Genomic DNA, 95,070 nt, shown 5'->3' with positions numbered 1-95,070 from the left:
TCACTGGATTCCCATAGAAAACTGTGATGAGATGAGATGAGATTTTTGATTTTGAAGTACTTCAAAATCTTAGCTAGGTGGCTATGTATCGGTACCCCACAATAAAAAGAGGCTGTCTCATAAGTCTCTTTCGAAGTAAGATCACATGAAATTGAAAAGGCAGAAACGTTATAAAATCAGCGTTTCTGCCTTTCGCTTTTTATTAGATTTTGGCTAAAAAGCACCTTTTGGGACAGACTCTTTGATTTTAGAGACATGTTTCCTAACAGTTGATTTTGTTAACGAAAGTCGACTTCAAATCCATATTTTGTGTGAAATAAAAGCATATAATAAAAGTATGAGGTGATGGTGTGAAGGAGATAAACATTCATAAAATAATTGCGGATAAGAGAAAAGAAAAGGGAATTACACAGGAAGAGTTAGCGGCGTATATCGGTATTACGAAGGCATCTGTTTCCAAATGGGAGACAGGGCAGAGTTATCCGGATATTACATTTTTACCACTGTTAGCATCGTACTTTAATATAAGTATAGATGAACTAATCTGTTATACACCGCAAATGGAACCAGAAGATATTAGGGATTTATATCATAGACTAGCGGAAGCTTTTAGTGAAAAACCGTTTGATGAAGTAATGGTGGAGTGCAGAGAAATAATTAAAAAATATTATTCTTGTTTTCCGTTATTACTTCAAATGGGACTACTTTTTATTAATCACCATATGTTAACAGAGGATACGGATAAAAGAATTGAAATGTTAGAAGAAGCAATGAATCTCTTTAGCAGGGTTCAGGAAGAAAGTGATGATGTTTCTCTTGTGAAAGAGGCGGTATCGTTTCAAGCAACTTGCTATCTTATACTCAATAAACCGAATGAAGTATTGCAATTACTTGGCGGAACGATACGTCCTAACGTTCCAGAGGAAGATCTAATCGCACAAGCGTATCAAATGCTTGGAAATGCTGAAAAGGCAAATGAAATAATGCAAATTAGTATGTACCAACATTTAATACAACTCGTTGCGACAATACCAAATTACGTAGTAGTAAATGCCTCAAACGTTGAAAAAGTAGAGGTGATTTTAAATAGAGCTTTTATGTTAATAGATATATATGAAATAGAAACATTGCATCCCAATATGACTTTAAAAGTATACTATGCTGCTGCACAAGTATATTGTATGCAAGGGAATTTTGAAAAGGCATTAGAAATGTTACGTAAATATGTAGCAGTTTGTGCGGCAAGCTTCACAGTAAATAGTCTACATTTACATGGAGATTCTTATTTTGATGCGATTGATGGATGGTTTGCAGAATTTCCACTCGGCGCTAAAACAGTTAGAAATGAAGAGATTATAAAGCGAAGCATGTTACAAAGTATTGCAGAGAATCCAGTTTTCACTCCGATGAAAGATGAAAGAGAGTTCAAAAATATAATAACGAGTTTGAAATTCAAATTAGATATAACTGAATAGAAGGAGGACTAATATAATGACCTTCGATGAATATGAAGTAGCGATAAATAGTGAATTTACGTTGCAAGGTACACTCACTAAACCGAAAGCTGGCGGGAAGTATGCGGCGGTTATCATTATTGCTGGATCTGGAGAAATTGATCGTGATGGAACGATATTACCGCTAAAGCTTGAGTCGAACATATATAAAGATTTAGCACATGTAATGGCGAAGCTTGGAGTAGTGACGCTTCGTTTTGATAAGCGCGGAGTAGGAAAGAGTGACGGAGAATTTCTAAAGACTGGAATGTGGGATTTAGTTAATGATATAGAGGCTACGATTACGTATTTAAAAGAACAACCATTTGTTGATCCAGAAAATATCATTTTAGCTGGTCATAGTGAAGGGTGTATGTTGGCAACTGTAGTAAACGCAAGAACACTAGTAAATGGACTCATACTTCTTACAGGAGCTGCGGAATCGTTAGAAGAAGCTACGAAAAGACAAAGAGAGATTGCTTATAAAGAATTAAAAGAACAAAAAGGAATAAAGGGAAAACTAATGCGCCTTCTCGATGTGGAGAAACGTGGAGAGAAGCAGATGGAAAAAATAAAAGAGAAAATGATGAACACAGAAAAAGATACGATTAAAGTGGGTTTTAAACCGATGAACGCAAAATGGTTTAGAGAGCATTTTCAGCATGACATTTATAAAGACTTACAACAAGTAACATGTCCAGTACTAGCAATTGCTGGTGATAAAGACTTTCAGGCGAATCCTGAAAAAGCGAAGAGAATCGGTGATTATGTGCAAGGGGATTCTGAAGTACATGTAATAAAAAATATGGATCATAGTTTGAAAAGTTTTGAGGGGGATTTCAAGGTTTTAGAGTTTAAAAAGAATTATGAAGAAGGGGCGGGAAAGCCACTTCATCCGATGCTGGAAGAAATAATTATGAATTGGATAAGTACGAATTTTATCTTGCATAAGATCCCTGTATCAACATTAAGTGAATATGAGGGAGATGGAAAGGAGAGTAACTGCCTGTAAAAGACGGATTGTTGTCGGTTAATAATAGGTATGGAAATTAACATCAATGAGACATTATGTTAACTTATTACGAATAACATATACAACCGAAAGTACACAACATATCACTTCTTCTTAATGGTATAATAAGGAAAAAGGGGTCTGAATAATGTTTTTAGGAACCAGTATTTATTACGCTATTACTGCATTGATTATCGGTGTATTGTTGGGTGGAATTATACGTATAATTTTGCATACTAGTAATCGCAAAAAGCAAAATCCAGTTGAGCAAAAGTTAGATAGGATTATTCAATTGTTAGAAAAACAAAATAAGGATTGACTCTCTCCAAACGGGAGGAATTTGCTGTTTTATCGGCAGAGGGGTGAAGTATAGGATACTTCACTGCAATCCAATTAAAGTTTTACTTTCTCCATAATGCGGGTTTTATATAATATGAAAGTCAACGGCTATAACTACTTAAAATATAGCCGTTTCTTTTTTGGGAATAGAAAGGAAATGAAATTATGGAAAAATCAATAAAAAGTGAATGAATTGGAATGTTTATCTTTAATGAAACTTTTCATACATATGAACAAAACGAAGGAAAAGTACATTGGGAATTGGATGTTAGAAATGAGCATGTACACGTATATGAAATGATAAAAAGAGCAGAAAAGCTTTATATATGCTTAGAGGAATTTGATAAAAATGCTAAGGTCGCTATAGCGGAAGAATTAATAGAGTATAAAAATGATTTTTGGCCTGAATATGATGAGAATGATGAACATTTAAATTGGGAGGCTGTAGACGCAGGGGAGTATGATATAACGAAAGAAACATTTGAGAAGTCTATTACGCTTATGGACATTGTAATGAGAGAAAATGATATATATTGTGAATATAATGATGGAGATTTATTTGGAGGACATAGAATCCATGCTTCTTTTGACTACGAGCACAATTTATTAGATGCAGAAATTTAGTTTTGAGAGATGAAAGTGAAAAGGATTGATTATTATGATCAATCCTTTTTATCATTACTATAAGATAACGGTGAAATAATAAGGAGAGAGTGTCATAGTTTTTAATACGGTCCCCACTCAATATTAACCCCAACAATAAGAAAAATAAGTCCAATAATAAACCAAATGAGTGCAAGAGGAGCCATAAATCGAATCCATTTTCCGTAAGAAATGCCGCTCGCTGCGAGAACGCCCATTAAAACACCGGAAGTTGGATTGAGGCAGTTCACTACACCTTCGCCGAGCATAACAGCTTGTACTGTAACTTGGCGTGTAATGTGCATGAAATCAGCTAATGGAGCTAATATCGGAATGAAAATCACAGATTCACCTGTCCCGGATGAAATGAGGAAATGTAATGCGGCACTACTTACATACATACCGATAACGCCAAATACTGGGCTTTGTCCTTCGAGAGACTGTGCGAGTTGGTTAACGATTGTATCAAGTAATTTCCCTTGCTCCAAAATGACTGAAATACAACGAGCCATTCCGACGATCAAAGCACCGTATATGAGATTTTGGCAGCCTGCTAGAAAAGTAGAAGCGATATCGTTTGCTTTCATGCCACCTATTATTCCGGCTGTAATTGCTATGAAAATAAAAGTAGCAGTCATTTCTGCGTCTGTCCAATGTAGACGAAAAGCGCCAATTAAAAATGCAATTAATGATAAAGCTGAAACGAGTAAAATTAATTTATGACGTATTGTCCAAGGAACTTCTGTTTTCTGCGCTTCTTTTCCACTTGAAAGAGCATTACTTGGAAACCAGTTATCTCCGAGTATGCTTCCTTTATTCGATTTTTTTAAGCGTTTTACGTACCAATTAATATATAGAATGGTAGCAAGTAAAAAAGAGAGATAAATTGCTGTGCGTAAACCAATTCCTGAAAACATTGGGAGTTCCGCAATTTTTTGTGAAATGCCTAAAGGTGAAGGAGATAATATAGTAGCATTAAAACCAGCATAAGTCCCTAAATAAATAATTGCTACGCCGACGATAGCGTCCCATTTTAATGTGCGTGCAACGATGATGCCGATGGGGATAAAGCCGATAACCGAGTTAACGATAATACCAGTCGTTCCGAGAATAGAAAAGAGTGCGGCGACAATGCATATAAAAAGTAATTGCTGGTTACGAAATTTGTTAATAACATGATAGATTAAACCGTCAAGAGCACCGGTTTTTTCAAGAATCGCAATGGCACCGCCTGTAAATAAAATTAAGAAGATGATAGGAGCAGCAAGTGTCATTCCTTTTTCAATAGCGGTAAAAAAAGAAACAAACCCTACCGGTGATTGCGGAACAGAATGGTAACTTCCTGGTATTGTCGTTGTAACAGTCCCATTTGTAACTCTTTTAAATTCTCCTGCAGGAACGAAATACGTAGCTATTGCACAAAGCAGAGCAATAAAAAATAATAGTACGTACGCGTCAGGCATTTTAAACTTTCGTTTACTAGGCTGTTTTTTTACTTCAGTTTGTAATTGCATAAAACCCCTCCTTTTTTCACTTGGTTAATTTTCAATATTCTGAAATTTATCTGTAAAAAGATTATAATAAAGGTGGCTTCTTAAGGCAATAGTTTTTCTGTCCTTTTCCCGCACATACAAATTATTGCAACATTAGACAGGGAAACGAAAATAATCCAAGAATATGTTAAATAGAAAGTAAAAGGAAAAGAGGGAAAAAGATGTGGAAAACTACGGATCTATGTGATGAGTTTGAAAAGGAATTGCAAATATGCCGCCAATCTTTTCGGTCTTTTGGGAAGAAAGAACAATTTCACGGGAAAATTGCAACGGTAAAAGTGAAGGATGATAATGTACTAGTGAAGGAAGGATTGCAAACATTACCAGAAGGAACGGTATTAGTTGTTGATGGCGGCGCGTCTACGAATTGTGCGTTACTCGGTGATAATTTGGCAGCTATTGCAGAAGAAAGAAAGCTAGCAGGAATTATTGTGAATGGATATGTTCGTGATTCTAGTGAACTAAAGAATGTTAATATAGGTATTTTAGCGTTAGGAACAATGCCGAATAGAAGTGTAAAAGAAGGGAAAGGAGAACGAAATATTTCATTGCAATTTGGAGGAGTAGAATGGAAGCCAAATGATTATGTGTATGCGGATGAAGATGGCGTCATTATTAGTGAAAAAAGTTTGCATCGTTAAAGGTTAGTAAGTTACTATTCTTAGAAAATAAATCCGATAAAGCATGGACAAAATTCTATGTCAATAGTAAAATAATACAGAAATTTATAATTTACAGAATGTATAGGTTTATCGTTTTGCGATAACTTAAATGGAAGTCAGTTTTGCCTAGAAAAGTGAATGTTATCACAATGATACGTTCATGAACAAAATTATTTTTCCTATACAAATATAGCCGCGAATGATGCGGGTAGGAGGTGTTGCACAGTTTGTTCGACACTTACAAAAAAAGAGTGTCAATTGCACGCCCTTGAAGGGCCTTTTTTTGTGTGAATAGTAGTAAGGGAGGAAATTTTGGGATGGCAATGTTAAAAAAATGGCTGCTTACGTCGTTAATGGCAGTTACACTTGTATGTGTTTCTTTTGCGAATACAGTACATATTACGTTTGCTGAAGGAAATACAGCAAAACTTGCAATTGTTGGTGAATCACAAAAGGGCATTATGTTATGTCCGAAAGAAGAGCAAATTAAAGATGGGGAAACAGCGTTAAGCTTGCTGCAAAAAGTCATGGGGGACAAAGTAGAAGCTGAAACGATGTCGTTTGGAACGTATGTAAAAGGCATTGATGGGCTAATAGCCGGGGCTACAAGTGGCTGGCTGTATGATGTAAATGATAAATCTGCAGAAGTTGGAGCGGATAGTTATAAATTAAAATCTGGAGATGTTGTTGTTTTCCGCTTTGTTTCAGACTGGAGCAATATGAGCCAAGAAACATTACAACAAACATTAGATAAATTTGGTACTTGTAAAACGGTAGAAGAGCCAAAGACAGATGATCCAAAACCAGAAAAACCAGAAGAACCAAAAACAGATGATCCGAAACAAGAAAAGCCAGAAGAACCAAAGACGGATGATCCAAAACAAGAAAAGCCAGAAGAACCAAAAACGGATAATCCAAAACAAGAAAAGCCAGAAGAACCGAAGACGGATGATCCAAAACAAGAAAAACCAGAACAACCAAAGCAAGAAAACATTCAAGTTCCAGCAGCACAAGTAAATGACGCAATCTCTAAAACATCTGAAAAGATGTTACAAGATGGAATTGAAAGCGATTGGGTAGCTTTAGGCCTTTCTCGTTCGGGAAAGAATGTTCCAATTGAGGCGAAATTAAATTATGTTAAGGCTGTAACTGAAAAAGTAGAAAAGCGCATTAACCGTTTTTCAGCGACAGATTTAGCTAGAACGATTATTATGATGAATGCAATGAATGCAGACCCAAAAATGGTAGGCGAACATAATTTAGTTCAAAAATTGTACGAATCAGATAAAGTGAATTCTGTTACAGGTTATACATTTGCTTTACTTGCATTTGATACGAAAAAATATGAAATTCCAGTAGATTCAAAATGGAATCGAGTTGCTTTAGTAGATGCACTTTTAAACGCGCAACATACAGATGGCGGCTGGACTTATGATAGCGCAAGCAGTAAAGATAGTGCTAGTAGCGTTGATGTAACAGGTATGGTTTTATCAGCATTAGCTCCTTATCAAGACCGAGCAGATGTGAAACCAGCAGTGCAAAAGGCTGTCGCATACTTATATAATGAACAACTAGAAAATGGCGGTTTCTCTGCTGATGGACAAGAGAATTCTAATAGTGCTGCGCAAGCTATTATTGGATTATCCCTTGTGAAAGATGTAGATCAAAACCGTCTTCATAAGGCAGTGCAAAATCTATTGTCATATCAACTTCCAAATGGTGAATTTAAATGGTTACCAGGCGATCAAACCGGTAGCGGAATGGCAACAGAGCAAGCATTATTAGCTTTACTTCAGTTTAAAGACCTTGGAAAATCGATTTATGACTGGTCAACGGAATCTGTTATTGAAATCGATAAGAAACCAAATGTAGATTCAGAAAATGTTGTAGTAGAAAAAGAAGTTACTGAACAACCAGAAGAACAAAAACAAGTGCAACAAGAAACAAAAGATGACAATTTAAAAGTTGTTGTTGATAACGAACCGGTTAAACATAAAAAATCCGGAAATGGTAGCACACTACCAAAAACAGGAGCATCTTCTCATAGTGCAGCGACAGAAATAGGTATGGGTGTATTATGTATTGCTTCTGCATATGTATTATGGAGACGTAAAGCAGCTTAACAAAAATTAGGAGCAATCATTTGCTCCTAATTTTATCCCGCATTAACGGGCAGTAAGATCCCCACCTCAAAAGTTAGCGAGTGCAAGGAAGTTAGGTGGAGATTAACTGCCCGTAAAAGCCCGATTGGTTCAACTAATAATAAGTGGGGGGTGGAAAAGCCCCCCACTTATTAAAGTTTCACTTTATTATGAAAGGTGAGAGACAACATGAGTAAGATGAAGTGGTTTATTTCTTTATTGCTTTCACTCGGACTACTTGCCGGATGTGAAGAGGCAGCTGTAAAGCCTGAGAAGAAAGTAGAACCGAAGCAAGAAGAAGTAGCAAAACAAGAAGAGAAAAAAGATGAAGCGAAGCCGGAAGAAAAACCGGAGGAAAAACAAGCTGAACAAGAGCAAAATAAGCAAGAAGAGCAAAAAGAGAAACAAGAACAAAAAGTAGAAGAGAAGCCAAAAGAAGAAAAGCCACAGGCACAACCGGAAGTAAAGAAGGAAGAAAAACCTCAGGAACAGACTGCTGTTAATAAACAACCAGAACAACAAAAAGCACAAGAAGAGAAACAACAAGAGAAACAACAAGAGCAACAACCGAAAGCACCAGAAGTAAAAGAAGAAGCGAAGGTTGTAAATCAACCGAAAGAAACACCGAAGCAGGAGCAGAAGGTTGATCCGAATAAAGAGGAGAAAACGATACCGACTCCGCAAGTACCAACTCCTGAACCACCAAAACCAAAACCAGATCCAGTACCAATACCTAAAGCAAAACAAGTTACCATCTCAGTAAAAGGTAATGAAGGATATTTATTAGGGGCAAAAAAGGTGGATGTACAAGAAGGCGATACTGTTTATAAAGTATTGCAGCGTACAGGTTTAGATGTTGATGCGATGGGCTCTAAAGACGGTATTTATGTAAAAGGGATTAATGATTTATATGAAAAAGATATTACCGCTACTAGTGGCTGGAAATATCGTGTGAACGGTGTGTTTCCAAACCATAGTGCAGGTGTAGTTACAGTAAAACCAGGCGATACAATCGAGTGGGTGTTTGTATTAAAATAAGAAAGGCATTCGGTAAAGGACTATGAAAATAAGTTTTTCTTCTTTACATCCTTTTGTGAATTTTTTCTATTATATCGGGGTGATGATACTATGTATGATGTGTCTTCATCCTCTTTTTTTAATTGGAGCAATTCTATTAATCGTTATAATCAATGTGATGCAAGGGAATAGCGACAAGATAAGAAAGATGTTACCGGGCACAATCGTTTTCTTTATTATGATCATTTTATTTAATTCGTTATTAACGCATAGGGGCCGAACTACGTTATTTTGGTTAGGTGATAGCCGTATTAAGCTTGAGGCGATTATGTATGGGGTAGTAATGGGGTTATTATTAGTTGCGATTATGTTTACGTTTGCTTCGTATAATGATATTATTTCAAGTCATAAATTTTTATATTTGTTTTCTCGAATTTCACCGAAAGTAGCATTGTTAACGATGATTACAGTGAGATTTGTTCCTTTGTTTATAAGGCGATTACAGAAAATAACACTCGTCCAAAAAACGAAAGGTGTACAAGTAGATGCAGGTTCCATTGTTGAACGCATGAAAAATGGTATGCAATTATTGCAAGTATTATTAATTTGTTCATTAGAAGATGCATTACAAACGGCAGATTCTATGCAAGCTCGTGGATTTGGTGTAACGAAACGTACGACATATATTCGGTATAGAATGGAAAGACGCGATTGGTACACGCTCAGTTATTTAAGTATTCTATTTATAGCTGCTATTATATGTAGTACGTATGGCGGGGGAAAGTTAATCATTTATCCGAAAGTCGAATCTATTTTATTTCAGCAATACGATGGGATGATGTTTGTTGTATTTACGATGTTTATTAGTTTACCAATTATAATGGAAGGAAGGGAATGGATATGGTGGCGCATGCAGAAATAAACAATTTATCATTTGTATATGCTGATGAACACGAAAAAGCGTTGCAGCATATTTCTCTTTCTGTTCAAAAAGGAGAGTTTATTGCACTTGCTGGAGGATCAGGATCCGGGAAGACGACTTTATTAAAACATTTTAAAAAGGAATTACTTCCAATTGGTAAGCGTACTGGGGATACATATTATGATGGTACTTTATTAGAAAATGTACCGGACTTGTTATCTGCCCAAGAAATTGGCATGGTATTTCAAAATCCAGAAAATCAGCTCGTAATGGATACGGTCATTCAAGAATTAGCATTTTCTTTAGAAAATATCGGATTACCATCTCACATTATTCAAAAACGAATAGCCGAGCTTATTAGCTTCTTAGGATTCCAAGATTTATTGCACCAATCTGTTCATACGTTATCTGGCGGGCAGAAGCAACTTGTCAATTTAGCTGCGGTATTAGTTATGCAGCCGAAGTTACTATTATTAGATGAACCAACTGCGCAGTTAGATCCAATTGCTGCGAAAGAGTTTTTAGGGTTGTTAAAGCGTATTAATGAAGAACTTGGCATTACGATCGTTTTAAGTGAACATCGTTTAGATGAGGTAATACCACTTGCTACGCGCGTTATTTGTATGAATAACGGCCGAATCGTGTATGATGGTAGTCCGAAAAGGGTTATAGCGAACATGTGGGAAGTAGAAGGATTTCGTCCATTTATTCCGCAAATTCCAAGATTGTTTTTAGAGTGGAATGCGAAAGATATACCATTTACAGTGCGAGAAGCACAAATGAAAATGAATGATTTTTCAGCGATATCATATGTAAATGAGCCAATAGTACGAAGGGAAAAGCAAGAAGTCATTTTAAGTGCAGAGCATATTTCGTTCCAATATGAAAAGAGTAGTCCGCTTATTTTACGAGATTTAACAGTATCGATTGAAAAAGGAAAATGGGTAGCTCTCGTTGGAAAGAATGGGACAGGTAAGTCTACACTGTTAACGATTTTAGCAGGGTTACAAAAAGCGAGAAGAGGGAAAGTAAAGTGGAATGGGAAAGTGATACATAAAATTGATTCGAAAGAACGATTTAAAAGGATCGGGTATGTATCGCAGCATCCGTATTATCATTTTACATTTGATACAGTGTGGGACGAGGTGTATGAACGAGCGCGTGAATTATACGGAGAACAAGGAAAAGAAATAGCAGAACAGCAGCTTAAAAAGTTTTGGCTATATGCACTTAAAGAACGCCATCCGCATGATTGTAGCGGGGGAGAGCAACAATTACTTGCATTATGTACGACGTTATTGTCAAAGCCGACTTTATTATTACTGGATGAACCGACAAAAGGACTAGATCCGTGGAAGAAAGAAAGGGTAGGAGAGTTATTTAGGAAACTGCAAAAAGAAGGGACAACAATTGTAATGGCAACGCATGATATTGAGTTTGCAGCGAAATACGTGGATCAATGCATGATGTTATTTGATGGAGCAGTCATTATGAATGATGCACCGAAAGAATTTTTTAGTGGCAACTTCTTTTATACAACCTCTATCAATCGATTTATTCGAAAAGAATTGCCATATGCATTAACGTGGGAGGATGTGTACGAAGCGTGTCCAAACGATATGTTGCATTCATAGTATGCATTTTTGCAGTGATAATAGGCACATTACTTTTTACTACACTTATCATGGACGGTTATTACATGTTAAGTAGTTTGTTTTTATTAGTTGTTATTATGTTACCTTTCTATATCCGTTTTGAAAGGAAGGCGTTTGTTTCACGTGAAATTGTTCTCGTTGCTGTGTTAGCAGCAATTGCAGCAGTGAGCCGTGTACCATTTTCTATTTTACCAAGTGTACAACCGACTTCTTTTGTCATTATTGTTTCTGCAATGGTGTTCGGAAGTGAAACTGGTTTTATGATTGGTGCAACAGCGGCTATCGTATCTAACATTTTTTTAGGACAAGGTCCGTGGACGCCGTGGCAAATGTTTTCATGGGGTATGATGGGTTTTATAGCTGGATTATTGCGGAATACATTTTTAATGAAAAAGTTATGGGGAAGACTTCTATACGGATTGTTTGTTGGATTTTTATTTGGCTGGATTATGAATTTCTGGGGGCTTCTCGGTTTTATACGAGAGGCAACGTGGGAAACAGTCATTTCGTATTATATCGCAAGTTTTTATTTTGATTTGAGCCATGCAATTTCAAATGTTGTGTTCTTACTACTATTTAGTACGTCTTGGATTACGATTCTTACAAGATTTAAAAAGAAATATGGCATATTGGATAAGCATAACATGGTATAGAAAAGCATACTCATATAAGGTAGGGTCGCGACTTACATATTCGTTTGCCTCTTTCATGCTTCTTACATATTGTAAGGAGCATTTTTCTGTATATTTTTTAATTATAACGGCAATAATTATGAAGTATGCCATTTGAAAAAACTTCCCACCTTATGATGGGAAGTTTTTTCACTCTTGTTCTAAAATGTGAACGGTGTAATCGCAGCGTTGAATAGCTTGTTCGATCGCATAAAGAGATTGCTCAATACGAGCGCGATTAAAATCTTTTTCAACAGTCTGTAGTGCTTCTTCTAAACAATGTTTTGCTTCTTGTAACGATTGAAAAGAATCTTGTACATATCCGCGAGCATTTTGATGCATTTCATAATCCTCCTTGCATACTCATATATGTATAGTATGAGCAGTAAAGAAGAAAATATAATTCGTTATATTTGTTTGACAATTAAAATGAAATTACGTATAGTAAGAATTAAGTGAATATTTTCTTATCCAGAGAGGTGGAGGGACTGGCCCGATGAAACCCAGCAACCGCGATGCAGGTGCTAATTCCAGCAGAACAAATTTGTTCTGGGAGATAAGACGAAGATATATACGTAACTTCTTCTTATCGGAGAGGTTTTTTTATTGCAAAAAAACCGATTACGAAAATTTATATTAAGAAGAAAGGGGTTGCGAAGTACTGTGACACTCGAAAAATACGTCAAACTGCGTAGTACAGTTTATGAATATATGATAGAGCAAGATAAGCCAATATCATTGTTAGATATTCAAGAACATATCGTTTCGCATCATGAAGGAAAATTCACGAAAAAGATGTTACATCAATTTTATTTATCAAGATTATTAGATGAACTGAAACTGGATGGGAAAATTACATTAGCTGATGAATATCTCTATGCTGAAAAAGGGGTATTTTATAAGGCGAGAAAAGGGAGCTAAGCTCTCTTTTTTTTTGAAGTATGTAGAGTAAAAGACTGCTTAAGCAGCCTGATACAGGGAATGGTGTTGAGTGTGTAGTGTCAAAAATTGAATGTGCCTGAAAGAGGCAATTCATATCGGCTGCAAATGAAAAGAGACACCTTCGCCGAATAGGTGTCAGTCGTTTTTGTCACATAGACTTGCTATTTGACAGTTATTAGAATAACATGCAGTGGCTCTAGAAGTCAAAAGGGAATTAAAGGAAGAGGTGTTGTTATGTACGCTTATTTAATAAAAGAACTATATAGGTATATCCCGAAACACATTATTGATAGAGGGTATGAATATTATGAAGATGGACATGTAGAAGATGTAGAAATACATAATAATAAAGTATTTGCATTTGTGACTGGTAATGCAGGGAATTATGCAGTAGTGATTGAACTCGATGATTTTTCAGAAAGTAGTTGTGAGTGTCCATATGAGAATTATTGTAAACATATGGCGGCGGTTGTTTATGATATTCAAAGTGCTGGCGAGAGTACGGTTAAATCGAAATTGCAAGGTTTAGAAAAAGAAGAGTTACTTATAGTATTAAACCGGTTGTTACAAAGTTCAAAAAACGTGCAAATTGTAGAGAAGATGTTAAAGAAGGGGAAAATTTAACTTATAGAGGGAGTTGTTTTGTAGTGAATGTACTAATTGTATACGCCCATCCTAGTCCTTCAAGCTTTAACGCGGCGATTTTAGAGCATGTGCAAAAAGGATTGCAAGAAACTAATCATTCGGTTACAGTACTTGATTTATATAAAGAACAATTTGATCCCGTCCTTGTATTTAATGAAGAGAAGAAAAGACGTGATTTAGTAAATGAAGAAGAAACAGCCCGGTACAGAACATTAGTAGAAGAAGCAGATATGCTTCTATTCATCTATCCTATATGGTGGTGGGGGATGCCAGCTATTTTAAAAGGGTTTATTGATCGCATTTTCGTAGCTGGATTTGCTTATAAATATGAAGGGGCCCTGCCGAAAGGCTTATTGAAAGGTAAGAAGGCATGGGTAATTAATACGTTAGACTCACCGTTATGGTACGTTGCATTACTATATCGATCAGCAGATTGGATTATAATGAAGAGAGGTGTTTTACGTTTTTGCGGCATTCGCGATATAAAACGGTCAGTATTTCAATCTGTGAAAACGAGTAAACGAGAGAAGCGGGAAAAGTGGTTATTACAAATAGAAGAAAAGGCTCGTACATTATGAATGAAATGGAACGTATTATAAAGTGTTGCGGGGATGACAACGAACTTTTGCGAACGTATATTACATGTTTACTTCAACTGAAGGAATGTAGTGAAACGTTTGGGCAAATTCAAATAGAGTTAAGAAATGACTACTTGATAAGAGGAATTTGTGAAAGAGAAGTTGATGAGATAGTAATGGGAAGTAAAGAATATGAAACATATTTTCTTCCTAAAGCGTTACAGTGGAATTTTTTGAGGGAACATCCACACCTGATCGGAAAAATTTGCGAAGATTTTTTTGCATTTGAGTCATTACATCTTACGGATTTAGAGTGGAAAACCATGATGAATTGCGTGGGAAATAAGTGAATTATTATATAAAAAAGCTAGTATAAAACTAGCTTTTCGTTTAAATAAACAAGAAACATAGACTTATGATAAATCCTGCATATAGTAAGTTCACGACGCAAAATCCCATAATATCACGAGCGCCTAAACCAGCTATTGCCAATGCCGGTAATGCCCAGAAAGGTTGAATTAAATTCGTCCAAGCATCGCCCCACGCAATGGCCATTGCTGTTTTTGCGGCAGGTACACCAAGTTCAGCACCAGCTGGAATCATAATGGGTGCTTGCACAGCCCATTGACCGCCACCAGATGGAACGAAAATATTAACGATGCCAGCACTTAAAAAAGTAAAGAGCGGGAAAGTTGTTTCGTTTGAAATACTAATAAAGAAATTTGAAATAGCTCCTCCAAGTGAAAGTCCTTCACTATTTGCTCCAATCATCATGCCCATAATTCCTGCATAAAATGGAAACTGAAGTAAAATACCAGAAGCACTTTTTGTAGAATCTGAAAAAGCACGAATATATTGAATCGGAGTACGGTGGAAAATAAGTCCAGCAATTAATAACATAAAAATAACGATATCAAGTGTAAGGTTAAAGCCTTTCGTATAAAAGTAATTGAAAATATAAATGAGACCTAACAATCCAACGCAAAGTGTAATAATGATACTATTTTCCATTTTCTCAGCGAACGTATTTTTCCCTACTTCTTGAGCGGCAGCTTCTTCATGGAATACGCTAGGATCTACCGTTATCGTATGTTTTTCATCTGGATGCATCGCTTTATTAATGAGAGGCATCGTAACGAGAAAAATAATAACTGGCACGAGAGCGTATGGTGAGAATAACGTTTCTGTTATTGGAATCGCTTCTTTAATACTTCCAGCTGTCGTTTTCATTAACGTTTCGCCTCCAGTTGCTAACGTGAGAGGGATAGAAGCAGAAAGCCCCGCATGCCAAATGAGAAATCCAGAGTAAGAAGAGGCAATGGCTAACCTATAATCTAATCCTTCAAGTTGCCTTGCTACTTCCTTTGCATATAAAACAGATACAACAATACCAAAGCCCCAGTTTATGTACGCCCCTAGTAAACTTACGATTGAAATGGCAATAATACCTTGTCCATTCGTTTTCGGTAGTCTTGCAGCTTTCGTTAACCATTTTTTAATGAGAGGAGCGTTTGCTAAAGCAGATCCTGTCACGAGTACAAGTGCCATTTGCATAGAAAAGGCGAGAAGTCCCCAAATGCCATTCCCCCAGTGATTAATCATTTCCACAGGTGTTTGATGCGTTGCAAACATGCCGAAGAAAATAACAAATACGGTTAATAAACATGATAAAATAAACGGTTCTGGCAAGAAACGTTGCACTAAGGCTACGCAGCCATTAGTAAAAGAACGAAACAAAATAGATCAACCTCCTTATGTATATGTATTACAATTATTCGAGGTTGTTTCGTTCATAACCTTTTATATTTAGAAAATTCTGATGTTTTATGAAGATTGAAATATTGTCAAGAAGAGTAGTACCATCATCACCCTGGCAGAAAAAGTTGCTTTTCCTCAATATGAAATATTGCATATAAAAATGAATTGATGCAAATGTAAAAGCTTATTATAATGAAAGCATAAATATACAAAACATCTTAATACAGCAAAGAGGAGGAAGTAATATGGAAATCGCAATGGCCGTTTTAAAATTTTTAGGTGGAGTAATACCTTTAGTCCAAGAACTTTTAAAAGCGTTTATGTAAGTTTATTCGTTAGCTATCATGTCTTACTAAAAAAAGAACGGGGTGATTTTTCTGAATATTAAGAAAAATACCAAAAGAAGAAAGTTCCTTGCATGTTTATTAGTTAGTCTATGCACTCTTAATTATTCATCTATTTCTTTCGCAGAAACACAAGCCGGTCGTGCAACTGATATAGCTAAAAATGCTAGTAGCATTGATACTGGTATAGCAAACCTTACATATAATAATCAAGAGGTTTTAGCTGTAAATGGTGATAAAGTAGAGAGTTTTGTTCCGAAAGAAAGTATCAATTCAAATGGTAAATTTGTAGTAGTGGAACGTGAGAAAAAATCACTTACAACGTCACCAGTCGATATTTCGATTATTGATTCTGTAGCAAATCGCACGTATCCAGGAGCTGTACAACTTGCCAATAAAGCTTTTGCAGACAATCAACCGAGTTTATTAGTGGCTAAGAGAAAGCCTTTGAATATTAGTATAGACTTACCTGGTATGAGAAAAGAAAATACAATCACTGTCCAAAATCCGACATATGGTAATGTAGCTGGAGCAGTAGATGATTTAGTATCTACTTGGAATGAAAAGTATTCCGCAACACATACGTTACCTGCAAGAATGCAGTATACAGAATCTATGGTTTATAGTAAATCACAAATCGCAAGTGCTCTTAATGTTAATGCGAAATATCTTGATAACAGTCTGAACATTGATTTTAATGCAGTTGCAAATGGAGAGAAAAAAGTGATGGTGGCGGCATATAAGCAAATATTCTATACCGTAAGTGCTGAACTACCTAACAATCCATCCGATCTATTTGATAATAGTGTTACTTTTGATGAGCTAACTCGTAAAGGAGTAAGTAATTCAGCTCCACCTGTTATGGTCTCAAATGTAGCTTATGGTAGAACGGTTTATGTAAAATTAGAAACAACATCTAAGAGTAAAGATGTACAAGCTGCTTTTAAAGCTTTACTGAAGAATAACAGTGTCGAAACGAGTGGACAGTACAAAGATATTTTTGAAGAAAGTACTTTTACTGCTGTCGTATTAGGCGGAGATGCGAAAGAGCATAACAAGGTTGTTACAAAAGATTTCAATGAAATTCGAAATATTATTAAAGATAATGCTGAATTAAGTTTTAAAAATCCAGCATACCCAATTTCATATACAAGCACTTTCTTAAAAGATAATGCAACTGCTGCTGTTCATAACAATACAGATTATATCGAGACGACAACGACAGAATATTCAAGTGCAAAAATGACACTTGATCATTACGGTGCATATGTTGCTCAATTTGATGTATCTTGGGATGAATTCACATTTGATCAAAATGGAAAAGAAGTATTAACACATAAAACATGGGAAGGTAGTGGCAAAGACAAAACAGCTCATTACTCTACGGTAATCCCTCTTCCACCAAATTCAAAAAATATAAAAATTGTAGCAAGAGAATGTACAGGTCTTGCATGGGAATGGTGGAGAACCATTATTAATGAACAAAATGTTCCATTAACAAATGAAATAAAGGTTTCAATTGGAGGAACAACATTATATCCAACTGCTACTATTAGTCATTAGGTTGGAGAAAAGCGCCCGGTTTATAGGGTGCTTTTTTACTTAGGTGAAAGTAGATCGGGGTTTCTCCCCATCAAGCTAAAAAAGAACATATACCAACATAGCCTTATAGAGCTGCATTTAACTTTATTTAAAGCTTCATGTATGAGTGTTATCCAATTATTCACTGGATTGTTGAATATGCAAGAATGCTCCTCATCTCTCTAACGTTTAACTTATTTTAAGTTAAACGTTAGAAAATTATAAAAATTAGTTGGATAGATTGTGTTAAATATTGTAAAATGAAATGGTACTAAAAAAACCAAATTGGTACCAAGGGTTCGGGAGGCGGATTATGAAGCAAAGAATAGTAACAGAAACAATTCATCAAATTCAAACGAAGGGGTTTACATTTACAATTAGTGATTTAGCAAAACAATTAGCTGTTAGTAAGAGGACAATCTATGAGCACTTTTCTTCAAAAGATGAAATAGTAGATGAAGTTATTTGTAATGTAATAGAAAGTATTCAAGAAAAGGAAAAAAATATCGCTGAAGATGATACGTTACAAACAGTTGAAAAAATAAGGCTCATTTTAATTTGTATTCCACAACAATTTACATTCATGGATGCACGTTTATTAGTAGAACTAAAAAAACATCATTATTACCAATGGTTAAAATTAGATCAGTTTTTACGTGAAGGGTGGTCTACTGTAATTAGTTTAATAGAAGAGGGAATGAGAGAAGGAAGCATAAGAAAAATTCAAATTCCGTTTTTTATTGAAGTATACTTGGGGGCACTGAATCGCATATATGATCCTATGTTTATTGAAAAGAGTGATTATACATTGGGAAGTATGCTTGAATCGATTATGGATATGTTACTATACGGAATTTCTAATCCGAAATAGAAGGTGGGAGAATAATGCAGTGGATTTATTTATGCTTCGCAATTTTATTTGAGGTAGCAGGTACAACTGCAATGAAACTATCTGATGGATTAACGAAACTTGTACCAAGCATTCTTATTTTTGTATTTTATGTAGTAAGTTTTGCATTTCTGTCATTTGCATTAAAGGGGATGGAAATGTCCGTTGCATATGCGGTATGGTCAGGTATGGGAATTGTAACGATTACAACAATTGGTTTTATTTATTTTGGAGAAAGTATCAATATAATTAAGATACTAGCAATTCTTTTTATTTTAGTTGGAGTCGTAATATTAAATTTTAATAGTACGGCACATGAAGCGAAGAAAAAAGAAATGGTGGAGGAACGTATACATTGAATCGATTAAAGTATTTTTTCCTTATTACTGATCTTGGGTTTGTTGTATATTGGCTCATAACAATTTTTCATATGATTCCGCAAGAATATTTGTTTAAAGATTACCAAGATCCTATTTTAGTAGCATGGAACTGGTCTTTTTTACCCTTGGATTTGTTAATCTCGTTAACGGGATTTCTAAGTTTGTATTTACATTCTAAACAAAAACATATTTGGAGTCACTTTGCGTTCTTATTATTAATTTTAACTTTTTGTTCAGGATTACAAGCGCTAGCATTTTGGACAATCCGTTTAGATTTTGATATGTCTTGGTGGATACCTAATTTATATTTATTAGTTTACCCATGCTTCTTTTTAAAAAGTGTGTGGAGAGAGTGTGGTTCGTATGAGACTAACATGAGAAAAGAATTCATGGAAAGACAGGATCTTTAAGCACATTCGAATTCTAGATGCTACAGCATTTCAGATTCAAAATTAGTTTTTTCACTAACCATACAGCAGAATTCAAAATAATTTTCGATATGAAGGTTAGTACGTTACTAGAATAAAATAAAAAAGCAATAAGAAAAAGCTTCCACTACTGTGGAAGCTTCTCTAAATGATGTGCAATATCAATATACATATTGGAGTAAACGGAATGGATTTCATTACTTGGCGTAGCATTAGAAGAGAAGTGGACAATTACCATATTCGCTTTCGGATCGATGTAAAGTGTTTGTCCGTAACTACCTAACACTTCGAAAGCACCTTGTTCATTGTGCGGAATCCACCATTGATTATGATAAGAAATGGAAGCGCCAGGGCCAACTGCAAGTTCACCTTCTTGGACATTTTTTATATCTTCAGTAATAGAAGAAGGGAGAATTTGTTTTCCGTTATATTCCCCGTTGTTTAATAGTAATTGCCCAAATCTAGCCATATCTCTAGCAGTTGCATTTAAACCAGCACTAGCTTGTTCAACTTTTGTTTCATCTGTTACGTAATACGCGTTTTCTTCCATACCAATTTGAGACCAAATACGCTCACTAACATTTTCAGCTAATGATTTACCAGTGATTGTTCGAATCACCCAAGCGAGTGTTTCTGCTGATCCGTTATCGTAAGAAAAATCAGAACCAGGCGGTGCAGTTTCTTCTGCTTCTCGTAACATATCATAAATTTTCATCGGGCCGTCGTAATTTTTACCTCGAGGTAAAATATTGCTCGCTAAATATAGTTGTGCATCTTGATTTTCTAATGCTGGATGTTCATATCCGTGAGTAGGATATTCTACAGAAACTTGCATATCCAATAATTGCTGAAGCGAGGCTTTACCAAACGGTGTATTTTTTAATTCTTTTATATATGTGTCAGCTGTTTTTTCTAAGTCAATACGGTTTTCTTCAGCGAGAGATTGTATAATTGCCCCGGTAAATACTTTTGCTAATGACGCCATACCATGAGGTTCGCTCTCGTTATATCCATTGAAATATCGTTCATATACAAGTTGTCCATTATGTACAACGACGAAAGCATCCGTTTTGTTATCATCTAAAAGTTTTTTTAGAGGAGTTGTATTTCCAAATCTACGGTCCACAGCAAAATCGTCTAAGTTTTGCAATGCGGTAGAGAAGTGAAAAACGTGATCCGGGTTATTTTTCACCTCGTTAATTAAAGTGAATTCTTTCATATGTGTATACGACCAACGTAAGTACGGGTCATCTATCCAATTTTTCTTCGTCACGTTATTTTTCGATGGAGTCGTTTTATTATGTTTGAAGTATGTAAAACCGAGCCCTGTAATTACAAATATAAATGTGATTATGAGTAAGAGTAGGGGAGATTTTTTAAGTTTCATATCGGTCCCTCCTTGTTTTTTCTATTATAAGTATACGCTTCAATTGAAAGAAATACAAAATAAGGAAAGTAAACAGGGAAGTTTACTTTCCTTATTTATGTTAAGCGGAAACCTTTCCGTCTGTATGTTGTTTCTTGAACTTTTGTTTTCGTCCGTGTAATCCATAATAAAGAAGTAAAGTGAACGCAACGATAATGGCTGCGACGAAATACATATTATGGTAACTTGATTTCGCTGCGACGATACCTAAAATGAAAGAACCAAAGCCAATACCACTATCAAAGAATGAGAAGTACGTAGCTGTCGCAGAACCACGTCTATGGTTTGGAGCTGCAGAAATCGCAATCGTTTGGAAGCTAGGAATTAATGTTCCGTAACCTAAACCGATTAACATACCTGCGCCAAGGAACCAAAATGAAGTTTGTGCTTGGCTTAAAATGAACATCCCAATTGTGAAAATAATAATAGCTGGATAAACAAGTACATTTTCACCGAAGCGATCAAAAATCTTACCTGTAAATGGACGAGAAATGACAACAACAAGTGCATATAAAATAAAGAAGTAACTTGCAATGTCAGCTAAACCGAGCTCTTTTGCATAAATAGGAATAAAGGATAAAATGCCACTATAAGAAAAGGCTAAAACAAATCCTGTAAGAGCGATTGGAATAGAAGATGGTTCAAGTAAGTCTTTCCATTTCATTTTTTCTCGTTTTTGTTTGCTTACAGGTGCTTCATGCGGAATATTTACAAGTAGTCCTAATAAAAATGCAAGCAATGAAAATATGGAACAAACGATAAATAGTACAGTGAATGAAAAATGAGAAATAATTGTTAAACCTAAAAAAGGACCAATTACCATCGGCAAACTCATAAATACGCCGAAATAGGCAAGTGCTTCGCCGCGTCTATGAGCTGGCGCAACATCTGTGACAATCGTACCAGTTGCAGTTGTTGCCATTCCAAACCCAATACCATGTAAGAAGCGAAGTGCAAGTAATAAAAATAAACTTTGCGCACCGAAATACATAACAGTAGCAGCTAAAAATAAAGAAAGTGAAATAAATAATATTTTCTTTCTTCCTAAATCATCGAGCCATTTTCCTGTAAATGGTCGACATAATACAGATGAAATAAGAAATACAGTTGCAACTAAACCAATTTCCTCAGGTTTTCCTTTTAGGCCGTCTATTACATAGACGGGTAAAGTAGTCATAAGCATATAAAATGTTAAGAAGAGAAATAGACTACTAAAACAAGTTCCGAGGAAATCCTTCGTCCAAAGTTTCTCACTTTGCATCGTCATCCCTCCAATTTAATCTAAGTTTTTAATAATTTGTTGTAACACTTGAAATGCTTGATGTAAATCATCTTCGTTAATACCTTCTAGCGTTTTTTCTTCGAAAGTATCAACTTCTTCTTGCCATATTGGAATCATCTTTATCGCTGTTTCTGATAAAGAAATGAGCTTCTCACGGCGATCTTTTCCTTCAGTACGAATAATCCATCCCATCGTTTCCATACGTGTTAACGTACGAGTCATCGTTGGTGATTCAACATTTAAATACTGACATAATTCTGTTTGCGTACAAGAACCAGTTTGATTAATACGGAAAATTACAGCCCATTGCGCACTAAATAACCCAGTGGGAGATACGCGTTCATTAAATTTCTTCGTAAACTTGCGAGAAGTCTGGCTGACAATGTGAAAAAAATGTTGTTTTTCGTCCATGTATGTTGATCCTTTCAAATTAGTTACCTAGCTAACTATATACTTTTTTATTATAATTGTCTAGTAATAGACATGTTGATTTATGTAAAAATTTCGTATCGCTTTTTTGTTGAGAACATACATTCTGCATGTTATTCTTTAATTAAGTAAAGAATTTTCTTTCTATTAAAAAGAATGGGGGAACTTGTGATGATTAAGCCTGCAACAATGGAGTTTGTTTCACTATCGAACGGAGAAACGATTGCGTATCAGGAAGTTGGAAGGCAAAATGCAGAAATTCTTGTACTCATTCACGGAAACATGACATCGTCACAACATTGGGATTTAGTCATTGAAAAGCTGCAAGATCAATACCATATTTACGCTCTTGATTTAAGAGGATTTGGTCAATCAACATATAATAAAGCGATAGATTCCATACAAGATTTTGCAGAAGATGTAAAACTATTTATTGATCAATTAAAACTAGAGAAATTTTCATTAATGGGCTGGTCAATGGGCGGTGGTGTTGCGATGCAATTTACAGCGAATCATCCAACGTTTGTCGAAAAGTTAATTTTAGTAGAATCGGTGGGCATGAAGGGATATCCAATTTTTAAAAAAGATATAAACGGGCAGCCAATCGTATCAAGTTTAGTAAAGACGAAGGAAGAGGTTGCACAAGATCCTGTACAAATTGCTCCAGTGCTAGATGCGATAAAAAATATGAATAAATTATATTACCGAACAGTATGGAATCTATTAATATATACACATAATCAACCTGAACCAGATCGTTATGAAAAGTATTTAGACGATATGTTAACGCAACGTAATTTCGTAGATGTGAATTATGCGCTCATTACATTTAATATTTCGGATGAACATAACGGGGTTGTAGAGGGAAATAAGCAAATTCATCGTATTAAAACTCCAACGCTTGTCATACAAGGTGACAGAGATTATGTCGTACCGCAAGTAGTGGGTGAAGAGTTAGCGAAACATTTGCCGAATGCTGAATTGCAATTATTAGAAGATTGCGGTCATTCACCGTTTATTGATTGTTTAGATGTATTTATAAAGCATGTAGAGGATTGGTTAGAACAGAAATAATCCCCGAAATGAAAGGTATTGCATATGCTATAACATTGTATGTAAAAGGGGAGATTATCCATGCATCATCCGCTCTTAATTGCGCATTCACCATATAATCATCATATATATACAAAATTGATGATAGCTCCGCTGTATATGCAGATTTCACCAGCTGTAGTTCCGTTACAAATGCAATATCCGCAACAACCAATCGTTAGCGCACAGCAACACGTATATGGAACTGCATTTTATAAAAATCCGTACTTCAAGCAATTTCATAACAATGTGAAAGCACAAGTTTGGGAAGGATAGGAAGCTAAAAGATTCATTCTTTTAGCTTCTTTTTAATTGCGAATATTCGTACACGCATTTGCAGAAACAGTTTATAATGAAAAGTGGAAAGAGTGAGAAGGAGAGGGAAAGGGATGTCACTGCGTTTTACTTTTTGGATTATGGTTGGGATTGTAGCAATTTCAGGTTTGTCACAAGGTATGCTCTTACCGGCCATTGCAATGATTTTTGAACAAGAAGGGGTTAGTTCAAGTATTAACGGTATTCATGCGACGGCACTATATATTGGGATATTAGTAATCTCGCCGTTTCTTGAAAAACCGATGCAAAAATTTGGAATGAAGCCAATTATCGTTATTGGTGGATTTCTCGTTATTATTTCATTATTCTTTTTTACACAAACATTTTCGTTTTGGGTATGGTTTATCCTTAGATTTCTAGTTGGAGTCGGAGATCATATGCTTCATGTCGGAACACAAACATGGATTACGACAACATCAGACCCGAGTAAAATTGGGAGACAAGTATCGATATACGGTGTATTCTTCGGAATTGGTTTTGCCGTCGGTCCGTATTTAGCAAGCACTGTACAGTACGGTCTTGCAACGCCATTTATTATATCTACTGTACTTTGTTTAATAGGTTGGCTGTTATTACTGCCAACGAAAAATGCATTCCCGGCGCAAGATGAAAGAGAAGTGAAGAGTGAATCATCCTTTTCTCGTTATAAACAAGTTGTTGGATTAGGATGGATTGCACTGCTGGGACCACTTGCATATGGCGTACTGGAAGCAATGTTAAACAGTAACTTACCAGTATATGCGCTTCGTAAAGGATGGTCTGTTTCAGAAGTATCCTTCTTATTACCAGCATTTGCAGTTGGGGGCATTATTACACAAATTCCGCTCGGTATATTAAGTGATAAATACGGAAGGGACCGTATTTTAACGTGGACGTTCAGCATAAGTACGGGCATTTTCTTGCTAGCAGCCGTATTTGATCAATATTACTGGATCGTCTTTGCCTGCATGTTGTTAGCTGGTATGGTCATTGGATCGTGCTTCTCGTTAGGACTTGGATTTATGACAGATTTATTACCGAGACACTTATTGCCAGCAGGTAATATATTAGCTGGAATCGCCTTTAGTTTAGGGAGTATACTGGGACCTGTATTAGGAGGCGTATTTATAGAAAAAATACAGTATACAAGCTTTTTTATTGCGGTTATGATTATAATAGGAATTCTCGCAATGTTATATATGATCTACATGAAGAATCAATTCGCATCAAGAAAAATAGAAAGTAGGTTAGGGCATGACAAAACAACCTAATAAAAAGAAATTTGAAGTACTCGAAAACGAAACAATTACAGACTGCTTAGCACGTATGGAACAAGAAGGCTATGCACCGTCTCGCCGCATGGAAGAGCCAATCTTTCATGAAGTGAAGAAAGACGGCAAAACAGTAGTGGAACCGTGCGGTAGAAAGATTGTCTTTGAGGGGAAATTGAAGTAATACAAATAGCAAATTCTCTTTATAGTATAGAGCCACCCAATTCATTTGAATTGGGTGGCTTGTTTTGTTACTGAGTAAGGAAGGAATAGGTAGATTAGGAATTGAATAGAATGAATGGATATTTTCTAGAGAGGATGAAGTTAGTTGTTCGGGCATGGATTATAGAGCTAAAACTATAATTTTGCAGAGGGAAATAGGTAAATACGCCGAGTGCTGGTTAATCCGTACGCCATCAATTTTGTTATTTGGAAGAAAATAACAATATCATAAAGCATACTATAAATAGTTATATTTTTTGTATAGAAAATGCGTAATTGTAACGTTAAATCTTCCTGGAAGAGCAGTTACACTATCTTTGGATTTTTGTTAATTCAAAATTCAGTGTGCAAACGAGGTGGAGTTCAAAAATGGAAGCAAATCAAAATGAGCGAATTCTCTATGTAGTTTTTGAGAATGAAATGAAATTACCGATTTTGGATATTACGCACCCGTTGTTCAATGCAAGTATTGATGAACAGGCGTATCATTTGAATTGCCTTAAATCAGCACGGAGCATTGAAGCATTAAAAAAGATGCCGGGTTTTATTCAGAACATTTTTGTGAAAATGTCGAATGTTGATGATTCTTATCTTAGTGGTATGCGTACGTTACTGTACAAACTTGGACCTGATTTAAGTAAGGGGATAAAATTAGGCTTCCGGGACAAGTGGGCGGTAAAGCAAACCTCTTTTATGGGACTTCGGATTAGGCTGAGGGATCTTTGCAGACAGCAGTCGGAACTTTTGTTGCCTCAGCTTAGGGCGTTTCCTGAACGTGGCCTTTGTTTTTTTAATATTGCTGGTGGAGCTGCTGCAGACAGTATCAATACTTTGATTTTAATTCAGGAATCGGACCCAGAATTACTTAAGGGACGAAAGATTGGAATTAACATTTTAGATATTGATACGTACGGCCCTAATTTCGCAAAGCGGTGCATCGATGCTTTGAAGCAACCGGGAGAACGCTTTTATGGCCTTGATATAACACTTAACACAATACATTATAACTGGAGCCAATCGGAGTCATTATTAAAAATGAGCTTGGATCATTCAGGTTGGATTCAGCTCTGTTCATCGGAGGGGGGGCTTTTTGAGTATGGTTCGGATTCGGATATTATTGAGAATTTAGACCGTTTCTTTGAAAATTCCCCAGCGGATGCCAGGGTGACGGGTTCGTTAATTTTCGACCGAGCATATGTTAATCCAGGATACCTTGGGTTTACAGAGTTTATTGGCGTGCAAATTAGATATCTTGGATTGGAAGGATTACAGAAGCTTTTAGCTCAAACCTCATGGATTTTAGAAGAATCGCATGAAATTGAAAAAATTTATATTCTGTTTTCGTTGAAGAAAGCGTGAAATACAGACTGTTTATCACGTATGGACGCCATCTCGTCGTATGGAAGAGCCAACCTTTTATGAAGTGAAGATAGACGGGGAAATCAAAGTGAAAAAGGTTACATAAAAATGAATCTGCTTTGTTCTCACAAAATAATTCACACATCTAGTCACATAAAAAAACGCTATTGATTCTAACATCAATAGCGTTTTTATTTTTAGTAAATATATAGATCAAAATGAATTTCTGCTTGAATCGAACTAGCGAAATCAAGTATATCTTTTTGTAAATACATTGCGGGTGATTCGTTATTCTCAATTTGAATGACTACCATAAATAGAAATTCTAAATCATATTTTTTCTTAAGCTGTTTTAATGGTTCTGTTTTCTCTTCAAGTGATTTTAGAATAACATGCAACTGATTATTTATATCGTATGATTCTTGATAGCCAGTGCTTAAATTCCAATCCGTCTCTTTTCTATATAGTTTTTTTGTGAATACAAGATTTGGATTATCACGTCTTGCGACAATATCACCTTTTTTATAAGTTCTTGTAGGTTCGATATTTAGGGCGTCGGTAATTGCTTCAACAGGGAATATATCACCCGTTATACTAAAATAAGCCATAACTTTGGTTTTATCCAGAATGGTTCCTCCTCTATTGTTAAGATGTCACTCTTATTACATTATAAAAATTTAAGAATGTATTTACTAGAATGTAAATGTGTTTTTGATTGAAATTTGGTGTTGGGATATAAATGATAATGTTAGATATATACCTTTGTAGTAAGGGGGAATTATACAAAAGTAGGATGATTTCAAATGTATTTATTTGTATGATAAAAACAAAATGTTTTCAAAAAATTGGAATGTAGGGGAGAGGAATCATAATGATACAAAGCATATATGAAACGCATTTACATGTAAGAAATTTAGAAAAGGCGATAGATTTCTATCAAAATAAGTTAGGTTTAATATTAGCAAAAAAACTATCGAAAAGGCGGGTTGCTTTCTTATGGGTAGGAGAAAATAAAGAACAAATGCTTGGATTATGGGAAGTACATAGTAATGAAGATTTTGAGATGAAACACTTCGCTTTTCGTGTAGATGTAGCGTTTTTAAAGATTTCTAAATTATGGTTAGAGAATCGTGGAATAGAGGTAGTAGGGAGTCAGGGGAAAGGAAATGAAGAGCCAATTGTCCAAAGATGGATGCCAGCTGCAAGCGTATATTTTCTAGATTGTGATGGAAATAAATTAGAGTTTATTTCTATGTTATATGATGATCCAGATGAATTAGAATATGCAACGTATTTAAGTGAATGGGAAGCGGAGCACCAAGAAAAATAAACTTTAATCAGTGGGGGTTTTATAGCTTTGCTTGTTTTCTCACCCATTTGCGCAAGTCTCCCCAGTTTCATTTAACTTTATTAAATATACTCATTACGATGCATGCATTTACATAATATGGATGAGTCTTTGATGATATAACTAAAAATGTGATATTCGAATAATGAATATTCAGCGTTATTTAATAATGGTACATACAGTAAAATGTTCTGTTTTCCATTCCACGATAGAAAACAGAACGTATATTTGGTATAATCGAAATATACTATATGAAACGATGTACATGAGTTTGACATGTATGTATTAAGGTACGTACTACATAACAATAACTACGCTTTATACAAATCAATCGTTAGAAAGGAAAAGAAGTAATGAATCAAATTTCATTTGAAGATTTATTTGAAGAAGAAAACGAGAAAGAAAAGGTGGAGGTAGCTGAAATACCAGTCCCTTTATCACCATTGCAAAGAGATATATTGGAATTAATGGATTCTGAAGAAATAAGTGCACTTGAGCTGTGTGAACAATTAATACGAGCTGGAAAAATATCAGATGAAAGATTCACAACGAATAAGCCGAAAGCATATGGAGAAGTATGCTTACTATTAGAAGGATTTGTTAAAGAAGGAAAGCTTATTTTTGTCAAAAGTGATGAGAAAAGAGATAGGGTTTATAAATTGAATGAAGAAATGTTTAACGGATAAGGTGTGCAGGGGGAATTCATTCATTTTTCTCATTAAAAAAGGGTGTCAATCTTACTTAGATTGACACCCTTTTAATCATCTAACACCTTACATATTTACGCTTGAAACCAAGTCTTCCTCTATCAAGTTCTTTCTGAATACTCTCTGCAGCATTTAGCAAACTGCTTTTTTTATTATCACGTTTTACTTCAACTATACCAACTTCTTTTGCAATCTTGACTGCCTTTTCGTGTAGTGGCACATATGAAATTGCTACCGTGTTTAGAAAATTATTCATAGCGGATTTAGTTCGTTCTGGCGAATCATGGATTGTCTTTTTCACCATTTCAAGCATATCGGAAATTTTGCTTTCAGAAAACTCATCGTCTTTGCGATTTCCTAAAAGCCAGCAGTAGCAACTCCAGCCTGCAGACATTTGTAGCTCGTCCCTACTTGCAATCCATTTATCAGCAACATCTTGTGCGATATTTGATTCTGATAAAGTGACTGCCACCACATAATCAGACAACATATAAAAATACGCTCCGTCTATCCATCGATTAAAATCAGACTCACTCATAGCTTTCGGGTCCGCAATAATGCCTGCAAAATACATAGCATCGTAGTTGCCTGTGGCATAAAGTTCTTCTGCTAACTCTTGGTTTATTTTTATTTTTTTTGCGATTGGTTTCATAGCACCTGTAGCTACGCCGAAAACTGGCTCGTGCGCACCGTTAGATATGTATATTTTTTTCGTTCGTTCCTTGCCTAGGGCTTCAAGCTCTTGCATAACTGTTTTAAAATCCAAAGCTGTGTACTTCCTTTCTTCATGTAAAAACCATTTTAATTGCGAACAACTAGCCTATATTTTTTATCATGTTTTCCATACTTTCTAATTTTAAATCGTATGTGAGTAGGATGTCTACTTTCTATAATTTGTCGATAGTGCAGATAGTGATTTTGAAAGTCTAGATTTTTAGGATGAAAAACTACTGATTAAAGTTTCACTGTATCTTTGGCTCTTTCTCGGTATTATTATGTTATTATTTGGTAAGAGGATAAATGTAAAGTTAAACATGTGAGGTTGGTTATAAATGATAAAGAAATTTACTAGAGTAGTATTAACTGTAGTTATGCCAATTAGTATGATTGTGGGGTGTGGAAATACTGAAAAAACTGAAGCAAAAGAACCGAAAGCGATACAATCAGAGAAAAAGGACTATACGGATTACTCGTATGGAAGCAAAGGTATAGTAGTAAGCGGAAAAGCGAAAGAACGTCAACAATACGAGGTTGGATATATGGATGATAACAAGTTAATTGGGATTGATGAAAATATTGAGGATTGTATTATTTTAGATAATAAAGATGAAGCAAGTCTCGTTTGGAAACAAATAGAGCGTGGATCGATTATTGAAGTGCAATATGGTAAGGATCGCGACCATATCGTAGGCGTACAATTAGTAGGAGATCGTGAGCCATACGAAATTAGTGATAAGTTTGATCGAAATACGATAAACGAGATTGTCGAAAACGTTAAAGGGAATTTGTAATAGAAGCTAAAATGAAAAAATATTTAAATTTACTATTAATAAAGTCGATTCCTTTGTAGATATTAATAAAGCGCATCCATCCCTTCATAGCGGTATTAAACGTAGTGCAAGTGCGGGAATTATTAACGGTCGTGGCGGCGGGATTTTTGATCCTAACGCATCTATCGCACGTGAAGAAGCATCGATCATGATTGACAACGCATTACAGTATAACGGTGTTACAGGTGAATTAGTTGCATTGCCATTTAGGGATAAACATTTGATCACATATAAACAGCCTGTTCAACGATTATATAGCTTAAAAGTAGTTACTGGTGTTGGAAATAATGAGTTTAATCCGAAAGGGACAGCAACTCGTGGTGAAGCAGCTGCCTTTTTAGTGAAGATGTTAGATGCAAGTCAAAAATAGAAAGAATGATAAAGGAGCTATCCAAAATGAGAATTTGGAACAGCTCCTTTTTATATAAGCCCTTATTAAGCCCCTTCCAAGCCCCTTATAAGCACCTACCAAGTAATAAATCACTAAGAAAAAACAAAACAAAAACAACTACAAGAACAAAAAAGCGCGAAAAAATAAAACCGTCGTTGTAGTAGTTAAAAAAATTTGGAATTCAACTGCAAAAACCAAGCCCTCACTCCTATATGTATATTGAAGGATTGAAATCTACCTTTTTATGAATACAAGGGGGAGGTAAACATATGGCGGTGTACCGTAATGTGCAAGTGAACTTTTGGCAAGATGAATTCATATTAGATTTAACGCCAGAGGAGCGTTATTTTTACATATATTTGTTAACTGGTACGAAAACGAAGCAATGTGGAATTTACGTATTACCGAAGCGTGTGGCAGAACTTGAAACAGGCTACAATATGGAGACTGTTGAGAAGTTATTAAATAGGTTTGTTGAATACGGAAAGATTTTATACGATGCGGAAACGAAAGAGTTATACATCATAAATTGGCTACACTATAATCCAATTTTAAATACGAATGTAGAAAAATGTGTGTTACGTGAGTTAAAGACTGTAAAAAATAAAGAATTCATACATATGTTTTTACGTACATGTCTGGAAAAAGAATGGAAGATTCCATTGTTATTGCAGTATTTTGGTATGCCAGAAGAAGAGGATACTAGTAGTTTACAAGAAGTTGTTGAAGAAATAAAAGATGTGGAAGTGGAAGAGGACACTCCACATAGTGAGGTTTATAAGTTTTACGAGCAACATATAAGTAGTCTATCCCCATATATCGTGAAGGAATTGAAAGAGTGGATACGAAAAGTTTCAGGAGAGAGAGTATTAGAGGCACTTAAAATTGCATTTGAACAGAATAAGCGAACGTTTGCTTATGTGAAGGGGATTTTGAGGAATTGGTGTAGCAAATATGGTGGAGAGAAGTGTGTAATGGGTAGTTTAGAGAGAAGGAGAAGTGTTTTGAGTAGTGTGTTTTAATTTACATTAATTTAATGTAGAATGTATGTTCGTTTTGGTAGGTTTTATGCTATACTACCATTAAATAAGGATGTTTTTATAATGGATAAAAGATGCGGGGGAACAAAGTTTGACTACAAATACAACTCAGTTATTTCAATATATTCATATGACAGAAGAACAGGAACAATTATCACTGCTATATTTACGAACAAAAGAAGAAGAGATTTTGAAAGATATTCAATTAACGACAATTCGAGATCAAAGAAGAGGCGATTTTGCTGAGCGGTTTATAAATGATTTTAGGAAAGTGCATAAGCAAGATCCAGCTTTCTTACGATTATTCTATTATTTGTTAGGAGAGCAGTTGTTAAATGTTCTTATAATAAGGTTTAAATATGTGGATTTTTCTAATATGAAGGTTTATTTAGAAAAAAGTGCACTTCCATTGGATCAACTTGTAGTAATTGCATGTAAATATTTAACTAATATCTCTAGTTATGTGAATGAGGCGTATAGTTTTCTGAAAGAGTTAACAAAAGAGGATCCGAACTATATAGAGAGACAATTACATACTTTACTAAATAAGCAACAACTATCACTACTTCTCGTAATGTTTGAAGTAGATTATGAGAGGTTCCATACGTATAGCTCTTTATTGGAAGAGAGATTAAAAGAACATGCTGAATTTATTTTGAATTTGAATGGGGAAAAGGAAAAGATTGAAGCAACTGAAAGATATATAAAAGGTGAAAGTGATAGGGAATTATTTTTAGGTGGAAATTTACCGGACTATATTTGGCGACTGTTATTTCATGTTCATAAGTATTCAAACGTTGCGAGGCGATATGTGGAAATATTAGCAAAGAAAAACGTGTGGGGGTTTATGAATTATGCTACGCGCTATATGTGTCATGCTCTTGGCCAGCCTCAAAACTACAAAAGAACAGGTAGTGTAAATAAGAAAACGTATGAAGAAATTCAAAGTTTTTGTAAACAGTTTTGGATTGCTGAGGAAAGGTTTTTTGCGCACCGCCTGAGGCAACATAATTTGAATAGTGAAGACTTCTGTAAGACGTATGAATATGAATTCCTTTGCTTTATGTTGGAAGAAAATCCGGAATTTGTTCAACGCACTTTGCAATATGTAAGTAAAATGAATTATCTTATTATCGCGCGAACGTTAGCTGAAAAAGGACATGAGCTAAATAGAGGGAAAATGCGAGAAGAATTTTTTGTTGCTGCTTTGCAAATTAAATTGTCTACAATACGTGATACATATTGTGATTATTTACTAGGGAAAGTGTCACTTGAGGATATGAAGCACATACTTAAAAATCCGAAATATAGAAGTATGTACTGGGCCATGCCGGTGTTAGAGGTTGCACTCCTTTGGGATATAGATGATGTAGCAAAAAGGGAAGCTGTACTTACACTACAATTCGGAGATGAATATAGTGTTAATTTATACGAACTTCTTTACGAATGCTCTGTCAGAGGGATAGAACCGAAACAAGTATTAGAAGAACTTCTTTCGTATGGGCTAAGTAAGGAAAAGCTGATTGCCTATGCAGTTGAACAAGCTGCATGCTACAGTGAAGAGAGAAATGAGGCGAAGGAAGCGCTTGTTCATGTCATTGTAAAAGAACAAGCGTATATAATTGAACGGTTTGATGAGTATTCTGCTGTTGCCAAAGCATATATTTTAGAAGAGTTAGCAAAGGATAACATGATTAAAATGCGTCCCATTTTAATTAAAACTTTAGGGGATTCATCTAAAAAAATGCGTGAGTCTGTAGTTAAACTTCTTTCAAGAGATGTAGAAGCTGTAGAGGATGTAGCGCTGGAACTTCATAATAAAAAGAAAATTGTCCGTGAAAATGTGATGAAACTGCTTATAGAGTATAAGATTGAAAAATATACAGAACTTGTACAGGAAGCTTTGCAAGATAAGAAGAATGCCTCTTTTGTTGAGAAGTTTGCTCCGTTACTTGAAACGGAGAGAAACTCAGAAAGTATAGAAGAACTTTGTGGACGTATCGTAACGGAACAAAAAAGAAATTCACTTATGCAATTGATTGGGGATGAACCACAAATCCGTCTTCGTCATTCTAATGAAATTGCCGATGCTACAATTCCATTAGCTTATTTGCAGCAGTACATTTCAGATTCTGTTATTGAGAAGAAAGAGGCAGCTGAAGCGATTGGGAGTACTTTAAATGAACAGGACTTGAAAGAATGTGTGCAAGAAATATATCAAACATGGATTTCTCAAGATGCAGATGTGAAGAAACGCGGTATTCTTTCGTTATATGGAATATATAGTGATGACAAAATGGTCGGCATACTGAAAAAGCAAATTGATGAATGGGTGCTCGATATGCGAGGGAAAATTGCAGCTGATGCTGTTCGGGCTTTAGGCTTGTCCTCATCTAAGCTTGCACTTATGTCTATTCATGCAATGGCCTTTAAATATAAACATAAACAAGTGCGTAATGCGGCAAAAGAAGCACTAAGTCTCGCTGCAAAAACGCGTGGTATAACGGAAGAAGAGCTGGAAGATCAACTAGTACCAAATCTTGGTTTCAATATACGTGGTGAGAAGGAAATTGATTTTGGGAATAGATGTTTTACAGCCATATTAACTGCAGAGTCAAAAATTGAATTAGAGACAGAAGAAGGGAAACGTATGAAGTCGCTTCCAAAGCCGAATGCAAAAGATGATATAGAAAAAGCTGAATTAGCTAAGAAAGAGTTATCTACTTTAAAGAAAGAGCTTCGAAGTGCTCTTTCCATGCAGAAACAACGGTTGGAAGCTGCTCTATCAAGAAAGCGCTATTGGTCATATGACTCCTGGAAGTCGGTATTTCTAGAGAATCCAATTATGAAGCAATTTGTAACTTCACTTATTTGGGGTGAATATACAGAAGGGAAGTTACTGAAAATGTTCCGTTATGCGGAGGATGGTACGTTTTATTCAATGATAGGAGAGAATCATGAATTTTCGTCTGGAACCGTGATTGGTTTCATTCATCCGTTAGAATTATCCGAAACGGAAAAGGAAATGTGGAAAGAGCAACTGGAACATTCGAAAATTGTCCAGCCATTTCTACAAATTGAACGTCCTGTGTTTGTAGTAGAGGAAGATGATAAGGTTACTGTTGAGAGATTTGGTGGTATTTTATTAAATGGTCGCTCGTTATTCGGTAAGATGACGAAACTTGGATGGATTCGCGGATCAGTTCAAGATGGCGGTGTGTATTATACGTTTTATAAAGAAGATACTCGCACTGGATTAGGGGCACAACTGTCATTTAGCGGAGCACCAATTGGCTATGAAGACGAAGAAGATATATGTGTGTATGACATTGAATTTTATAAAGCAGCTACAGTGAATCGTGGTTCATATGAATACGATGAAATTGATGATGAAAGACGCATTGTGCCAAAAAAAGTAGATAAGTATTTCTTTAGTGAAATATTATATGATGTACAATTAGCGACCGATTCAAATCTTGGTCATAATGAAAGCTGGCGTAACAAACGATAAAAATTCCCCCTTCATTTGTAGGAAAATGAAGGGGTTTTTCAACTTTTCTAAAAGGTTCTTTCAAAATAGAAGCGAATAGTTTGAGGAAGGAGGGGGTTATATGGAAGTTGTTATAAAAAAGAAACGAACTCGTGGTAAGAGAATTTTTATTTGGTCTAGTAGTATCGTCCTTTTGTTGGTTATATGTACAGCGATTTTTTTGAACATATATACGCTTAAATCTGTGCCAAAGATAGATGGAACGATAAAGCTAGAGGATTTACAACGTGCTGTTACGATAAAGCGAGATAGTAAAGGTGTACCGCATATTAAAGCGGAAAATGCACACGATTTATATTTTTCGCAAGGGTATGTACAAGCGCAAGATAGGTTATTTCAAATGGATTTAAGTAGAAGGCAAGCTTCTGGGATGTTAAGTGAGGTTGTAGGGGAAGCAGCTATTGATCGAGATAAGTTGTTTCGAACGCTCGGTTTACGGCGAGCAGCCGAAGCGTCTGTTAATCAATATGATGGAGAAGCGAAATATGCTCTGCAGTCATTTGCTGATGGGGTGAATGCCTTTATACGCGAGGCAAAAGAGGAAAAGAAATTGCCAGTTGAGTTTACTATATTAGGCTATGAACCTGCTGAATGGTCCATTGTGGATACGTTAACGATTGGAAAGTATATGGCGTTTGATTTAGGGGGACATTGGCACGGACAGGCATTTCGATATTGGGCGCTGAAAAATTTGCCGAAAGAGCAAGCAAATGAGTTATTTCCTACATATCCGAAAGATGCGCCTAGATTACTAGCTGAACTAAAAAATACAAATGTAGACGTAGCACAAAGTTTTGCAAAAACGATTATTCCACCAGAGTTTAATGGTAGTAATAACTGGGTCATAAGCGGTGAGAAGAGTGCGTCTGGTAAGCCGATGTTAGCGGATGATCCTCATTTATCTCTTGCCACGCCTTCTATTTGGTATCAATCAAAATTTGAAACGAAAGATTTGAATGTGAGTGGCGTTATTTTCGCTGGCGTACCAGGTGTTATATTAGGGCACAATGACAAAATAGCATGGGGCGTTACGAATACCGGTCCTGATGTACAAGATTTATATATTGAAAAGCGAAATCCTAATAATGAAAACGAATTTCTATATAACGATAAATGGGAAAAAGCGACTGTTCTGGATGAATCTATTAAAGTAAAAGGCGGAAAGACAATACCGTATAATGTTACGGTTACGAGGCACGGTCCAGTCATTTCAGAGTTTGCGGATAAAGGGAAAGAGAAAACGAAAACAGTATTTGCTTTAAAGTGGACTGCTTTGGAACCTTCCGCTGAATTAAAGGCTGTATTAAATATGAATAAGGCGAAAGACTGGAATGAGTTTGAAACAGCTCTTCAAGATTTTCATACACCAACTCAAAACTTTGTATTTGCATCAAACGACGGCACAATTGCTTATAAAGCAAATGGAAATATACCAGTGCGTAAAAAAGGTGATGGTAGTCTACCAGTGCCAGGATGGACAGATGAATATGAATGGGAAGGGTATATCCCATATGATCAACTTCCAAAAGTAATCAATCCAAAACAAGGGTTTATTTCTACTGCGAATAATAAAATTGTGGATGATCATTATCCGTACCATATTAGTAATACGTGGGCACAGCCATATAGGCAAATGCGTATTCAAGAGTTTTTACAAGAGAAGGAAAAGTATACGGTAAAAGATTTAGAAGAGTTACAGATGGATCAAAAAAATTTATATGGGAAAGAGTTTGCTCCTATATTTTTAAAAGAGTTAAATAAAACATCTTTAAATGAAGTAGAGAAAGAGGGCGTAAAACAATTAACGAAGTGGAATTTTTACGATAGTAAAGATGAATCGGCACCGTTAATATTCCATCTATTAATGAAAGAGATTTCAAATACGTTATTTTCAAAAGAAATACCGAAAGATGTGATGGAGTTATTTGAAGGAAAGGCACAAGTTGTTGATGAATTAATTCGAAAAGAAGTAGCAGGAGAACATAGCGCTTGGTTTATGAAGTACGGAGGCTTCACAAAAGTTGTGCATACATCGTACGAGGATGTAATGAAGAAATTACAGAAGGAGTATGGACCAGATGTTACGGAGTGGAAGTGGGGCGATTACCATCAACTTGCTTTTACACATCCAATCTCCAAATCATCTAGTATGTTAGCATTACTTGCATTTAATCGCGAAAAACCAGTTCCAATTGGTGGAAGCCAAGTTACCGTTCAAGCAGCGAGCTACGGCGATAACGGTATCGTCAATCACGGAGCTTCTTGGCGATTCGTCATTGATACGAAAGATATGTCAAACGGTTATCATATTGTAGGGCCAGGACAATCAGGACATTTTAGAAGTAATTGGTATCATGATCAAATAGATGATTGGGTAAATGGAACATATCATACGACTACATTGAATACGGAGGGGATAAAGGGGAAGGTGTTAAATTTAGAGCCGAAGTGATAATATTTCTACTGATGAAAACTTATAAATTAGAATATAAACCAGTCTTTAAATAATTTTAAAATCCTACTATCATTTGAGGTGATAGTAGGATTTTGTATTTTAGAGAATAAAATTCAATGAGATTCTTGTTTCACCATAGCTCTTAAAAGATTTAATATTCTGAATTTTGTTGATATATATTTAAAAACACACCTATAAAATTACAAATTCTGTTATTATATTATTAAAAGACTATATGATAATTGGTAATGAGGGGGTAGATTATGAATATTGCAATCAAAGGAAACGAACAGATTCTAGGCTTATTAAATGATTGGTATGTGGAAATTCGTGCGCGGCGCATAAGTAACGCGCATCGTTTAAAAGAAGAAATTAATGATAAAATTCAAAACATAGAAGATCAAGACTTATTACTATACTACTCATTATTAGACTTTCGTCATCAATATGTAATTGATAACTTAGGTGTTTCTACAAGTAGTTTTGATAAAGTAGAATCTTTTGAGATTCCTTCTAACAACACTTTAACTTATTATTATCATTTCTTTAAAGCTATCCATGCTAGTGGAACTGGTAGTTATAAGGTTGCAAAAGAACACTTTGATCAAGCCGAAAAGTTATTAGAGCTTATCAATGATGACGTTGAGAAAGCTGAATTTTATTATAAGTTGGGTGCATTCCATTTTGATATTTGTGACTCGCTAGTCTCTTTTCAGTACACAACAAAGGCAAAAGAAATGTTTTTAGCCCATGATGATTATGAGCGTAATGTTGGCTTTTGTGAGAACTTGTTGGGATTAGCTTGTATAAACTTAAAAGAGTGGTCATTGGCGGAGGAACATTTTGCGGCTGCAATGGACAAGTTCCAAAAAGTCGGAGAAGATAAGTTTATTATTATGGTGCGCCATAATTTGGGGTGGATGTATTCTAAACAAAACCTATCATCTTTAGCAATTCGTTATTTATCTGAAGTCATTGAAAAGTCTCCAAACCATTACAAGGCGATGTATGCAAAGGCATTGGAACATTACAAACTGGAAGAGCGAGATGTCGCAGCAGAACTCATTAAGAACGGTTTAAATCTTAGTAAGAAACTAAATCAAGAAGAGTTCATACATCGATATCTCATTTTACAAGAGCTCAACAATGCTTCACCTGCTCAAATACTCGAAACAGTAGTGCTAGAAGGAATTGATTACTTCGAAAGAGAAGGATTATATGAAGATGTTCAGGAGTCTTATGAGACGCTGGGAACAAAATTTTATGATGAAAAGAATCATCATGCGGCGAGTAAGTATTTCCATTTAGGGTTGCAAGCAAAACGAAAATTTTTTGAGGAAGGGGCTTTAAAATGAAAAAAATAGTATTGAGTTTAATGGGAATTGTCACCGCTATAACCTTGACTATAGGTGTGACGAATACAGCAAAGACTCCACAATCTTACGAAGTGATTCAAGGTCTTTCGATTGGAGATCACGGTGGTTGATACACTAATTTAATGTATAATAAAAAGGGCTAGGATTTATTATCTAGTCCTTTTTTTATTGATTGGATGCTTTACTTGGTTTTTATTAGCTTTCATACTAGGATGGGTTTTCATAAGGTTCAATTCGTAAAACTGCAAAGACGTATGCTATGATTCGATTTGATATCTTCTATATCTTTGGTTCAAATAAGAAAAAATAAGGTGAAACCATATCAGATTGGACGAGAGAGGAATGAGTAAAATCAATGATCGCGAAATAAGGTATATTCCAGATGAATTAAAAGAAATAGAAATCCAATAACTAAGAAGAATATCCAAAAGGGTATAGAAAAGGTAGATAGTTATAATCAATCACTAAATAGTAAGGCTGAGTGAAGGGGGGATAAAATGATGAATTATTATAATGCTGGATTTATAATAATTTCATATGAAAAGGATCTTATTTATAAAAATTGTATTATTGAAGGGCTTCCCGAAACCATTTTAACAATAAGTAATGAAGTACGCCCCACATTCCCAGATTATTGTTTTTTTCCTTGGTGTAACACACATAAAAATGAATCTAATTCCAGTATAATAAAATCAAGATTAAGGATTAGTAGAGAGGAACATGAAAAAGCGCAATCTTTTTTAGATACATTAATACAAGAAAAAAAGTTTTCATGGCCCAATGTTTTTAAGTTCTTAGAAGATGCAAGATTCTTTCAACAAAACTATTTAAGGGGAATAGAAAATTTAGAAATTATCAGTTTAAATCTTTCGGAAGAGTACAGGACAGATTTTCTATTAAATGAATCAGAAGAAAATAATTTTGAGGTTTCTATATACAATTTTTTGGAAAGTTCATTACCTTTCAGTGTCAAGAAATATGAAATTTTAGGTTTTGATATATGTGGTTACTCTAACAACTCTTTTTATTCATTTATTCACAATGGATTACAGGAAGATTTTAATAGATTCAATAAAAAATTGAATGGTTTATCTCTTATAGGGAACTATGATGATGCAAAAGAAATCATTTATTTAATTGATGAAAAAAAAATCAAAGCAGAAGAGGTATTATGGTATCCATGGCTAATTTTGAAATGCAAATAAGAGATCACCATTGTAGTAATTGTAATTAAAGTTAAAATGATTCTCTATACATGCTTATTAACTTAAGTAATTAACAGTAATTCAATAACTTCAATCGTAAAAAGATAAAAAAGGAGCGGAAATCCGTTCCTTTTTTATTTATCTCACTATTTTTAGAAGGTTAGTATGAATAAGCTGTGAATAAAGGATGAATTGCATTTTTATCAATAAAAATTTATTGGATTTTTTGTGGAATATATATGAAACATTGTATAAAATAATCAAGAAAGCCAAAAATTATAGGGGGAAAGTTGTGAGGGAAAATAAGAGTTTAATAAGTTTTTTAGGAGTGTTTATTATGCTATTTTCTTTTTGTTTTCAAGGAAATGTACAGGCAGATGTAAATACTGTTCAATCTGGAAAAATCAAATCAGGAAATGTAACGGTATGGGAAGTTGGAAATGTAGCGAAAGTGTTAGCTGATGTAGAGCGCTTAAATTTAAATACAGTAAATGTACCGATTCAGGTAGATATTCCGAATGTGACTTCTACGAATATGGTAATTAATCAAGCGCAAAAGCAACAGGCTATTATTTTAATTCAAGAATTATTAAAGCGTAATATTCAAGTTATAGTGGAGCCGTTCCCATATATTCAGCAAGGAAATGTTGGGGAAACGGAATGGAATCCAAGTAATATTAATGATTTCTTCTGGAATTGGAAGATGGTTATTCTACAAGATATTTTTAATTCTATTACAAGTAAATACAATGTGTATGGACTAAAGATTGCTTCTAATTTCGTGAATATGGAATATGCAGAAGGATACTGGAGCGATACAATTGATTTTGTTCGTAATCAGTATAAAGGAAATGTTTTGTATCAAATGAACTGGTGGTTAACAGCAAGTTGGGATCCTTCATATGAAGCGAAGTTTGTTGAGAAAATAAATCGTCCGTATTTAAAGAAGGTAGACATTGTTAGTATCGATAGTTGGTTTGAAGTTTCAGGAAAAAGAAATCCATCATATGAAGAAGTGAAGCAAAGTTTATTTGCGACGACAGTATATAACCGTGGACAAAATGTTGTTCAACAACTAGAACAATTACATAAAGCAACAGGAAAGCCAGTTTACTTTGGCGGATTTAACGTTCCGGCGCGTGAACTAGGCTTACAAAATCCGTGGAATCCAGATGTTTCTAATGTGTTTTCAAAAGACGTACAATTAAACGGATGGCGCGCTTACCGTGACGTATTAGAACCGAAGCCATATTTTAAAGGCTTTTCAATTTGGTTTATTGGATCTAATAATAGTACGCATGCGTATCAAATACATAGTCAAGAAACGGCAGCAGTTATTAATGGCTGGTACCGAAAATAATTTTTATAAAATAGGCAAGTTTTGAGGTTCACTACATATATTTCTAGTGAAAGGCCTTTCACCATCTTATCACCTAGGGGGCAATCATCATGAAATTTTTGTCTTACCTTACAGTAATTTTGGTGATTCTTGGCGGTTTGAATTGGTTATTTGTGGCGTTAGATTACAATGTAGTTGAGAAATGGTTTGGTTCTATGCCGGCGCTTGTGGACACTATTTATTGGCTCATTGGTCTTTCTGCTATTTATCAAATTTTTGATCGGTTCTTTACGGACAATTAGCAATTATACTTTATTACTAGAGTGTTAAGTACGATTATGTACTTAACACTTTTTTATATGTTTATAAAAAAAGTTTACACATGCAAGCGATTCCATTGCTTCTTGCGCCGTAATACTAGAAAAGAAATTGACCGTGTCTTGTATTGTGGGTTATAATTCAGAAAGTTTAAAAAATATTAAAATGAGAAATAGGGAGGTCATCTGGGTGATGGAAAGAGTGTATAATTTTTCAGCAGGACCATCAATACTCCCTTTGCCAGTTTTAGAGAAAGTGCAAAAGGAGCTTGTAAATTATAACGGGACAGGCATGTCTATTATGGAAATGAGTCATCGATCTTCTTATTTTCAAAGTATTATAGATGAAGCGGGTAGCTTGCTTCGTGAATTAATGAACATTCCTGATGAGTATGAAGTATTGTTTTTACAAGGCGGTGCGTCATTACAATTTTCTATGATACCGCTGAATGTAATGAATACGTATAAAAAAGCAGGATATATATTGACTGGCTCATGGTCTAAAAAGGCGATGCAAGAAGCTGAAAAAGTAGGAGAAGTACAAGTGATTGCTTCTTCTGAAAATGAGAAGTTTACTACAATTCCTAGACTGGATGGTTTACTAGGCGATGAAAAACTAGATTATGTACATATTACAACGAACAATACAATTGAAGGAACGAAATATGTGGAAGTTCCACATGTAGATAAAGTACCGCTTGTTGCGGATATGTCCTCAAATATTTTATCAGAACGATATGATGTTTCGAAGTTTGGTCTTATATATGCGGGAGCGCAAAAGAATTTAGGGCCAGCAGGCTTAACGATTGCAATTATAAAAAGAGATTTAATTGGGGGAGCAGATCGCTCTTGTCCTACGATGTTAAACTATGAAACTTACAGTAAAAATAACTCCTTATACAATACACCGCCGTCCTTTAGTATTTACGTAACGAAACTTGTATTAGAGTGGCTGAAAGAGCAAGGCGGGGTATCTGCGATTGAAGAACAAAATAAAATGAAATCTTCACTACTTTACAATTTCTTAGATGAATCAAAATTGTTTACTTCACCGGTTGATCCTACGTATCGATCACTTATGAACATTCCGTTTACAACGCCGTCAGAAGAGCTGAACAGTGAGTTTCTACAAAAAGCGAAAGAGCGTGGTTTTGTTACGCTAAAAGGACATCGATCAGTCGGTGGTATGCGCGCTAGTATTTACAATGCGATGCCAGCAGAAGGCGTACAGCAATTAGTAAATTATATGAAGGAATTTGAGCTTGAGAATAGATAGGGAGATGGGGATATGTTTCGTGTTCAAACGTTAAATCAAATTGCAGAAAAAGGTTTGCAAGTACTTAGTGGAGAGCGCTATGAAGTAGGGGAGAGAATGGATCACCCAGACGGTATTTTACTTCGCAGTTATTCTTTACATCAAGAAGAATTTTCAAAAGACTTAAAGGCGATTGCGAGAGCTGGTGCAGGTGTAAATAATATTCCTGTCGAGCGATGTACAGAAAAAGGGATTGTAGTATTTAATACGCCAGGAGCGAATGCTAATGCAGTAAAGGAACTTATTATTGCAAGTCTTATTATGTCTTCACGTAACATTATTAACGGAGTAAGCTGGACGAAAAATTTAGAAGGGGAAGAAGTACCGCAGCTTGTTGAATCTGGAAAGAAACAATTTGTTGGATCTGAAATTGCGGGGAAACGTCTAGGGGTTATCGGCCTTGGCGCAATCGGTGCTTTAGTTGCGAACGATGCGTTAGCTTTAGGGATGGACGTTGTCGGATACGATCCTTACATTTCAGTTGAAACAGCATGGCGCCTTTCTACACATGTGCAAAGAGCATTTAGTTTAGATGAAATTTTTGCAACGTGTGATTATATTACCCTTCATATTCCTCTTACGAATCAAACGAAGGGGATTATTGGTGAACACGCTATAGAGAAAATGAAAAAAGGAATGCGTTTATTCAATTTCTCTAGAGGAGAACTTGTAGATGAAAAGGTTCTTCAAAAAGCGTTAGAAGAAGACATTATTGCACATTACGTAACGGACTTCCCCAATGAAAATGTAATAAAGATGAAAAATGTAACTGCGACGCCTCACCTTGGTGCATCTACATCTGAATCAGAAGAAAATTGTGCGATCATGGCAGCGCGTCAATTACGTGAATATTTAGAGACAGGAAATATTCGTAATTCAGTCAACTATCCAAACGTAGAATTGCCGTATATCGGAAAGAAACGTATTACAATCATGCATCAAAATGTACCGAACATGGTAGGACAAATTACAGGATGTTTAGCAGAACATCATATTAATATTGCAGATATGATTAATCGTAGTAAACATTCTTGGGCGTACACGATGATTGATATTGATAACGGAATTGATGATATAATAAAAGAGAACATTGTGGAAAATATAAGCAAAATTACAGGTGTTGTAGCCGTTCGAATGATTGTGTAAAGGAGAGAGGAACTTGGCAAAAATCCGACCGTTTCGGGCCATTCGTCCAGTAGAAGAAAAAGCAGCGGAAGTTGCAGCTTTACCGTATGACGTATTAAATAGTGAAGAGGCAAGAGAGGTTGTAAAAGGGAATCCGTATTCTTTCTTGCACGTTGATAAAGCAGAAATTGATTTAGACCCAGCGCTTTCACCGTACGATGATCGCGTATATGAAAAAGCGGGTGAAAGTTTAAATCGTTTTATACGAGAAGAAGTGTTCATACAAGACGAAGAGCCAGCACTATACATTTATGAACTGACGATGCAAGGAAGAACGCAGTCAGGCCTTGTCGTTTGTACATCTATTGATGAGTATGAAGACGATACAATTAAAAAACATGAAAGAACGCGTCATGAAAAAGAACTAGATCGTATTCGTCACGTAGATGTGTGTGACGCAAATACAGGTCCTATCTTTTTAACATATCGTACAAAAGAAGAAGTGAAACGTTTCATCGCAAGCTGGAAAGAAGAACATGCGCCAATCTATACATTTACAGCAGAAGACGGCGTTAGGCATGTTGCTTGGAAAATAGCTGATGAAGAAGTAATTACAAGTTTAGTAAACTTATTTGAAGATATCCCTAACTTGTACATTGCAGACGGACACCACCGCTCCGCGTCAGCCGCAAAAGTAGGACTTATGCGAAGAGAACAATATCCGAATTACACAGGAGAAGAAGAGTTTAATTTCTTCCTATCAGTTTTATTCCCTCATGATGAATTATCTATTTGGGACTATAACCGAGTTGTAAAAGATTTAAATGGATTATCAGAAGAACAGTTTTTAAAGCAAATCAAGCAATACTTCTATGTAGAAGAAGCATCTATTTCTCCGTATAAACCAAATGAGCCAAAAACATTTGGCATGTATGTAAACGAGAAGTGGTATAAGCTCACAGTGAAAGAGGAAACGTTTGATGCGAACGACCTTGTAAAAGGTTTAGATGTATCTATTCTGCAAGATCATTTATTAAGCCAAGTACTTGAAATACATGATCCGCGATCTGATTCACGCATTGATTTTGTCGGAGGAATCCGCGGATTAGAAGAACTAGAACGCCTTGTAAATAACGGCGAATATAAAGCAGCGTTCTCATTATATCCGACATCAATGGAATCTTTATTAGCAATCGCAGACGCTGGAGAAGTTATGCCACCAAAATCAACGTGGTTTGAACCGAAACTGCGTAGTGGGTTGTTTGTACATTCTTTAAAATAAATATAGACTTCATTAGTTTGAAAAACCGAAATGATTTTAGTTTCGGTTTTTCTTATTTTAAAAGAGTTTTTGAGGAGGGGGGGGACTAATGAAATTGCAAGTAGGCGAAAAAATTACCTTTGAACGAACTTTAAGGACATTCCTAGTATTACAAGAAATGTCCTTTCCACTAAAGTATAGGGTATTTCGCTAAAATTCAAACTCTAAAATTAGTTTACTAGTTTGACCTGCAAACTGATAATGATAGGAACCTCTCAGACTTTCTAAGTTACCGGTAGCTTTAATAATTGTTCCTGGGGAATCTAAATTTCCTTTATCAAATATTCCTTGCTCTATAGCTGTAAATGTCCCATGCTGCCCCTTATAAATTCCTTCAAAGTGTAAAAATCCAGAAATTTTAGCAGTAGCTAAGTGACCATCATTTATATTTGAGTCTAAATAATATAATAAGTATTCAACAAAAGCTTTTCCTTTTAATTCACCATCAATATCATATTCGACATGTGCAATATTAATAGGGAAATCTTTTTTAGTATCATCAATTGGTTTTTCATCCCATTTACTTACTGTAAATGTTACTTCCATACACGTAAATCCCCCTTTATCATTAGATAAGTATTAAAAGTACCAATTCACAGTTATATCTCGTAGGAGTGTTTTTATTCATTCCACACCACTCTCCAAAATAGAGAAAGATCCATTTTCACAATCAATTTCTGCCATCGAGCCGTAAGGTAAAATAAACTTCGGTTCAGTATGACCAAAATTCAAATTATAAAGAATTGGCAAATCTTCTAAGTTATGTTCTTTCATAACTTGCAGTATTTCATGTTTATATTCTTCATAATACATTTCGTCTTTCGGTTTACCAAAAATGATGCCCTTGGCTTTTTGGAGAATACCTTGCGCTGCATAATTTCGTAACCAATACTTTATATAACTTGGTTCTGGATGGTCTTCAGAAGTTTCAAAGAAAAGAATGCTATCTTCCCAATGTTTTTTCTCAGGCCAAAGCTCCGTTCCTTTTGCAAATTCCAATACTTCTATACAACCACCAATTAAACGTCCTTGTACAGTGGTAGAGCCTTGGAGTAGCTCATATCCATTGTTTTGCTGCATCGTACGTCTTGTATCTTTATTTATCTCTATCCATTCTAAACGCTCACTTGTCCATTCAGGAGCTGGTTGGATTTCGCCAATCATTTCATTGGAAAAGAGAGTTCGATTTACCATTTCAACCGTATATGGATCCATCTCTACATTTTCAGCAAAGTCGGTCAAAATTGCTGGACCGTAAAAAGAGGAAAGACCTGCTTTATGACAAAATAAATGTGAAATGGTAACGTCAGAGTATCCCATAAAAATTTTCGGATTTTCACGTATTGCATTAAAATCTATATAGGGAAGTAGGCGAATGCTATCTTGACCGCCAATATTAGCAATAATTGCTTTCACGCGCGTATCTTGAAATGCTGTCATTAAATCTTCCGCACGAGCCTGTGGGTTGTTATAAATGAATTCGCTACCTTTTAAACTATTCGGCATTGGAACAACCGTAAGATCGAAAACTTCTTCTAATCTCTTTACTCCTTGCTCATATCGCCATCTTATTTCAGAATCACCTGCGCCTCCCCATGAAGGACTTACTGTTGCTACAATATCACCTGGCTGTAATCTCTTTGGTTTTATTAACATATGAATTCCGCCCCTACATAATGTAATGAAATACGATTATACAAACCGTAGCATTGAAAAATATGATGCATGTCATTAGTTTCTTCATCATCAATCCGTTTACCTGCTGGGATTCAAGAATTCAGTCTTAGTGTTGAATTGCATTTGAAAATCACAGTATGCATCATTGCATAAGAAAGAGGGTTGCTATTTTCTACAACCTGTAACTATAATAGTTACAGGTTGGTCGTATCCAATCAAAAATAAAATCATCATGAATGGAGATGTTTCATAATGGGTATGAAAAAAATAATTTTAGCAGGTGCTTTAGGAATCGCAGCATTATCAGGAACGAATGTACCAGGATTAGAAGTAACAAAAGCGAGTGCAGCTTCTATTGAATCGAATCTCTCGACGTTAGAAGGACGAGTAGTAGAAGTAGATAATGGTGTAATTGTTGTAAAATCTAAGCAATACGAAGAACCTGTTAGTGTATATATAGATTCATTTTCAAATGTGAAAGTAGGAGATGAAGTAAAAGCTACTGGATCTATGATGCGTAATTTTACAGAATATATGGTTGCAACTGCAATTGAAAATACAACAAACAAGTTAGGTATGCACATGAAAGAAGATGGCTCACCTGATTATGTAATTGGGGAAGTATCAAAAGTAGGAACAGACGGTGCTACTAAATATGTTGTAGTTGAGTATCCATCGCTAAATGGGAAGAAAGTTATTATTGATGTTTTCTTAACAAAGGGGCAAGTGTTTAAAGCGGGGGAGAAAGTAAAAATTGATATGAAGTATGTAGGCTGGGGCGGAAGTTCTATTAATTGGAACACAGTTGATCATATCGAAAAAGTTCATGAGGTAAAGAGCAACGTTGAAAATAATGATGATGTTTGGATTTGGTCTTAATTAGACGCCTGTAAATAATAAATGGATTATGCAGTACCTAGCAAATGGTCATACACATGACTATTTGCTAGGTGCTTTTTTGTTTTGTATTTTTTGAGAATAAGGGATTCCTAACTAGAATATGATGTTTAAATCGGAGCGAATTTAAAAAATACAATAATGAAAGAGGTGTTTACATATGGAGCGAGATGAGAATTATTTACGAGCTAAAAAAAGAGTGGAGAATTTAAAAACGTTTTACATTCATTTAACGGTCTATATACTAGTGAACTTAATGCTTTTTTTCATAAATATAAGTTCTGATTCAAGTAAATTATGGTTTTTATATCCACTTGCAGGTTGGGGAATCGGAATTGTTATACACGCTTTGACAACTTTTCCAGTTGGGATATTCGGAAAAGAGTGGGAAGAACGAAAGATTAAAGAATATATGGAGAAAGATAAGTAAATTTATGAATATAAACCTCTGTGAGCACACGCTTGATGCGAAGCCTATCCTATAGCTTCGCCTATTTGTTTTGTATTCGAAGTTTGTGCGATTGAGAGTGTTCCTATTCACTTTTCAGCGTAAATAGCATACGAAATCAAAACTTTACTTGTAGTACATAATAAATACAGTTGTTAACCTTTTTAAATTACATGTGGATATAGGATAAAGTTAAGTTATCATCCTATATGAAAATAAAAATAAACCACTGTTCGATTTGAATATTCCACGATATAATGGTGAGAGTTTATGACAGAATAAATATTTACATAAGAAGTGAGGTACTGTATGAAAAAAAGAACGACAGACATTATTTTTATTATTATCGGTGCATTTCTTTTTGCGTTAGGTGTCAATTTGTTTGTTATCCCGAACGAGTTTGGTGAGGGCGGGGTAACAGGTATCACGATTATTACGTACTATTTATTTGAATGGTCACCAGGTTTAGTCAATTTAATTTTAAATGCGATTTTGTTAATAGTCGGCTATAAATTTTTAAATAAGATCACAACGATTTATACGATTATCGCTGTAGTTACGAACTCACTATTTCTTCATTTAACAGAAGGATGGACGATTACTTCAGATGAAATGCTTGTAAATGCCATTTTCGGTGGAATATTTATCGGGTGCGGGATTGGTCTTATCATTCGCGTTGGTGGAACGACAGCAGGAACTACCATCTTAGCGAGGATGACACATAAATACTTAGGTTGGAGCATTAGCTATGGTCTACTGTTCTTCGATTTAATCGTTGCGTTTTCATCTTATTTCATCATTGGTGCAGAAAAACTGATGCTGACAATTATTATGCTATATGTAGGAACGAAAGTAATGGAATTTGTAATTGAAGGTTTAAATCCGAAAAAGGCCATTACAATTATTTCTGATAATCCGGATGAAATTGCCGGGAAGGTAACAACCTTAATGGGCAGAGGGGTTACCGTGTATTCAGGTCATGGCTATTACACGAAAACGCCGAAGGACATTCTATATGTTGTTATTAATAAGCAAGAAGTAGTGAAGCTAAAACGAATTGTTCAAACTACGGATCCAGCTGCGTTCATCGCTATACACGATGTTCGTGACGTGTTTGGAGAAGGATTTGTTGATATTTCGAAAGCTTAGAAATTGTTTTTGATTAAAATAATCTAAATACTAAAACGTGAGAATCTATTTTGAATCATCTGTTTTCAAAATAGATTCTTTTTCTTTTTCTTGCAAAAAATCCAATTGTTTCTTAATGTAGTGATGTAGAAGGATGAACAAGAGAGGGTTTAATGAAGATGATACATATTTTATTAGCTGATGATGATAAGCATATTAGAGAGTTATTGCATTACCATTTACAAAAAGAGGGGTTTACAGTTTTTGAAGCGGAAGACGGAAAGGTAGCGCAAGAAGTACTAGAGAAGGAAAATATTCATCTTGCGATCGTGGACATTATGATGCCGTTCGTTGATGGCTATACGTTATGTGAAGAAATTCGGAAGTATCATGATATTCCTGTTATTTTATTAACAGCAAAGGATCAGTTAGTCGATAAAGAGAAAGGATTCATTTCTGGTACGGACGATTATATCGTAAAACCATTTGAACCAGCTGAAGTCATTTTCCGTATGAAAGCTTTATTACGCCGTTATCAAATGCTGAGCGCTGACATAATTACACTCCATGGAACGACAATTGATCGTAAAGGTGTTGAAGTGAAGTGTAACGGCCAGACGATTTTACTTCCGTTAAAGGAATTTGAATTATTATCACAACTAGCTAGTTATCCTGGGAGAACATTTTCAAGAGAAGAGTTAATTGAACTAGTATGGGGAATGGATTTTGAAGGGGATGAACGGACAGTTGATGTTCATGTGAAGCGACTAAGAGATCGTTTCTCAAAACGAACGGATGATTTTCAAATTACGACAGTGCGCGGACTCGGTTATAAGTTGGAGCTGAAATAAGATGAAATCACTATATTCTAGATTTGTATTTATGACAGTCGGTATTATGCTACTTAGTAGTATTATCGGCTTTTTATTAACAAACGTATATTATCAAGTGAAGTTAAAGCCATATAACAGCGAAAAGATTTTAAAGTATGCGGAAGAAGTTAAGTCATTATATGAAAAGCAAAGCGAAGAAAATCAAGAGGCGTACTTACAATCTATTGCGAAGTTAGGGTATGAAATTTATATTGTCGATGATCAAAAGAATGGAAAGCGTATCGGCAATGCGTTTCGTAAGACGTCTATTAGTGATGATACCGTTCATAAAGTATTGCAAGGTGAAACGTTTAATGGTGTTTCTACATATCCGACTCGCCTATTTATTACTGGTTTTTTCGATAATGAATTAATAAATAGTGTTGGTGTCCCGGTAAAACACGGTGATAAACAGTACGCTTTATTTATTCGTCCTGACATTCAGAACCAATTTGGCGAAATGCGAATTTTCTTAGCGGTATTACTTGGGTTTATCGTACTATTAAGTATTATCTTTATAGCGATTGCAGCAGGTTACATCGTTCGTCCCATTCGTAAATTTACGAAGGCTACGCAAAAAATTGCGAGTGGTGAATATGAAATCGAATTAGATGTAAAACGAAAAGATGAAATAGGAACGTTATCTACAAGCTTCCAAAAGATGACGAAAAGTATAAAAGAATTAGATGAAATGAGACAAGAATTTGTTTCGAACGTTTCACATGAATTCCAGTCGCCGCTTTCTTCTATACAAGGTTTTTCGAAAACGTTGCAAACAGAAAAGATGAGCATGGAAGAAAGAAATCATTACTTACAAATTATTGAAGGTGAAAGTAAGCGAATGTCTAGTTTATGTAAACAGTTACTTACGCTTGCTTCATTAGATAAAGAAGAGAAAGTGTTACAAATAAAAGAATTCAATTTGCAGAAGCAAATTAAAGACGTCATTTTTATGCTCGAATGGAAATGGCGTGAAAAAGATATCGCCGTTGAATTTGATGTGCCGGATATCGTCATAAAAGGTGACGAAAACCTTCTTCATCAAGTATGGAGTAACATTTTCACGAATAGCATTAAGTTTTCAAACGATGGTGGGACCATTGAGTTTTTTGTCGAAGAGTTAGAGTCTAGCGTTATAATCTCTATATCCGATAACGGAATCGGTATGGAGCAAGAAGAAATGGATCGTATTTTTGATCGTTTTTACAAGGTGGATACAGCAAGGGCAAGAAATGTAGAAGGTAGCGGTTTAGGATTATCGATCGTGCAAAAGATTGTGGAACTGCATAACGGAAACGTTTCAGTTTATAGCACGAAAGGGGAAGGGACGACCGTTCGGGTGGAACTTCCTAAATAGATGGAAGAGGCTGTTTGGAAACGGCCTCTTCTTTTTGTATAAAATCGAAAAATCGCTGATATAATTCGAGTTGCGCCGATATATTGTGAAAATCGCCGATATAATTCGAGTTGCGCTGATATATTTGAAAAATCGCCGATATAAATTTCACGTACTCTCATTCCTGTTATAAAGCCGTACCTTTCCCGCGCTCTTCCTTAAACTGCACCCCGAAAGTATCCGCTGTAATTTCATCAGCTTTCGGCAAAGCCCGTAATTTCGGATGAAGTAACCATACGAGAGAAATGAAGAAAATCCCGATGCTAGCGAGCGCGAAAATGAGTTGGCTACTCAATACATTTGCGGTGTATCCGCCAATTAAAGAACCGAACGGCATCGCAATTGTGCCCATACTTCGCATGACAGAGTTGATGCGTCCAATATATTGATTTGGAATTACAATTTGACTAATTGTCGCAAATAATATGTTCGTGGCTCCAATCGGAATCCAAGCTAGGCCGAATAAGAAAATAGACAACCATTGAAACGGTACAATTGTAGAGAGAAACCAAAAGATAGCGCCAGTTGCAAAGCTAATAATGGAGACGCGGCCAACGTTACGTTTGCCAACCCATGAACTGAATAGTGCTCCAATTAAACTGCCGGCGGATATAGCTGCTAAGAAGAAACCATATGATTTCACGCCGCCTAAAGAATCAGCGAAAGAAGGGAGTATTGCCATCGTCATACCGATTGAAAAATTGGCAACAACGGAACCAATTAAGAAAACGCCCATTAATGAACGGAAGACGATTGAAAACCCTTCTTTTAAATCAGAGAAATATTGTTTCGTTGAAAGTGAGGTGCCCGTTTCGGTTTGCTTTGGCATTTTTAATGAAAAGAACAAAAGGGCAGTAATCGCGAATGTGAAAGAGTCGATTACATATAAAGTGATTGCTCCAAATAGTGCTACTAATATGCCAGAAAGCGTCGTGCAAATTAAATCAATGCCTTGATATGCAAATGAGAAGAGAGAGTTTCCTTTTAACAATTGTGTTTTATGCAGTAGAAGTGGTAAAGCTTTCGATTGTGCGGGATAGGCGAATTGTTCGATAAAGGCTACGATGGGCATGATGATGAGTAGTAGTTGGACTGTTAATAGATCGAAGTAGTGTGTAATAGGAATGATTAATATAAGAATGCATTGCAAAACTTGTGTGATGACGAGGGTGTTTTTAATGGACCATCTATCAACGAATGGACCGGTAAGAAATTGAAGTGCAGAAGGTAATAACGTAAGAAAACCAGCTAATCCAGAATAAAAAGGATTACCACTTAATTTGTATACGAGCCACATCGCCGCTACATAATACAAACTATCTCCTATGTTTGTAAAAATTCTTCCTAAAAATAATAAGAGGAAATTCCGGTTTTTCAATATGTCCATTTAATCTACTCCTTTATAAGAAATTTATTCGGTAAAATAAATTTGACCGTTTATGTAAAAAAAATCGTATTACGATTTTTCTTCTTCTTTAACAAATTGCTGCATTGTTCTCTCTGCGATTTGAAGTGCAGTAGTAGAAATATAATAAGATTTACTATTTGGATCTTTATCCGCGTCTTTGGCGATTTCATTTAATTCAGCCATCAATTCATGAAATTTTTTCACCCATACTTGAAATTGTTCTGGCGTAGCATCAAATTCCCAGCAAGATGAAACATAATTCCAATCAGCAGGGTCTTCGCTTTCTTTTCGTAATGTAAAAGCTTCTTCTGGTGCAGCGAGAATATGGCTTTTCGTTCTTTCTGACATTTGTAAAAAGATTTGGCGGCCGGATTCGCTTACCATTTCTAAATGAGGTAATAGGTCTGCGGCAGGGGTGAAGCCTCTAGCGACAGATTGATAAAACTTTTGAACGATGCCATTCTTTTCTTCTGTATATACAATTTCTATAAAACCATTCTTTTCTAATTCTTTTAAATGATAATGAATTTTAGCCCTTGGAATGCCGAATTTCTCAGATAGTAGTTGCCCTGTATAAGGACGTTCGCATAGACGCATCATCATTTCGACACGTAGTGGATCGCTCATTGCTTTTAGTTGGCTATAAGTAGTAAGTGTGAACATGGGCTTCAAAATGATCAACTCCTTAAATGAAATTACTCGGTCAAGATTATTTGACTGAATTGTATCAAGGATTTTGATTATTTTCAATACTTTCTGAAAATTAAATCTTACTCTCTGTAATCTTCTGTTCATATTCCGTTCATATTTCTTTTTTATGATAAGTGCATAGAAAGAAAGAGGAAGGAGCGAGCGAAATGTTTTTAGCTCTGCGTGAATTAAAACAATCAAAATTACGATACGGATTAATCGGACTTATTATGGTGTTATTATCATTTTTAGTTCTTGTTATTTCAGGATTAGCAAATGGATTATCATATGATAATGCTTCATCGATTCAAAATATGGAGGCAAATAAGTTCGTTTTAGCAGATGATGCGGAAAATAAATTACTTCGTTCACAAATTAAGAAAGACGATGTAGATAACGTAGTAAATCAAGTAGGCGAGAAAGAGGCTGTTCCGTTTCGTGTGAAAGTTTCAACGTATGAAAAGAAAGATAGTTCGAAAAAAGTGGATGTTGCGATTTTCTCAAGTGAACGTGATTCATTTTTAGAACCGAACATTGTAAAAGGTGAGAAATTAGGCACAGCAAACAACGAGATGGTTGCTGATGAATCCATTAAAGAAAAAGGAATCGATATCGGAGATACAATTATTGATCCTGTTTCAAAGAAGGAATTTACAATCGTTGGATTTACGAAAGATCAAATGTTTAGCCATACACCAGTCGTTTATGTAAATGAAGACGTATGGGGCGCTATTTCACAACCAAACCAAAAAGATTATAGTGCAATTGCACTTAATACAGATAAAGAGATTAAAAATGCACACGTAATTGACAAAAAAGAAGTGCTGCAAAGTATTCCAGGGTTTAAAGAAGAGCAGGGAACATTAACGATGATCATTGCGTTCTTACTTGTTATCGCTGCGTTATTAATCGGTGTATTCTTCTACGTTATTACACTACAAAAAACACAGCAATTAGGCGTATTAAAAGCAATTGGTACGAAGAACTCGTATTTAGCAAATAGTTTAGTCGTACAGGCGTTATTCTTATCAATCGTTGCGATGGTAATTAGTATTGTTCTTGTACAAGGATTAGAAACAATTTTACCAGCAGGTATGCCGTTTTTATTAACAACACCGATGATTGCACAATATGCAGCAATCTTTATCGTCATTAGTATTTTAGGAACACTTATTTCGTTATATCAAGTATTAAAAGTTGATGCGCTAGAAGCAATTGGAGGCGGGATGTAATGACTTCATTATTAAAACTAGACAAAGTAAGTAAAGTGTACGGAGAAGGGGATACGGAAGTAACTGCCCTTCATCCGATATCGCTTGATGTAAAAGCTGGAGAATTTATCGGAATCGTCGGTCCTTCTGGATCAGGGAAAAGTACGTTATTATCAATCGCGGGTGCATTATTATCACCATCAAAAGGGGATATTTACATTCGTGAGCAAAATATTACGAAGTTATCAGAAAAGGAAATGACAGACATTCGTTTGAAAAAAATCGGCTTCATTTTCCAGTTTGCAAATCTTGTTCCATATTTAAATGTAAAAGAACAATTACTTTACATTGCGAAGTTAAAAAAAGAAAGTAAACAAGAATCAGAAAAGCGTGCGGATCATTTATTAGCGGCATTTGGATTAGAAGAAAGAAAAAATCATTATCCAAATCAACTATCTGGTGGGGAAAAACAAAGGGTAGCAATCGCTCGTGCATTCATGAACAACCCAGATTTAATATTAGCAGATGAGCCAACGGCAAGCTTAGACTCAAAACGCGCACGTGAAGTTGTTGAAATGATGAAACGTGAAGTGAAAGAGAGCCAAAAAGCAGCCATTATGATTACACATGATGAAAGAATGCTTGATGTATGTGATCGTATATTGACGCTAAGGGATGGAAAGTTAATATAAAGAAAAGGGCCAACCGTACATGCGGTTGGCCTTTGTATAATTATTTCTAATAAGTATAATGGCTTTATTTTGAGAATAACGTTTTAATTTTATTGCGAGTTACTAATAAAACGCCGCCTAATACAGATAACATACCTAAAGCCATATTATTTGATTGCTCACTACCAGCGTTAGGAAGTTCTTTAGCGTTATTGTTTGTGTTTGTAGTACCAGTCTTTGTTTCGGTTTGTTTTGATTGAGATACTTCATTAATTTTGTTATCTACATTTTGCTTCGTAGTATGTACCTCAGCTAATTTGTCCTCAATTTTTTTCTCAGTATGTTTAAAGTCGTTGATTTTAATATCTAAGTCTTGTTTTTTCTTTGTTAAATCGTCTGAAACAGTTTGTTTCGTTTGTTTAATTTCGTTAATTTTATTTAGTAAATCTTCTCTAGCTTTTTGTAATTCAGCTAGTTTATTTTTCACATCTTGTTTAGCTAGTTCTAAGTTAGCGGAAAGGCTATCTAAATTGCCTTTAATTTTCTTAAGTTCCTCTAACGTGTTACCAGTATTCGGTTTGTTTTCTTTTAGCTCAGCAAGTTTGTCCTCAGCAGTTTGTTTCGCTTTCTTTAACTCAGCTAATTTGTCATCTACTTGTTTTTTTACTTCTTTAAGTTCATTAACCTTTTGATCGATGTTCTCTTTATGTTGCTTCATTTCATTCACTTTTTCATCGACAGTTTGTTTATGTTCTTTAATCTCATTAACCTTATTATCGATATTTTGCTTATGCTCTTTCACTTCAGCAACTTTATCTTCTACTTGTTTTTTATGCTCTTTTATTTCAGCGATTTTATCTTCGGCGATTTGCTTGTCTTGCTGAAGTTTTGCATCTAATTCTTGTTTATGTTGTTTAATCTCGTTAATTTTTTCATCGGCAACTTGTTTGCGTTCATGTAGTTCATTAACCTTCGTATCAACATTTTCCTTAACTTTGTTAAGTTCATTTAATGTTTGATCCACGTTTTCTTTGTGTTGCTGCAATTTCGCATCTAACTCTTGTTTATGTTGCTTAATTTCAGCTAATCGATCTCCCGTACTTTGCTGAGGAGTAGCATCAGTTACTTCCGCATGAGCAGAGTTTGCGCCAGCAATCATTGCTAAAGCTAGTGTAGACGCAGCGATTGTTTGTTTTGTTTTCATATTTTTGTACCTCTTTTCTTTCATATGCATGAACTGTTTTGTGTAAAAATGAGCATATAGAAGTAGATTATCTTATCATTATATACTATGTTAGGCGCTTAGAGGAAGGATTTGCATAATAATCTATGATTATGTAATTTTTATAATCTTTTATTTTTGGGTAGGGGACAAATCTTTAGCTAGATGAACAATTTCTTCAATAGTAAAGTTTACATCTTTATTATTGCGGATAACAAACAAATAATCAGCCTCGTTTTCTATAGGATCTACAACATCTTCGTGAAGTGACTCGGCCTGTTGGCGATTCAGAACTTCTTTGAAACTAGAATAACTACCTCTAAAAATATTCGTACTTCGTGTGCTTCGAGCCACTCTTTCGTAAAGTACATCATCTGGAATTTCAAAGTGAACGAGTATGCGTACATATTCATTTTGTGGAAATAATTCGTTTAGTAAATATAACCTTCCATTTTTACTGCGATTGGAGTTACTAATAATAAGGTGTAAATTTGTATGTTCTTTCGCATAATCAACAATGAATTTAGAAAGACCGTGCTTAAATGTATTAGCGCCTTCAGCTGGTTGTAATTTTTCATAATGTTTATTAATAAATTCAGCTTGGTTATCTTGATCCATAACGAAAGAGTGGGGTAACTCTTTTTCTAAAGCTTTTGCAAATGTAGTTTTACCGCTGTGCGTTTTTCCTACTGTAATAATGACGAATCGTTTCATATTGACCTCCATGTGTATTGTTATAATTTGGGTATTCGGTGTAAAGTGACAATTTTCCTGCTAGAGAATATACAAATTGCCGAAGTGATAGTAGGCTGGAAACTTGACAAAAAAACTTATTTGTGCTATAATTTACCAATATAAAAATAAAGTGTATAATAGGGTTCTCCTGGCCAGGGGAACCCTATTTTTATTGTCAAAATGAAGGAGTGTATGTGCGTGAAAAAAGGTGAATCAAGTATAACGTCGCTAGTATCAGCTTTCGGAAGAGCATATCATAGTGAATTTGATAGTCCGAAAATATTTGATGATTATGTAGCTAAAGAGTTCATATCGCCAAAAGAACGAAGCGATATTGAAACGAACATGGTTCAAGGAATCCATTTTTTCAATACAGACATTGCAGAGCAGTTTCAAGACAATCCGAAAGAAATATTAAAATGGATTACGCAAGTTCAATTATCACCAACACCTTTAGCGCGTGCGGCATATTGTGAAAGAGTATTACTACACGAGATTACGCTGGGAGCGAAACAATACGTTATACTCGGTGCGGGATTAGATACGTTCAGTTTTAGACACCGAGAATTAGAAAATAAAATAGAAGTATTTGAAGTGGATTATCCTTCTACGCAGCAGTTTAAGAAGGAAAGAATAAAAGAAGCAGAACTTGAAGTTCCAAATAATATTCATTTTGTTGCGATGGATTTCACGAAAGGATTTTCCTATGAACAGTTACGGAATGAAGGATTTGAAAATAAAAAGACGTTCTTTAGTCTGTTAGGTGTAACGTACTATTTAACGAAAGAGGAACTTGCTAGTTTAATAGAATGTTTATTCGAGATGGTTCCGGAAGGGAGCACTATCGTTTTTGATTATCCCGATGAAAACTTATTTACGGAAAAAGGGTTGTCTAACCGAGTTGAAAACATGGTGAAAATGGCTGCAGTAGGCGGAGAACCGATGAAATCATGTTATTCTTACGCCGAAATGGAAGCACTGTTAGAGAAGGCGGGCTTACTCATTTATGAGCATTTATCACCAGAAGATATAAATGCATTCTATTTTGAAGGACGAAACGATTATTTAAAAGCTTTTGAGACGGTGCATTATGTGCATGCGGTGAAGAAGTAGGAATTAGTAGGCATGGGGAGGAATCTCTGTGTCTTTTTTTGTGGAAGAACAAGTGGGAAATATGAACTAGGAAGGGAAATTCGATAATGTAAAGAATATGAAGTATGAATGTAACAAATTAAGTAGTGAAGCAAAGGTTATCGAAATTAGCAGATGTATTAGTCAACCATTCTACGAAAGTGCGACCTGGTGATCAAGTGTTGATCCAAAGTGTTACAGAGATAGCCCCCGCAGTCGTTCGTGAAATTATTAAGTCAGTGGAAAAAGCAAGTGGATATGCGCATGTATCAATGCGCGACGTGTCTGTTACGAGGCAATTAATTTTGTCAGGATCTGAAGAACAATTTAAGTTATTAGCAGATTGGGAATGTTACCGATTAAGTAAGATGCAAGTGTATATTAATCTTCGTAGTCCTAGAAATGCATATGAATTAGCGGATGTACCGGCAGAAAAAATGAAGTTATATCAAACGATATTTGGAAAAGCTCATAGTGAAGCGGTGTATAAAACGAGATGGGTGACAACTCGTATTCCGAATGCGGCTTCTGCACAAGAAGCAAATATGAGCACGGAGGCTTATGAAAAATTCTACTATGATGTATGTACGCTAGATTATAACAACATGTCAAAAGCAATGGAGCCATTAAAAGAATTAATGGAAAAGACAAAACGAGTGAGGATTATTGGAGAAGGAACGGATTTGGAGTTTTCCATTGAAGAAATAGGCGTTTTAAAGGGGGATGGTACGGATAATATCCCGGATGGCGAAATATATACAGCACCTGTCAAAGATTCAGTGAATGGAGTAATAACATTTAATACAGTTTCCGTTCAACAAGGTTATGCGTTTCAAAATATAAAGTTACATGTTAAACAGGGGAAAATAATAGAGGCACATGCAAATGATACAGAGCGAATGAACAGAATTCTTGATATGGATGAGGGAGCAAGATATATTGGAGAGTTCGCGCTAGCTTTTAACCCCTACATACTACATCCGATGAATAATACGTTATTTGATGAAAAAATAAATGGTAGTTTTCATCTAGCGATTGGAGATTCATTGCAAGGTGCAGACAACGGAAATAATTCAGCGATACATTGGGACTTAGTAAACATTCAAAGACCAGAGTATGGTGGGGGTGAAATTTGGTTTGATGATGTATTGATTAGGAAAGATGGGGATTTTGTTTTGCCAGAGTTATTTGGATTAAATGAAGAAAAGTTAAAGAGATAAACTGAAAACCAACAAATCCTCTTAAAAAACACTTAACTTTTAACTCCATCTATCTTTACAATCTCTCCTTATAATGTGAATTGGACAAGCACCTAAGAGAAGGCAGAACATGTCAGTTTGTACATTCTATTATTAGGGGGAGAATTTGTATGAAAAAGACAGTTGCTTCGTTAGCAGTTATGGCGGCATTATTACCGACATTTTCAGCATATGCGGAAGGGAAAGAGCAAGTTCGAAAATCAGCTACAACTTTTAACGTTATTAGTGACATTCAAGGGGATTTAGGAGACTTTGATCACGTGTTAAAAGATATGAACAAAGTGACGCCACTTTCTAGAGCGCTTATTATGAATGGGGATATAACGCCAACTGGACAACAGTCACAATATGATGATGTGAAGCGTGTGTTAAACAAAAATAAGCATCCCGAAAATGTATGGTCAACTGTTGGGAATCATGAGTTTTACGCTGGAAAATGGACAGCTGATGGGAAGTTATCTCAAAGTACATGGCCAAATGGTGTAACTGAGGAAACTTTATTTAACCGCTATCTGAAATTTAGCGGACAAGAAAAGGTATATCATAAAAAAGAATTAGATGGTTATCCGCTTTTATTTTTAGGAACGGAAAAATATATGAAATACCACGATTCAAAAATGTGGGATGAAGTATATATGAGTGATGAACAATTAGGTTGGTTAAAACAAAATTTAGAAGAATATAGTCAAAAAGATAAAAACAAGCCGATTTTCATTTTTTCTCATCACGTTTTACCTGATACTGTGTCTGGATCAAGACAGTCACCATATTTAAATGACTATTTAAACGTGGATAAATTGTACGATATATTAAAAAATTACCCGCAAGTTGTTTTCTTCACGAGCCACACGCACTGGGATTTAAATTTACCGGATTGGGCTGGTAAAAAGAAAATTGCAGGCGGAGATGAAAAAGGATTTACAGTTGTAAATACGGGTGGTATTGAAACAGGCTGGATGTCGGCTGGACCAAATGGAGGAGAGAAGACTGCTCCTGATGGCTCTTCATTCAAACAAGGGTTGCAAGTGAAAGCATATGGTAGCGATGTAATGGTGACAGCTTACGATTACAAACGTGATAAGGAAATAAAGAAATTGTTAATTAGTGATTCGAAAATTGCACAAATGGCACCAAATGTAACGGCAGATGATAGTAAAAACGTAATCGTCGGTGCAACAGAATACATGGAGTACGCTGTAGAAGGAGCGGACGAGTGGCATGCTTATAATCCAGGAAACCCACCCAATTTTGACGGGGACAAAATCGTATACGTACGCCATAAAGGCGAAATGAATTTAGAACCAGGATTAACACAGCTACTTCGTTTTTCGGCAAATAAGTGATTGGAAGAGGGCCTCCTTTTTATCGAGTGGGTCCTTTTATGTTGCCAGTTTTTGTCGATAAATCGATATCTTATGTTGAATCGTCGATATAAATTTCATGTACCGTAATATGGTTAAAATCATTATTATAATTTCATGTACCGCATTGAAGATAAAACCTTCAATGCAATTCCATTCGCCAAAACCGAATTCCAACACATTTTTATCCAAGAAAGATGACTTCATCATTTTTACATGCAATAATAGTATCGTTACATACATTGTGAAAGAAGTACAAAGGAGCGTTATTCATGAATTTAGCTAAATTCCCGAGAAAAAAATATACCGAATCATATACACCAATTGAGAAATTAAACAATTTTTCTGAAGAGCTTGGCGGGCCGACTATTTATTTTAAACGAGATGATTTACTTGGTTTAACAGCTGGTGGTAATAAGACGAGAAAGTTAGAGTTTCTAGTTGCGGATGCACAGGCAAAGGGTGCAGATACGTTAATTACAGCTGGTGGTATTCAGTCAAACCATTGCCGCCTAACACTGGCAGCTGCGGTAAAAGAAAAAATGAAATGTATTCTTGTATTAGAAGAAGGGCTTGAGCCAGAAGAGAAGCCAGATTTTAACGGAAACTATTTCTTATATCATTTACTAGGTGCTGAAAATGTCATTGTTGTACGAAACGGAGCAGATCTTATGGAAGAGATGCATAAAGTCGCGAAAGAAGTTAGTGAAAAAGGTAGTACACCATATGTAATTCCGGTTGGTGGATCAAATCCTACTGGCGCAATGGGGTACGTTGCTTGTGCGCAAGAAATTATGGCGCAATCATTTGACCAAGGAATTGATTTCAGTTCAGTCGTTTGCGTAAGTGGTAGCGGCGGTATGCACGCTGGTTTAATTACTGGTTTTGCTGGAACACAAAGTAACATTCCAGTAATCGGCATTAACGTAAGTAGAGGAAAAGCAGAGCAAGAAGAGAAAGTAGCAAAACTTGTAGATGAAACGTCAGCTCACGTTGGTATTCCAAACTTTATCCCGCGCGAAGCTGTTACATGCTTTGATGAATATGTAGGACCAGGTTATGCGTTACCAACGCCGGAAATGGTGGAAGCAGTGCAATTACTTGCGAAAACAGAAGGTATTTTACTGGATCCAGTGTATACAGGTAAAGCAGTAGCGGGGCTAATCGACTTAATTAGAAAAGGTACATTTAAAAAAGAAGACAACATTTTATTCGTACATTCAGGTGGTTCACCAGCTTTATATGCGAATACGTCTTTATTTGTGTAAGTGTAAAAAGCATTGGGTATCCAATGCTTTTTTGTTATATAATGGAATTGTTAGAAGGTGAGAGGAGGGCGTATATGAGTTCAAGTTTAAAATGGATTATATACACGGTACTCAGCATTTCTATTTTACTAATTTTATTTGTAGCTTATGGGATTTATTTATACTTCACTTAAGTGAAATGGTAACCAAACCAAAGGAAGAATAAAATAATTGCTGTATTAAATAAAGTAAAACATAACCCGATAATGGCTAAAATCTTTTTCTCAGCTCGGCTACAAAAAGAGATGACCGCTAATAGGATCGCTATGACAGCGGAAGCTAATATGAAGTAGGCGAAAGGCACGATATATTCTACTCCAACTCGGTCTAAAATAGGTGTGAAGAGAAAGAGATTAATAGTAATGAATATACTTACAAGAAGAAACGTATAACTTTTCCAAGTGTATGTTTGTAACTGCATGGAACGATACTCCGTTCTCTTTATTATTTATATTTTTAAGTTTAAATTAATTACCTTTATTTTACAAATTAAAATATTTTGTATTGAAAAGAGGGTATTAATATGAAAGTTAGAAATTGGTCTCTAGTTATGATTAGTATCTGTATATTCATAATAACCGGCTGTTCAACTGGATTAGAAAATGAAGAGCAAAGAATCGAAGTGCAAAAAAATATTGGTGATAATGAATATGAAGATTTTAAGGTAGTGACAGATAATAATGAAGTGATGCAAGTAAAGAAAATATTAAAGGATACTACTTTTGAAAATAAAAAAGTGGAAATGTCTCGTCCAGCTGATTATCATTTTGTTTTTCAATTTAAAAATTCGAAAATAGAGGCGAAAGCTGTGTTGTATCAAATTTGGATAAGCCCTAATAAGGATAAAGTGGAAATCATCTCGGGTGGTAATCGGTACGCTCAATTAGAAGAAAAAAATGCAGCTACTTTGTTTCGGATTGTTACAGGGGAAAAGTTAGCTGAGTAAACTATATTGGGTTATAGGAATTCAGTTCATATTTTTCATTTTGAGAGATAATTAGTTTTCAACAATAATAGCTATCTTTTTATGTTGGAATAAACATTGAGAATCGGATAAAATGGAAATTAGACATTGGATTCATGCTCCTTAAGGTGTGCTTTAATCTGCCAACGGATAATAAAACTAGGAAATATATTGTTTTTATAAAGATTCGATGTTATGTTTAATTTTCTTAATATAATATTTCCCTTATATAGGAGTGGCTATTTGAAGAAATTAATAGTATTAGTTTTATTGGCTACATGCTGTCTCGCTATTGCAGGATGTTCTAATAATAAGGTTACAACAAAGGATGAGTTTAAAAATTCAACACCTGTAAAGATTAAACGTATCAATAAAGCGTGGTATAAACATATATAATAGTTTTCAAGAAACTTGAAATTGTTGATGAGAAAGATATCATAAGGTGAAATTAATTAGGCCGATAGTAGAGGTTGTGAAACTTGGTGACAAGCAGGAAGCATGGTTTGCATTTAAATTAATAAAACATGCGGCATTAAAATATTCACAAAAAAGAGTCTACATGTAGGTCATTTTTTGTGGATATTTTTCATAAATAAGAGATATTCTATGCTGCCTGTCTTTAACTTGGACCTTCTAAAAATTACTTTACTAGGTTAAAATGTTTATAGAGTTTCCTCCTTCAAAATGCGATGGGTCCCATAATAACTCAATTGATGTGGTCCTTTTTCGCGTTATTTACCATCTTTATATATCTTTCTATTAAAAAATCTAACTTTAATAGATAAAATCTGGTTAAAACAATGAAATTTCAGGAAAAATAAGGTACACTAATCAATGGTTTTGGTTTAAAATCAATTGACGTTAATGTATACGGGGGAAAGATTGATGAACAACAATACAGTAAATGAATCTGTTGAAGAAGTTGAGAAAAAACGGGTAAGATCAAAAAAACGTTTTACAAATTGGAAGCTTATCGCAGCAGGTGGCGGAGTACTTGCACTTCTCCTTGGGGGAATGAGCTATTATCAAGCAACTCACTTCAATTCTAATGTTACGATTAATGATACAAAAGTCGGTGGTTTGAGCGCTGATCAGGCAATACAGAAATTAAAAACATCTGGATTAGCAAACAAAGTTTATATTGATCAACAACAAATTTTAGATGAAAAAGAGACAAAGACGGAACTGACGGAAAAAGATTTGCCGCAAGTTAAGAAACTATTAAAAAGCCAGTGGACATTTTTCCCTTCTTCAAAGGAAAAAGAGTATTCATTGTTATCGAAAGAAGCGGATCAGTATCGTAGTGAAACGATGAAAAAACTTGTAGAAGAAAAGCTTGTTTCCATGAATGAAAAATTAAAAGCACCTCAAGATGCTATGGCGAAGCTTGAACAAGGAAAAGTTGTAATTTCGAAGAGTGTTGATGGAAAACAGTATGACGTTGCGAGTTTACTAAAAGATTACGATAAGCAGAAGCATAAAAGTGAAATTCATCTAAAGTCTGCATACATACAGCCTATTAAAGAAGACGATCCGATTATTAAAAAAGAAGAGAAAGCATTACAAAATCTTCTTACGCAGTCTGTTGATTATAAAGTGCAGGATGAAGTGTATTCATTAAAAGCGAAAGATTTAATTCAAAACGCGTCTATGTCAAAAGATATGAAGGTGACAATCGATGCGAGCGAAATTAAGAATAAGGTTGCTGAAATTAATAAGGCTAAATCTACATTACATAAAGACTTCGCTTTTAAAACGCATTCTGGTTCGGTCATATCAGTAAAAGGTCAAGGATACGGCTGGGCACTAGATGTTGAAAAAGAGACAAAACAAGTTCAACAAGCCTTTGAGAAAGGCGAAAAATCACTTTCTGCTTCTAATATTCACGGAAATGGTTGGGAGAAGGAAGGGATCGGTTATAAAACAACATCGAATAATGGCATCGGAGACACATATGCAGAAGTTTCAATTGCAGATCAACAAATTTGGATTTACAAAGAGGGTAAATTAGTCCTCACAACAAATGTAGTAACGGGTAAACATAGCACAGGTGAAGATACATCACCAGGTGTGTGGTACGTTTTATACAAACGAACACCATATACGCTAAGAGGTAGCGCAGTAGGGAAAGCTGATTATGCAGTGAAAGTAGATTACTGGGTTCCATTCACAAATAGCGGTCAAGGATTCCACGATGCCGGCTGGCGAAAAGACTGGGGAAGTAATGCTTATTTAACAGGAGGATCAGGTGGTTGTGTGAATCTTCTTCCTAACGTTGCAAAAACTGTGTATGATAGCTTGAACACGTATGATCCAGTTATTGTGTACTAGAAAATAGGTACGTATTAAGAACTTAAACGAATAAATAAAGCATCTGATGGTACATGGAAAAAACACCTCTTGCATTCGCATACTAAGTGTGCAAATGCAATGGAGGTGTTTTTATTTGAAGACAAGAGTTCATTGTTTATAAGAAACAAAGTGGGAAGAGATTGAGATGGAAAAATAGATATATATAATCAACAAAATTGACATTGAATATCATTTTCACTTAATATAGAATCGTTGCATTTAATTAGACATGACTTTTTATTAATATAGTAGATTTCTAATAAGGTGTCCCATTTAAGAATTAAAACGTAGGAAAGGGAATATAAAAATGAACTGGAAAAAAGGCGGATTATGGGTTATTATTTTTTTCGTTGTAAAAGGAACGATTTCTACACTTTTAATCGTTACAGGTGCTAAATATTTTGATTTATCATTCATGCAATTGTTCGTATTGATACTAATCTTATTAGTGATTTCTCTAATAAGTCGAAAGTTGCTGTATAGACATAAACAAAACAAAAAGCAAAAAGAGCTAAATATATAAGGAAGCCCCAGAGATTTTTGGATTTCTGGAGCTGTATTGTTAACAGCTTGTTTTACTCAAGCTGTTAACAATACAGAGGTACAACAACTGAAAGTGAAAAATGATACATTGCAAAAAGAAGTTGTTACCTTAGCTACTTTTTTGCGAAACCAGTCTTAACTGCTCGTACATAATCATTCCAAGCGTGAACAGATATATCAGCATCTGGATGCATCATTTCGAACCCATGATAAGCTCCAGGATATAAATGGAATTCAACATCAACACCAGCTTCTGCAAGTTTGGTTACATAAGTTAGTGTTTCACTACGGAATGGGTCCAATTGACCAACACATGTGTAAGTGCGTGGTAAATTACGATAATCTTCTGCTCGAGCAGCGGCTGCATAGGCAGGAATATGATCTGTTCCATGTAATTTCCCTAAATACATTTTCCAGCCAGCTTCATTTGATTTTTGATTCCAAACAAATCCTTGTTTAATTTCATTTGCAGAAGGTGTATTATTACGATCGTCAATCATTGGATAAAGTGGCATTTGGAAACAAATAGAAGGATACTGTCGATCGCGAGCTAATAATGTTAATGCAGCTGTTAGTCCGCCCCCAGCGCTCACTCCTGCAACACCAATTCGATTCGAATCAATGTTTAATGTCTCCGCGTTATCAGCAATCCATGTTAATGCTGCATAACAATCTTCAATTGGAGCTGGATAAGGATGTTCAGGAGCTAAACGGTAATCTACAGAAACGACCATACAGTTAGCCTCTTTTGCAATTTTTACAGCAAGATCATCATTATCATTTATAGATCCCAAGATATATCCGCCACCATGTATCCACAACAGGGCAGGTAAGGATTCATTATTTGATTTTGGACGATAAATTTTTAATCGTAATGGATTCGCATCAGGTCCCTCAATGACCTCATTTGTTACAGAAAGAGTTTCATCAACAATGGTAGGTGGGAAGACTTTTGACGCTTCTTCTCTCATTGTTGGCAAACACTCTGGGCGTAAATCTTGATCTGGATACATTTCTAAGCCTGGTAATAATGCTGGGTTTACTCGGTTCTTCATTTGAAAAAACTCCTTTTTAAATTTTTTATGAAAGATAAAAGATGAAATATTATTTTAACTAATTTAATTGTGACGAAATTACCACAATTAAATTGAAGCTATAAACTAGCTATGTGTAGCAATTTATCATAAGTATTAATCGAAATCGATAAACAAAAATGTGTATATGTATCAAAATGAGACATATATATCAAAATGGTTCATTTCTTAATAAATTTTTAAATGTGTAAATGATGTGCATTTAAAAATTAGCATTCAGGAAGTATCCACTTTCTTAACTTTTCACATATACTTTGAGCGTTATTTTCTCTTTCCGAAGGGATGAACTATCTTGAAATGGATTGATGAGGGGGTATTATAAAAAAAAGCATGTCTCTTCTTGCAATATAAAGAAGAGACATGCTTTTTCTTTTATTTTGGATACTTTAATACCTAGAAAAAATAAAACAGAATTTAATGTAATGAAGCAAAAGAATGTAGAATGTGATTAAAATTTAGGGTTTTAAAGAGTTTAATGCTAATTTCATATAAGTATCCATCCTCTGTTCTAAAGAGTATGTTCCTTCTAAAATACACCAATCTAATATAAGCCCTCTAGCAAATGTAAAAAGATATGTTGTTATTTCTTCTACACTCATATCATTTGTTAATTCTTTTTCAAGTTGTCCTTTATAAACAAAACCATTTAGAGCTTTGTAAATTAATGAAGGCTCATATATAAATGCTCTTTTGTTTAAATCATTAAGAAGATTTATATGTAACTCCAATTTAGTCGTATATTCAGCTATGCAGTGGAAGAAGTTTAAAATAGTTGTTTGCACTGTTTTATTTTGATCTATATTTTCTAATTCAGCATGTAGGTTTTCATCAATTTGTTGAAATATTTTTTTATAAATATCCTCTTTGGAAGAAAAATAATGATAAAAAGTTCCTACTGAAACATTTGCTTTTTTACAAATATCTTCAATTGTTATATTCTCAATTTTTTTTTCTTTCGTTAAATTTAAAAATACATGAAATATATTGCTCTGTGTTAGTAGTGCTTGTTGTTTTCTTTTGGTCAAATTTTTTTTACACAAAGTTTATTCCTCCTTGATTATATATTAACTGATATCTTAGAAATGAAAAAGTGGTTTGAAAATATAGTTGATTGTTATATAACCTTCATTACACAGAATGTTATTCGGTGAATTGTATTCTGTGTAATGAAGATGTTTTTTTTGAGGGGAGATGTTACATATGAAAACTACTTATGAATCAATCGTTATGATTCCTACGAATAAGCGAATAGAAAAAAGGACTTCGAAACTCCATTTGAACCATTTGTATGGTATAAAGAAATGCGGGAAAAAGAACCTATCTGTTTTAATCATCACGCTGAGTTTTTAAAGTAGCGTCTCTTTTTACATGTAATTTGTTTGTTCTTCTCCTTTTCAAAGGGAATGGATCAATGTGGAATTTAAATGTACAAAATGAAGTGGAAATTCGTAGAGCTTGTTGTTTTCTTTGTGGCGGATTTTTTATACAACATGTATCCCCCTTTAATGGGCAGTAAGACCCCCACCTCAAAATTTAGCGAAAGCAAAGAAGTTAGGTGGGGGATCAACTGCCCATAAAAGCCCGATTGGTGAAGGCTGATTATATATGAATTGATATCTTAAAAACAGAAAATTAGTTTGAATATTTTGTTTTTTGGTGTATAATCCTCAATACGTCGAATGTTATTCGGTGAATTTCATTCGGTGTGAAAATATTTTTAGAGGGGAGATTGTTATATATGAAAACACCTTACCAATCAATTGATATGATTCCTACAAGTAAGCTGATAGGAAAAAAGGCGTTAGAAGATCCTTATAAACCATTTGCATGGTATAAAGAGATGCGGGAAAAAGAGCCCATTTGTTTTAACCATCAGGCTGATATGTGGAATGTTTTTTTGTACGAAGATGTAAAAACTGTTTTAGAGGATAAAGAGCATTTCTCTAATATTATGCCCGAGAAGAAAAAGTCTCCATTTCCACAAAGTATTCTTGGGATGGATCCGCCAAAACATACGCAAATTCGCTCTATTGTAAATCGGTCTTTCACTCCTAAATCATTAAGAGAATGGGAGCCGAGAATCCAGCAAATTACAAACGATATACTTAATCAATTATCCAATCGTAAAACTTTTGATATTGTAAGGGAGTTATTTTATCCGTTACCAGTTATAGTAATTGCTGAAATGTTAGGGGTTTCTGCTAAGGATATGGAAAGGTTTAAGAAATGGTCTGATATTATCGTAAGTTCACCGAGTCATGATGATCCGGATTATTTGGCAGAATTTTTTCATACACGTTTACAAGCAGAAAATGAATTAGGAGATTTTTTTGAAGAAATCATACAACTCAATCGAGAAAAATCCCAAAAAGATGCAAACGACATTATTTCTTTACTAGTTCAAAGTGAAGCGGAAAAAAGCATTTCTGGTAAAGAATTAGTATCGTTTTGTAAACTACTATTAGTAGCGGGAAATGAAACAACGACCAATTTACTTGGAAACGCATTATATTGTTTTATAGAATATCCAAATGTTTATGAGCAATTACAACAGGATATATCTCTTATTCCAAAATCAATTGAAGAAGTATTGCGGTATCGTTCACCGGTTCAAAGAATTACACGAAGAGTAAAAAAAGAGATTCAATTAAAGGACCAAACTTTACAAGTAGATCAAATCATCTCAGCTTGGGTAGGATCAGCTAATCGTGACTCGCATCAATTCACAGATGGTGATAGTTTCAACATCTATCGTGGGCGAAATCCTCATCTAACATTTGGGCATGGTATCCACTTTTGCTTAGGCGCGCCTCTAGCTAGATTAGAAGCTAAAATTGTATTGACAGAATTAATAAAAAGATATAAATCATTTTCGTTTATTGACGAGAATCTTCCCACTCCTATCTCGAATAGTAGTACTATATATGGATTAAGTTCTTTCCCTGTGAAAAGTGAACTACTCCATATAAAATAAGCATTTTGGCTCTGGCTTAAGTGCCAGGGTCAATTTTATTCATAAATTAGAGCTATTGAGCTAAAGTTAAAAATTATTTTATAAAAAGTATTATATTTAGGAAAAAGAATTCCATATTATTATGGATTTAGGCATACTAAAAGAAAAAAGACTATGCGGTCTAAACTATTATAATTTTAAGCATTACTTGGGAGCTAAATATAGGAGGATACTTGAATTGAGCAATTTTACACGTTTACGCACGCAAAACATAATAAAAGATGCGTTCATGGAGTTATTAAAAGAAAAAACATTTTCATCCATCACAATTAATCATATTTGTGAAAAAGCAATGATTCATAGAAGCACATTTTACCGGCATTACGAAGATAAATATGAGCTATTTAGTGATGCTTCAAATTCCATCGCAATTAGCCTCTTTGAACAAACAAAGCAAGGTATGGATTTAGAACGTACATTATTTGAAGAAATAATTGAATACATCGATGTTAATCGTACATTGTTTTTTAATATTACCAGTAAAAATAATAGCCTTGAGTTATACGAAAAATTGATCCAGTATGGTTCGAAAGATTTATATGAAACCTCAATGAAATATAATGACCCACTTTCCAAACGAATCCAAAACTCTGAATATCCAATGGTACTATGCGATTTCTACTGTAGTGGTTTTTTTGAGATTATAAAGAAATGGATAGGGAATGAATATCCATTTTCAAAAGAAGAATTAATTAGGATTTCTAAAAATTTCTAAATAAATGAACCAATTCAAAATATATGTCTCACTTTGAGACATATATTATTTTTTGCTCATCGAATTCCTCCAAAACCTATGATAGATTAATGAACATAGCAAAAGAGAGCTGCTTTCATATTAAAAAAAATGAATTGCAATCTCATGCTCAATGAAAAAATATACAACAGTTGAATTGTTTAAAGGAGGATTTTTGATGAAAGCTGCAGTGTGGTATGGTGAAAGAGATATTCGTATTGAGGAAAGAGAAACGAAAGAATTACAACCGAATGACGTAAAAGTTAAAGTGGCATGGGCTGGTATTTGTGGTTCTGATTTGCATGCATACTTGCATCCAGGTTCAGTACCAATAAATATGAATACGGTAATGGGACATGAATTTTCTGGTGAAATTGCAGAGGTTGGTTCTCATGTAACAAAATTTAAAAAAGGTGACAGAGTATGTATCTATCCAATGATGCTTAAAGATCCTTCAAATGCTGAAACTGAACGTTTCATCACTTTAGACGCAGTTGGTGCACAAATCGACGGAGGGTTTGCTGAATATGTGATACTTCCACAAAAAACGATTTTTAAAATTCCAGATCATTTACCGCTAGAATTGGCAGCCATGGTTGAACCAGCAGCTGTATCTTTCCAATCCATTAAGGATTCAAATGTAAGAGAAGGGAATACTGTCGTTGTCTATGGAGCGGGTCCTATTGGGCTATTTGCTGTTTTAGGTGCAAAAGCTGCAGGTGCTTCTAATATTATTGTTATCGATCTATTTGATAGTCGACTTGATAAAGCAACTGAAATGGGTGCGACACACGTCTTTAATGCTAAAGAAGTAAATCCTGTTGAAGAAATTCGAAAATTATTCCCAAATGGAGCAGATGTGACAATTGAAGCTGCAGGTGTCGAGTCAACATTTAATCAAGCTATTCAATCAACTAAAGTTCGTGGCACAATGATGGTTATCAGCTTCCACACGCAAGATATCCAATTTAATGTTCCTGCTTCACTAATCTTTAGTGGTGCAAAATTAATGGGGTCTGTAGGATACAGCAATGAAACTTACAATGAGGTTATTGAATTATTTGCTAATGGAAGATTACCCGCGCAATCAATTATTACAAGTAAAATTGATATAGATAATATTGCTGAACAAGGCTTTGAAGCGTTAATTCATGATAAATCGCAATCAAAAATTTTAGTTAAATTAAGTGGCGCACATTAATCTTATTGTAGATAAATGAATTTGTGGAGATGAAAAATTTGTAAAGCGGTTAAGAATATTAGAGTTGGGGGAATATGGGTATGAATATTGGGATTATTGGTGCTGGCTTTATTGGGTCAACTTTGGCGAAACAGCTTGTCGCTTTGGGGCATCAGGTTAACATCTCAAATTCACGCGGGCCAGACACTTTGGCAGAGGTCGCAACTCTTACTGGAGCGAGTCCGGTGACTAATGAAGAAGCGGTGCGTGGAGCCGAGCTTATTATTCTGGCGATCCCTTTCGGCAAAATTGCGTCACTTCCTCGTGGATTGTTCGATCTTCGACAAGCAAAAGCCTTTATCATCGATACCAACAATTATACTATACATCGGGATGGCAGAATTGAACAACTCCTTGATGGCAGCATAAAAACGGAAAGCCGTTGGGTAGAGCAGCAAATCGGTACCCCAGTCGTCAGAGCGTTCAGCAACATCGTAGCTCAGCGTATTATTGATCTGGCGAAACCGGAAGGCGCTGAGGACCGGATTGCACTACCGGTTTTTGCAGACGATCCTGAGGCCAAAGCGGTTGTGATGAAGCTTGTCAACTCAATCGGCTTCGATCCTGTCGATGGCGGTTCCATAGACGATTCATGGCGTGTTCAGCTTGGCACCCCTGCGTCTGGAACGCCTGATTTTATCGAGAAGGATTTGAACGCTGTGGCATTGAAGAGGGCACTTTCAGAAGCTACTGTTGAGCAAAATGCAAATTACCGCACCTCGGCTCTTGAACGCCTGCAATCATAACATGGGATTGATATTCCTATGAAAATTCCTCTACCTGCATAGGAGGGCACTGAAAATTCCAATAAAGATGATTAGCGAGTCCATGGACGAATTTCATTCATGGACTCGCTTTTTTATGTCCGTTCCAGGCTAACGCTTTTTGCGGGTATGGTTTCAATCTATAGCTATTAACTTAAGGAGACTAAAAATATTGTTTGAAAACTTTTTTATCCCGCTTTAATGGGCAGTAAGACCCCCACCTCAAAATTTAGCGAAAGCAAAGAAGCTAGGTGGGGGATGAAGAAATCCCCACTGATTAAAGTTTCACTTTATTATAGAGCCAGTCTTTTAGTAGAAATTACATATATACGACAAATTACGACAAAGAAATACATATACTTTTGTTATGCTATGAAAGTTATTAATTTGTAATGTATATATAGGAGGATTTTTAAATGTCAAAGAAATTATTATTATTTGCACTTATGAGTTTATGTGTAATTGCTTTAAGTGCTTGTAAAGGTAATGAAGAAAAATTAAAGGGCGCACCAGATGAGCAAAAAGTGGATGAAGACAAAAAAGTAGTAGAGGAAGAAAAAGGTAAGCAAGAAGAGCAACAAAGAGCAGAAGAAGAGAAACGTAAACAAGAAGAGCAACAAAGAGTAGAAGAAGAGAAACGTAAACAAGAAGAGCAACAAAGAGTAGAAGAAGAAAAACGTAAACAAGAAGAGCAACAAAGAGCAGAAGAAGAAAAACGTAAGCAAGAAGAGAAGAAAGCTCAGCAACAGCAGTCTACACAACAGGAGAGAACACAAAAACAAGAAAAACCAACACAAGCAACAGGTGGGAAACCAACAAGGTCACAAATTTCAGTTGGTTCACATGTAGTTATGCAATTGGATAATGATTATAGTAAAACTGTAAGTGGCGTTGTGAAAGACATTTTGACACATAGCGAAACACATACATATGGCATTAAAGTTCGACTACAAGATGGACAAATTGGCCGTGTTCAAAGTGTTAAATAATGAAAAAAAGATTTGACTACTTTTCCAACAAAATGCAAAAACCGGTTCTTTCGTAAAGGAACCGGTTTTTGCATTTTGTTAATGCCACCATACCTATATCAAGTTATCACATACAAGGCAATAGATGTTTTTATAATTTGACATAAGAGGAACCGAACTTGGAGGGAGTACTGGAACCATATAATCAATACACTGATGGGCATGTTTGATCTATGGACGTATCCACTCGTTCTAATTCACTAAAAGAAGAACTTGCCCATACCCATTAGACTACTAAGCATTCCAATTCCATTCATAGTGCCTTTTCCTACTGTAAGTAAGTTTCCAAGCATTCCTGGTTGACCGTAACCTCCGTTATTCCCCCATCCCATGGGACTTATCTGTCCACCCCATCCTGGAGAGTTTCCGAAAATACCCCAGTTATTGCTATTAAATTTAAAAGCCTTAGCTGGCGGTGAGAGTAAGGCGGCAAGATGACCTTGTGCGAACATCCCTGTATGGTTGAATGGTTGAGCCCAGGGTAAGGGAGGTTTTTGAAAATTACCTGCATGGACTGGGAATGGAGGCCAATTAGCGGGTTGACCTTGGGGCATCATCCCTGCATAATGGATTGGCTGATCCAAAGAGAAGGGAGGGGACTGAGGATGGAAAGCTGTATAATTGGCTGGTGAATCCGAACCAATTGGATAGAAGCGACAACTCCAATTCTCAGGAATCTTCAAATCATTCATTCCCTCAGCTTTAGTGATTTGGGGCTGTACATATAATGATGACATTGAAATTTGGTAATTATAATGCTCCTCATTTCCTTTTGAATTCAAATACCGATATTGGTGCATAAGCTTATTCCCCTTACTTTAAAAATGTAATGTTAGACTTAGCCTATGTAATATTCCTTTTGATGGATGGTTACATAACTAGATTTACAAGCCTGTATTTAAAGGAATGGGTGTGGTCTTGTCTTGTTGATTTATCCTGCTATTTGTGGGCGATAAGACAACTTCACCTCAAAATGTAGCCTAATTTAATTTCGGTTAACAAATGCGTTTAATCAATAAAAAAGATTTTAAAATGTTATGTAGAGCAAGTAGAATTGCGAAAAAGAGAATATCCATTCGAAGAGTATGGCAAAATACTGCAAGGGTAATGTATTTTTGTGCAGATATGTGAATGATTGAAATTAATCAATGGAATTTATAATGAAGGGGCAAATAAATATATGAGTGAAACATTACATAAAAGAAAACCACCATATGTAATGCTTGTAATCCTTTTTATTGGGGCATTTGTTTCATTTCTAAATAACTCGCTTTTAAATGTAGCCTTGCCATCAATAATGAAGGATTTAGACATTAAAGATTATTCAACGATCCAGTGGCTTTCTACAGGATATATGCTTGTAAGTGGTATATTAATTCCGGCATCAGCATTTTTAATAACCCGCTTCTCCAATAGGAGTTTATTTATTACATCCATGTTGATTTTTATCCTTGGTACGGCTTTAGCGGCTGTAGCACCGAACTTCGGTTTATTACTTACTGGCCGGATGGTTCAAGCAGCAGGTTCTTCAGTCATGGGACCTTTGTTAATGAATATTATGCTAGTAAGCTTTCCGAGAGAAAAAAGGGGAACAGCAATGGGGATTTTTGGATTAGTTATGATTACAGCCCCAGCAATTGGACCGACATTATCGGGTTATATTGTAGAGTATTATGACTGGCGTTTGCTTTTTGAAATGATTTTACCGTTAGCAATCATAAGCTTACTGTTAGGGATTTGGAAATCTGAGAATGTCATGAGACAAAACAAAAATGCAAAACTTGATTATCTCTCATTATTATTATCTTCTGTCGGTTTTGGCGGTCTGTTATATGGATTCAGTTCTGCAAGCTCCGATGGTTGGACGAATAAAGTTGTCTTAACAACCTTAATCATAGGCGCTATTGCCCTAATTGCTTTCATTATCCGTCAACTAAAAATGAATGAACCGTTATTGGATCTACGTGTTTACAAGTACCCAATGTTTGCACTTGCCTCTGTAATTGCAATTGTCAACGCAGTAGCCATGTTTTCGGGTATGATTTTAACACCAGCTTATGTACAAAATGTCCGCGGTATTTCACCGCTGAGCTCTGGGCTGATGATGCTTCCAGGTGCGGTAATAATGGGAGTTATGTCACCAATTACAGGTAAACTATTCGATAAATATGGCCCTCGGATTCTTGGTATAGTAGGACTTTCCATTACAGCTGTTTCAACTTATATGCTGGCAAACCTGCAAATCGACTCTAGTCACACACATATTATTCTTATTTACACGCTGCGGATGTTTGGGATGGCGATGGTGATGATGCCACTTATGACAAATGGTCTTAATCAATTGCCAACTCGCTTAAATCCGCACGGTACAGCTGTTAATAATACAGCTCAACAAGTGTCCGGTTCAATTGGTACTGCTATTCTTGTTACGATTATGAATTCTGTAACAAAAACAAAAGCTGAAAGTCTAATGTCTGAATTAGATCCAACAACCTTCACAGAAGCTACGAAGGTAATAGTAACGCAGAAGGCTTTATTATCCGGAATCCAATATTCGTTCTATGTAGCGCTTGGCATGAATATTGTTGCACTACTATTAGTTTTTTTCGTTAAACGTGTAGATACAAGCCCGGAAGCAGTCGAGAGGTTAAATCGGTAGAGCAAAATAAAACTCGAGATAATGATGTCTACAAGTTGTTTTGCTACTAAGAAGCTGATAGTTAAAACGGGAAAAGAACTGAAAGAAACAGTGAAATAATTACACATAGTGAAAAAAGGATCTGATCTTCATATCAGATCCTTTTTTCATTAGAAACTATTGGCTTTCCAAATACTACAATCTTTAGTTTTCAATTTCTGATAAACATTATACTAATATGTTTCATTTTAATTTCGTATTTTTTCTGCAAGTTATAAATCTAATATCAACCTTATAAGCAATATCATAATCGTGAATAATTAGGGAAAAGATAAAATAAGGTAATCAATTACATATTTTTATCCCAGGCGCTTCATTGCTATCTTCTTTCTATTGAATGGGATATTTTAGTATTTTTTGAAAGGGTGTTTTTAATGGATAAAAAAGTATCTGCCATTCCTCAGCCGAAAACATATGGACCGCTAGGGAATCTCCCATTAATCGATAAAGATAAACCGACCTTATCCTTTATCAAGATAGCGGAAGAGTATGGTCCCATTTTTCGAATGCAAACTTTAAGTGATACGATCATTGTCGTTTCTGGACATGAACTGGTAGCAGAAGTCTGTGACGAAACACGATTCGATAAAAGTATAGAGGGTGCTTTAGCAAAGGTTCGTGCCTTTGCTGGAGACGGATTATTTACAAGTGAGACTCAAGAGCCTAACTGGAAAAAAGCTCATAATATTTTGATGCCTACATTCAGCCAACGGGCAATGAAAGATTACCATGCCATGATGGTCGATATTGCTGTACAACTCGTTCAAAAATGGGCAAGACTGAATCCGAATGAAAACGTAGATGTTCCAGAGGATATGACTCGCCTTACATTAGATACAATTGGTCTATGTGGTTTTAATTACCGATTTAATAGCTTTTATCGCGAGACCCCTCATCCTTTTATTACTAGCATGACCCGTGCTCTAGATGAGGCAATGCACCAATTGCAGCGGCTGGATATAGAAGATAAACTCATGTGGAGAACGAAACGTCAATTTCAACATGATATTCAATCCATGTTTTCTTTAGTAGATAATATTATTGCTGAACGTAAAAATAGTGGGAATCAGGAAGAAAATGATTTACTTTCCCGTATGTTACATGTGCAGGATCCGGAAACTGGTGAAAAATTAGATGATGAAAATATTCGTTTTCAAATTATCACTTTTTTAATAGCTGGGCATGAAACAACAAGTGGATTGTTATCTTTTGCAATCTATTTTTTATTAAAAAATCCAGATAAGTTGAAAAAAGCCTATGAAGAAGTAGACCGAGTTTTAACAGATCCCACTCCAACATACCAACAAGTTATGAAACTAAAGTATATACGTATGATTTTAAATGAATCGCTACGTCTATGGCCTACTGCTCCAGCATTCAGTCTCTATGCAAAAGAAGATACAGTGATTGGTGGGAAATATCCAATTAAAAAAGGAGAAGATCGTATTTCTGTTCTTATTCCACAGTTACATAGGGATAAAGACGCGTGGGGAGACAATGTGGAAGAGTTCCAACCTGAACGATTTGAAGATCTGGATAAGGTTCCTCATCATGCTTATAAGCCATTTGGAAATGGTCAACGAGCATGTATCGGTATGCAGTTTGCACTTCATGAAGCCACACTCGTAATGGGAATGCTTCTTCAACATTTTGAATTCATTGATTATGAAGACTATCAGCTGGACGTAAAACAAACCTTAACGCTAAAGCCTGGTGATTTTAAAATTAGGATTGTACCTCGAAATCAAACTATTAGCCATACTACTGTTCTTGCGCCTGTAGAGGAGAAACTGAAAAACCATGAAATCAAGCAGCAAGTTCAGAAGACTCCTTCTATTATTGGAGCCGATAATCTTTCACTTCTTGTTCTATATGGCTCGGATACAGGGGTAGCAGAAGGTATTGCAAGAGAACTAGCAGATACAGCTAGTTTAGAAGGTGTTCAAACGGAAGTGGCAGCTCTTAACGATCGAATTGGAAGTTTGCCAAAAGAAGGAGCGGTTCTTATTGTAACTTCTTCTTATAATGGAAAGCCGCCAAGTAATGCAGGACAGTTTGTGCAGTGGTTGGAAGAATTAAAACCGGATGAGCTAAAAGGTGTTCAATACGCAGTTTTTGGTTGTGGAGACCATAATTGGGCTAGTACCTATCAGCGAATACCAAGATACATTGATGAGCAAATGGCTCAAAAAGGAGCAACGAGATTTTCTACACGCGGAGAAGCGGATGCAAGTGGTGATTTCGAGGAACAGCTCGAGCAATGGAAAGAAAGTATGTGGTCTGATGCGATGAAGGCATTTGGATTGGAACTTAACAAAAACATGGAGAAAGAACGCAGTACTTTGAGTCTGCAATTTGTCAGCCGTCTTGGAGGATCTCCTCTTGCGCGAACATATGAAGCAGTTTATGCATCTATATTAGAAAATCGTGAACTTCAATCATCTAGCAGTGAAAGAAGCACGCGACATATTGAGATATCCTTGCCAGAAGGCGCTACGTATAAAGAAGGAGACCACCTTGGGGTGCTGCCAATTAATAGTGAGAAAAATGTCAACCGAATTTTAAAACGCTTTGGATTAAACGGGAAGGATCAAGTCATATTAAGCGCAAGTGGGCGCAGTGTAAATCACATACCTTTAGACAGTCCTGTTCGTTTATATGACCTTCTTAGTTATAGTGTAGAAGTGCAAGAAGCAGCCACTCGAGCACAAATACGAGAAATGGTGACATTCACAGCATGCCCTCCTCATAAAAAGGAATTGGAATCATTATTGGAAGAAGGAGTTTATCAAGAACAAATATTAAAGAAACGTATGTCAATGTTAGATCTTCTTGAAAAGTATGAGGCTTGTGAAATCCGATTTGAACGTTTTTTAGAACTTCTTCCGGCGCTCAAACCGCGTTACTATTCAATTTCAAGCTCTCCACTCATTGCACAGGATCGTCTGAGTATTACGGTTGGTGTTGTGAATGCGCCTGCATGGAGCGGGGAAGGGACATATGAAGGAGTTGCTTCTAATTATTTAGCTCAGCGTCATAATCAAGATGAGATTATCTGTTTCATTCGAACGCCACAATCAAACTTTCAATTACCTGAAAATCCAGAAACCCCAATTATCATGGTTGGACCAGGTACTGGAATTGCACCATTCCGTGGATTCTTACAAGCCCGTCGCGTTCAAAAGCAAAAAGGTATGAACTTAGGAGAAGCGCACCTATACTTTGGTTGTCGTCATCCTGAAAAGGATTATCTCTATCGTACAGAACTAGAAAATGATGAAAGAGATGGATTAATCTCTTTACACACAGCTTTTTCTCGCTTAGAAGGACATCCTAAAACATATGTACAGCATGTAATAAAAGAAGATAGAATCCATTTAATTTCGTTATTAGATAATGGAGCTCATCTTTATATATGTGGTGATGGAAGTAAAATGGCTCCTGACGTAGAAGACACCCTTTGTCAAGCCTATCAAGAAATTCATGAAGTCAGTGAACAAGAAGCAAGGAATTGGTTGGATCGTCTGCAAGATGAAGGGCGATATGGAAAAGATGTTTGGGCTGGTATATGAATGTTTCTTAATTAGATAAGTAATATGTAACGAATGAACTTCTTTCGTATAAGTGAATAACTTATTTATAAAAATCCCGTATTTTCATGGAATACGGGATTTTCTTATTTTTAATAAGCTCGGCTGATACTGTAGAAAAATAGATGATTTATTTGACAATTAAAATGACCTGCTATAATATATATGCCATAGCATGTAATTAATAAAATGAATACATTCACTGTGAATAATTGACTGGTATGCTATACTCTTTTATATATTAATTTATAGAGGTGATACATGAACTTACATGATTTAATAGGCTATCTTGTTCATCGTACTGATGTGAAAATGACCAATTATTTTACGAAGAAATTAAAGCCTTTTGGAGTTACGCCAGAGCAGTGGGGGATTATTAGTGTTCTCTGTAGCCAAAGAGCCACTACTCAAAAAGAGTTAGCAGAAGCGATTGATAAAGATCAAACTACTGTCGTAAGAATGATACAGTCAATGGAGAGAAAAGGGATTGTAAAGAAGGCTTTGAATGAGCAAGATCGACGTTCACATAACCTTTTTTTAACTGAAAAAGGTGACGAGTTAAAAAGAACAATCTTACCTGTAGTGACAGACGCTCACCATTTCGTGACGAGTAATTTGAGCGAGGAAGAGATTAAAGTATTACAATCATTATTAAACAAATTGTATGATACACGCTATTAATATTTGTTCCTTATTGATGCTATGCTATTTATAAGGAACAAATATTGTTTTAGGTATTATATATGCTATAGCATATAATTTTGTTTTAAGGAATGATGGAGATATCTTTATTTTGTATGATATTTGATTCAGGATTACGTTTTTTCCTAGTACCAGTCAAGATTCCGTATTATACATGCTATAGCATATTAATTGTTAAATAAATAAGAAAGATGTGATTACTATTTTAATTTTCATCAATATTGTAAAAGCAGTGCTGTTTCTATTCTTTTTAATGACAGGAACGAAAATTATATCGGGGAAAATGGCAGATGAGTTTAAGCGATTTGGTTTACCTTCGGTTTTTAATTTCTTAACTGGGGCTTTTGAAATTGTAGGAGCAATTGGAATGTTGATAGGAATTTGGTATCCAATGGCAGCTTTATTGGCAGGATTGTTGTTAGGTGGTACGATGCTTGTAGCTGCGTTAACTCTTATCGTATTAGCGAGAGATCCTTTTAAGAAAGCAATACCTGCACTTGTTTTGTTTGTCCTTAGTTTAGGGATAAGTTGTTATCATGTTTTTTAAACATAATCTAAAGCCGTTAAACTATATACGTACAAGTTGCTATCATTTTGTAATTATTTTATAAAAGGGGTTGTGAAAATGTAGGTGAAATTTCAAATGAGTGCAGGAATAATAGCAGCACTCATTTAAGGTATTATCTGCATTCGAATTGAAAAATATTGAAAATAGGAGTGAGCGAAGATGGCATATTTATTACAAGTTGATTTTCCGTTTGAAGGTCCTTTTGGTGAAGAAATGGAAAAAGGATTTTGGGATTTAGCAAAAAGTATTAATGAAGAAGAAGGATTCCAATGGAAAATATGGACTGAGAATGAAGAAACAAAAGAAGCTGGAGGCATCTATGTATTTGAAGAAAAACAAGATGCTGAAAAATACGCGGAAATGCACAAGAACAGACTTGAAGCAGCTGGTGTTAAAGATATTAGAGTAAGAATTTTTAACATCAATGAAAAGTTAACGGAGCTGAATCGTGGTTATAGTAAATAATAAGAGACACAGAATGCAAAAAAAGAAGGGGATAATCCCTTCTTTTTTGCATTCTTCCTTTATAAAAAAATTCCTATATAAATAGGAATACGTATGTCGGCATATAGTTCCTTAGAAAAGGGTACGCCCCTTACTGGGAGGTAAGGGGCACAGGAAATGCAAATTTATTGTAATTTGCTAAGTTGATTATAACATATATACCTGTCTATACATGTTACGAAATTATGAACAAAACTATTATTCAGTAACTAGGGGAGGGAAGGTTGTATGATTTAAGCTGTTTTTAAAGGGGATAACAGAGAAAATACAAGAAAAGACCTGATAACAGGTCCATTTTTTTATTGCTTTTCAGAATTCCCTTGTTCTAGAATATATGCTTCTTCTTGTTCTGATGTCGCTAATTCGTATGCTTGACCAGTGCTGTTATTTTCCAATTCCCATAATAAATTATGCTCCTCAACGGATTGAGAGAAATCGCCTTCATACCAACGAACCAAAATCTTGAGGTACTGTTCTTTATGTTGTAAGGTTCCACTATTACTTTCATCAATTACTTGACGTACTGTTTCGATGTTTTCTGGAGTCATTTTAATGAATCCTTGCTTTTCATGAGATAATACTTTTTGATGAGTCATTTTGTGCATGGCATTGATTATATGACGATCAGAATTGAGGTCAAGTATTACCTCTTCCCCTTTAATTTTATCAGTCTGCTTTTCCTTAACGTCTGAACCTGCATATGTACCGACTTTGTAACCAGTAAAAATACCAACTGCTATAGCAATAACTAAGCTTGCTGTGATTTTAATCCACTTTTTCAAACCTCGTACCCCCTTTTATTGAAGTGTACCATAAAAGAAGAGCTGTATACTGCTATCTATCTGTGTGATTTACATAACGTCTCATTCTGGAAAGTTAATCTTGTAGCGCTCTTTTTCGTAATTCACTATGTTTTCCAAAGAAAATAGTGAAAGGAAAGGCGATGAATACATTTACAAAGTGACAAAACTGTAAGAATACACGAATGTTTGTAAGAAAGTTCGATGTTTTCCTTTTTCTTTTTTTATTATAGTGAAATAGAAGAAGAAAATATTCTCTTATGTAGGAAAGGAAGATAATAATGATTGATCTATTAAATAAATGGATGTTAGAAAGTACAGGCAATTTTAATATCGTTGTAGGACTTACAGCACTTCTATTTTTTGGTTCAGTAATTGCACTTATTTTTATTTACAAAAAAATTGGTAAACCAGCTGAAAGAACAAATGTTATTTATTTGAAAATTACTTCTCGTATGTTTACTACTCAACTTCTTATGAATGCTATATTTATTTCTTTAGTTGGTAAAGATATTGAGAATTTCCGTCAAATCTTTATATTATTTGAAGCATTTGTATTCTTTATTGGAGCTATTTATTCGTTTAAATTATATAGACAGGAATACAAATAATTCACTTATAAAAATCAGTAGTGATTTTATACACTATTTGTTATATGGATCTATGTATTTTTTATCCCGCTATTCGCCGGGCAGTAAGACCCCCACCTCAAAATTCAGCGGAAGCAAAGAAGTTAGGTGGGGGATCAACTGCCCGTAAATGCCCGATTTGTTCAACTAATAATCAGTGGGGGATGAACAAAACCTCCACTGATTAAAGTTTCACTTTATACATTTCTTTCCTAGCTCAGTTTTAGAGTTCTCGTTTGTTACTGAATGAACTGAAAATCTACATAAAAATTTGCATACTCTTAACCTGTGAATTTTCTAAAAACCTGACGATATCCCTCATATAAAATCTCCTTTTGTACAGAAATAATAGAATTGTTGTGAAAATACCAGTCATGTTATTCAGCAATTGTGCCAGATTATAGAGTGATCTTATTAATTATTTCGTTAAGATTGTGAAGAAGTGTATTTAGGTCATCGTGGCAATTTAGTTGGATGTAAGTGTTATAATATTATTAAAACTTAAGAAGTGTAGGGGGAAAAATGAATAGTATGAAAAGACTGATTCAAGTCATCTTAGTAAGTACATCATTCCTGATTCTTGGTGGCTGTTATTTCTCTAAAGATAAACTGAATCAACCCATACAAGAATATTTAAAAACAAACTATGGAATACAAGGGGAGTTTTCTGTTATTCAGACAGATAATAATTGGTTTGGAGGAATTGGCCATCAAACTTATGTAGAAATGAAAAAGCCATATCGTGCTTATCCGTTCTTCATGATTGAAAGAGATACTTTGAAAATCTTAAAAGATGATAGTGACGATATCTATCTCGAACAATTCAAGGGGGCATATATTGAGCAACATCCAGAAGTAGTTCAAGTAATTGAACAGATCATAAAAAAATATGGGCTAGTGGAATACCCTAATAAATTTATCTCGGTAGAAAATGGTCCTGTTTATATATTTCCTTATGACAACTTTGAGTTTAATATAATTTATTCTCAAGAGCTACTTGATGATTTTAAAAAGACCCAAAAGATAGATACTACTAAACTTTTACCTACATTAATACCAAGTGACCCCCGACGTGAAAATTATAATGTCAGGTATTTAGGTGTAGTAAATTTTCTATTTAAATTTGACATGTCTAAAAATAAACATCCTATTCCAAAGGCCCAAGATCTAATTGAAGACTTTCAAAAAAGTGGAGTATTAACAAAAGGGATATACAACATTGATATGGTAGTAGATGATTCAAATGGGGGATCGGAATATAATAATGTAGCTTTGTTTGAAGTCGATGAAGATGGTAAATACACTATAATTGCTACTCCTAAATATGATGAGTTAGATAAATCTTACTTTTACGGAGATTATGCAGCAAAAACTCTAGAATAGAATCTTAGGTTGATTTGTTTAATCTTTTTTCAAAACACGTTTTTAGTTTTTACACGTTTCTCGGTTGTACCCCTTTAAGGATTGTGGTACTTTGATTAAATCTTTAAAGGGGAATTGTTTTCAAATATATTATTTGTAGTATTAATAACTAAAGTCACTAAATGTTTTCGACTATCCTCATTATCTGAACTTGAATAAGTAATACTTTTAATTGCAAATCAATCGTTTAGCATTTCATGTAATCTTGCCTCTACTTTGGTGTGTGCTCTAATCCAATTTCCCTAATATTTGTTTAGGGCATCTGACATCGTAGATTTCATTGTTTGTAACAATTCTTCTTTTGTTATTATGTTTTGTACATTTTTAAAAGGCCCACCTAAAGATTTACCATTTTGATCCTTAATCTCTAGTTCTGTTATCTTTTTATTATTCTTCTGAATGAGTTGAAATAGAGCATATAAACGATCTAATTCTACTGAATCCAATTGGCTAAAGTTAATCTCGTTACTCATTTGCAAAGTTAATAATAATTCATTAGTTGGTTTTCCTTCATCTGGATTTTTATTATCTAAAATATATTGAAGAACATTTTCCGTTTCAGATTCCACGTAGCCTAATTTTTTCATTTCTTCTAGTGTTGGTTTGAATTTCTTATATTCCTCATATGTTTTTTTTCCATATTGGTATTCATCATCTACTAGATATGAATAGAGGAGACCTTGTACCTTTACTCGGAATTTTAGATGTTTGTTATTTTTTTCTTGCACAGTATGGTAGGTATTACCACCATTATTTTCATTTATCGGGCTCCAATGTGTTACAACAACATCAATACCGTGTTTTTTTTTTTATATATTCTTGTACCTCAGCTCCATCTTCTTGATTACAACCACTTAGACATAAGAAACATAATACTAGCAATATTACATGTTTCAATCTTTTCATATAAGCACTCCCTACGTTAATTCTTGAATGCGTAGCACACTACAAAACCTTCTTTTCCTGAGTCATATACTTTAACTTTTATATAGTTTGAATCTTAAATCATTTAAATTCCTGACATTCTCACTATACCGCTTGAAGTATTACTGTCTTAAAATATAAAATTTATTTGTTTTAAAGCTTTCTCAATTCTATAAGCATATGGTTTATTGGGCTCATATGTAAAACGTACATTCATACCATGGTATTTATTTTACTATAAAATCTGGTTCTATTATTAAAATATTCCTTTATTGTTTTTAGTTTTCGAGTATAGATATTCCTTCTACTCAATGAGGAAAGATTTATGGAAAGACATTATACAATTTCAAGTTATGCACTATATATAAGAAGAAAAAACACGACTCTAACTATAAAATAATGAAAACTTTATATATGCATAATTGCATTTAAAGTCGCTGATGATAATGTTATACTATTATCAAGCAAGAAGAATCCAACAAACTATGATTAATCACTACATTTTCTTTCATAGCATGTCAACGTAAAAAGACACTTTCCATTGTGTCTTTTTTACGTTTTGAGATGAATACATTGACTCAATACTTATATTTGGGATAGCATCACATTAAAAAAAGAAATAGGAGAGAATACCTATTTCTTTTTATTAATATAATAAAACGTAATGATCAAGTCCAAGGTAATGATAATAATGAGAAGTAACAAGTGTATCAGTGCGTCAGTTTTCCCGTTTAATAAAGACTTTATAAAGAAATCCCATTCTGTTTCATAGGGAGGCTCTATCCAATCTCGTTGCAGACCTAACACCATTCCATTTATGAAAAAGATAATACTTAATAAAATTCTGCCAAAAAATACGGCAACTACTTTTAAATTCCAGTGTTTTATCTTAATTACATACAGGATTGGAAAGAGTATAAGGATCCAAAAAATAATAATATAGATTGTATTTATCATTCTTTCCTCCTAATAAAATGATTGTTTTGAATATAGGTGATTCTTCGGATTGAAGCTAAATTCCCTTGTTACTAGTTAAAAACAAGGGCCGGAATTCCGGCCCTATTTCTATCCTAAAGTCCTACTTTATCCCGCATTAACGGGCAGTAAGACCCCCACCTCAAAATTCAGATGAAGCAAAGAAGTTAGGTGGGGATCAACTGCCCGTAAAAGCCCGATTGGTTCAACTAATAATCAGTGGGGGATGAACAAAACTCCACTGATTAAAGTTTCACTTTATCTCTCCGTCTCAAAAAACTCAATCCACTCTCCATCAGGACCAGCGAAGAATATGTAACGTGTTCCATCTGTTAATGTTTCAATTTCTTCTCCTAGTAAAAAGGTTACTTTGTATTTCTTTAGTCTTTTAATTTCATCCTCTAATGAATCCACTTTAAAGCAAATGTGATGTACTTTTCCTTCTGCCGGAAGAGAAGAGTTGTAGCCTTCAATTAATTCGAGTATCGTTTCCTTCGATTCTGCCACACCTAAAAAAGCGAGTTTTAAGTCTGGATTCGGGTGCCCCATACGTTTAATGAGATGTAAGCCAACTACTTCTTCATAAAATGAAATAGATGTTTCTAAGTTTGCAACCATAAGTCCAACGTGTTCAATTCTTCTAACTGGCATGTAGATTCCTTCTTTCTGAAAATTATATACAATATGTTATTGAAAATTAAGAAAATAAGCAAGATAAAAACCTTACAAATTTTAGCGTGTTATATGGTATAGTGAGAAAGTATGTTTGGGGAGAAGGAAGGAGATTATACGATGAATACACCTACTCAAACTCCTTCATTATCGGAAACGATGAAAGAGTGGCATTATGCATTAGCGTATGAAATTAAACATTGGAAAACGATAGGTGGTAGTAAAATTTCTATCATGAACGGTCGTTTTTTATATACAGATTATGAAAGTACAGTATACGTATTTCAGCTTATTTCGGAAGTAAGCTTACCGGAAGGTTCACCAATTCGAATTGAGTTTGATGGTGAGGAAGCGACAGGGGAAGTATTATCTGTACATGGATTAGAAATAGAACTGAAATTAAATGATTATATACAAGGTGAAATACGAGAAGCGGTTTTATATAGTGAACCGTGGCAATTGTTAGAGCAACTACAGGAGCGATTAAAAGAAGCGCGTAAAGATAAGCTAAAACGTAATCGTATAAAGCGTCTTGTTGATGGGACGAGCAGTCCGAAACATATTGAGAAGATGAAAAATCCGAAAAATGAATTAGCGTATCGTTCATTTTACAATCCGACAACGTACGTGTGGGGACCGCCTGGGACAGGGAAGTCTTACAATTTATCACGTATTATTTCGGCCCATTATCAAAAAGGAAAATCGGTACTTGTATTAGCTCATAGTAATGCGGCAGTGGACGTATTAATGAGTGAAGTAACGAAGCATATTGAAAATAAAAAGAAATGGACGCCTGGCGAAATTGTTCGTTACGGTTATAGTCAGCATGAACATATACGAAATCATGAAACGTTACTTGCGTCGAAGTTAGTTGAAACGACGAACGGATCTTGGGGAGAAGAAAGACTCTATTTAGAAGAAACACGCCAAGATCTTCGTGAAAAGATTTTATCATATAAAGCGACTTCTGCTGATAAGAAGCGTATACAAGAGATTGAAAGTGATCTTCGAAAGCAAAAAGCGAAAATTAAAGAAGTTGAAAAAGAATATATTGAAAATGCGAAAGTAATAGGTGCGACTTTATCGAAATGTGCGATTGATTCACTTATTTATGAGCGTACGTTTGATTTAGTTGTCGTAGATGAAGTGAGTATGGCATATGTTCCGCAAATTGCATTAGCTGCTTCACTTGGAAAACGCATCGTCGTTTGCGGTGACTTTTTACAGTTACCTCCAATCGCGATGGCGAACCATGAACTCGTTCGAAAGTGGCTTGGGGAAGATATGTTTTACCATGCGGGGATTGTTGAGTCTGTTAATAAATCAGAAGCACATCCGAACCTCTTTATGTTGCAGGAACAAAGACGTATGCATGCGGATATATCGAAGTTTACAAACTCATTTATTTATAAAAATAGAGTATATGACCATCAATCTGTTTCAGAACGTAAAGAACTTGCGAAATTACAACCGTTCGCAAATGAGGCGAGCGTTTTATTTGATACGAGCTTAATGGGGGCATTTTCATTAAAAGACGCTGCTTCAGGGTCACGTTTTAACATTATGTCTGGTTTAGTAGCGATGCAAATGATGTTAATCGGACTGTTAGATGGTGTTCAATCGATCGGTGTTGTTACACCTTACAGAGCACAATCCCGCTTCTTATCAACTTGTATTAGAGAAATGTTGCAGAAAACGAAGTATCGTCACATTCCTGTTTTAGCAGCGACAGTTCATAAGTTCCAAGGTTCTGAAAGAGATATGATGATTTTTGATACAGTGGATAGTTACCCGCAAGAACGCCCTGGCGTGTTATTCTTTGACCATAAAAATCATCGCCTTGTCAATGTAGCAGTGACAAGGGCGAGAGGGAAGTTCATTCAATTATCAGATTGTCATTATATGCGTAAAAACCTTTCGAGAAAACAAGCGTTATCACAATTAACAGCTCATATAGAACGTCACGGAGATGTGTATGATCGCACGACATCAAGACAATTATGGGAACGAAAAATTTCGAAACGTTTACGCTGGTTTATGGAAATGAATCTTGAAGAGCCAAAAGGACTATTGAAAGATATTTTAGCCGCAAAACGAAAAATTATTATTTCACTTCCAAGTACAAAACAAGTGGATAAGCGAGTATGGCAAGCATTAATGCGTACAAATGCGCAAATAACAGTGTATAGTGATGGACCAGTTCCATTAAAAAATGTAAAGTTACAAAGGCAAAATAAAGCATTCCCATTTATCGTAATCGATGATGAAATTTTCTGGGCAGGCGCACCACTCACATCTCAAATGATGTTTGAAGGTAGTACCGAATTTCCGTACGTATGTGCAAGACTGCAAGCACCAGAAACAATTGGTGTATTAAAAGGATTTTTAGATATCCGGTAAATTCGGATAGGAATTCCTTGACTTTTAATCAAAATGAACTTAGAATGAATGTAATTTAATATAATTTTATGAAAATTCTTATCACGAGAGGTTGAGGGACTGGCCCTATGACACCTCGGCAGCGGATTCGTTATGAATACTGTGCCAATTCCAGCAAGGTAACTTGAAAGATAAGAAAGAAGCTCATTTTGACTGTATATGCAGAAGCCTCTTTCTATCTTTTAGAAAGAGGCTTTTTTATGTGAAAATATAAGGGGGAAGAGAAATGGGAGCGACTGGAGTAACATCACAAAGAAAAACAATTGAAGAGAGTATTGAAAGAAATAAGGAAAAGTACATAGAAACAAGTCACGATATTCATGCGAATCCGGAGATTGGTAATCAAGAGTTTTACGCATCTAGAACGTTAAGTTTATTGTTAGGGAGCGCCGGGTTTCAGTTGCAGCACAATATAGCTGGTCATGAAACAGGGTTTATCGCGCGAAAAAGTTCAGGAAAGCAAGGACCAGTTATCGCATTTTTAGCTGAGTATGACGCTTTACCAGGGCTCGGTCATGCGTGTGGTCACAATTTAATTGGCACAATTAGCGTTGCAGCAGCGATCGCATTATCAGAAACGCTTGAAGAAATTGGCGGGGAAGTTGTCGTGTTTGGTACGCCGGCCGAAGAAGGAGGACCAAATGGTAGTGCGAAAGCGAGTTATGTAAAGGCTGGTTTATTTAAAGATATCGATGCAGCGCTTATGATTCATCCGAGCGGAAAAACAGCAACAACGAGTCCTTCATTAGCAGTCGATCCACTTGATTTTCACTTTTACGGAAAAACAGCTCATGCAGCAGCTTCACCAGAAGAAGGAATTAACGCATTAGATGCGGTCATTCAGCTGTATAACAGCATTAACGCACTTCGTCAACAACTTCCGTCAGATGTGAAAATTCATGGCGTTATTACAGAAGGCGGAAAAGCACCTAACATTATTCCTGACTATGCCGCAGCAAGGTTCTTCATCCGCGCAGCAACGAGAAAAAGATGTGCGGAAGTAACAGAGAAAGTAAGAAATATCGCAGAGGGAGCAGCACTAGCAACAGGTACGAAAGTGAAAATTCATCAATTCCAAAATGAAATCGATGAATTACTCGTAACAAAAACATTTAATGAAGTCGTAGCCGAAGAACTAGAATTACAAGGTGAAGACGTAAATCGGAAAGAAAGATTTGGCATCGGTTCAACAGATGCAGGAAATGTAAGCCAAGTCGTACCGACCATTCATCCGTACATTAAAATCGGTCCAGATGATTTAATTGCACATACGAATGAATTTAGAGAAGCAGCCCGTTCAGAATTAGGAGATAAAGCTTTAATTACATCAGCAAAAGCATTAGCGAATACGGCATATCGATTAATTACGGAAGAAGGTTTGTTAGAGAAGGTGAAGGAGGAGTTTAGAGAGGCGCAGAGGAATCAGGGGTAGATAGTTAAAGGGAGTGGGGGGATCCACTCCTTTTCTTTTTGTGCATAAATCTGATGCCTATTGATTTAAATAAAGTGTTCATTTTCACATTGAGATGCCAAGTCTCTTATTCCTTTATCAGAACGACAATTTCTCCTCAAACTCACTCTGACGATAAGCCAAATCGCATTAAAGAGTCTAAAAATGCAGCGAGGGAATCCATCGAATCGCTCATGACCTTCATCATATAATTAAACTCCCCACTAATTCGATATAACTCTGTTACTTTAAAGAAGCCTATTAAAACGTGATTTTTTCGCTAGGCAATTTGAATAAGGGGGCTATTTTTAATTATTCGCAATCTAAAATAATCAAATTTTATTTTACAGTAACAATAAAACAAAATTGTTGACCACTCGGTACAAAAAAGAGTATTCTATTTATGTTATCTTTAAAATGAGAGGAGGATACAATTGAATAAACGCGGCAGACCTCGAGAGTTTGATCATTCCTCAATTGTAGATGTTGCAATGAAAACATTTTGGTTAAGAGGATATGAAGGGTGTTCTACACAAGATTTATGCAGTGATACAGGACTTGGAAAAGGAAGTTTATACAATACTTTCGGTAGTAAACATGAACTGTATAAACAAGTATTAGAACGCTACCATGAAATTGGGATTAGGGAACAAAGGAAATTGTTACATACTCCAATTCCAGTTAAAGAACGATTCAGTAATTTTTTTGAATGGGCATTGAAAGAAGACTTTGAGAATATGGATCAAAAAGGATGTTTATTGATTAATGCCAGTATAGAACGTGCTAAAAACGATTCAATGGTACAGGAAATTTTCTCGAAGCATGTTGAACTTCTTAAACAAGCTATTAAAACAGTGATGGAGGAAGGATTGCAAACAGGTGAAATTTCAAAGAAGCAATCAGCTGAGGAATTAGCTAGTCTGCTTTTAAGCAGTTATTACGGATTCCGTGTTCTTAATGTATCGATGCAAAATCGGATGTTGTCTGAACAAGTTATCAAAGGAACAGTAGAGTCTATTTGTGGCGCTTAGTGCGCTCTTTTTTCGCACTATTTTTGTACCAATCATTACAATAATGAATAAGGAGTGTTTTTATGCCATCGATTATTTATTTATTAGCTTTAGCAATCTTTTGTATGACTACATCAGAATTTATGGTTGCAGGTATGATGAATGAACTTGCTCTTGCATTCCAGGTTTCTGTATCATCTATTGGGTATTTAATTTCAGCTTATGCAGGAGCAATGGTAATAGGAGGCCCCATTTTAACTGCAATCCTCTTACGGATGCGCAGCAAACAAGCATTATTGTTTTTAATGTTCGTATTTTTAATTGGTCAATCGCTCGGAGCTATTGCTTGGAACTATGATATTATGATGATTTCACGTATTATAACTGGTATTGCTTCAGCTTCAGCTTTTGGAGTTGCGATTTCCTTTTCTGCAACATTGGTTCACTCTGATTCAAGGGGAAAAGCTGCATCAATTGTACTTGCAGGTTTAATGTTCGCAACTGTATTAGGTTTACCTATAACGACCGTTATTTCGCAATCTTTTGGATGGCGTATTAGTTTTGGGGCAGTTTCGGTTCTTGTGCTAGTATCAGGGATTATGATTCAACGGTTGTTACCATCATCTTCAAATAAAGAGCAATTAAATTGGAAAGACGAACTTCTGCGATTTAAGAATATTCATCTTTGGGCAGCGTACGTAACAAGTATGTTCATTATTGGTGGTACGTTTGCAGCATTTAGTTATTTCACTCCTATCTTTACAAATGTTACAGGCTTTTCAAGTACAAGTATTCCATATTTACTTGCTCTCTATGGCAGTGCGACGGTAATTGGGAATATAATAATTGGTAAGTTCGCTGATAAATTTACAATGAAAATACTTATGGGTGGATTAATTATATTAATCATAGCGTTATCTTTATTTGCTTTAAGTGCAGAGAATAAATACATTGCAGTTATTTCTACAATTTTTATTGGTTTAACTGGTGTAGCGTTGAATCCAGCTATGGTTGCGAGGGTGATGAAAACAGCTAGTAATGGAATAATGATAAATACCGTTCATAGTTCTTTTATTACGTTAGGTATTGTTATTGGTTCGTCACTAGGTGGTCTTGGGATTAGTAAAGGATATAGTTTTGTATCTCCGCTTTGGATTGGAGCCTGTTTAGCTATCTTTGGGGTAATTTCATTATTCCCATATTTACATAAGGGGAAGGTAGATTAAGATGTTTAAAATTTCTTTATATGGGGGAGCGCCACATTACTATTAAGCTAATACTTTCATATCCTCCTAAATTAAAATTTTCTTTCTCTACAGATAGCTATTCTGAGAAGCTACTCATTTTTTTCGTTTTGGGGGTATTTCTTTTTCTTAAGTTGATGGGCATAGGGTCCCGCCAACAAGACGCGAATTTTTTAAGCTAAGCAAAAAAAAACAATAAGCTGTCCACATGG

The 95,070-nt window shown here is 35.3% G+C and carries 88 protein-coding genes, 4 pseudogenes and 2 riboswitches; of the genes and pseudogenes, 69 read left to right on the top strand and 23 right to left on the bottom strand.

What is annotated here, in order from left to right:
* The first annotated feature begins 350 nt into the window (after positions 1 to 350).
* From PDK19_RS21380 to PDK19_RS21365, 4 genes are all read left to right on the top strand, one after another.
* A complete protein-coding gene (locus tag PDK19_RS21380) occupies positions 351 to 1,475 on the top strand; it encodes a helix-turn-helix domain-containing protein (protein WP_074568146.1) in 1,125 nt (374 codons plus the stop codon).
* A 16-nt stretch (positions 1,476 to 1,491) separates the two neighbouring features.
* Positions 1,492 to 2,505, top strand: coding sequence for an alpha/beta hydrolase family protein (locus tag PDK19_RS21375; protein WP_074615435.1), 1,014 nt, complete (start codon positions 1,492 to 1,494; stop codon positions 2,503 to 2,505).
* Positions 2,506 to 2,653: 148 nt separating this feature from the next.
* On the top strand, positions 2,654 to 2,824 hold the full coding sequence (locus PDK19_RS21370; protein WP_000478432.1) for a DUF4083 family protein: 171 nt from the start codon (positions 2,654 to 2,656) through the stop codon (positions 2,822 to 2,824).
* A 218-nt stretch (positions 2,825 to 3,042) separates the two neighbouring features.
* Positions 3,043 to 3,468 carry a DUF2262 domain-containing protein gene (locus PDK19_RS21365; protein WP_049111173.1) on the top strand — a complete coding sequence of 142 codons (426 nt, stop codon included), beginning with the start codon at positions 3,043 to 3,045 and terminating at the stop codon, positions 3,466 to 3,468.
* A gap of 101 nt (positions 3,469 to 3,569) precedes the next feature.
* Here the strand turns inward: PDK19_RS21365 and PDK19_RS21360 are convergent, their stop codons facing one another.
* Entirely contained in the window at positions 3,570 to 5,000 is a 1,431-nt protein-coding gene (locus PDK19_RS21360; RefSeq protein ID WP_001176958.1) for a YfcC family protein, read from the bottom strand.
* A gap of 200 nt (positions 5,001 to 5,200) precedes the next feature.
* On the opposite strand from PDK19_RS21360, the gene rraA reads away from it, so the two are divergent.
* The 6 genes from rraA to PDK19_RS21330 all read left to right on the top strand — a co-directional run bounded on the left by rraA (position 5,201) and on the right by PDK19_RS21330 (position 12,089).
* Positions 5,201 to 5,680, top strand: coding sequence for a ribonuclease E activity regulator RraA (rraA, locus tag PDK19_RS21355; protein ID WP_000266043.1), 480 nt, complete (start codon positions 5,201 to 5,203; stop codon positions 5,678 to 5,680).
* Between the two features lie 338 nt (positions 5,681 to 6,018).
* Entirely contained in the window at positions 6,019 to 7,824 is a 1,806-nt protein-coding gene (locus PDK19_RS21350; protein WP_074615434.1) for a DUF4430 domain-containing protein, read from the top strand.
* 207 nt (positions 7,825 to 8,031) lie between these two features.
* Positions 8,032 to 8,880: a DUF4430 domain-containing protein gene (locus PDK19_RS21345; protein ID WP_000041433.1), complete on the top strand. Its 849-nt coding sequence runs from the start codon at positions 8,032 to 8,034 to the stop codon at positions 8,878 to 8,880.
* Between the two features lie 22 nt (positions 8,881 to 8,902).
* Entirely contained in the window at positions 8,903 to 9,781 is an 879-nt protein-coding gene (locus tag PDK19_RS21340) for an energy-coupling factor transporter transmembrane component T (RefSeq protein ID WP_074615432.1), read from the top strand.
* Entirely contained in the window at positions 9,754 to 11,415 is a 1,662-nt protein-coding gene (locus PDK19_RS21335) for an ABC transporter ATP-binding protein (RefSeq protein ID WP_049111177.1), read from the top strand. Before PDK19_RS21340 ends, PDK19_RS21335 begins: the two co-directional genes overlap by 28 nt.
* Positions 11,388 to 12,089, top strand: coding sequence for an ECF transporter S component (locus tag PDK19_RS21330; RefSeq protein ID WP_074615431.1), 702 nt, complete (start codon positions 11,388 to 11,390; stop codon positions 12,087 to 12,089). The genes PDK19_RS21335 and PDK19_RS21330 overlap by 28 nt, the downstream gene beginning before the upstream one ends.
* 168 nt (positions 12,090 to 12,257) lie before the next feature.
* Here PDK19_RS21330 and PDK19_RS21325 read toward each other — a convergent pair whose 3' ends face one another.
* On the bottom strand, positions 12,258 to 12,449 hold the full coding sequence (locus PDK19_RS21325; RefSeq protein WP_000554030.1) for a hypothetical protein: 192 nt from the start codon (positions 12,447 to 12,449) through the stop codon (positions 12,258 to 12,260).
* 122 nt (positions 12,450 to 12,571) lie between these two features.
* A riboswitch (SAM riboswitch) is annotated at positions 12,572 to 12,670 on the top strand.
* 100 nt (positions 12,671 to 12,770) lie between these two features.
* Between PDK19_RS21325 and PDK19_RS21320 the strand changes: the two genes are divergently transcribed.
* From PDK19_RS21320 to PDK19_RS21305, 4 genes are all read left to right on the top strand, one after another.
* Entirely contained in the window at positions 12,771 to 13,028 is a 258-nt protein-coding gene (locus tag PDK19_RS21320) for a hypothetical protein (protein ID WP_000171475.1), read from the top strand.
* 255 nt (positions 13,029 to 13,283) lie between these two features.
* Positions 13,284 to 13,673 carry an SWIM zinc finger family protein gene (locus PDK19_RS21315; protein ID WP_000271479.1) on the top strand — a complete coding sequence of 130 codons (390 nt, stop codon included), beginning with the start codon at positions 13,284 to 13,286 and terminating at the stop codon, positions 13,671 to 13,673.
* 23 nt (positions 13,674 to 13,696) lie between these two features.
* Positions 13,697 to 14,272 carry an NAD(P)H-dependent oxidoreductase gene (locus PDK19_RS21310; RefSeq protein ID WP_016718056.1) on the top strand — a complete coding sequence of 192 codons (576 nt, stop codon included), beginning with the start codon at positions 13,697 to 13,699 and terminating at the stop codon, positions 14,270 to 14,272.
* The gene (locus tag PDK19_RS21305) at positions 14,269 to 14,622 is read left to right on the top strand and encodes a hypothetical protein (protein WP_049111179.1); all 354 of its coding nucleotides are present in this window, start codon (positions 14,269 to 14,271) and stop codon (positions 14,620 to 14,622) included. The genes PDK19_RS21310 and PDK19_RS21305 overlap by 4 nt, the downstream gene beginning before the upstream one ends.
* Before the next feature lie 40 nt (positions 14,623 to 14,662).
* On the opposite strand, the gene PDK19_RS21300 is transcribed toward PDK19_RS21305, so the two are convergent.
* Complete coding sequence (locus PDK19_RS21300; RefSeq protein WP_000490036.1) at positions 14,663 to 16,009, bottom strand: short-chain fatty acid transporter; 1,347 nt, start codon at positions 16,007 to 16,009, stop codon at positions 14,663 to 14,665.
* 389 nt (positions 16,010 to 16,398) lie between these two features.
* On the opposite strand from PDK19_RS21300, the gene alo reads away from it, so the two are divergent.
* The 4 genes from alo (at position 16,399) to PDK19_RS21280 (ending at position 19,634) form a co-directional block, all read left to right on the top strand.
* Positions 16,399 to 17,937: an anthrolysin O/cereolysin O family cholesterol-dependent cytolysin Alo gene (gene alo, locus PDK19_RS21295; protein ID WP_000576743.1), complete on the top strand. Its 1,539-nt coding sequence runs from the start codon at positions 16,399 to 16,401 to the stop codon at positions 17,935 to 17,937.
* 331 nt (positions 17,938 to 18,268) lie between these two features.
* A complete protein-coding gene (locus PDK19_RS21290; protein ID WP_000813648.1) occupies positions 18,269 to 18,826 on the top strand; it encodes a TetR/AcrR family transcriptional regulator in 558 nt (185 codons plus the stop codon).
* 14 nt (positions 18,827 to 18,840) lie between these two features.
* On the top strand, positions 18,841 to 19,203 hold the full coding sequence (locus PDK19_RS21285; RefSeq protein ID WP_001198602.1) for a DMT family transporter: 363 nt from the start codon (positions 18,841 to 18,843) through the stop codon (positions 19,201 to 19,203).
* Positions 19,200 to 19,634, top strand: a complete 435-nt coding sequence (locus PDK19_RS21280; RefSeq protein ID WP_049111182.1) for a YvaD family protein — start codon at positions 19,200 to 19,202, stop codon at positions 19,632 to 19,634. The genes PDK19_RS21285 and PDK19_RS21280 overlap by 4 nt, the downstream gene beginning before the upstream one ends.
* A gap of 145 nt (positions 19,635 to 19,779) precedes the next feature.
* Here the strand turns inward: PDK19_RS21280 and PDK19_RS21275 are convergent, their stop codons facing one another.
* The 3 genes from PDK19_RS21275 to PDK19_RS21265 all read right to left on the bottom strand — a co-directional run bounded on the left by PDK19_RS21275 (position 19,780) and on the right by PDK19_RS21265 (position 22,771).
* Complete coding sequence (locus PDK19_RS21275) at positions 19,780 to 21,039, bottom strand: serine hydrolase domain-containing protein (protein ID WP_000768710.1); 1,260 nt, start codon at positions 21,037 to 21,039, stop codon at positions 19,780 to 19,782.
* Between the two features lie 100 nt (positions 21,040 to 21,139).
* Positions 21,140 to 22,339, bottom strand: coding sequence for an MFS transporter (locus PDK19_RS21270; RefSeq protein ID WP_049111183.1), 1,200 nt, complete (start codon positions 22,337 to 22,339; stop codon positions 21,140 to 21,142).
* Positions 22,340 to 22,354: 15 nt separating this feature from the next.
* Entirely contained in the window at positions 22,355 to 22,771 is a 417-nt protein-coding gene (locus PDK19_RS21265) for a MarR family winged helix-turn-helix transcriptional regulator (RefSeq protein WP_000343675.1), read from the bottom strand.
* A gap of 174 nt (positions 22,772 to 22,945) precedes the next feature.
* Between PDK19_RS21265 and phaZ the strand changes: the two genes are divergently transcribed.
* From phaZ to PDK19_RS21240, 5 genes are all read left to right on the top strand, one after another.
* Complete coding sequence (gene phaZ, locus PDK19_RS21260) at positions 22,946 to 23,863, top strand: intracellular short-chain-length polyhydroxyalkanoate depolymerase (protein ID WP_139303029.1); 918 nt, start codon at positions 22,946 to 22,948, stop codon at positions 23,861 to 23,863.
* A gap of 60 nt (positions 23,864 to 23,923) precedes the next feature.
* Entirely contained in the window at positions 23,924 to 24,157 is a 234-nt protein-coding gene (locus PDK19_RS21255; protein ID WP_000546488.1) for a hypothetical protein, read from the top strand.
* A gap of 113 nt (positions 24,158 to 24,270) precedes the next feature.
* Entirely contained in the window at positions 24,271 to 25,467 is a 1,197-nt protein-coding gene (locus tag PDK19_RS21250) for an MFS transporter (RefSeq protein ID WP_000058542.1), read from the top strand.
* Positions 25,451 to 25,651, top strand: coding sequence for an NETI motif-containing protein (locus PDK19_RS21245; RefSeq protein WP_000166303.1), 201 nt, complete (start codon positions 25,451 to 25,453; stop codon positions 25,649 to 25,651). The genes PDK19_RS21250 and PDK19_RS21245 overlap by 17 nt, the downstream gene beginning before the upstream one ends.
* Positions 25,652 to 26,058: 407 nt before the next feature.
* Complete coding sequence (locus PDK19_RS21240; protein ID WP_000387972.1) at positions 26,059 to 27,048, top strand: hypothetical protein; 990 nt, start codon at positions 26,059 to 26,061, stop codon at positions 27,046 to 27,048.
* Between the two features lie 197 nt (positions 27,049 to 27,245).
* On the opposite strand, the gene PDK19_RS21230 is transcribed toward PDK19_RS21240, so the two are convergent.
* Complete coding sequence (locus PDK19_RS21230) at positions 27,246 to 27,656, bottom strand: DUF4279 domain-containing protein (protein ID WP_074615426.1); 411 nt, start codon at positions 27,654 to 27,656, stop codon at positions 27,246 to 27,248.
* A gap of 263 nt (positions 27,657 to 27,919) precedes the next feature.
* On the opposite strand from PDK19_RS21230, the gene PDK19_RS21225 reads away from it, so the two are divergent.
* Both PDK19_RS21225 and PDK19_RS21220 read left to right on the top strand, forming a co-directional pair.
* A complete protein-coding gene (locus PDK19_RS21225; protein WP_000616179.1) occupies positions 27,920 to 28,378 on the top strand; it encodes a VOC family protein in 459 nt (152 codons plus the stop codon).
* 371 nt (positions 28,379 to 28,749) lie between these two features.
* The gene (locus tag PDK19_RS21220; RefSeq protein ID WP_001071915.1) at positions 28,750 to 29,082 is read left to right on the top strand and encodes a DUF3895 domain-containing protein; all 333 of its coding nucleotides are present in this window, start codon (positions 28,750 to 28,752) and stop codon (positions 29,080 to 29,082) included.
* Positions 29,083 to 29,161: 79 nt separating this feature from the next.
* Here PDK19_RS21220 and PDK19_RS21215 read toward each other — a convergent pair whose 3' ends face one another.
* The gene (locus PDK19_RS21215) at positions 29,162 to 29,869 is read right to left on the bottom strand and encodes a DNA alkylation repair protein (protein ID WP_208735633.1); all 708 of its coding nucleotides are present in this window, start codon (positions 29,867 to 29,869) and stop codon (positions 29,162 to 29,164) included.
* A gap of 286 nt (positions 29,870 to 30,155) precedes the next feature.
* Between PDK19_RS21215 and PDK19_RS21210 the strand changes: the two genes are divergently transcribed.
* From PDK19_RS21210 to PDK19_RS21150, 13 genes and pseudogenes are all read left to right on the top strand, one after another.
* Complete coding sequence (locus PDK19_RS21210; protein ID WP_000591657.1) at positions 30,156 to 30,614, top strand: hypothetical protein; 459 nt, start codon at positions 30,156 to 30,158, stop codon at positions 30,612 to 30,614.
* Between the two features lie 49 nt (positions 30,615 to 30,663).
* Positions 30,664 to 31,023, top strand: a pseudogene (locus tag PDK19_RS21205) (S-layer homology domain-containing protein); the annotation flags it as partial.
* 290 nt (positions 31,024 to 31,313) lie between these two features.
* Complete coding sequence (locus PDK19_RS21200; RefSeq protein ID WP_049111189.1) at positions 31,314 to 32,066, top strand: DnaD domain-containing protein; 753 nt, start codon at positions 31,314 to 31,316, stop codon at positions 32,064 to 32,066.
* A 109-nt stretch (positions 32,067 to 32,175) separates the two neighbouring features.
* Positions 32,176 to 35,595, top strand: a complete 3,420-nt coding sequence (locus PDK19_RS21195) for a DUF4132 domain-containing protein (protein ID WP_270708000.1) — start codon at positions 32,176 to 32,178, stop codon at positions 35,593 to 35,595.
* 100 nt (positions 35,596 to 35,695) lie between these two features.
* On the top strand, positions 35,696 to 38,086 hold the full coding sequence (locus PDK19_RS21190; protein WP_270707999.1) for a penicillin acylase family protein: 2,391 nt from the start codon (positions 35,696 to 35,698) through the stop codon (positions 38,084 to 38,086).
* 266 nt (positions 38,087 to 38,352) lie between these two features.
* Positions 38,353 to 39,444, top strand: coding sequence for a response regulator aspartate phosphatase (locus tag PDK19_RS21185; protein WP_049111192.1), 1,092 nt, complete (start codon positions 38,353 to 38,355; stop codon positions 39,442 to 39,444).
* Positions 39,441 to 39,575, top strand: a complete 135-nt coding sequence (locus tag PDK19_RS21180; RefSeq protein WP_000725058.1) for a hypothetical protein — start codon at positions 39,441 to 39,443, stop codon at positions 39,573 to 39,575. Before PDK19_RS21185 ends, PDK19_RS21180 begins: the two co-directional genes overlap by 4 nt.
* Before the next feature lie 390 nt (positions 39,576 to 39,965).
* On the top strand, positions 39,966 to 40,670 hold the full coding sequence (locus tag PDK19_RS21175) for a hypothetical protein (RefSeq protein ID WP_270708021.1): 705 nt from the start codon (positions 39,966 to 39,968) through the stop codon (positions 40,668 to 40,670).
* Between the two features lie 292 nt (positions 40,671 to 40,962).
* Positions 40,963 to 42,030 carry a glycoside hydrolase family 113 gene (locus PDK19_RS21170; protein WP_049112371.1) on the top strand — a complete coding sequence of 356 codons (1,068 nt, stop codon included), beginning with the start codon at positions 40,963 to 40,965 and terminating at the stop codon, positions 42,028 to 42,030.
* 89 nt (positions 42,031 to 42,119) lie between these two features.
* Positions 42,120 to 42,311 (top strand): DUF378 domain-containing protein, encoded by a 192-nt coding sequence (locus PDK19_RS21165; protein WP_000670803.1) that lies wholly within the window; start codon positions 42,120 to 42,122, stop codon positions 42,309 to 42,311.
* 208 nt (positions 42,312 to 42,519) lie between these two features.
* Positions 42,520 to 43,602 (top strand): 3-phosphoserine/phosphohydroxythreonine transaminase, encoded by a 1,083-nt coding sequence (gene serC, locus PDK19_RS21160; RefSeq protein ID WP_014893595.1) that lies wholly within the window; start codon positions 42,520 to 42,522, stop codon positions 43,600 to 43,602.
* 12 nt (positions 43,603 to 43,614) lie between these two features.
* Complete coding sequence (locus PDK19_RS21155; RefSeq protein WP_000490257.1) at positions 43,615 to 44,787, top strand: 3-phosphoglycerate dehydrogenase family protein; 1,173 nt, start codon at positions 43,615 to 43,617, stop codon at positions 44,785 to 44,787.
* 13 nt (positions 44,788 to 44,800) lie between these two features.
* A complete protein-coding gene (locus PDK19_RS21150) occupies positions 44,801 to 46,048 on the top strand; it encodes a DUF1015 domain-containing protein (RefSeq protein ID WP_270707994.1) in 1,248 nt (415 codons plus the stop codon).
* Positions 46,049 to 46,237: 189 nt separating this feature from the next.
* Here the strand turns inward: PDK19_RS21150 and PDK19_RS21145 are convergent, their stop codons facing one another.
* On the bottom strand, positions 46,238 to 46,633 hold the full coding sequence (locus PDK19_RS21145) for a DUF3224 domain-containing protein (protein ID WP_000454096.1): 396 nt from the start codon (positions 46,631 to 46,633) through the stop codon (positions 46,238 to 46,240).
* A gap of 78 nt (positions 46,634 to 46,711) precedes the next feature.
* Complete coding sequence (locus PDK19_RS21140; protein ID WP_270707992.1) at positions 46,712 to 47,743, bottom strand: S66 family peptidase; 1,032 nt, start codon at positions 47,741 to 47,743, stop codon at positions 46,712 to 46,714.
* A 273-nt stretch (positions 47,744 to 48,016) separates the two neighbouring features.
* Between PDK19_RS21140 and PDK19_RS21135 the strand changes: the two genes are divergently transcribed.
* The 5 genes from PDK19_RS21135 (at position 48,017) to PDK19_RS21115 (ending at position 52,466) form a co-directional block, all read left to right on the top strand.
* Entirely contained in the window at positions 48,017 to 48,643 is a 627-nt protein-coding gene (locus tag PDK19_RS21135) for a F0F1 ATP synthase subunit alpha (RefSeq protein WP_000525502.1), read from the top strand.
* 178 nt (positions 48,644 to 48,821) lie between these two features.
* Positions 48,822 to 49,091 (top strand): 2TM domain-containing protein, encoded by a 270-nt coding sequence (locus PDK19_RS21130; RefSeq protein WP_074615515.1) that lies wholly within the window; start codon positions 48,822 to 48,824, stop codon positions 49,089 to 49,091.
* Positions 49,092 to 49,418: 327 nt separating this feature from the next.
* Positions 49,419 to 50,258 (top strand): YitT family protein, encoded by an 840-nt coding sequence (locus tag PDK19_RS21125; RefSeq protein WP_000747503.1) that lies wholly within the window; start codon positions 49,419 to 49,421, stop codon positions 50,256 to 50,258.
* A gap of 152 nt (positions 50,259 to 50,410) precedes the next feature.
* Entirely contained in the window at positions 50,411 to 51,088 is a 678-nt protein-coding gene (locus tag PDK19_RS21120; protein ID WP_000781974.1) for a response regulator transcription factor, read from the top strand.
* Position 51,089: 1 nt separating this feature from the next.
* On the top strand, positions 51,090 to 52,466 hold the full coding sequence (locus tag PDK19_RS21115; RefSeq protein ID WP_000839497.1) for a sensor histidine kinase: 1,377 nt from the start codon (positions 51,090 to 51,092) through the stop codon (positions 52,464 to 52,466).
* A 166-nt stretch (positions 52,467 to 52,632) separates the two neighbouring features.
* Here the strand turns inward: PDK19_RS21115 and PDK19_RS21110 are convergent, their stop codons facing one another.
* Positions 52,633 to 53,892, bottom strand: a complete 1,260-nt coding sequence (locus PDK19_RS21110) for an MFS transporter (protein ID WP_270707989.1) — start codon at positions 53,890 to 53,892, stop codon at positions 52,633 to 52,635.
* Between the two features lie 69 nt (positions 53,893 to 53,961).
* Positions 53,962 to 54,585, bottom strand: a complete 624-nt coding sequence (locus PDK19_RS21105; RefSeq protein WP_074615514.1) for an ArsR/SmtB family transcription factor — start codon at positions 54,583 to 54,585, stop codon at positions 53,962 to 53,964.
* Between the two features lie 185 nt (positions 54,586 to 54,770).
* Here PDK19_RS21105 and PDK19_RS21100 point away from each other — a divergent pair, with 185 nt between their 5' ends.
* Positions 54,771 to 55,835, top strand: coding sequence for an ABC transporter permease (locus PDK19_RS21100; RefSeq protein WP_049113639.1), 1,065 nt, complete (start codon positions 54,771 to 54,773; stop codon positions 55,833 to 55,835).
* Positions 55,835 to 56,506: an ABC transporter ATP-binding protein gene (locus PDK19_RS21095; protein WP_000202578.1), complete on the top strand. Its 672-nt coding sequence runs from the start codon at positions 55,835 to 55,837 to the stop codon at positions 56,504 to 56,506. The genes PDK19_RS21100 and PDK19_RS21095 overlap by 1 nt, the downstream gene beginning before the upstream one ends.
* A 64-nt stretch (positions 56,507 to 56,570) precedes the next feature.
* Here the strand turns inward: PDK19_RS21095 and PDK19_RS21090 are convergent, their stop codons facing one another.
* Both PDK19_RS21090 and PDK19_RS21085 read right to left on the bottom strand, forming a co-directional pair.
* Positions 56,571 to 57,689, bottom strand: coding sequence for an LPXTG cell wall anchor domain-containing protein (locus tag PDK19_RS21090; RefSeq protein ID WP_049113637.1), 1,119 nt, complete (start codon positions 57,687 to 57,689; stop codon positions 56,571 to 56,573).
* Between the two features lie 150 nt (positions 57,690 to 57,839).
* Positions 57,840 to 58,433, bottom strand: a complete 594-nt coding sequence (locus PDK19_RS21085) for an ATP-binding protein (RefSeq protein WP_116733362.1) — start codon at positions 58,431 to 58,433, stop codon at positions 57,840 to 57,842.
* 201 nt (positions 58,434 to 58,634) lie between these two features.
* Here PDK19_RS21085 and PDK19_RS21080 point away from each other — a divergent pair, with 201 nt between their 5' ends.
* From PDK19_RS21080 to PDK19_RS21065, 4 genes are all read left to right on the top strand, one after another.
* Positions 58,635 to 59,555, top strand: coding sequence for a class I SAM-dependent methyltransferase (locus PDK19_RS21080; RefSeq protein WP_053090667.1), 921 nt, complete (start codon positions 58,635 to 58,637; stop codon positions 59,553 to 59,555).
* Positions 59,556 to 59,680: 125 nt separating this feature from the next.
* The gene (locus tag PDK19_RS21075) at positions 59,681 to 60,793 is read left to right on the top strand and encodes an aminopeptidase (RefSeq protein WP_270707985.1); all 1,113 of its coding nucleotides are present in this window, start codon (positions 59,681 to 59,683) and stop codon (positions 60,791 to 60,793) included.
* 149 nt (positions 60,794 to 60,942) lie between these two features.
* Positions 60,943 to 62,175: a DUF4073 domain-containing protein gene (locus PDK19_RS21070; RefSeq protein WP_270707983.1), complete on the top strand. Its 1,233-nt coding sequence runs from the start codon at positions 60,943 to 60,945 to the stop codon at positions 62,173 to 62,175.
* A gap of 290 nt (positions 62,176 to 62,465) precedes the next feature.
* The gene (locus PDK19_RS21065; RefSeq protein WP_270707981.1) at positions 62,466 to 63,461 is read left to right on the top strand and encodes a D-cysteine desulfhydrase; all 996 of its coding nucleotides are present in this window, start codon (positions 62,466 to 62,468) and stop codon (positions 63,459 to 63,461) included.
* 169 nt (positions 63,462 to 63,630) lie between these two features.
* On the opposite strand, the gene PDK19_RS21060 is transcribed toward PDK19_RS21065, so the two are convergent.
* Positions 63,631 to 63,921, bottom strand: a complete 291-nt coding sequence (locus PDK19_RS21060; protein ID WP_014893602.1) for a hypothetical protein — start codon at positions 63,919 to 63,921, stop codon at positions 63,631 to 63,633.
* A 102-nt stretch (positions 63,922 to 64,023) separates the two neighbouring features.
* On the opposite strand from PDK19_RS21060, the gene PDK19_RS21055 reads away from it, so the two are divergent.
* The 3 genes from PDK19_RS21055 to PDK19_RS21045 all read left to right on the top strand — a co-directional run bounded on the left by PDK19_RS21055 (position 64,024) and on the right by PDK19_RS21045 (position 67,339).
* A complete protein-coding gene (locus tag PDK19_RS21055; protein WP_000868336.1) occupies positions 64,024 to 64,446 on the top strand; it encodes a hypothetical protein in 423 nt (140 codons plus the stop codon).
* A gap of 903 nt (positions 64,447 to 65,349) precedes the next feature.
* Positions 65,350 to 66,795 carry a L,D-transpeptidase family protein gene (locus PDK19_RS21050; protein ID WP_001064101.1) on the top strand — a complete coding sequence of 482 codons (1,446 nt, stop codon included), beginning with the start codon at positions 65,350 to 65,352 and terminating at the stop codon, positions 66,793 to 66,795.
* Between the two features lie 328 nt (positions 66,796 to 67,123).
* Positions 67,124 to 67,339, top strand: coding sequence for a hypothetical protein (locus PDK19_RS21045; RefSeq protein WP_001104101.1), 216 nt, complete (start codon positions 67,124 to 67,126; stop codon positions 67,337 to 67,339).
* 133 nt (positions 67,340 to 67,472) lie between these two features.
* On the opposite strand, the gene PDK19_RS21040 is transcribed toward PDK19_RS21045, so the two are convergent.
* Both PDK19_RS21040 and PDK19_RS21035 read right to left on the bottom strand, forming a co-directional pair.
* Positions 67,473 to 68,414: an alpha/beta hydrolase gene (locus PDK19_RS21040; protein WP_000797642.1), complete on the bottom strand. Its 942-nt coding sequence runs from the start codon at positions 68,412 to 68,414 to the stop codon at positions 67,473 to 67,475.
* 494 nt (positions 68,415 to 68,908) lie between these two features.
* On the bottom strand, positions 68,909 to 69,493 hold the full coding sequence (locus tag PDK19_RS21035; protein ID WP_000335146.1) for a TetR/AcrR family transcriptional regulator: 585 nt from the start codon (positions 69,491 to 69,493) through the stop codon (positions 68,909 to 68,911).
* A 160-nt stretch (positions 69,494 to 69,653) separates the two neighbouring features.
* Here PDK19_RS21035 and PDK19_RS21030 point away from each other — a divergent pair.
* The 6 genes and pseudogenes from PDK19_RS21030 to PDK19_RS21005 all read left to right on the top strand — a co-directional run.
* Positions 69,654 to 69,796, top strand: a pseudogene (locus tag PDK19_RS21030) (cytochrome P450); the annotation flags it as partial.
* A 395-nt stretch (positions 69,797 to 70,191) separates the two neighbouring features.
* The gene (locus PDK19_RS21025) at positions 70,192 to 71,427 is read left to right on the top strand and encodes a cytochrome P450 (RefSeq protein WP_074568166.1); all 1,236 of its coding nucleotides are present in this window, start codon (positions 70,192 to 70,194) and stop codon (positions 71,425 to 71,427) included.
* A 217-nt stretch (positions 71,428 to 71,644) separates the two neighbouring features.
* Positions 71,645 to 72,181, top strand: coding sequence for a TetR/AcrR family transcriptional regulator (locus tag PDK19_RS21020; protein WP_000064554.1), 537 nt, complete (start codon positions 71,645 to 71,647; stop codon positions 72,179 to 72,181).
* Between the two features lie 196 nt (positions 72,182 to 72,377).
* The gene (locus tag PDK19_RS21015; RefSeq protein ID WP_270707978.1) at positions 72,378 to 73,400 is read left to right on the top strand and encodes a 2,3-butanediol dehydrogenase; all 1,023 of its coding nucleotides are present in this window, start codon (positions 72,378 to 72,380) and stop codon (positions 73,398 to 73,400) included.
* An 80-nt stretch (positions 73,401 to 73,480) separates the two neighbouring features.
* A complete protein-coding gene (locus tag PDK19_RS21010; RefSeq protein ID WP_270707977.1) occupies positions 73,481 to 74,185 on the top strand; it encodes an NADPH-dependent F420 reductase in 705 nt (234 codons plus the stop codon).
* Between the two features lie 434 nt (positions 74,186 to 74,619).
* On the top strand, positions 74,620 to 75,192 hold the full coding sequence (locus tag PDK19_RS21005) for a YwbE family protein (protein ID WP_270707975.1): 573 nt from the start codon (positions 74,620 to 74,622) through the stop codon (positions 75,190 to 75,192).
* A gap of 239 nt (positions 75,193 to 75,431) precedes the next feature.
* Here the strand turns inward: PDK19_RS21005 and PDK19_RS21000 are convergent, their stop codons facing one another.
* Complete coding sequence (locus PDK19_RS21000) at positions 75,432 to 76,031, bottom strand: hypothetical protein (protein ID WP_049111031.1); 600 nt, start codon at positions 76,029 to 76,031, stop codon at positions 75,432 to 75,434.
* A 380-nt stretch (positions 76,032 to 76,411) separates the two neighbouring features.
* Between PDK19_RS21000 and PDK19_RS20995 the strand changes: the two genes are divergently transcribed.
* The 5 genes from PDK19_RS20995 (at position 76,412) to PDK19_RS20975 (ending at position 83,254) form a co-directional block, all read left to right on the top strand.
* A complete protein-coding gene (locus PDK19_RS20995; RefSeq protein WP_049111030.1) occupies positions 76,412 to 77,890 on the top strand; it encodes a DHA2 family efflux MFS transporter permease subunit in 1,479 nt (492 codons plus the stop codon).
* Positions 77,891 to 78,303: 413 nt separating this feature from the next.
* Positions 78,304 to 81,501 (top strand): bifunctional P-450/NADPH--P450 reductase, encoded by a 3,198-nt coding sequence (gene cypD, locus PDK19_RS20990; protein WP_074615712.1) that lies wholly within the window; start codon positions 78,304 to 78,306, stop codon positions 81,499 to 81,501.
* Positions 81,502 to 81,780: 279 nt separating this feature from the next.
* Positions 81,781 to 82,200, top strand: coding sequence for a MarR family winged helix-turn-helix transcriptional regulator (locus PDK19_RS20985; protein WP_001048554.1), 420 nt, complete (start codon positions 81,781 to 81,783; stop codon positions 82,198 to 82,200).
* Between the two features lie 217 nt (positions 82,201 to 82,417).
* Complete coding sequence (locus PDK19_RS20980) at positions 82,418 to 82,768, top strand: DoxX family protein (protein ID WP_270708019.1); 351 nt, start codon at positions 82,418 to 82,420, stop codon at positions 82,766 to 82,768.
* Between the two features lie 180 nt (positions 82,769 to 82,948).
* A complete protein-coding gene (locus tag PDK19_RS20975; RefSeq protein WP_000323762.1) occupies positions 82,949 to 83,254 on the top strand; it encodes a monooxygenase in 306 nt (101 codons plus the stop codon).
* A 338-nt stretch (positions 83,255 to 83,592) separates the two neighbouring features.
* On the opposite strand, the gene PDK19_RS20970 is transcribed toward PDK19_RS20975, so the two are convergent.
* Complete coding sequence (locus PDK19_RS20970; protein WP_074615711.1) at positions 83,593 to 84,075, bottom strand: PRK06770 family protein; 483 nt, start codon at positions 84,073 to 84,075, stop codon at positions 83,593 to 83,595.
* 299 nt (positions 84,076 to 84,374) lie between these two features.
* On the opposite strand from PDK19_RS20970, the gene PDK19_RS20965 reads away from it, so the two are divergent.
* Positions 84,375 to 84,704 carry a 6-aminohexanoate hydrolase gene (locus tag PDK19_RS20965; RefSeq protein ID WP_074615709.1) on the top strand — a complete coding sequence of 110 codons (330 nt, stop codon included), beginning with the start codon at positions 84,375 to 84,377 and terminating at the stop codon, positions 84,702 to 84,704.
* 540 nt (positions 84,705 to 85,244) lie between these two features.
* Complete coding sequence (locus tag PDK19_RS20960) at positions 85,245 to 86,105, top strand: hypothetical protein (RefSeq protein ID WP_074615708.1); 861 nt, start codon at positions 85,245 to 85,247, stop codon at positions 86,103 to 86,105.
* A gap of 104 nt (positions 86,106 to 86,209) precedes the next feature.
* On the opposite strand, the pseudogene PDK19_RS20955 reads toward PDK19_RS20960, so the two are convergent.
* The 3 genes and pseudogenes from PDK19_RS20955 to PDK19_RS20945 form a co-directional block, all read right to left on the bottom strand.
* A pseudogene (locus PDK19_RS20955) lies at positions 86,210 to 87,050 on the bottom strand (hypothetical protein); the annotation flags it as partial.
* A 651-nt stretch (positions 87,051 to 87,701) separates the two neighbouring features.
* Complete coding sequence (locus tag PDK19_RS20950) at positions 87,702 to 88,025, bottom strand: hypothetical protein (RefSeq protein WP_088300140.1); 324 nt, start codon at positions 88,023 to 88,025, stop codon at positions 87,702 to 87,704.
* Positions 88,026 to 88,301: 276 nt separating this feature from the next.
* Positions 88,302 to 88,694, bottom strand: coding sequence for a VOC family protein (locus tag PDK19_RS20945; RefSeq protein WP_074615655.1), 393 nt, complete (start codon positions 88,692 to 88,694; stop codon positions 88,302 to 88,304).
* 111 nt (positions 88,695 to 88,805) lie between these two features.
* Between PDK19_RS20945 and PDK19_RS20940 the strand changes: the two genes are divergently transcribed.
* Complete coding sequence (locus tag PDK19_RS20940; protein ID WP_139303042.1) at positions 88,806 to 91,115, top strand: AAA domain-containing protein; 2,310 nt, start codon at positions 88,806 to 88,808, stop codon at positions 91,113 to 91,115.
* A gap of 75 nt (positions 91,116 to 91,190) precedes the next feature.
* Positions 91,191 to 91,292: riboswitch (SAM riboswitch) on the top strand.
* An 88-nt stretch (positions 91,293 to 91,380) separates the two neighbouring features.
* A complete protein-coding gene (locus tag PDK19_RS20935) occupies positions 91,381 to 92,586 on the top strand; it encodes a M20 family metallopeptidase (RefSeq protein WP_074615657.1) in 1,206 nt (401 codons plus the stop codon).
* 117 nt (positions 92,587 to 92,703) lie between these two features.
* Here the strand turns inward: PDK19_RS20935 and PDK19_RS20930 are convergent.
* Positions 92,704 to 92,854 (bottom strand): annotated as a pseudogene (locus tag PDK19_RS20930) (Lrp/AsnC ligand binding domain-containing protein); the annotation flags it as partial.
* Positions 92,855 to 93,038: 184 nt separating this feature from the next.
* Here PDK19_RS20930 and PDK19_RS20925 point away from each other — a divergent pair.
* Both PDK19_RS20925 and PDK19_RS20920 read left to right on the top strand, forming a co-directional pair.
* Entirely contained in the window at positions 93,039 to 93,635 is a 597-nt protein-coding gene (locus tag PDK19_RS20925) for a TetR/AcrR family transcriptional regulator (protein ID WP_074615658.1), read from the top strand.
* A gap of 62 nt (positions 93,636 to 93,697) precedes the next feature.
* On the top strand, positions 93,698 to 94,840 hold the full coding sequence (locus PDK19_RS20920; protein WP_074615659.1) for an MFS transporter: 1,143 nt from the start codon (positions 93,698 to 93,700) through the stop codon (positions 94,838 to 94,840).
* The last annotated feature ends 230 nt before the right edge of the window (positions 94,841 to 95,070 follow it).

Source organism: Bacillus cereus group sp. BcHK124 (genome assembly GCF_027712065.1).
In the GTDB taxonomy this organism is placed as follows: Bacteria; Bacillota; Bacilli; order Bacillales; family Bacillaceae_G; genus Bacillus_A; species Bacillus_A pacificus.
Note: the sequence above shows the minus strand (reverse complement) of the source record. Positions and strands in the feature narration are given on the sequence as shown.

Excerpts from the sequence above, each read along its gene's own strand:
- PDK19_RS21375 (WP_074615435.1), top strand. The coding sequence starts at position 1,492 with ATGACCTTCGATGAATATGAAGTAGCGATAAATAGTGAATTTACGTTG.
- PDK19_RS21370 (WP_000478432.1), top strand. The coding sequence starts at position 2,654 with ATGTTTTTAGGAACCAGTATTTATTACGCTATTACTGCATTGATTATC.
- PDK19_RS21365 (WP_049111173.1), top strand. The coding sequence starts at position 3,043 with ATGTTTATCTTTAATGAAACTTTTCATACATATGAACAAAACGAAGGA.
- PDK19_RS21360 (WP_001176958.1), bottom strand. The coding sequence starts at position 5,000 with ATGCAATTACAAACTGAAGTAAAAAAACAGCCTAGTAAACGAAAGTTT.
- rraA (WP_000266043.1), top strand. The coding sequence starts at position 5,201 with ATGTGGAAAACTACGGATCTATGTGATGAGTTTGAAAAGGAATTGCAA.
- PDK19_RS21350 (WP_074615434.1), top strand. The coding sequence starts at position 6,019 with ATGGCAATGTTAAAAAAATGGCTGCTTACGTCGTTAATGGCAGTTACA.
- PDK19_RS21345 (WP_000041433.1), top strand. The coding sequence starts at position 8,032 with ATGAGTAAGATGAAGTGGTTTATTTCTTTATTGCTTTCACTCGGACTA.
- PDK19_RS21340 (WP_074615432.1), top strand. The coding sequence starts at position 8,903 with ATGAAAATAAGTTTTTCTTCTTTACATCCTTTTGTGAATTTTTTCTAT.
- PDK19_RS21335 (WP_049111177.1), top strand. The coding sequence starts at position 9,754 with ATGGATATGGTGGCGCATGCAGAAATAAACAATTTATCATTTGTATAT.
- PDK19_RS21325 (WP_000554030.1), bottom strand. The coding sequence starts at position 12,449 with ATGCATCAAAATGCTCGCGGATATGTACAAGATTCTTTTCAATCGTTA.
- PDK19_RS21315 (WP_000271479.1), top strand. The coding sequence starts at position 13,284 with ATGTACGCTTATTTAATAAAAGAACTATATAGGTATATCCCGAAACAC.
- PDK19_RS21305 (WP_049111179.1), top strand. The coding sequence starts at position 14,269 with ATGAATGAAATGGAACGTATTATAAAGTGTTGCGGGGATGACAACGAA.
- PDK19_RS21290 (WP_000813648.1), top strand. The coding sequence starts at position 18,269 with ATGAAGCAAAGAATAGTAACAGAAACAATTCATCAAATTCAAACGAAG.
- PDK19_RS21285 (WP_001198602.1), top strand. The coding sequence starts at position 18,841 with ATGCAGTGGATTTATTTATGCTTCGCAATTTTATTTGAGGTAGCAGGT.
- PDK19_RS21275 (WP_000768710.1), bottom strand. The coding sequence starts at position 21,039 with ATGAAACTTAAAAAATCTCCCCTACTCTTACTCATAATCACATTTATA.
- PDK19_RS21270 (WP_049111183.1), bottom strand. The coding sequence starts at position 22,339 with ATGCAAAGTGAGAAACTTTGGACGAAGGATTTCCTCGGAACTTGTTTT.
- PDK19_RS21265 (WP_000343675.1), bottom strand. The coding sequence starts at position 22,771 with ATGGACGAAAAACAACATTTTTTTCACATTGTCAGCCAGACTTCTCGC.
- phaZ (WP_139303029.1), top strand. The coding sequence starts at position 22,946 with ATGGGGGAACTTGTGATGATTAAGCCTGCAACAATGGAGTTTGTTTCA.
- PDK19_RS21255 (WP_000546488.1), top strand. The coding sequence starts at position 23,924 with ATGCATCATCCGCTCTTAATTGCGCATTCACCATATAATCATCATATA.
- PDK19_RS21250 (WP_000058542.1), top strand. The coding sequence starts at position 24,271 with ATGTCACTGCGTTTTACTTTTTGGATTATGGTTGGGATTGTAGCAATT.
- PDK19_RS21245 (WP_000166303.1), top strand. The coding sequence starts at position 25,451 with ATGACAAAACAACCTAATAAAAAGAAATTTGAAGTACTCGAAAACGAA.
- PDK19_RS21240 (WP_000387972.1), top strand. The coding sequence starts at position 26,059 with ATGGAAGCAAATCAAAATGAGCGAATTCTCTATGTAGTTTTTGAGAAT.
- PDK19_RS21230 (WP_074615426.1), bottom strand. The coding sequence starts at position 27,656 with ATGGCTTATTTTAGTATAACGGGTGATATATTCCCTGTTGAAGCAATT.
- PDK19_RS21225 (WP_000616179.1), top strand. The coding sequence starts at position 27,920 with ATGATACAAAGCATATATGAAACGCATTTACATGTAAGAAATTTAGAA.
- PDK19_RS21220 (WP_001071915.1), top strand. The coding sequence starts at position 28,750 with ATGAATCAAATTTCATTTGAAGATTTATTTGAAGAAGAAAACGAGAAA.
- PDK19_RS21210 (WP_000591657.1), top strand. The coding sequence starts at position 30,156 with ATGATAAAGAAATTTACTAGAGTAGTATTAACTGTAGTTATGCCAATT.
- PDK19_RS21200 (WP_049111189.1), top strand. The coding sequence starts at position 31,314 with ATGGCGGTGTACCGTAATGTGCAAGTGAACTTTTGGCAAGATGAATTC.
- PDK19_RS21190 (WP_270707999.1), top strand. The coding sequence starts at position 35,696 with ATGGAAGTTGTTATAAAAAAGAAACGAACTCGTGGTAAGAGAATTTTT.
- PDK19_RS21185 (WP_049111192.1), top strand. The coding sequence starts at position 38,353 with ATGAATATTGCAATCAAAGGAAACGAACAGATTCTAGGCTTATTAAAT.
- PDK19_RS21180 (WP_000725058.1), top strand. The coding sequence starts at position 39,441 with ATGAAAAAAATAGTATTGAGTTTAATGGGAATTGTCACCGCTATAACC.
- PDK19_RS21175 (WP_270708021.1), top strand. The coding sequence starts at position 39,966 with ATGAATTATTATAATGCTGGATTTATAATAATTTCATATGAAAAGGAT.
- PDK19_RS21165 (WP_000670803.1), top strand. The coding sequence starts at position 42,120 with ATGAAATTTTTGTCTTACCTTACAGTAATTTTGGTGATTCTTGGCGGT.
- serC (WP_014893595.1), top strand. The coding sequence starts at position 42,520 with ATGGAAAGAGTGTATAATTTTTCAGCAGGACCATCAATACTCCCTTTG.
- PDK19_RS21155 (WP_000490257.1), top strand. The coding sequence starts at position 43,615 with ATGTTTCGTGTTCAAACGTTAAATCAAATTGCAGAAAAAGGTTTGCAA.
- PDK19_RS21145 (WP_000454096.1), bottom strand. The coding sequence starts at position 46,633 with ATGGAAGTAACATTTACAGTAAGTAAATGGGATGAAAAACCAATTGAT.
- PDK19_RS21140 (WP_270707992.1), bottom strand. The coding sequence starts at position 47,743 with ATGTTAATAAAACCAAAGAGATTACAGCCAGGTGATATTGTAGCAACA.
- PDK19_RS21135 (WP_000525502.1), top strand. The coding sequence starts at position 48,017 with ATGGGTATGAAAAAAATAATTTTAGCAGGTGCTTTAGGAATCGCAGCA.
- PDK19_RS21130 (WP_074615515.1), top strand. The coding sequence starts at position 48,822 with ATGGAGCGAGATGAGAATTATTTACGAGCTAAAAAAAGAGTGGAGAAT.
- PDK19_RS21125 (WP_000747503.1), top strand. The coding sequence starts at position 49,419 with ATGAAAAAAAGAACGACAGACATTATTTTTATTATTATCGGTGCATTT.
- PDK19_RS21120 (WP_000781974.1), top strand. The coding sequence starts at position 50,411 with ATGAAGATGATACATATTTTATTAGCTGATGATGATAAGCATATTAGA.
- PDK19_RS21115 (WP_000839497.1), top strand. The coding sequence starts at position 51,090 with ATGAAATCACTATATTCTAGATTTGTATTTATGACAGTCGGTATTATG.
- PDK19_RS21110 (WP_270707989.1), bottom strand. The coding sequence starts at position 53,892 with ATGGACATATTGAAAAACCGGAATTTCCTCTTATTATTTTTAGGAAGA.
- PDK19_RS21100 (WP_049113639.1), top strand. The coding sequence starts at position 54,771 with ATGTTTTTAGCTCTGCGTGAATTAAAACAATCAAAATTACGATACGGA.
- PDK19_RS21095 (WP_000202578.1), top strand. The coding sequence starts at position 55,835 with ATGACTTCATTATTAAAACTAGACAAAGTAAGTAAAGTGTACGGAGAA.
- PDK19_RS21090 (WP_049113637.1), bottom strand. The coding sequence starts at position 57,689 with ATGAAAACAAAACAAACAATCGCTGCGTCTACACTAGCTTTAGCAATG.
- PDK19_RS21085 (WP_116733362.1), bottom strand. The coding sequence starts at position 58,433 with ATGGAGGTCAATATGAAACGATTCGTCATTATTACAGTAGGAAAAACG.
- PDK19_RS21080 (WP_053090667.1), top strand. The coding sequence starts at position 58,635 with ATGTGCGTGAAAAAAGGTGAATCAAGTATAACGTCGCTAGTATCAGCT.
- PDK19_RS21070 (WP_270707983.1), top strand. The coding sequence starts at position 60,943 with ATGAAAAAGACAGTTGCTTCGTTAGCAGTTATGGCGGCATTATTACCG.
- PDK19_RS21065 (WP_270707981.1), top strand. The coding sequence starts at position 62,466 with ATGAATTTAGCTAAATTCCCGAGAAAAAAATATACCGAATCATATACA.
- PDK19_RS21060 (WP_014893602.1), bottom strand. The coding sequence starts at position 63,921 with ATGCAGTTACAAACATACACTTGGAAAAGTTATACGTTTCTTCTTGTA.
- PDK19_RS21055 (WP_000868336.1), top strand. The coding sequence starts at position 64,024 with ATGAAAGTTAGAAATTGGTCTCTAGTTATGATTAGTATCTGTATATTC.
- PDK19_RS21050 (WP_001064101.1), top strand. The coding sequence starts at position 65,350 with ATGAACAACAATACAGTAAATGAATCTGTTGAAGAAGTTGAGAAAAAA.
- PDK19_RS21045 (WP_001104101.1), top strand. The coding sequence starts at position 67,124 with ATGAACTGGAAAAAAGGCGGATTATGGGTTATTATTTTTTTCGTTGTA.
- PDK19_RS21040 (WP_000797642.1), bottom strand. The coding sequence starts at position 68,414 with ATGAAGAACCGAGTAAACCCAGCATTATTACCAGGCTTAGAAATGTAT.
- PDK19_RS21025 (WP_074568166.1), top strand. The coding sequence starts at position 70,192 with ATGAAAACACCTTACCAATCAATTGATATGATTCCTACAAGTAAGCTG.
- PDK19_RS21015 (WP_270707978.1), top strand. The coding sequence starts at position 72,378 with ATGAAAGCTGCAGTGTGGTATGGTGAAAGAGATATTCGTATTGAGGAA.
- PDK19_RS21010 (WP_270707977.1), top strand. The coding sequence starts at position 73,481 with ATGAATATTGGGATTATTGGTGCTGGCTTTATTGGGTCAACTTTGGCG.
- PDK19_RS21005 (WP_270707975.1), top strand. The coding sequence starts at position 74,620 with ATGTCAAAGAAATTATTATTATTTGCACTTATGAGTTTATGTGTAATT.
- PDK19_RS21000 (WP_049111031.1), bottom strand. The coding sequence starts at position 76,031 with ATGCACCAATATCGGTATTTGAATTCAAAAGGAAATGAGGAGCATTAT.
- PDK19_RS20995 (WP_049111030.1), top strand. The coding sequence starts at position 76,412 with ATGAGTGAAACATTACATAAAAGAAAACCACCATATGTAATGCTTGTA.
- cypD (WP_074615712.1), top strand. The coding sequence starts at position 78,304 with ATGGATAAAAAAGTATCTGCCATTCCTCAGCCGAAAACATATGGACCG.
- PDK19_RS20985 (WP_001048554.1), top strand. The coding sequence starts at position 81,781 with ATGAACTTACATGATTTAATAGGCTATCTTGTTCATCGTACTGATGTG.
- PDK19_RS20975 (WP_000323762.1), top strand. The coding sequence starts at position 82,949 with ATGGCATATTTATTACAAGTTGATTTTCCGTTTGAAGGTCCTTTTGGT.
- PDK19_RS20965 (WP_074615709.1), top strand. The coding sequence starts at position 84,375 with ATGATTGATCTATTAAATAAATGGATGTTAGAAAGTACAGGCAATTTT.
- PDK19_RS20960 (WP_074615708.1), top strand. The coding sequence starts at position 85,245 with ATGAATAGTATGAAAAGACTGATTCAAGTCATCTTAGTAAGTACATCA.
- PDK19_RS20950 (WP_088300140.1), bottom strand. The coding sequence starts at position 88,025 with ATGATAAATACAATCTATATTATTATTTTTTGGATCCTTATACTCTTT.
- PDK19_RS20945 (WP_074615655.1), bottom strand. The coding sequence starts at position 88,694 with ATGCCAGTTAGAAGAATTGAACACGTTGGACTTATGGTTGCAAACTTA.
- PDK19_RS20940 (WP_139303042.1), top strand. The coding sequence starts at position 88,806 with ATGTTTGGGGAGAAGGAAGGAGATTATACGATGAATACACCTACTCAA.
- PDK19_RS20935 (WP_074615657.1), top strand. The coding sequence starts at position 91,381 with ATGGGAGCGACTGGAGTAACATCACAAAGAAAAACAATTGAAGAGAGT.
- PDK19_RS20920 (WP_074615659.1), top strand. The coding sequence starts at position 93,698 with ATGCCATCGATTATTTATTTATTAGCTTTAGCAATCTTTTGTATGACT.